The organism is Hyphomonas sp. (genome assembly GCF_041398385.1).
In the GTDB taxonomy this organism is placed as follows: domain Bacteria; phylum Pseudomonadota; class Alphaproteobacteria; order Caulobacterales; family Hyphomonadaceae; genus Hyphomonas.
Window position 1 is genome coordinate 1 of the sequence record NZ_JAWKUW010000004.1, and the last position, 115,343, is coordinate 115,343.

Consider the following 115,343-nt stretch of genomic DNA (forward strand, 5'->3'; position numbering starts at 1 on the left):
CGTAGCGCCCCAGCGTCAACGTCTCCCGGCGGCCGTTCAGTCGGTAGTCCAGGCGAAAGACGATCGCGCCCGAGGGCTGGACCACGACATACATACCGTCACGGTCCACGATCTTGTATAGTTTCTCTTTTGGTTTCAGGGCCTTAATGGCGGCGTCGGTCAACATCCACACCCTCCAGATTGGTCAAAATATGCCGGAGAGCGCCCAATTATACCGTCAGGCCGAAAACGGCCCCTCTGATTGGTATTTTCCCTGCGTTTACAGAGCATTACGCCAAAAAATATACCGTCAGAAGCTCTCATAGCCCTGACGGTATATGCGATTTTCGGACGAGACAAGATGCGCCATACCGTCAGCCATACCGTCATTCCGGAGGCTAACCCAGCGATAGATGTCGAAATATCCCGAGATATTTATTTATATATCTCAGTCACTTATGTCGCATCGTGGCGTATTTTTGGATACGCCCGGATGGGCAAAAATCATTCCCACTCGATCGTGCCCGGTGGCTTGGATGTCACGTCGTAGACGACACGGTTGACGCCTTTGACCTCGTTGATGATGCGCGTGGCGACGCGGCCCAGGAAACTGTGCTCAAAGGGGTAGTAGTCGGCCGTCATGCCGTCCGTCGACGTCACCGCGCGCAGGGCGAGGACGGCCTCATAAGTCCGCTCGTCGCCCATGACGCCGACCGTGTTGACAGGCAGCAGGACGCTGAATGCCTGCCAGATTTCGTTGTAGAGGCCAGCCTTGCGGATTTCGTCGATGTAGATCGCATCCGCCTTGCGGAGCGTGTCCGCTTTTTCGCGCGTGATCTCGCCAGGAATGCGGATGGCAAGGCCAGGGCCGGGGAACGGATGCCGGTCGACGAATGCGTCGGTGAGGCCAAGCTCGCGGCCGAGCGCGCGGACTTCGTCCTTGAAGAGTTCGCGCAGCGGCTCGACCAGCTTCATCTTCATCCGGGCGGGCAGGCCGCCGACATTGTGGTGGCTCTTGATCGTGACCGAGGGGCCACCGAGTGCCGAGACGCTTTCAATCACATCGGGGTAGAGAGTTCCCTGCGCGAGGAAGTCCGCGCCGCCGATCTTCTTCGCTTCCTCATCGAAGACGTCGATGAAAAGGCCGCCGATAATTTTTCGCTTGCGCTCCGGATCGGTGACGCCGGCAAGCTGGCCGAGGAAGAGTTCTGAGGCGTCAACATGAACAAGCGGGATATTGTAGTGTTCGCGGAAGAGGCTGACGACCTGTTCGCTTTCGCCGGCGCGCATCAGGCCGTGGTCGACATAGACGCAGGTGAGTTGGTCGCCGATGGCTTCATGGATGAGAACCGCTGCGACGGAAGAGTCGACGCCGCCTGAGAGACCGCAGATCACACGTCCCTTCCCCACCTGCGCGCGGATCTTCTCGACCGCCTCAGCGCGGTAGGCCGCCATGGTCCAGTCGCCCTTCAAGCCGGCAACGCCATGGGTGAAGTTGCGGAGCAGTTGTCGGCCATGAGTCGTGTGCACGACTTCCGGGTGGAACTGCGTGCCATAAAAGCGGCGCTCCGGATCGGCGATGATGGCATAAGGCGCGCCCGGAGATTTGGCGATGACTCCGAATCCGGAAGCCATTTCCGCGACATGGTCGCCATGGCTCATCCAGACCTGTTCGTGGTCGCCGGCATGGAAGAGGCCGTCGAGGATCGGGTCTTCCACGATCTTCTCGATGAAGGCGCGGCCAAACTCGCGGCTGGTGCCGCTTTCCACCATGCCGCCCAGCTGTTCCATCATGACCTGCTGGCCATAGCAGATGCCGAGAACGGGAACGCCGAGCCCGAAGATAGCGTCGTCAGCTCTCGGGCTGTCAGCCCAGGTGACGCTCGCAGGGCCGCCTGAAAGGATGATGGCCTTCGGCGCGTAGGCCTTGAGGAAAGCCGCATCGACCTTGTTAAATGGGTGGATTTCGCAATAGACGCCGCTCTCGCGAAGGCGCCGGGCGATGAGCTGGGTCACCTGGCTGCCGAAGTCGACGATGAGGGCGTGTTCGTGTCTTTGCTCAGTCATGGGGCCGCTTAGCCGAGGTCGCGGGATTCGTCCATATCAGGTATCTGCGCGGCAAGGCCGCGGGCTCCATTTTCGATGAGCCAGCGGGTGAGCCGCTCATGCAGGATGATGACGATGCCCGGCTCGCGGCTGGTGCGGAGGTGGAGGAGCTGGCCGAGAATGCCGCGGTGGTGTTCGGCCCGGATTTCGGACATCGGGATTGCGAGCGCCGGATGCATGACGCCGAACAGGAAGCCGGGCCTCAGATAAAGATGGATGCCATCAGTGCCGAGGGTGAGGACGCTGCGGAAACGAACCGGGAAGTAGGGCGAATAGCCCATCGAGGCACTTTGCATGACGCGCCGGACCGGCATGGGCGTTCCGTCATGGGGGTAGGCGGCGTGGAGGCGGTTCCAACCGGACATCCGGCTGAGCAGGAAGAGGATACCGAGCCAGATCGCCGCAAACGCTGCCAGAAAGAGCGGGGCGAACAGGATCAGGCTCATGCACGGCGCCTAAGGACCGCGAAGAAGAAGCCGTCGGTCCCTGCCCTGCGTGGCGTCAGGCGGACGGACCCGGTGGGGCTGCGATAGCGGCGGACTATGGCCGCGCCGTCGTCGGTAAGCAGTCCCGAGGCGATGGCGGCTTCTCCGGCGTCTTCTTCGGCGAAACCAGGATGGTCAGCGAGAAAGAAAGCGACGCGGTCTTCATCTTCCTCGATCAGAAATGAGCAGGTCGCGTAGACGAGGCGGCCGCCGGGTTTCACGAACTCGCTGGCTTTGGAGAGGATTTCGGTCTGTTCCTCAATGCGCTTGGCGAGTTGATTCTGCTTGAGGCGCCATTTGGCGTCGGGGCGGCGGCGCCAGGTTCCTGTGCCGGTGCAGGGCGCGTCGACGAAGACGAGATCCATCTGGCCCTTCAGGTCGTCGAGCTGGACCGGTTCTGACGGGTGAACCAGCTGGACATTGTGGGCGCCGGAGCGCTTGAGGCGCGGGATCAAGGCGGAGAGGCGGCGGCCGTCGATGTCGTAGGCGAAGATCTGGCCCTTACCGTCCATCTGGGCGGCGAGCGAGAGCGTTTTGCCCCCTCCCCCTGCGCAGTAATCAAGAACCTGTTCCCCCGGCTGGGCATTCGCGGCGGCGGCGGCGATCTGGGAGCCGGCATCCTGAACCTCGACCCAGCCTTTGGAATAAGCGGGGATGCTTTCGAGGCTGGCTTCGCGCTCGGATGGGTCGCGGGCGGGAATATGAAAGGCGTTGTGGAGAAGTTTCGAGGGCTCGGCCTTCGCGCTTTTCAGCGGTGCGGCGGCCTTTTCGGCATCGACTTTGAGGGTGTTGACCCGGAGGTCGACGTCGGCGCGGACGGCCATGGACTGGGCTTCGATGACGGCTTCCTCGCCGAAGACGCGTTCGAGATGCAGCGCGAGCCAGTCGGGATAGTCGCCGCGGACATGGGCCGGCGCGGAGGGGTCAGGCGCCATGACCAGGCGTTCGCGTTCCTGAAGGGTCAGCTTCGAGGGGGCGTGTTCCTCGTCCATGGCATCGTCGATTTCGCGGATATTCCAGCCCCAGGCATGGGCCAGCGCGCCGAGGATGAGGCCGCGGGGGCTGTCGTCGCCCATGGCATGGCCGATGGAATTCTTCTTGCGCAGGGCATCGAGGACGAGGCCTGAGACCCAGGCGCGGTCTTTCGAGCCGGCATAGCGGGCGCGTTTGCCCCAGTCGCGGGCAGCGGATTTCACCGGCTGGTGCCGGTTGAGGACGTCCGTCAGGACATCTATGGCTGCTGCGATGCGTCCGCCGTTTCGCATATTCTCTTGCTCCGTTTCGGGAGGGCTTGTTAGCGTCCGGAAACAGGGATGGAAACCGGAAAGGGCTGATAATGCTCGAGATAGACCTGCCGGAGGGCTTGAGAAACGCTGCGCCGGCCGATTGGCGGCAGCTGGGAAGCATTACCGGGGAGGCCTTTGAGGAGGATCCGGTGAACATATGGATCTTCGGCAATGAGCGGGCGCTGGCGCCGACTTTCGGCATCCTCGCGCAGGATGTTTACCTGAAAAACGGCATCTGCCACCTCGCGGGAGATGGCGGAGGCACGATGTGGATCGAATCCGGGAAACGGAAGGAGCTGGGCCTCTGGCCGACGCTGCGGATCGTTTCGGTGCTGGCGCGGCGAGGCGCGCAGGGGTCGGTCCGGCGGGCCCTCGGCGCGGGCGAGGCGATGGACCGGGAGCACCCGAAAGAGCCGCATCTTTACCTGTTCACGATCGGCACCCGGGTGGCCAGTCGGGGAAAGGGGCTGGGCAAGCTGATGATGAGCCCGATGACGGCGGCGGCCGACAAGGCCCGCCTGCCCTGCTATCTCGAAAACTCGAACCCCCGGAATACCGGCTTCTACATGAGCCACGGCTTCGAGCGAATGAAGCTGTTTGAAGTTGGCCCCGGCGCGCCGCCGATGGAGGCGATGTGGCGCGAGCCGCGCTGACCCCAGCGCAAGCGGCCGGCGCGGGACGCTTCCCGGCCGGTTCAGGTGTTGGACAAGGGGTGGGATTCATGACGTGTCTGTCCCACGGTCCCAGGCGGCGACGATCATGGTGGGCAGGCCGGCCGAGATCGCACCAAGCTCTGGCCGGAGGCGATGGACACCTGAAAGCGGCGGGCAGAGCGGCCGCGTCATGCCCTGCCCCCGCTCCCGCCGCAGCCGCCGGGCGAGGCGCGCGGCATGGCGCTCCGGCGCCAGAAGCAGCCTCAGCAAGGCATCGGCATGGACCATCAGCGGCAGGGCCAGCGCCGGCCCGGTGCGCCGCGCGAGCCTTTCAGGAAAGCCCGCGCTGTCCATGCGATAATATGTGACGCGGCCCAACAGATTCAGCCGGTAAACCGGCAGTTGGGGGAAGGTTGCGGTGACATCTTCGACAATTTCTGTGACGCTGCGTTGATCTTTCGTCCTCTTTGGTGCCACCCTGTCAGGCGATGGCGCGAGGCTGAGCGCCAGAAGGACGATCAGACGCCGGACGATCGACTCCAGCAGCTTCAGCCGCGCCCGCGTGCGCCGCGCGAGCGTGCGTGTCAGCGTCCTGGGCTTTAGGTGCAGCTCCGCCTTCCCGATGACATCGGTGAGCGCAAGGCGCGCCTGTTCGAACGCAGTGGCGAAGAAGGCTTCGGTCATGCGCGGGAGTATGGCGCGGGATGGAGGCTGGCCGGATTGGGTGTGGGATAGGCGGCCATTCGCGATATGGCCGTGTCAATGATTAGGCGTAAACAAGCAATTTGACGCAATCTAGATTGCGCCGAGAGTGGCCTTTCATTGGTAGTCTCACAGCAGTTCAGATGCGTGGAATTGGCTATTCTGATGCGTTCAGTTGGTCGACCATCGGGGGCCCAATAGGCGTGCTATTGTCAGTGCAGTTGGCAGGCAAGGGGTTCACTGTACTTCGTGACGGATGGCTCAAGCTGATGGGCATTTTGCAACGCCTGTTCTGCATCCACACATTGGCCTGCCGCCGCCAGCGCAAGCGCAAGACTATGCTGCAGCGCCGCTATATCTGGGGCGATGGCCGCAGCTTGGCGACAATAAGGGAGCCCCTCTGGCGCCCTGTCCATCAACGTCAGGAGATAACAATGATTGTTCAGCACGCCGGGATTGTCGGGCAGGCCGACAACAAGTTCCGCGCTCAGTTTCAGCGCGTCATCGTATTTTCCAATTTCCGTCAGAATTGCGCTCTGGTTGATAAGATCTGTATCGTTCTGGATTGGCGTTTCAAGGAAGGCCCTGACCACGGCTTCCTCTTCCGGAGCGGACGCTTCATGGAATGTCTGCGCGACGAGCATCAGCACATAGAATCTCGCACTGTCATTCAGCGGGTGGCCATAGAAATCATATTTGCCCTCCTGCACCATGTCCCAAACATGACGCGCATCTTTCAGCGAATCCTCAAGCCGTCCCACCCGCCTGAAGACGTCGGCGCGATTGGCATGAAAAGAAATGTCGCTGAAAATCTGCTGGCCGTCCGGGGTGCTCAGATCATAATAGTAGGCGGCGGTTTCGATATCGCCGTCCCAAAACGCCTCGCTGCCGAGATTGATTGCCGCGTGTATCCACGCTGGCGTGCCGGGCTTGGCGGCATTGAAGCAGGCCGCGTAATCCGTGGTTCCATCCTCGTCGGTGAAACAAGCTGGCGGCACTTCTGCCGACTCTGTTTCCGCCAGAGCAGGAGCGCTGGCTATCCCCCATGCAGCGACTGCCGCCGATAGTGAAAATAGGCGCATCCGATCCTCCCTACGGTTTCCACCTTAGGGATAAAGCCGCCGGCGGCAAGCTCGATAGTGAGTATCGGTGCTACCCCCGCGACAGCGAGTAATTCGGCGCTTCGCGGGTCATCTGGACGTCGTGGACGTGGCTTTCCTGGAGGCCGGCGCCGGTGATCTGGACGAATTCGGCTTTCTCGTGCAGTTCCCGAATGGTCCGTGCACCGACATAGCCCATGGCGGCGCGCAGGCCCCCGACCATCTGGTGGACGATGGGCGCGATGGGGCCCTTGAACGGCACCTGCCCTTCGATGCCTTCCGGCACGAGTTTCTCGGCGGCGGCGTCTTTCTGGAAATAGCGGTCGGCCGAGCCGCGGGCCATGGCGCCGAGGCTGCCCATGCCGCGATAAGCCTTGTAGGAGCGGCCCTGGTAGAGGAACACCTCACCGGGCGCTTCTTCGGTGCCGGCGAACATGGAGCCCATCATGGCGGTCGCCGCGCCGGCCGCGAGGGCCTTGGCGAAGTCGCCCGAGAACTTGATGCCGCCATCGGCGATGACCGGCACGCCGGAGGCTTGCGCGGCATTGGCGCAGGCCTCGATGGCGGTGAGCTGGGGCACGCCGACACCCGCGACGATGCGCGTGGTGCAGATGGAGCCGGGGCCGATGCCAACTTTCACGGCGTCTGCGCCCGCGTCGATCAGGGCCCTGGTGGCCTCGGCGGTGGCGACGTTGCCGGCGATGATCTGGACGGCGTTGGAAAGTTTCTTGGCGCGGGTGACGGCCTCGGCAACGGCTTTCGAGTGGCCGTGGGCGGTGTCGATGATGACTGCGTCGGCACCCGCCTCGATGAGGGCGGCGGTGCGCTCAAAACCTGCATCGCCGACGGTTGAGGCGGCGGCGACGCGGAGGCGCCCGGCGGGATCTTTCGCGGCGTTCGGGTGGACGGCGGCCTTGTCCATGTCCTTGACGGTGAGGAGGCCGAGGCATTTGTCGTCCTTGTCGACGATGACGAGGCGCTCGATGCGGTGCTTGTGCAGCAGGCGGCGCGCCTCCGGCAGGGGCGTTTCCATTTCCACCGTGACGACGTCGCGCGTCATCAGGTTGGCGACCTTTTCGTTCAGGTCTTCGGCGAAGCGCGTGTCGCGGTTTGTGATGATGCCGACGACCTTGCCGTTCTCGTTGACGACGGGAATGCCGGAGAAGCCGGTGCGCTTCTTCAGTTCCCGCAGGTCGCCCAGCGTGGCGGTCGGGCTGATGGTGACGGGGTTCATGACCACGCCGCTCTCGTATTTCTTGACCATCGCGACTTCGCCGGCCTGTTCTTCGACCGAGAGGTTGCGGTGAATGACGCCGATGCCGCCGGCCTGGGCCATGGCGATGGCGAGGCGGGCCTCTGTGACCGTGTCCATGGCCGCGGAGATCAGCGGGATGTTGAGGGGAATGGCCTTCGTCAGGAAGGTGGAGACGTCGACGTCGGCGGGTAAGACCTCGCTCGCGCCGGGCTGGAGAAGCACGTCGTCAAAGGTGATCGCTTGTCGGATTTTCATGTGGGGAGCTCCCTTTTCGGCGCAATAAAGGAGTCGCGGGGGCTTGTGAAGCCCCTGCTGCATTTTCCACTGAAGTGTCAAAATTCCCCCGATGACAGGCCTTGCGGTGCCTGCTAACCCGGATAGTTACAAATGAAATCAATTGCCCTGGGAGGAGCGGGTGATGAAACTTTCTGATTATGGGCTCAGCCGTGAGCGTGGATTTCTTGCGGCTTTCGATCCGGATGGGGTGAAACTGCCCTCCTTCCTGGAGCCGGCACGCCAGATGGCGCTGGATATTCCGAAACTGATCCCGACCGGCCGTGTGCGCGCCCTGATGGAGCGCCTGCCGGTGACCGACCTTGCCGATTTCTGCGCTGACGCGAGCGAGGCCGAGCAGCGGATCGCGATGCTGCATTACTCCTTCATGGTGCAGACCTATGTGTGGGGCGAGCCGGATGCGCCGAAGGCCCTGCCCGCCTGCCTCGCCGTGCCGATATGGCAGCTGTCGAAGAGTCTCGGCCAGCCGCCTCTGCTCCCCTATTCCAGCTACACGCTCGAAAACTGGCGGCTGATCGACCGGGACGGGCCGATCGACCTCTCCAACGTGCAGGTGATCCAGCATTTCGATGGCGGTATGGACGAAGCCTGGTTCATCCTCGTGCATGTGGCGATCGAGGCGCGAGCCGGCGAGATGCTGGACGAAGCGCTGAACCTGATCCCGGCGGCGGCGGCAAGTGATGCAAAGGAAGTGGCCCGGTGCCTCTCCGCGATGTCGAAGGCGTGGGACGATGTGAACGCGATCTTCGACCGGATGCCGGAGCGGTGTGACCCTTATTGCTATTTCCACCGGGTGCGGCCGTGGATCCATGGCTGGAAGGACAATCCGGCGCTGGGCGGCGGGCTGATCTATGAAGGCGTGGAAGAGACTGGCGGCGAACCGCAGGCCTTCCGTGGGCAGACGGGCTCGCAGTCTTCCATTGTGCCGACAATGGACGCCCTGCTGAGCGTCGGCCATGCGGCGGACCCGCTGCGGACGTTCCTGGACGAACTGCATGCCTACCGGCCACCAGCGCACCGCCGCCTGATCGAGGATGTGCGGGCCGCGAGCGGCGTGCGCGCCTTCGTGGAAGGCTCAGGCGATGCGGGTCTGAAGACGCTCTACAACGAGAACGTCTCGAAGCTGGCGCGCTTCCGCACGCGGCACCTCGAATATGCGGCGAGCTATATCAACCGGCAGTCAAAAGGCGGCGCGGGCAATGACCCTGACGTCGGCACCGGCGGCACGCCCTTCATGAAATACCTGAAAAAGCACCGCGACGAAGCCGAGGCGCATCTGTTGCCGGTCTGACCGTCAGTCCACGCACGACGCCGGCCGCACGATGCCGTCCTTGACGAGGGCGTAGCAGCCGAAGGGGCTGTCGGTGACCTGGCAGGTGCCGGTGCCCGGTTCACCTGCCGGGATGCCGCTGTCCGGTGGGAGGCGGCATTCGCCGAGGCAGTCGGCAGAATCCGAGCATGTCTTGCCGGCGTCCGGATAGGTCTGGATGCAGCGCTCGAAGCCGAGCAAGCCCTCGCGGCGTACCTGCCCGCCCGCCGCTTCGCATGTCGCGCGTTCGTCGGGCGTCGCCACTTCGCCGGCAAAGCGGATGGACTCATAGGGCGGCGAGGAAGAGCCATAGACCGGATTGTTGGCGTGATAGTCCCGCAGAGCTTCGCAAGCGGCCAGCAGGCCGGCGCAGGCGAGCGCAAGGATCAGCGCGCCGCGTTTCATCCGGGCCACCGGGGGAAGGCAGGAATGCCCTCCGGAATGTGATGGAAGCTCGGCGCATCGGCGGTCTGCATGATGACCTGAGGCTGGCCGTAGATGGACGTATCGTCGAGCGTGCCGACCTTGAGGATCACAGCCTGCGGCAGCGCGGGCGAACGGGTCAGGATATGCGTCCCGCACGTCGGGCAGAACTCACGCGTGACGGCATGGTCGAGATCAGGGCGGGAAAAGGACTTGGTGGCGCCTTTGGTGACCCGAAACCCTGCCGAGGGCATGGCCATGAAGTCATTGGCATTGCCGCCGGTGAAGTACTGGCACTCGCGGCAGTGGCACTCCCCTTTCATGACGGGGTCGCCGTCCGCTTCATAATGAACCTCTCCACAGTAACAACGGCCCGTAATGGTCACTTTCGTTCTCCCTTTAAGCTGTGTGTCAGTGTGAAACGTCAGGCGCCGCTGGGCAAGCAACAGTTAACCAAGGCCGTCCCGCTCAGCTAATTCCTTACGATCCAAGTGCGCGCGTACTGGGTCCGGCGCGCTGTCATTGTTGCAGTGCGACTGTAAAAAACCTATTGAAATTTAAAAAATACATCGAAGAAACAGGGAGGTGGCCTGGGATTTGCGCTGCGGGGCGTGAATGTGGCGGGCAACGAAAAGGTAGATTGACACTGTGCGGGGAATTGGACGCCTGAAACTCACCTCTGTCGGGCTGATGGACTATGCCGCTTCGTGGCGGCTCAGGAATTGTCTGCTCGTCAATGGCTTCTGGCGGAGCGGCACGACGTGGCTGCAGCAGACGCTTGTTCAGAGCCTTAAGGCCAAGTCCCTGTTCGAGCCGTTTTCACCAGCCGCTGGTCAACGCTGGGACCGGCTCTGCCCGGGAGCGTCCGAAGCCAGCCGGCACATATATATGCCGCTTTCGGCCGACAGTTTTGCCCGCCGGGACAAGATCAAACTGCATCTGGCAATGCGTGGTGTCGGAACGCACGGATACGCTCATTTCCTGCGGGACGCTGCGCAAAAGACGGATGGCCGCAACCTGGTGGTGAAGTTCACCCGCCTCGGTTTTCTTCTCGACGACATGGCCGAAATATACAACACGCCGATTATTCACATCCGGCGCAATCCAGCTGCGGTCTACGCCAGTTTCAAGGAAACGGACTGGTCGTGGCGCTTCGAGGATGTAAGATTCAGCGAAATATATAGCCCGGATAACCACGAGCCGGGCACGCCAGCGCATGAGCGCGCGACAACCCTGATGCGTTTCGACCAGTCTCCCGTCAGGCGTTTCGCGGCGTTGTGGAGCCTTAGCGAGCAGGCCGCTCAGGAGAGCGTCAACGCCAACCGTGCAAGGCTCGTGAGCTATGAAGACGTGCTCAGGCGCGGCGCCAGTGTCCTCAATCGCCTGCAGATCACTTCGATCAAAGTGGCAGCCAGCGAAAAAGCCAGCCCCGTGACATCTTTGGGCCGCGAGAAACTGTCGGCGAAACAGCGCCAGAACGACTGGCAGCGGCGCCTGACACGTGAAGAGATAGAATCGATTGCAGATATCAGCCAAGAGCTGTTTCCCGCTAATGGCTATTTCGGAAAAGACGTCGTTTCGGGCAGAATGCTCGACTCAAACGTCCGCTAGCCAAACGCTCAGCCGGACGCGGGTCGTCCCTTAAAGCCTTTCGCGACGACGAAGATCTCCGGGCTTCCGGCGCGGCTGGCCGGGGGCTTCATGTGCTTGACGCTGGTGAAGTTGGCCTTCAGCAGATCCAGCACTTCCTTTGTGGCGCCGCCCTGGAAGACCTTGGAACAGAAGGCGCCGCCGGGCGCGAGGTGTTCGACGGCAAAGGCCGCCGCCATTTCAGCAAGGCCGATGGTGCGCAGGTGATCCGTCTGCCGGTGGCCGGTCGTGTTGGCCGCCATGTCGGAGAGAACAAGATCCGGCGGGCCGGTGAGGCCTTCCATCAGCGTATCGACGTCGTCCGGATTGTTGATGTCGCCCTGGACGATGTGGGCGCCTTCCATGGGCTCGACTTCAAGAAGGTCGATGCCGGCGACTTCGCTGGCGCCTTTCATCAGGGCGACCTGCATCCAGCCGCCTGGTGCGCAACCGAGGTCGACGACGCGCTGGCCGCGCTTCAGCAGATGCATTTTCTCGTCGATTTCGAGGAGCTTGTAGGCAGCACGGGCGCGATAGCCTTCGTCCTTGGAGCGCTTGACATAAGGATCCTGCAGCTGGCGTTCGATCCAGCGTTTGGAGCTTTCATTCTTGGCCTTGCGCGCCACCACCTTGCGTTCGCTCATGCGGCGGCCGGACGAGCCCTTGTCGCCGGTCGGGCCTTTCCAGCGGCGCTTCTCGTCGTCAGTCATGCGGCGCCTCCACGGCGGGTGAACTGTCGCCCGGCGGACGGGGGCCGGTGCGTCGGCGGCCGGAGCGGCGCCGTGACGGCTTCTTGCCATACATCATCGACAGGAGCAGCCCTTCCCGGAGCCCCCTGTCGCCAACCCGCATCCGCTCGCCCGGAAAGGCGTCCCAGACGGCCTGCATGATGGCGCAGCCGGAAAGCATCAGGCCTGCCCGTTCTTCGCCGATGGTGGGCAGGGTCGCCCGTCCGGTGGGACCGAGATCGCGCAGTAGCTGGATACAGGCGCCGGCCTCGTCGCGGGAGAGCCAGGTGCCATCAACCTTGTCACGCCGGTACTTGTCGAGCTTGAGATGAACGCCGGCAAGGCAGGTCACGGTGCCGGAGGTGCCGATCAGGTGGGAACCCTCGGTTTCCATGGCGCGGCGGACGCGCGGCGTGCCCTTCCAGTTCTCGATCACCTCGCGGGCATGGCCCAGCATCACCGGGAAGGCTTCTTCTTCCGGCAGGTGGCCAAAGGCTTCCTGCAGGGTCACGACGCCCAGAGGCAGGCTGGTCCAGTCCTGGATCGGCGCGCGCTCGACGAGGCCTTCGAAGCCACCGTCGCGGGCGATGCGGGCATTGACCCAGGAGAGTTCCGTCGAGCCGCCGCCGATGTCGACGACGAGGACCGTTTTGGCGTCTTCGCCCATCAGGTCGTGACACCCAATGGTGGCAAGCCGCGCCTCTTCCTTGGCGTTGATGATCTTGAAGGTGAGCCCGGTTTCGTCATGCACGCGCTTTATGAAATCGGCACCGTTCTCGGCCTTGCGGCAGGCTTCGGTGGCGATGCAGCGGACGCGGCCGACGCCATGATGCTTCAGCTTGCGGCGGATTGCCTTCAGGGCGTCAAGTGCACGATCTACTGCAGCATCGGAGATGCGGCCGGTCTCATGCAGCCCTTCCCCGAGGCGCGCGATCTGCGAATGCGAGTCCACGACGCGGAACGATTTGCCCCACGGTTCCGCCACGAGCAGGCGGCAATTGTTCGTGCCGAGGTCAACGGCCGCATAGAGCGGGCCGTTCCTCCCTTTGCGCGAACGCCGCCGGGGCCCCCGGCGGTTCGCGGCATTTTTGTCAGCCATGATGTGGCCCAAACCAGTTTCTTGATGGTAGGTGTACCACAGGAGCCGTAAATGACCAGTGGACGTGGCCTGTCGGGATTTCTGACCCGCCTGTTCGGGCGCCGGGGGCGTTCAGGCGAGGCCCCGCTTGTTCTCGACCGGCCGGTGGACCTCGAAGCGCGCTACAATGCCGTGTCGCTGCATGTGGCGAAGTTCCAGATCGGACAGGTTGTCCGGCACCGGCATTTCCCGTTCCGCGGCATCATTTTCGACGTCGATCCGCAATTTGCGAACACCGAGGAATGGTATGAGTCCATTCCTGAAGAGGTGCGGCCCCGCAAGGACCAGCCCTTTTACCACCTGTTCGCGGAAAACGACCGCACGCACTATGTGGCTTATGTCTCGGAGCAGAACCTCATGGCAGATGACAGCACCGTGCCGCTGAGCCACCCGGATATTCCGGAATGGTTCGATGTGACCGCGCGGGGCACCTATGAGCTGAAAAAGGGCGTGGCGAACTAGCCTGCCCTGCCCCTGAGCTTTCAGTCCGCCTTGGCTTTGGCCCGTGCGATCGCTGCGGTGGTCGACTGGCCGTCGACTGTGGGCACGATGTGGACGGTTCCACCCCGCGCGAGGACGAGGTCGGCCCCGACGATGGTTTCGATCGTGTAGTCGCCGCCTTTGACCAACAGATCCGGCTGCAGCGCCGCAATCAGCGAGGCGGGCGTGTCCTCGCCGAACACGACGACGGCATCCACTGCGCTGAGGCCCGAGAGGACGCGTGCGCGGGAGTCGGCGTCGTTGACTGGCCGGGTCGGGCCTTTGAGGCGACGCACGGACGCGTCTGAGTTCAGGCCGACGATGAGGCGGCCGCAGCGTGACTTGGCCTCCTCCAGCACTTTCAGGTGGCCGGGATGGAGAATGTCGAAGCAGCCATTGGTGAAGCCGACGGTGAGGCCTGCATCGCGCCAGGCCGCGACCTGGCTGACGGCTGTGTCGAGCGGGATGTGGCTGACACCGCCCCTTTCGAGCCCCATATCGAGGGCGCCGCGCAGTTCGGCAGCGGAGACAGTGGCGGTGCCGGCCTTGCCGACCGCGATGCCGGAGGCCGCGATGGCAAGGTCCACCGCCTGGCCCAGCGTACCGCCGCCAGCAAGCCCGAGCGCGAGGGCCGCAATGCTGGTGTCTCCTGCTCCGGACACATCATAGACTTCGCGCGCCTTGCCGGCGCGGTGAATGACTTTGCCGCCGCGTGAGATGTAGGACATGCCCTTGGCCGCCCGCGTCACCACGATGGACCTGGCCCCGATGGACTGCATGGCATGTTCGAGTGTCGCCGCGACGTCCTGATCGGAATCGGTCGACATGCCGAACGCATTTGCCAGCTCGCTGGCATTCGGCTTGATCACGTCGATCGTGCTGTAGCGCTGGAAATCGCGGCCCTTGGGATCTGCGATGACCGGAATGGCGAACTCCGCCCCGGCACGGTGCGCTGCCACGATGACGTCGTCAGAAACCGCGCCCTTCGCATAGTCCGATACGATGATCAGCGAGGCTTGCGCCGCCTCTTCGTAGATCGAGGCGATCAGCTTGCCTTCCGTCACCTTGTCGATCGGTGAAGCCTCTTCGGCGTCGACGCGGAGGAGCTGCTGGCCGCCGGCGACGAAGCGCGTTTTGAGGGTCGTCGGGCGGCCGCGCATGACGATCAGGTCGGCGTCGACGGCATCCAGCGTGCCGAGCAGCTGGGCAAGTTCGCGTCCCTCCGCATCGTCGCCAACGACGCCGATGAGCGAGGTCTGGAGTCCGAGGCTGTCGAGGTTGCGCGCGACGTTGCCGGCGCCGCCCGGCATGGCGGCTTCACGGTGGCGGCGCATGATGGGAACGGGGGCTTCCGGCGATATCCGGGTGACCTGGCCATAGACGAAGCGGTCGAGCATGACATCGCCGACGCAGACGACGCGCTTGCCAGCCGCCGCCGCAATCAGGTCTGTCAGGGAAAGCTCTGCCATCTGCGCCACACCTTCTTCTTTGCCGCTGGAGGCAACCTCCTTCGGCCTGTTCCGGGTATAGCGAAGGGCGGGAACATGCGAAAGCTGTCGAGGCAGGGGCACATGATCCATTCCGGAGTAGCCTGCGTAACACTCTTGAGACGCCGAACCGGAGACCTCCCCTGTCACAGCCCGCCCCTGCCCTGATCTGGTTCCGCGAAGACCTGCGCCTGGCCGACAATCCTGCTGTTCATGCCGCCGTGAAGGGCGGCCGGCCTGTTGTCTGCCTGTTTATCCTTGATGAGGAGACGCCGGGCGTGCGGCCGCACGGCGGCGCCTCGAAATGGTGGCTCGACAAGTCCCTGAAGGCGCTCGAGGCGGATATTGGGGCACTTGGAGGGCGTCTCACCATCCGGCGGGGCGCTGCTGAAACCGTCATCGGAGAAGTGGTGAGAGAGAGCGGTGCCGGCGCGGTCTACTGGAACCGGCGCTATAGCGAAGCGGAGCGTGTGCAGGATACGCGGATCAAGGAGGCGCTGAAGCAGCAAGGGCTGGAAGCCGAAAGCTTCAATGGCCGCCTGCTGATGGAGCCCTGGGCGCTCAAGACCGGCTCTGGCGGATATTACCGTGTCTTCACGCCCTTCTGGAAAGCGCTGCGCGCGGCCTACCAGCCTGCTCCGGCCCTGCCCTGCCCGAAAAGCCTGAAGGGGCCGACGATCAAAAGCCTGACCGTCGAAGCGCTTGGCCTGCATCCGACGCGTCCGGATTGGTCGGTAGGGTTGGCAGAGCACTGGACGCCGGGCGAAGCGGGCGCGAGCGCGCGGCTCGCGCACTTTCTCGATGGCCCTATTGATACCTATTCCGAGCATCGGAACCTGCCGGGGGACGAAGACTCCACCTCCGGCCTTTCCCCTCACTTGCGCTTTGGCGAGATCAGCCCGGCGCAGGTGTGGCGCGCCGTGATGGCGGGGATCGAGGCTGGCCGGATCACTGAAGCGAGCGCCATGGTGTTCCTGTCGGAAATTGCCTGGCGGGAGTTTTCCTATGTCCTCCTGTACCATCATCCGGACCTCGCGACGGACAATTACAACAAGGACTTCCGCCACATGCCGTGGCGCGCCAGCCAGAAGGCGCTGGAAGCGTGGCAGACAGGACAGACGGGTTATCCCATCGTCGATGCCGGGATGCGCCAGCTGTGGCATACCGGGTGGATGCACAACCGGGTACGGATGATCGTTGCGTCGTTCCTGACCAAGCACCTGATGATCCACTGGCGGGACGGCGAAGACTGGTTCTGGGATACGCTGGTCGATGCCGACCCGGCGGCCAATCCGGCAAGCTGGCAGTGGACCGCAGGATCCGGCGCCGATGCGGCCCCCTATTTCCGTGTGTTCAATCCCATTGCGCAGGGCGAAAAGTTCGATGCGGATGGTGCCTATGTGCGCCGCTGGTGCCCTGAGCTTGGCGCCCTGCCCGACAAGCATCTGCATTCCCCCTGGCTGGCGGACAAGGCTGTGCTGGCGAAGGCGGGCATCGAACTCGGAAAGACCTATCCGAAGCCGATCGTGAATCATGACGAGGGCCGTAAGCGCGCCCTCGCGGCTTATGACGTTCTCAAGGAAAAGCGGAGCGCTGCATGAAAAAGATCGCTGTAATCGGCTCGGGAATATCCGGCCTCGGTGCCGCATGGGCGTTGAAAGACAGCGCCGAGGTTACGCTGTTTGAAGCGGATGCCCGGCTGGGCGGTCATGCGTGTACGCACGTATTCGATTATGATGGCCACGAGACCGCTGTTGACCTTGGGTTCATTGTCTACAACGCCCTCAACTATCCAAACCTGATCGGCTTTTTCGACGCGCTCGGTGTTCCGACGAAGCCCTCCGATATGAGCTTTGCCGTTTCGGACCCGCAGGGCTGGGAGTGGGCTTCGAATGCGCGGGGCCTGTTTGCCCAGCCAGGCAATTTGCTGAACCCGCGCTTCCATCGGTTCTGGCGCACCATCCTGCGTTTCAATGATGTTGCCCGTGCGGAACTGGCTGCAGGCAATATCGCCGACACGACCCTGAAGGCGTGGCTTGACCGGCATGGCTTCGACCAGGATTTCCGCGACAACTATGTGCTGCCGATGGGGGCGGCGATCTGGTCGACGCCGGAAGACCGGATGCTTGACTATCCGGCGCTGAGCTTCTTCCAGTTTTTCGACAACCACCGCCTGATGCACAGGGAGCGGCCGCGCTGGAGGACTGTCGATGGCGGCAGCCGCGCTTATGTTTCGCGGGTTGCCGAGGCATTGGGAAGTCGCGTGCGCCTGAATGAGCCGGTGGCGCGCATCTTCCCGTTCGGGGAGCATGTAGGGGTCCGCACGGCTTCCGGAAACAGCTTGTTGTTCGACGATGTTATCGTCGCGACCCATTCCGACACCACACTCGCCTTACTGGATGAGGCTTACGCCGAGCAGGCTTTCCTGCTGGGATCAGTGAAGTACCGGCCCAACCGCATTTATCTGCATCGCGATACCCGTCTCATGCCCGCGCGCCGCGCGGCCTGGGCAAGCTGGAATGTGCTGAAGCAGGACAGCGGCGACATCTGCCTCTCCTACTGGATGAACCGGCTGCAGGGCCTCGCGCCGGAACGGCCGCTGTTTATCACGCTCAATCCGGATACTCCGCCTGAAGACGATCGGACTTTCCTCGAATACGAATTCGACCATCCGCAATTCGATGCTGCGGCGGAGGCGGCTGTCAGGGGGGTGAAGCGGATCCAGGGACAGAACGGTCTCTGGCTGGCGGGCGCCTGGATGGGGCGCGGCTTCCATGAAGACGGCCTGAAATCCGGGCTCTCCGCGGCCCTGTCGCTCGGTGGCTCTGTCCCGTGGGACGCGAAAGGAGTGGACCTCATCGAGGGAGTGCGCAAGACTGTGCCCGTCGTCCCCGCAGCAGAGGTGTCCGCATGACGCGACCCGCGCTCTCGCTCTGGAAAGGACAAACGGTTCATGCGCGCTATGTTCCGTTCGCGCGGCGTTTCGCTTACGACCTGGTGCTGATCGACCTCGATATAGACCGATTAGAAGTCGCCGATCGCATAAGCAGCATGTTTTCGGTGGGGCGGAGCAATTTGTTCAGTTTTGCGCCAGAGGATCACGGCCCACGCATGAGGCAGGCTCCGCTTCGTCCCTGGGCGGAGGAAAAGCTGGCATTGGCGGGTGTGTCTCTGGAGGGCGGTGTAATCCGGCTCGTGACATTTCCCCGGCACTTCTTCTATAAGTTTGCACCCCTGTCGCTCTGGTATGGATATGGCCCTGACGGCGATCTGCGTGGCATCATCTATGAGGTGAACAATACATTTGGCGAAACGCACTGCTATGTCGCAAAGGTCTCTTCTCTGCGTGACGTGCATGAAAGTCCGAAGGCGTTTCATGTGTCGCCTTTCTTCGACGTCAGCGGCAATTACCGCTTCACGCTCCGCGCGCCTGACGACCTGCTGAGCGTGGTCGTCGAGAATATGGACGGCAGAGAGCGTCTGCACATGGCAAATATCAAAGCGCGGCGCCTGAGCGCTGATAGCATGACGCTAATTGGTCTCGCGCTGCGCAATCCGCTGTCGACGCTGGGCGTGACGCTGGGCATTCACTGGCAGGCCCTTCGTATATGGCTGAAGGGCGCCGGATACAGGCACAAGCCTGCGCCGCCGGAGCGCACGGAAAGTATTGCCCGGAACACCCGCCGGGCCGCAGCGGCGCAGGCGAAGAAGGAAGCAGCATGACTGAAGAGATCCTTGCCTCGCCCCACTCCATCCGATCACTGAAGACCGCGCCGGCGAGCTTCAGGATTGCCGGGCTCGCCCTGCTCAACACAAAGGCGGGCAACCTCCAGTTCAATCTGCCGGACGGGCAATCGCTGGTCTTCAGGAATGACGCGCCGGGACCGGACGCGATCGTCAATGTCCATGATTTCAACTTCGTGAAGCGGGCGATTGCCGGGGGCGATGTAGGTTTTGCCGAAGCCTATATGGATGGCGAATGGTCGACACCGGACCTGACAGAGGTGCTGCGCTTTTTCTCCGCGAATTTCGAAGCGGCCGGCCGGTTGGCCGTCGGCGGGGCGGTGGTGCGTTGGGTCAATATGATCCGGCACATCTTTTCGAGCAGGAATACCCGCGAGGGTGCGCGCAAGAACATCATGGCGCACTACGACCTCGGCAATGATTTCTATTCTGAGTGGCTCGATCCCTCGATGACCTATTCTTCCGCGCTGTTCGACAATCCGAACATGTCGCTGGAACAGGGACAGCAGGCGAAATACCGGGCGATCTGTGACCGGATCAATGTCGGGCCGTCCAGCTCAATCCTTGAAATCGGCTGCGGATGGGGCGGGTTTGCCGAACACGCGGCAAAGTATCGTGGCGCGAACGTCACCTGCCTCACCATCTCCCCTTCCCAGCGCGATTATGCGCTCGCGCGAATGCAGCGTGAGGGGCTTGGGGAGAAAGTGCAAATCCGTCTCGAAGACTATCGCGATCATAGGGGCAGTTATGACGGTGTCGCCTCGATCGAGATGTTCGAAGCGGTCGGGGAATCCTACTGGCCGAGCTATTTCAGCAAGATTTACGACTCGCTTAAGGAAGGCGGCCGGGCGGCGCTGCAGATCATCACGATCGACGACGACCTCTTCCCGCGATACCGCAAACGCGTCGACTTCATCCAGCGGCACATCTTTCCGGGCGGCATGTTGCCGAGCGAGAAAGCGCTGAAGGAACAGTTCGAAATGGCGCAGCTGCACCATGACGGCGTTACCTATTTTGGCCAGGACTATTCACGCACCTGCCGGGAATGGAAAAAATCGTTCAACGAAGCCTGGGACCGGATTTCGACCATGGGCTTCGACGAACCGTTCCGGCGCATGTGGAACTTCTATCTCGCCTATTGCGAGGCAGGGTTCGCTGACGGCCGCATCAATGTCGGCCAGTTCCAGGTGTCGAAGCGGTAGGCGTCAGACGAGGCGGCTCTGCTTGACCGCTGCATCAATGAAGCTCGCGAACAGCGGGTGCGGTTCGAACGGACGCGACTTCAATTCCGGATGGTACTGGACGCCGATGAACCAGGGATGCGACGGGATCTCGAAGATTTCCGGGAGCGTGCCATCCGGTGACATGCCGGAGAACAGTAGCCCCTGTTTTTCGAGCTGCTTGATGTAGCCGGCGTTTACTTCGTAACGGTGGCGGTGGCGCTCTGAAATGTCGAGCGTGCCGTAGATTTCCGCGACCTTGCTGCCGGGCTTGAGGCGCGCCGGATAGGCGCCGAGCCGCATCGTGCCGCCCTTGTCGGTGTTCTCGTCGCGCGTGACCCGCTCATTGCCCTTGGTCCACTCTTCCATCAGGCCGACCAGCGGGTTTTTCGTCTTTGGATCGTTTTCGGTCGTGTTGGCGTCTTCGAGGCCGGCGAGGTTGCGGGCTGCTTCGATGACGGACATCTGCATGCCGTAGCAGATGCCGAAGCACGGCACGTTGCGCTCGCGAGCAAAACGGGCCGCGCGCATTTTGCCGTGGGCGCCGCGTTCGCCGAAGCCGCCGGGCAGGATGACGCCGTGGACGCCTTCGAGAACGTCCAGCGGGCGGGCTTCGTCGTCGAATTCCTCGGAATTGATGAGCTTGACCGTGACCTTCACATTGTTGGCAACGCCGCCATGGCTGAGGGCTTCGGCCACGGATTTGTAGGCATCCGGTACGTCGGTGTACTTGCCGACGAGGCCGATGCAGACTTCGCCGTCCGGGTTATGGATGGTCTGGGCGATGCGGTCCCAGCCGGAAAGGTCCGGTGCGGGCGCATCCTTGATGCCGAAATGGGTCAGCACTTCCCGGTCGAGGCCCTGCTCATGATAGGCCTGCGGCACGTCATAGATGTGGCGCACATCGCGGGCCTCGATCACGCTGGTCGGGCGGACGTTACAGAAGCTGGCGATCTTGCCTTTCTCGTTCTCCGGGATCGGGCGGTCGCAGCGGCAGAGCAGAACCTGCGGCTGGATGCCGATGGAGCGAAGCTCTTTCACCGAGTGCTGGGTCGGCTTGGTCTTCATCTCGCCAGCGGCCGGGATGTAGGGCAGCAGCGTCAGATGGATGAAGCAGGCGCGCTCCGGGCCCAGTTCCTGGCCGAGCTGCCGGATGGCTTCGAAGAACGGCAGGCCTTCGATGTCGCCGACCGTGCCGCCGATTTCGCAGAGGACGAAGTCGACGCCTGCGCCCGGATCGGAGAGGACGAAGTCCTTGATTTCATTGGTGACGTGCGGAATGACCTGGATCGTCGCGCCGAGATAGTCGCCGCGGCGCTCTTTCTCGATGATGTGCTTGTAGATGCGACCGGTCGTGATGTTGTCCGACTGACGGGCGGAGACGCCAGTGAAGCGCTCATAATGGCCGAGGTCGAGATCGGTCTCGGCGCCGTCATCGGTGACAAAGACCTCGCCATGCTGGCGGGGGCTCATCGTCCCGGGGTCGACGTTCAGATAGGGGTCGAGTTTGCGCAGACGGACGCCATAGCCGCGGGACTGCAGCAATGCGCCGAGGGCGGCGGAAGCGATACCCTTGCCAAGGGAGGACACCACGCCGCCGGTAATGAAAATATAGCGGATCATGGGAGCACCCTGATGCCGTGATTCGGATTGATCTGGCGCGGCACAATCAGCCGCAGGCGAGAATTATTGGGGATTGCCTGTTTCCGGTGCGGGAGCGGGTTCTGTTGCTTCCGCCTCGTCGGCCGGTTCGGACGTATCTTCGGTCGCCGCGGGGGCTTCCGGCTGGGTCTCCGTCGCCGTCGGGTCCGACAAGCCCTGCTGGCCGCTCAGCAAAGGCGCAGACGGATCGAACAGGTCTTCGGTCGAACCCGGCACCGGGGCCGTTTCATCGCCGCCGAGCGCCTTTTCAACGGCGCTGCGGTTATCGTTGGAGCGGTTCGCAAGCGTCGTCAGGGCAAGGCTGGTGATGAAGAAGATCGAGCCGAAGATGATGGTCGACCGGACCACCGCGCCCGCAGCCCCACGGCCGGACAGGAGCGAATTGGCCCCGCCACCACCGCCGATCCCCAGGCCGCCGCCCTCGGATTTCTGGACCAGAACCAGCCCGATCATGATGAGGCAGGCCAGGATGTGGATCACGAGGATGACGTTCTGCATGACAAATCCGATATATTTCGTCCAAGGCGCCCGCATATAGCCTATGCGGCGCCGCGCCAAGCCATGGGCTTCAGTATTTAAGCGGTCAGGCTGCTGCGTAGATGGCGAGGAAGTCCGCTGCCTTCAAGCTGGCGCCGCCGATCAGGCCGCCATTGACGTCCCGGACGGCCAGCAGCCCCGCCGCGTTGCCGGGATTCATGCTGCCGCCATAAAGAATCGGAATGCCTGCAGCCGCCGCGCCGTAGGTGTCCGTCAGGCGCGCCCGGAGCGCCGTGTGCATTTCGTCAACGGCTTCGACCGTTGCGACATTGCCGGTGCCGATGGCCCAAACCGGCTCATAGGCGATGACCAGGAGGGACGGATCGGCGCCTGCAGGCAGAGAAGCGCTGAGCATGGTCGTGACCACCTCGATGGCCTTACCGCTGTCGCGTTCTGCAGCCGTTTCGCCGATACAGATGATGGGGGTGAGCCCCGCTTCCAAAGCCGCTGCGGCCTGTGCAGCGACGATTTCGCTGCTTTCGCCATGATCGGCGCGGCGCTCGGAATGCCCTACAATGACATGGCTGGCGCCGGTATCGGCGATCATGGGAGCCGAAATGTCGCCGGTATGGGCGCCCGAGCCCCTGGCATGGCAGGTTTCCGCGCCGATCATCAGGGCGGTCCCCTTTGCCGCAGCCGCTGCGCGCGTCAGAAGGGTCGCCGGGACGCAGATCAGCGCCTCCACCCCCTCTTTCTCAGGGGTCACCCCTGCCGCAATCGCTTCGATTTCGGGAAGCGAAGCTGAGGTGCCGTTCATTTTCCAGTTTCCGGCCACCAGTGTCCGTGCCATCAGCGTTCCCTCTCTTGATTGAGCCTGCCGGGTCGCCTAGCAAGCACTGAGCCATCCTGCAAATCACCGAAAACCAGAAAATAAAGAAGACGCCTCATGCTCGCGCTCATGAAAAGCCTGACCCAGTCATTCCTTGGCAAGGTCATCGCCATGATCATCATTGCCGGCATGGCGTTCTGGGGCGTGGACCAGATGGTAGCCCAGTTCCGCAACGGTCTGGGCTCAAACCTGATGGCGGCAGGGTCCGAAGCCATGGACATGCCGACGCTGGACCGGCGCGTCGAAGTGCTGCTGAAGAACATCAATGCGCAGTCCGACGACCCGATCACCAAGGAACAGGCCGCCGAACAGGGCATGATCGACCAGGTGTTCGAGCTGATGAAGTCGCGCACCGTGAATCTTGGCTTTGCGCGCAAGATCGGTGTCGAGCCGTCGACCGAGGCGGTGATTGCAGAACTGAAGAAAGTGGACGCCTTCCGGAATCCCCTGACCGGGGAGCTGGACCTTGCGACCTATCAGCGGGTGCTGGCTGAAAACCGCTTCTCGCAGCAGGAGTATGAGGCGCAGGTGAAAGACGATCTGGCGCTGGAAACCCTGCGCGGCGGTGCCGAGGCTGGCCTGATCATCCCTGCCCTGCTGAGCGATATCCAGACGCGGTATCTCGCCGAGTCGCGCGACGTGGCCTGGTTCATCCTCGATGCGACAAAGGCCCCGAAGCCTGCGGCGCCTACAGATGAGGAAATCAAGGCCTTCTACGATGAGAACGTCGACGCCCTCGAAAGCCCGGAGCGGCGTGCGATCGACATGATCAAGCTGTCTGCCGATGACTTCATCAGCCAGGTCGAAGTGACCGAGCAGGAAGTCGCGACGATCTACGAAGCGAGCAAGTCCGAGCGCTTTTCGGAGCCGGAGCAGCGGACCTGGCTGGAACTGATGTTCGACAGCCGCGATGCGGCGCGCGACGCCTTCGGCGCGCTGGCGGGCGGTGCCGATCCGGCGACGCTTCAGGCGGTTGCGAGCCGCGAGTCGCGCACGGCCAAGGCCGACGAAATCGATGACGTGCTGCTGCGCGATGCCATGTTCGGTCCCGGCAAACAAAGCGGCGCACTGTTCGGCCCGAAAGATATGGGCGACGGCCGGTGGCTGGTGGCGCGGCTTGTCTCCGTTCAGCCGGGCGCCGTTTTCCCACTTGAATCGGTATCTGACCAGATCCGCAGCGAACTCGCTCGCGATCGGGCGACCCAGTTGCTCTACACCAAGCTCGACGAACTCGACCGGGCGATTGGCGCCGGTTACGACCTCGCGCGGATCGCGACCGAACTCGGCGTGCCGGTGATCTCGTTCGAGCCGGTGGACCGCAATGGCTACACTGAAGACGGCTTGCCGATGCTTGGCCTGATGGGCGCTCAGGATGCGCTGGCGCAGGCGTTCGACATCCCGGTTGGTGAAACCAGCAACCAGTTTGCAGGCGCTGACGGGACATACATCACCTCGCCGCGCAAAGTGATTGCCGCGTCGACGCCTGACTTCGAGACCATCAAGGAAGATGTAAAAACAGCGTTGGTCATGCGCAATGAAGGCCAGGCTGTTCAGAAAATGGTTCAGGACATCCAGGCGAAAATCCAGGCGGGCGAGACGACGCTGGAGGCACAGGCTGCAGCTGCCGGGGCCGACGTGATGACGCCCCCCGCGGCTGTAACGCGAGTGAATGCCGAGCAGAGCGGCCTTCCCAATGCGGCGATCGGGGCTGTCTTTTCGGGCAAGGCCGGCGAAGTCTTCACCTTCCCCAACCGCACGGGCGACCACTACATCATCATCCAGATGAAACAGGTGAACGATCCGTCGCCGGGGGATGTCGCTGCGGCGACCGCCATGGCGTCTACAGCGGTTACGTCGTCGCTGCGCTCCGACATGTCGGCGGCCCTCGAACAGGATGTCCAGAAGGCCCTGAAGCTGCGCGTGAATAACGCGGCGTTCAATGCCTACAAGGCCTCGTTGTCGACCGACCAATGAGCCCGGCGCGTCTGATTGTCCGCAGGCGGATCGGCGACATAGAAACGCCTGTTGGCGCCATGCTGAAGCTTGGCGAGGAAGCACCCGGAAGCTTCCTGTTCGAATCCATCGCCGGCGGTGAGCGGCTCGGCCGGTATTCCTTTATCGGGCTGGAACCGGAAACCTGGTTCCGGATCCAGGATGGCGTCTGCGAGACCGCATCGACGGAAGCCTTTTCGGACGCGAAACCGCTGAAAGGTACGCCGGTCGACGCCCTGCGTGCTTTCGTGGAGGCTGCGAAAGCCGAAACCGAGGAAGACCTGCCGCCCATGGCGTCGGGCGCGTTCGGCTATATCGGCTATGACATGATCCAGCATGTCGAGCCGGTGACGATCACCAAGCCGGACATGCTGAATGTTCCTGAAGCGTTGCTGGTGATCCCGCGCGTCGTGATCGTGTTCGATCATATCTACCAGGAAATCCTGCTGATCGGCCGCGTGACAGGCAGCAACGAAGCAGAAATCAATTTGCTGCTCGACGAAGTCGAGAAGAAGCTGGAGCGCTTGCCCGCCCTGCCTCCAAAGAATGAACCGGCGCAGCCGATCACGCTGGCTTCGAATACGACGAAGGAACGGTATTTCGAGCTGATCGAGCAATGTCGCGATTACATCAAGGCGGGCGACATTTTCCAGGTCGTGCCAAGCCAGCGTTTTTCGACGCCGTTCACGAAGAAGTCGATCAGCTTCTACCGCGCCCTGCGACGGCTGAACCCGTCAGCCTTTATGTTCCACATGAATCTCGGCGCCGTGCGGCTGATTGGATCGAGCCCGGAAATCCTCGTGCGAGTTCGCGACGGCCGGGTCGCCATCCGTCCGATTGCCGGCACACGCCCGCGCTCCGGTGATCCGGAGGAAGACGCAAAGCGGGCGGAGAGCCTGCTCAACGATGCCAAGGAAATTGCCGAGCACCTGATGCTGTTGGACCTCGGTCGCAACGATGTAGGCCGTGTGGCCGCCTATGGCAGCGTCAAGGTGACCGAACAATTTATAGTCGAGCGCTACAGCCACGTCATGCATATTGTCTCCCATGTGGAGGGCGACCTGCGCGAAGGGCTGGATGCGGTCGACGCGCTGTTCGCCGGTTTCCCGGCGGGGACAGTTTCGGGCGCGCCGAAGATCCGCGCCATGCAGATCATCGACGAAATGGAAACCCACCGGCGGGGCATTTATGGCGGCGCCGTCGGCTATTTCGGCTGGAACGGCGATCTTGATACCTGCATTGCGCTCCGAACGGCGGTGCTGAAGGACGGGATGCTGCACATCCAGGCGGGCGGCGGCGTCGTGCTCGATTCCGATCCGCAATACGAGTATGATGAGACGGTCCACAAGGCGGGCGCCCTGAAGCGGGCTGCGGAACTTGCGGCGAGCTATGAGTTCGACCAATGAGCCGGAAAAAGATCCTTGTCGTCGATAATTACGACAGCTTCACCTGGAACCTCGTCCATTACCTCGAAGAACTGGGCGCCGAAACCCGCGTCGTGCGCAATGACGAACTATCGGTGGAAGAAGCCCTGGCGAGTGGCGCGGACGGCATTCTCCTCTCCCCCGGCCCCTGTACGCCGAACGAGGCTGGCATCTGCGTGGACCTGATCCGGAAAGCGCCTGAAGACCTGCCCATTCTTGGCGTCTGTCTTGGTCACCAGTCGATCGGCGCGGCCTTTGGCGGCGAAGTCGTCGGTGCGAAGGAAATCCGGCATGGAAAGCTGTCTGACATTCACCACAAGGGCGGCGACTTGTTCGAAGGGCTGCCAGATACCTATCGCGTTGTCCGTTATCACTCCCTCGCCGTGCGCGACGAAGACCTGCCGGAAGACCTGGTTGCCGATGCGTATACGGATGATGGAGAGATCATGGCGCTGCATCACAAGACGCGGCCGGTCTACGGCGTTCAGTTCCACCCGGAGAGCATCCTGACCGAGCATGGGCATGCCCTGCTCAAGAACTTTCTCGGCAAGGTCTGATCGGCGCGACGGCTTTGTTCTCTATTGAGCGGCCAGCCCAAGGCCGCTATCGGTGCCCGGATGACTGACCAGCCTGCCCTTTCGATCGCCCTGAAAGCCCTTGCCCGCCGTGAGCCGCTGGCTGAGGACATGCTGGAAGGCGCCTTTGAGACATTGCTGACCGGCGAAGCAGCACCGGAAGAGATCGGCGCGTTCCTGATGGGGCTTGCCGTGCGGGGCGAGACGGCGGACGAGCTGACGGCGGGCGCGACGATCATGCGCAAGCATGCCCGGCAGGTTCTGGTTGATGGGCCACTGCTCGATACCTGCGGCACGGGCGGCCTGCCCTGGAAGAGCCTGAATACCTCGACGGCCTGCGCGATCGTGATCGCGGCGGCGGGCGGACGGGTCGCCAAGCATGGCAACCGGTCTGTTCCTCCCAAGACAGGCTCGGCCGACGTGCTGGAGGCGCTGGGCGTCAATCTGGAGACCAGCGACGATGAATTCCGCGCCTGTATCGACGGCGCAGGCGTCGGCTTCCTGTTTGCTCGGGCCCGGCACAGCGCGATGCGGCATGTCGCTCCGGTGCGGGCGAAGCTGGGTATCCGCACGATCTTCAACCTGCTGGGGCCGCTGACCAACCCGGCGGGGGCGACGCATCAGGTGCTGGGCGTGTTTGCACCGGAATGGGTGCGGCCGATGGCGGAGACGCTCGCCCGGCTCGGCACGCAGCGAGCCTGGGTGGTTCATGGACTGGACGGGATCGACGAGCTGTCGATTGCCGGCCGGAGTCTCGTCTGCGAAGTGGCAGGCGGAAAGGTGACCGAGTTTGAGGTTCAACCGGGCGATGCCGGGCTGGACCCGCATCCCTTGTCCGCCCTGGAAGGCGAAGATGTCGCGAACAATGCGCTGGCGATTTCGGAACTTCTGGACGGGACGGAAACGCCCTTCCGCTCGGCCGTGGTGCTGAACGCTGCGGCCGGACTGCACGTCTCTGGCTTGGCGGGCGATCTGAAGACCGGCGCGGCAATGGCTATCGATGCTATCGACAATGGCAAGGCACGCGAAACGCTGCGCAAGCTGGCCGAGCTTTCAAATGGCGGGCCTGTATGACCACCGCTCTCGATCGCATAATCGACTACAAGCGCGAGGAAGTTGCCGCGCTTAAGGAAGTCTCGCCCTATCCGGTCTTGGAGCGGGCGGCGAACCTCGCCGCCCCTGCCCGGGGCTTTGCGGCAGCGATGGATGAGGTGGTGGCTGGAGGCGGCAATGCCCTGATCTGCGAGTTGAAGCGCAAGAGCCCGTCAGCGGGCCCGATCCTGCCTGGGGCAGACCCGGTAGAAATCGCGAAGGAATATGAAGCCGGCGGGGCCGCTTGTCTCTCTGTGCTGACTGACGGGCCAAGCTTCGGCGGCAGCCTTGAGGATTTCGCGGCGATCCGCAAAGCCGTGAACATCCCGATGCTGCGCAAGGATTTTATGATCGATCCGGTGCAGGTGGCCGAAGCGCGGGCGTTCGAGGCGGACTGCATTCTGGTCATCATGGCCTGCCTTAGTGATGGGCAGGCAGCAGAGCTGACAGACTGCGCCATTGGGTTCGGCATGGATGTGCTGGTGGAAACGCACAATGAGGAAGAACTGGAACGGGCGCTGAAGCTGCCCTCACCGCTCATTGGCGTAAACAATCGCGACCTGAAGCGAATGGTGACGGACCTTGCCACGACTGAACGGCTGGCTCCGCGGATCCCGCCGGACCGGAACCTGATTGCGGAAAGCGGCATCTCAACGCCGGAACAGATCCGGCGCTTGCGGAAATGCGGCGCACGCCGGTTCCTGATCGGGGAAAGCCTGATGAAATTGGGCGACCGGCGAACATCTTGTGTCACGGAGCTGAAGAACGCCACGAAGGATTGACCCGAAAAGTGAACACATGTAGAACACATGTGAACATAGATTCGGACCGGAGCGGCCCAATATGCTGACAAGCAAGCAAAAAGAGCTTTTGCTCTTCATCAATGAGCGGATCAAGGAAACCGGGGTTTCCCCATCTTTCGACGAGATGAAGGAGGCGCTGGATCTTGCCTCGAAATCCGGGATTCACCGGCTGATCACGGCCTTGGAGGAACGCGGGTTCATCCGCCGCCTAGCCCATCGGGCGCGGGCGCTGGAAGTACTGAAACTGCCCGACTCCGCCATGGCGACGTCGAGTCCGAGGGGCCGCAAGGATTTCCGTCCGTCGCTCGTGTCGTCTGGACAACCGGCTGCTGGCCCGTCTGCGCGCACCGTTCCTCTGATCGGTCGGATTGCTGCCGGTCTGCCGATTTCAGCGATCCAGCAGGATAATGGCTATGTAAACGCGCCCGATGGCCTGCCGGATGGCGACGATCACTTCGCCCTCGAAGTTCAGGGCGACTCAATGATTGAGGCCGGCATTCTGGAGGGCGACATTGTAATCTGCCGCCGGACGGAAGCGGCGAACACGGGCGACATTGTCGTCGCGCTGATCGATGGCGAGGAAGCCACACTGAAGCGCCTGCGCCGCAAAGGCGCGTCGGTGGCGCTGGAGGCGGCGAACCCGGCCTATGAGACCCGCATCTTCGGACCGGACCGGGTGGCTATCCAGGGCCGTCTCGTGGCGCTGGTCCGTCGGTACGACTAGGACAGATCTGCCAGCGACGATGCCGGCACGACGGGGTTGAGATATCCAGTTGCCCCTCCCTGTCAGCGAACACGGTGACACCACCGGCAGTGAGGGTGTTGGACCAGTCCAGCATGATTTGCTGATCGCCCGACGCGATGGCGATTGTCGGGTTTGACGGATCAGTGTTGAGGATAGCCAGGCCAGCTTCGGTCGCGAGCTCACACCATGGTGGGTCGCATCGTGAAATCTCGGTGAGTCCGGCATAGCGCAGGGGTGCGAGCCCGTCGCCATCGGCAAGGCTGTAGCGCGTCCACGATCCCTGGGGCCCATGGACGAAGACATCGCCGGATGCCGACCAGTGAACGATCACTTTCGGCGCCTGTAACCAGAGCCAGAATGCCGGGACGCAGAGTGCGGCCGACAGAACAAGTCGTGTCCAGCCCGCCGCCATCATTCCCATAGCCATCGCCAGAGAGAAGAAAACAAGCGCCATCTCGGGCATCCTCCGCGGTACGGCCCAGTTGGCGTCTGTGACGTTGGCGCAGGCATGAGCGATGGCCAGGACCGCTTCAAGCGACAGACCGAAAAGCCTGAGGCCAAAATCGCCGAAGCCGAATGGCGCGGCGATCAGGGTAAAGGCGGCCAGCGGCGCGGTGATGAACGTGATGATCGGCATGGCCAACAGGTTTGCGACAAGCCCCATGCCGGCGATGCGGTCGAAATGGAAGATTGCGTAAGGCGCGGTCGCCGTACTCGCCATTGCGGACGTCACAACCAGAGAGACCCAGGCATAGGAGAAAGCTCCCATGACCCTTTCCTGCGATGCGCGGTGCCGGGTCCATGCGTCGTAGGTTGCGATGAGGGCCCCGGTGGCAGCGAACGACATCTGGAACCCTGGGGTCATGACGCTTTCCGGCTGGAACAGGACGATCAGGCTCATCGCAATGGCGTAGGAACGCAGACTGAGCGCTGCCCGGTCGGCCAGCACCGCTCCGAAAACCACAGCCAGCATGATGAAAGCCCGCTGCGTCGACACGCTGGCGCCGGACATGACGAGATAGACAAGGCTTGCTGTCAGGGCCGCGACGGCCGCAGGCTTCTGGACGTCGATCCGGAGAGCCAGGGGTTCGATCAACGCCAATGCGCGGCGGAAAATGAGGAAGACCAGCCCGCCGACGATGCTCATATGCAGGCCGGAAATGGCGAGGAGGTGCGAAAGCCCGACTGCGCGGAGTGCTTCCTGATCTTCGGCAGGCATGAAGCTCCGGTCACCGGATATAAGAGCTGCGGCGAAGCCACCGGCGCGCTCCCCGGCTGCCACGCGGACGTGTTCAGCGAGGCGCCTGCGCACCGCAGAGACGTCGAGCGCGAGCGCTTCCAGAGTGTTCGTGGGCCGCCCTAGCGCTCCACCCCGGCAGCGACCCTGCACATAGCCGACGGCCCCCAGCTGTTCGAACCATGCCTGCCGGCGGAAATCGTAGTCGCCCGGCATGCTCGGTGCCGGTGGCGGCCTCATAACAGCCCAGCATCGGACGAACCTGCCCGGAGCGACTTCAAGGCGTGTCCGGTGCGTGAGGCGGATGAAGCGCGGCGTTTCGGCGGCCGACATGCCGGCGATGGCGGAAATCTCGATGCGCAGGCGCGCGCCTTTGGCGCCAGGCTCGACCTCCTTTACCCAGCCTTCCACCATGACCGGACGGGTTTCGGCGGCGATTACAGGGGAAGCGACCGTCGCCGCCCGGACTGCAGCAGCCGCGAAGCCGCTTGTCAGGGCCAGGCTGATCAGTGCGGGAAGCGACAGGATCGCCAGCCGCCAGTAAAGCCGAGTGACAAGCCAGCCAGCGGCGGCGGCGACTGTGACACCGATGCAAACGGGAATCGGGGGCTCATCAGGCCAGTTGAAGTAGCAGATTGCCCCGGCACACAGGCAAAATGAGAACACCAGAGGCCGCGTATCGACGGCGCCGATGGCGCTGATGTCGCGCCAGATCGCTGTTATCCACCGGCCCGCCCCCTTGCGCTCAGACGCAAGCTTGTGTTTGTGCCAGCCGGGACGCCGCACGCCGGCCATCAACAGGAGCCCACCCCACCCATGAGCGTTGTCACGCGTTTTGCCCCTTCTCCCACCGGAATGCTCCATATTGGAGGGGCAAGGACGGCGCTTTTCAACTACCTGTTTGCGAAGCACCACAACGGAAAGTTCCTTCTGCGCATCGAGGACACGGATCGCGAGCGCTCCACACCTGAAGCGACAACTGCGATTCTTGAGGGGATGGACTGGCTGGGCCTCGTGCCGGATGAGCCGCCGCTGATGCAGTTCGAGCGCGCCGGACGGCATGCGGAAGTCGCTGAAGAGATGATCCGCCGCGGCACCGCGTTCAGGTGCTATGCAACCCAGGAAGAATTGCAGGCGCGGCGCGATTTAGGCGAGGAAAAGCGGCAGGCCGCTAAGGCAGAAGGCTTGCCCGACGACGAAAAAGCCCGCCTGCTGGCTGAGGCGCATGAATTGCTGGCGCCTTACCGTTCGCCCTGGCGGGATGGCGCCGCAGCGCCTGCCCCGGATGCCTCCTTCACCGTGCGCCTTCGGGCCCCCGAGGGCGGGGAACGCATCCTCAATGACGGCGTTCAGGGGCAGGTGAAGATCCAGGCGTCCGAACTCGACGACATGATCTTGCTGCGCGCTGACGGAACGCCGACCTATATGCTCGCGGTTGTCGTGGATGACCACGATATGGGGGTCACGCACATCATCCGCGGCGACGATCATTTGCGGAACGCGTTTCGGCAGATTCCGATCTATGAAGCCATGGGCTGGCAGATTCCGGAATTTGCGCACGTCCCGCTTATCCACGGCGCGGACGGCGCCAAGCTGTCAAAGCGGCATGGAGCCCTGTCCACGCTCGCTTATCGCGAAATGGGATATCTGCCGGAGGCGATGCGGGCCTATCTGCTGCGCCTCGGCTGGAGCCACGGCGACCAGGAAATCTTCACCGACGCGGAAGCAGCTCAAGTGTTCGACATTTCCGGGATGAACAAGGCGCCCGCCCGTCTCGATCTCGACAAGCTTGGACAGGTGAACTCCCATTTCATGCGCTTGGCGGATGATGAGCGGCTCTTCGCTCTCCTGAAGCCCTACTGGGAAGAAAGCGGGCCCATGGGAGACGCGGAGCCGCGGCTGCGCGCTGCGCTGCCGCACATGAAGGACCGGGGCACGACATTGCCGGAACTGGCGCAATCCTTTGCGTTCCTGCTGGCAAAACGTCCACTCGAATTGAACAAGAATGCCCGGAAGGCTTTGACTGAAGTAGGGCTTGACCGGTTAAGCGGCTTGCGCGACGAGTTGCGCCGCGTCACGCAGTGGAGAACAGACCAGATTGCCGAAGCAATTTCCTCGTTCTGTGCTGCAAAAGATCTGTCCATGGGCCAGATAGGCCAGCCGCTGCGCGCCGCGCTGACGGGTGGGTTGCCGGCACCGGATATTGCGCCTGTTCTGGAATGGCTGGGCCAGGACGAAGCGCTCGCTCGGATCGACGATCAACTGGCGGCGGCACAAGGGCCGGCTGCCTGAAACGGATGAAGGGTAAAGGCTGATGGAAAACAAGACGAAACCGAACGGCACCGCGAAACTCGAAGTGGCCGGAAAGACGTATGACCTGCCCATCTTGTCGGGTACGCATGGGCCAGACGTGATCGATATCCGCAAGGTCTACGGCCAGACCGATCATTTCACGTTCGATCCGGGCTTCACCTCAACGGCGAGCTGTGAGAGCCAGATCACCTTCATCGATGGTGATGAGGGGATTCTGCTGCACCGCGGCTATCCGATCGGCCAACTCGCGGAAAAATCGACTTTCCCTGAGGTCTGCCACCTGATCCTGAACGGCGAACTTCCGTCTGCAGCCGAGCTGAAGTCGTTTAATGACGAGATCAAGCAGCACACCCTGCTTCACACCCAGTTGGACCGGTTCTTTGACGGCTTCCGCCGCGACAGCCATCCGATGGCGATGCTGACGGGGATCGTCGGCGGCATGGCGTCCTTCTATCCGGGTGCCATGGACAGCGAAGACCCGGAAGAACGCCGCCTCGGCTCGATCCGTCTCGTCGCCAAGATGCCGACGATCTGTGCGCGCATCCTGAAGTACAATCTGGGCCAGAAGTTCGTCGATCCGCGTAACGAATACAGCTATGCGGAAAACTTCCTGAACATGTGCTTCTCCGTGGTCGCCGAGGATTACAAGGTCGATCCGGCCATTGCGAAGGCGATGGACCGGTTCTTTATCCTGCACGCCGACCACGAGCAGAATGCTTCGACTTCCACTGTCCGTCTCGCCGCCTCATCCGGTGCGCACCCGTTTGCGGCTGTGGCCGCGGGCGTTGCCTGCCTTTGGGGCCCGAGCCATGGCGGCGCAAACGAAGCCTGCCTCAACATGCTGCACGAGATTGGCGATGTCAGCCGGATCCCGGAATTCATCGATAAGGCGAAGGACAAGGATGATCCATTCCGCCTGATGGGCTTCGGCCACCGCGTGTACAAGAACTATGATCCGCGCGCGACGGTGATGCGCGCCTCGGCGCACGAAGTGCTGGACCTTTTGGGCCTCAAGGACCAGCCGATCCTGAAAGTGGCGATGGAACTGGAGCGGATCGCGCTCGAAGACGAATACTTCATCGAGAAGAAGCTCTACCCGAACGTCGATTTCTATTCCGGCATCATTCTTGATGCGATGGGCTTCCCGAAGCAGATGTTCACGGTGCTGTTCGCCCTCGCCCGGACGGTTGGCTGGGTCGCCCAGTTGAACGAGATGCTCGACGACCCGACCCAGAAGATCGGCCGTCCGCGCCAGATCTACACGGGCCACGCGATGCGCGATTACACGCCGATCGACCAGCGCTAAGCGCTGCAGACAAAAAGAAACGCCGCTGGTGTCCTGCCAGCGGCGTTCTTTATTTCCGGAATGGCCGGCTCAGTCGGAGATTTCGTCTTTCACCTTGTCGGCGGTCTTTTCGATGGCTTCGCCACCCGCTTTGACATCTTTTCCGACGCCAGAAACGGTGTTGCAGGCGGTGACAAGCGGGAGGGCAGTCAGGGCAAACGCAGCGATAATGAGCTTTTTCATGGTCGTATCTCTCCTTGAAGCGACGATCCTAAATCTGCGCCGCATTGGCTGCGTTAACAAGGGGCAGCCCCTGAGTGCGTGAAAGCCCGCGGCGTAGCCGACGGCAGGCGCTATTTCCCATTCCCTTTCGCGCCGACTCCCTGCTAAAGGCAGCGCATGAAAACCGCCGTGATTGTCTTCCCCGGTTCGAACTGCGACCGCGATGCGCATGATGCCCTGCTACAGGTGACCGGCAAGGCGCCCGCGATGGTCTGGCACAAGGATGGCGCCATTCCGGACGGCACGGACCTCGTCATGGTGCCAGGCGGCTTTTCCTATGGCGATTACCTGCGCTGCGGGGCCATGGCGGCCAATTCGCCGGTGATCGGACAGCTGAAAGCTCATGCCGAGCGGGGCGGCTATGTCCTCGGCGTGTGCAACGGGTTCCAGATCCTCTGCGAGACGGGCCTGTTGCCCGGCGCGCTGATGATGAATGCCGGCCTTCACTTCGTCTGCAAGCCGCAGACGCTTTCGATCGAGAGCACGAATACGGCCTATACGAGCGCTTATCAGGGCCGCAGCGAAATCGTCATTCCGATTGCCCATCATGAAGGCAACTATTTTGCCGATGATGCCACGCTGGACCAACTTGAAGGTGAAGGACGGGTGGCGTTCCGCTATGCCAAGGGACAGAACCCGAACGGCGCAGCGCGAGACATTGCCGGCATCCTCAGCGGCAATGGCCGGGTGCTGGGCATGATGCCTCATCCTGAGCGCGCCTTGGGCGTCCATGAGGGCGGCGCCGATGGGCTGGGCCTGTTCGAGAGCCTGATGAGCGCGGCCTGACGCCGCCCCGTTTCGTGGCTTCCTTGACAATCGGGCCGGGTCAGCAACGGTAAGCGCGACCGTTTGAGCTGATGGAGCGCCTCCCATGTCCGCACATGCCGACCTGATCGCCCGCCTTCCCAAGGCAGAGCTGCACCTCCACATCGAAGGCAGTTTCGAGCCGGAAATGATGCTGGCCCTCGCCGAGCGCAACCGGATCGACATTCCCTTCAAGACGCTCGAAGACGCCAGGGCTGCCTACGATTTCTCGAACCTGCAGGAATTCCTGGATCTCTACTATCAGGGCATGAATGTGCTGCGCACCGAGCAGGACTTCCATGACCTGACCTGGGCCTATCTGACGCGCGCCAAGGCCGACAATGTGCGCCATGTCGAGATGTTCTACGATCCACAGGCGCATACCGAGCGGGGCGTGGCCTTCGGCACGGTGACGGATGGTATTCTTGCGGCGCTGGAGCGTGGGCAAAGGGAGCTGGGGATAACTTCGAAGCTGATCATGAGCTTCCTGCGGCACCTGAGCGAGGAAGACGGGTTTGCCCTGTTGGAAGAGTCGAAGCCGTGGCACGACAAGTTCGTCGGCGTCGGCCTCGATAGCTCCGAAGTGGGGCACCCTCCCCTGAAGTTTGCGCGCCTGTTCGAGGAATGCCGCAGGCTGGGCTTCAAGCTGTGCATGCATGCCGGCGAGGAAGGACCGCCGGAATATGTGCGCGAGGCGCTGCTGGACATCGCGGTGGACCGGATCGACCACGGAAACCGCTCAATGGAAGACCCGGCGCTGATCGAAGTGTTGCGTGAGACCCAGATACCGTTGACCAATTGTCCCCTTTCGAACCTCTCCTTGTGCGTCATCGATGACCTGAAGAAGAGCCCGGTGAAGGCCCAGCTGGACGAGGGCCTGCTCGTGACGGTGAATTCGGACGATCCGGCCTATTTCGGCGGTTATGTGGGGAAGAATTACACAGCTATTGCTGAAGCCTTGGACCTCGACGGTGACGATGTGGTGCAGCTTGCCCGCAACAGCTTTACGGCGAGCTTCCTGACCGATGCTGAAAAGGCCCGGCACCTCGCCGAGATTGACGGTGTCCTTCAGCACCTGCGGATGTGAGCCCCCACGGGAACAAGCCACTGGCGACTCGGCGGTTTTGCCGCTAAAGGCGCGCCATGACTGACACGACCGCGATCCTCGCCCACCTTCAGGCCGAACAGGACGAGGCTGCCGGCCTCGAACATGGCATCAAGCAAGACGAATGGGAGCGGCTGGTCAGCCGCCTCGGGCGCAACCCGAATCTTGTCGAACTCGGCATCTATTCGGTGATGTGGTCGGAGCACTGCTCCTACAAATCCTCACGCCGTCACCTGTCGAAATTCCCGACCAAAGGCACCCGCGTGATCCAGGGGCCGGGCGAGAATGCCGGCGTGATCGACATTGGCGACGGACAGGCAGCCATCTTCAAGATGGAGAGCCACAACCACCCCTCATATATCGAACCCTATCAGGGCGCGGCGACGGGCGTGGGCGGCATCCTGCGCGACGTGTTCACGATGGGCGCGCGGCCCGTGGCGCTGGTGAATGCCCTGCGCTTCGGTGATCCGAGCCATCCGAAGACACGGAGCCTCGTGGCGGGTGTTGTCGCGGGCATCGGCGGCTACGGCAATTGCGTCGGTGTGCCGACTGTGGCGGGCGAAACGCAGTTCGACGAAGGCTATAATGGCAACATCCTCGTCAATGCGATGGCCGTCGGCCTCGCCGACCAGGACAAGATTTTCTATGCGCGCGGCGCAACGCCGGGGAACCCGATTTTCTATGTCGGCTCCAAGACGGGCCGCGACGGCATCCACGGCGCCACCATGGCGTCAGCCGAATTCTCCGAAGGCGACGAAGAGAAGCGCCCGACCGTGCAGGTCGGCGATCCGTTCACGGAGAAGCTACTGATCGAGGCCTGCCTCGAACTGATGGCGACGGATGCCATTCAGGCGATCCAGGACATGGGCGCGGCAGGCCTCACCTCCTCCTCCGTCGAAATGGCGGACAAGGGCGGCGTCGGCATCCTGATGGACCTCGACAAGGTGCCCCAGCGCGAAACCGGCATGACCGCCTATGAGATCATGCTGTCGGAAAGCCAGGAGCGGATGCTCATGGTGCTGAACCCCGGCAAGGAAGCGCTGGCAAAGGCGATCTTCGACAAGTACGACCTCGATGCCGAAGTGATCGGCGAGACCACCGATACCGGACATCTCGTGCTGACGCAGTTCGGCGAAGTGGTGTGCGACATCCCGGTTGCCCCGCTCGGCGAGGATGCCCCTAACTATGACCGCCCCTGGAACGAGCCGCCGAAACGTGCGCCGTTCGATGTTTCGAAATATCCGGCGCCGGATGATCTTGGCGCCGTAATGCTGAAGCTGATGTCCTCGCCGGACATGGCATCCAAGCGCTGGGTCTGGGAACAGTATGACCGGCACGTGATGGGTGACACGGTGGACTCCTCGCAGTCTGGCGGCGACGCGGCGATCGTGCGCGTGCATGGCACGAACAAGGCGCTGGCCATCTGTTCGGACTGCAATCCTCACTATGTGGCGGCAGATCCCTATGAAGGCGGCAAGGCAGTCGTGGCGGAAGCCTATCGCAACCTCTCCGCTGTCGGCGCACTGCCGGTTGCGATCACGGACAACCTCAATTTCGGCAATCCGGAAAAGCCGAACACGATGGGCTATATCGTCAAGGCGATCGAAGGCATGGCGGAAGCCTGCCGGGTGCTCGACTTCCCTGTCGTCTCGGGGAACGTGTCGCTCTACAACGAGACAGACGGCGTTGCCATTCCGCCGACGCCGGTTGTCGGCGGCGTGGGGCTGATCGAAGACCTCTCGAAGACGTCGAAGCTCAAGGGCATGCGCGACGGTGATGTGCTCGTCTTTGTCGGCGATACGGCCGGCGAACTCGGTGCAAGCCTTTATGCGCGCCAGTGGCTGGGCTTGAAGGGTGCCGATCTTGGCGCACCGCCGCGGGTCGACCTCGAAAAGGAAAAGGACCACTCGGAATTCGTCCGTGATCTGATTGCCGAGGGCCTGGTGCATGCCTCCCATGACGTGAGTGAAGGCGGTGTGGCATGCGCCGCAGCCGAGCTCGCGCTGTCGAGCGGGATGGGTGTGACGCTGTCGGTGGAAGATATCAGCCCGGCTGAGGGCGGCTTTGCCGACCTCTTCTGCGAGGCGCAGGCACGCTATGTACTGGCGGTCGATCCGGCCGCCCTTCCCCGGATCGTGGAGCTGGGCAATTCAGCCGGCATCAATGCCGGATGGTGCGGCAAGGCCGGCGGCGACAGTCTCGTCTTTATCCAGGAGCCGAGCGACGGGCGCGAGCTGATGAGCCTGCCGCTCGCAAGGCTGCGTGAGGCGCATGAAGGCTGGCTGCCGGGCTATATGAATGCGGTGAACTGAGCCCTCGGCTCAGGGCACGAGGAAATCCCGCTTTCCCAGCGCAACGCCCTGCGACCGCATGAGGCCGTAAGCAATCGTGGCGTGGAAATGCAGGTTCGGCAGGATGAAGCCTGAAAGGTACTGACGCCCTTCCATGGGCATCGTCGCCTGTCCGATCGGGATCTGCAGGGTCACGCGTTCGTTTGCGTCAATCGCCGCATCGGACACGTCTGCAACATAGGCCAGCGTCTTGTCACAGCGCGCGATAAGTTCGGCTGTGGTCGTTTCCGTGTCAGGGAAGCTCGGCATGTCGAGCCCCGCCAGACGGGCTGCACCACGCGCAACCGTATCGCAGGCAATCTGAACCTGGCGGGTCAGTGGCAGCATGTCCGGGTAGAGCCGTGCTGACAGGAAGACGGCTTCCTCAACGCTCGTTGCGGCTGCGTGCGCGGCCAGCTTTGCGAGAATGCTTTTCAGGACGCCGATTGTTTGCGTGGTGGAAGACTTAAGGATGAAGGAAACCGTGTCGCTCATGGTCGTCTTTCAGGGCTGGGCCGCGGGAGCTGCGGCAGGTGTCATGTCGAGTGAGTCGAGTTCGGCGTCAGCCTCTTTCACGGCCAGCACCAAAGTCTCGACCGATCTGACGAAGAAATCCTGGGGGATCTTGTCGAAATCATCGGTCGGTTTGTGATAGTCGGGATGGTCTTCCACGCCGAAATACAGGAACGGGATTCCTGCCTCATGGAAGGCGGCGTGGTCTGACTGCAGGGTCCAGTCGTCATGGCCAAGATCCGGCGAGTCGTGGCCCGTCAGGAGCGTCACACGGGCGTTTGCCTCAATCTCAGCGACCAGAGGCACAAGGCCCGGCGAGTGCCCGGCGCCGGCGACGTAGAGTTCGTCCACGTGGGAGCGGCTGACCATGTCGAAATTGATGTTCAGGGCGACGCGCGAAAGATCGAGCGCACCCGAGCGGACGAGGTAGCGGCTGCCGAGGAAGCCGATTTCCTCCCCATCGACCAGGGCGAAGAGAAGGTCATGTTCGGGTGGATGATGCGCGAAATAATCCGCCACAGCGGTCAGTGCTACCGCACCGGAGGCGTTGTCGTCCGCGCCGTTGTAAATCTCGCCATCTTTCACGCCGAGATGGTCGTAATGCGCGGTGACCACGATCATCCTCCCCTCGCCTGGCGTGGCACCTTCGACCAGTCCGAGAAGATTTGCGCCTTCCGTCGGGAAGCCGGACGGCGCATCAGCCGGGGGAATGGCCGAGAAGGACTGTTCGTAGGAATTGCCGACAACGGGTTTCAGGCCCGACTCTTCAAACCGCTTGTGGAGGAAGCCGCGCGCCGCTTCCCCGCCCGGCGTACCCATGCCGCGGCCCTGAAGGGAGTCATCGGCGAGCGTCTGGGTCAAGTGCAGGAGGAGCCCGGCATCGATGACATCGCTGTGCACGGCCGGGCCCTGTCCGGTTTCGTCGCCGGCTCGTCCAATCGAAAGAAGCAGCCAGCCAAGCGCCAACGCCACCACAGCCATGACACCGGTCAGCAGGATGATTTGTCTGCGGGGCATATGCGTCTCCGGATTCCTGTCCGGTCCTTGATAGTCCGGTTTCCGACCCGCGCAATGGGCGGTCCTGCGCTCAGCTGGCGACTTGACCTTGCCAGACCCAGCGTCCACGTCTCAGCCGGAATGAACGGAGACCCAGTATGGCAATGCCGCGCGAAACCCTGATGGCCTATCTCGAAGAGGCGTTTCCGGATGCTGAAATCACGCTGACGGATCTCGCAGGAGATAACGACCACTGGCAGGCAGAGATTGTGAGCGCGCAGTTCGCCGGCCTGACGCGGGTGCGCCAGCACCAGATGGTCTATGAAGCGCTGAAAGGCACGATGGGCGGCGAACTGCACGCCCTGGCCCTCAAGACGCGCGCACCCTGAGGTGCAGTCGGCCTGATTGACCTTGGCGCCGCATCGCGGTCTTCTCCGGCCCATATCGGAGCCAAGGAGCCGACCACAATGTCCAGACTTATCATGACCGCCAGTGCGCTTGCGCTGAGCGTTGCGCTTTCGTCCTGCACCGCAAAACCTGCGGCGGACGAGAAGGCCGCTGTCGAGGCAGCCGCCGTCGACCATTCAGCAGAAATCGCTGAAGCCACAGCGTTCGTCGAACGTGCGGAAAACGAACTCGCCGCAATGAACAAGGAAGCCGCACAGGCCTACTGGAACCAGGAAACCAACATTACCGACGAGACCGATGCCATCGCCGCCGAAGCGGGCGCGAAGGCGACGAAACTGGCGGTCGACCTCGCCAATGAGTCCAAGCGCTTCAATGTCGACGTCCTGCCCTATGACGCTGCGCGCAAAATCCGCATCCTGCGCAGTTCGATCACCATTCCTGCACCGTCCCGCGAAGGCGCCGCCGAGGAGCTCTCGACGATCACGACGGGCCTCAGCTCGACCTATGGCAAGGGCAAGTTCGAGTACAAGGGCCAGATGATCAATCTCGACGAGGCGTCGACCATTATCGAGACGTCGCGTGACCCGGCCGAACTGAAAGCCGTCTGGGAAGGCTGGCGGACTGTCTCCCCTGCCATGAAGGATGATTATGCCCGCATGGTGAGCCTCGCCAATGAAGGCGCGCAGGAGCTTGGCTATTCCAGCCTCGACCGGATGTGGCTGTCGAACTACGACATGCCGCCGGAAGAGATGGAGAAGGAAGTCCAGCGCCTGTGGGGCCAGGTGGAGCCGCTCTACCAGGAACTGCACTGCTACACGCGCTGGAAGCTGAACGCTGCCTATGGTGACGAGGTGCAGCCCAAGACCGGGCCGATCCGTGCTGACCTGCTCGGCAATATGTGGGCGCAGCAATGGTCGTCGATCTATGACATCGTGAAGCCCGACACGCCGAGCCCCAGCTATGATCTCACCGAACGCCTGAACGAGCGCGGCTATACGCCTGTGAAAATGGTGGAAACGGGCGAAGCCTTCTTCACATCGCTGGGCTTTGCGCCGCTTCCGGAGACGTTCTGGGAGCGCTCGATGATCACCCGGCCGGAAGGTAAGGAAGTCGTCTGCCACGCGTCTGCATGGGATCTCGACGATGCGGACGATGTGCGCATCAAGATGTGCACCGAAATCAATTCGGAGGACTTCTACACCGTCCACCATGAGCTCGGTCACAATTTCTACCAGCGCGCCTACAAGGACCAGCCTTTCCTTTACAAGAACGGCGCCCATGACGGCTTCCATGAAGCCATCGGCGATTTCATCGGCCTGTCGATCACGCCGGAATACCTGGAGCAGATCGGACTGATCACAGCCGACGAGAAGCCGGGGCCCGATGCTGACACGGCCCTCCTGATGCAGACGGCGCTCGACAAGATCGCCTTCCTGCCGTTTGCCATCACGGTGGATGGCTGGCGCTGGGACGTGCTCAACGGCAAGACAACGCCGGAAGATTACAACGAGGCCTGGTGGGCCCTGCGCCTGAAGAACCAGGGTATCGTGCCGCCAGCTCCCCGCCCCGCCGATGCGTTCGATCCGGGTGCGAAGTATCACATCCCCGGAAACACGCCCTACCTGCGCTACTTCCTGTCCTATGTGATGCAGTTCCAGTTCCACAAGGCAGCGTGTGAGCAGGCCGGATGGGACGGGCCGCTGCACCGCTGCTCGATCTATGACAACAAGGAAGTGGGTGAGCGTTTCAACGAAATGCTTGAAGCCGGCATGTCGCAGCCCTGGCCGGACACGCTGGAGAAATTCACCGGCACCCGCGAAATGGATGGCAGCGCGATCATCGAATACTTCGATCCGCTGATGACCTATCTGAAGGAGCAGAACGAAGGCCAGACTTGCGGCTGGTAAGCCCGCCGGATCCGACCTTCACCTGAATACAGCCGCCCCGGAAAGACATTTTCCGGGGCGGCTTGGCTTTTGCGGGGTGAGCCTTCAGAACTTGTAAGAGACGCCGAGCTGGACCATGGGCTGAACGTCGTAGACCCGCTCGGCACGGCCCTGTGTAAGCGTATCGGACGAAAAGGCACGGGCATCGCGGTTGCCGTAAAAGGCTGCCCCGGCAAGCAGTTTCATGTCCCACTGCCCGTTGGCGTCGAACGACCGGGACATGGTCCCGCCGACAAACGGCACGACTTCCTGAAACCCCACGCGGCTCTCGGGCGTGCCATAGGTTTCCGCGGGGAATGCGACAGTGCCGAGGCTCACATCACGGCTCTGCGGCATGCCCAGCCCTACCGTCTTCCCCCCATTATAGGTGCCGCCGCTGACATAAAAGGCGTTGCCGAAAGGGCGCAAAGCATCGAGCAGGTTACGTTTTGCAGGCGCGGATGCTGGAATGTGGTCGAGTTCGAGATCTGTTTGTTTCGCTACAGGCACGGTGGGCCGGGCAAGGATCAGGACATCGCTTGATTGCGGCAGCGGTGCAAGCACCGGAACGTCTTCCGAAATGGCAATGGTCCGGGTTTCCTCGGCGCTTGCTGACAAAAGGCCGCCCAGCATCAGACCAACAATTACTACTGCAGGCGTCCTCATGGGCATTCCCTCCAGTCTCCGATTGAGCTGAACGGTGCCCTGACGAGGTAAACACAAACTGAACCCCGAGAAACTTTTAATGCCGGTGCGCGCATACCGCCCCTTGACCTGACCGAAGGTGTCCTCCCATCTCTCCAGAGCAATACGGAGACACCGCCATGACCGACCAGGCAACGATCGACGCCATCGACAACGCCGTCAAAACCAATGACGTCGTCCTCTTCATGAAGGGAACGCCGACCTTCCCGCAGTGCGGTTTCTCGTCTGTTGTGGTTCAGGTGCTGGATTATCTCGGCGTCGAATACGTTTCCAACAACGTGCTTGAGAACATGGCAATCCGTGAAGGCATCAAGGCCTATTCCAGCTGGCCGACCATCCCTCAGCTCTATGTAAAGGGCGAATTCGTCGGCGGCTGTGACATCGTCAAGGAAATGTTCGAAAGCGGTGAACTGCGCGATTTCCTGAAGGAAAAAGGCATCGAACTGGCGGACGCCTGACTTCAAACCTGAAGAATCCGGGATGCTGGTGCACCGCAGCAGCGCATTTCTGTTCAGCGCACTCTGAAACCTGCCGCTTTCCTGCGTGACATTTTCAAGATAGCAGAGCCGGCATGACCAGCCAGACCGGCCCTGCCCCTATTCGTCCTCGTGCCCCGAAAGTGGGAATCGTTTCTCTCGGCTGTCCGAAAGCCCTCGTGGATTCCGAACGGATCATCACGCGGCTGAGGGCCGAAGGCTATCAGATCGCACCCGACTATTCCGGCGCGGACCTCGTGCTGGTGAATACATGCGGCTTCCTCGACTCTGCGCGCGATGAGAGCCTGGAAGCGATCGGTGAAGCGATCGAGGCGAACGGACGGGTCATCGTCACCGGCTGTCTTGGCGCCGAGCCGGACGTGATCGAAAAGGCCCATCCGAAGGTGCTGGCGGTGACGGGCCCGCACCAGTACGAGGCGGTGATGGACGCAGTGCACACGCATCTGACGCCGCCGCACAATCCGCATCTCGATCTTGTGCCGGAAGCGGGCCTGCGGCTGACGCCCCGCCACTACGCCTATCTGAAGATTTCCGAAGGCTGCAATAACCGGTGCAGCTTCTGCATCATTCCAAAGCTTCGCGGCGATCTCGTCTCACGGCCCATCCATCACGTACTGACGGAAGCGGAAAAGCTGGTTGCGGCGGGCGTGAAAGAGCTTCTGGTCATCAGCCAGGATACGTCCGCCTACGGCCTTGATGTGAAGTACCAGCCGGAAGTCTGGCGCGGGACGGAATATGAGACTCGCTTCCTGGATCTCGCCAAGGGGCTGGGCAGCCTCGGCGTATGGACGCGCATGCACTATGTCTATCCTTACCCACATGTCGACGCGGTGATTCCGCTGATGGCGGAAGGCCTGATTACCCCCTATCTCGACATTCCCTTCCAGCACGCTTCGGCAAATGTTCTCAAAGCGATGAAGCGGCCGGCGAAACAGGACCGCGTATTGGAGCGTATCCAGCAGTGGCGCCGCGATGTGCCGGACCTTGCGATCCGCTCGACTTTCATCGTAGGCTTTCCTGGCGAGACTGAGGAAGACTTTGAGATCCTGCTCGATTTCATCCGTGAAGCGAAGATCGATCGGGCCGGGTGCTTCCGCTATGAGAATGTCGCGCATGCCGACAGCCGGACCCTGCCGGATCATGTTCCGGAAGAGGTCAAGGAAGATCGCTGGCACCGCTTCATGCAGGTGCAGGCCGAAGTCTCGGCCGCGCGCGCCGAGGCGCAGGTGGGGACCGTTCAGGATGTGATCATCGACGGACCGTCGGACGAGGCAGGCCTTCTGATCGCGCGGACCCGTGCTGATGCGCCGGAAGTGGATGCGGTCGTCTATCTCGACTCAGCCGGAGACCGGAAGCCGGGCGACATCATCCCCGCCCGGATCCACGGCGCTGACGACTACGACCTGTACGCCAGCCCGGCATAAGGGAAAAAATCCAGTTTCATCAGAAACTTGCACTTATTGAAAAACAATATGTTGACTTATCGTATTTCGATAACCCATAGTGCCGCCAATCCCAAGGAGGCACTCCATGATCCGAACCGCAACCTGTCTGGCCGCTTTTGCAGCCCTCACTGTCCCGGCCGCTTTCGCTGAAAGCAGGACGTTCGATGCCAAGGCATTTGAAGCCATCGAAGCCCAGGCGGCGGTCGATGTCATCTATGAACGCGCCGCGTCGCCGTCGATTGTCGTCGAGCAGGCAGAAGGCGATTTCAGCGATATCTATATCGAATTCGAGGGCGACGCGCTGGTGGTGTCCCGCAACAGCGTCCGCAACAAGAAAGGATGGTTCAAGGGAACCTCCATCAACATGAATGACGGCCGCAAGACCGTCAAAGTCAACGGCAAGAAGGTTCCCTACTACGTCGTCCGCGTTTCCGGCCCTGAACTCAAGTCCGCGCAGGCGAGCAGCTCGGCAAGCCTTACGGCGGCCGACATTGTCGCCGGAGAGTTTGCCGGCAAGGCCTCGTCCAGCGGCACGCTGACAGTGAGCGGCACGTCGACGTCCGCAAAGCTGGCTGCGTCTTCGAGCGGGGATGTTCTTGCCAGCGATCTGGTCGCCGAAGCACTGACGATCGATGCGTCATCGAGCGGCGATCTCGAAGCCCGCGTCATCGGCGCCGGTCGGGTATCGATTGACGCTTCATCCAGTTCCGATGTGACGCTGGTTTCTGAGGCTGCTGCTGATTTCGTCATCGATGCCTCGTCCAGCGCAGATGTGGAACTGTCCGGCGCCTGCAATTCACTGGTCGTTTCCGCGTCTTCCAGCGCGGACGTTTCCGCGGGCAGCCTTTCCTGTATCAGCGTCGAAGCGTCGGGCAGCAGCGGCGCCGACATTGATGCACGGGCCTCAGACAGTGTCCGGGCATCCGCAAGCAGCGGTTCGGACATCGTGGTCCGCGGCGGCCCGGCAAGCCGTGACGTTTCGGAATCCAGCGGCGGCGACGTCGACATCATCAGCTAACGGACAGGATCCAGCCATGACCCCACGTCTTCTCATCATTCCGGCGGCCGCTGCACTTGCGTTCGCGCTTTCGGCATCTGCCGGAGAAACCCAGACCTACAGCTTCAGTGGCTTCAGTGAACTTGATGTCGCGGCAGGCATAGAGGTCGAATATTCGCCGTCGTCCGACTATTCCGTCGTTGCAGACTTTCAGAAAGGCGGCCCGGAGGATCTGAAGATCAATCAGTCCGGCGAGCGCCTGTCGATATCGCGAAAGACGAAAGCCGGGTGGGGTGACCGCCTTCGCGTGAAGGTACGTGTCAGCGGCCCGGCCCTGAATGCGATCGAGGCGAGCTCGGGATCATCTGTCGATGCTACTGGCGTCAATGCTGATGCTTTCGCGCTGAAAGTGTCGAGCGGCGCATCGGTTGACGTCGCCGGCACCTGCAAAAACCTTGTGATCAAGGCAAGCTCAGGCGGCAGCGCCGGTGCCCGCGAACTCAAATGCCAGAATGTAACCGCGGCTGCGTCCAGCGGCGGTTCGGCGGACGCTTTTGCGAGCCAGTCTGCGACGAGCAAGACATCCAGCGGCGGAAGTGTCGACATCTGGGGCTCGCCCAGCGTGCGGAACGCCAACAAATCGATCAGCGGTGGCAGCACCAGCTACAACGACTAGCCGATGTCGTAGTCGGCCGGATTCAGCTTTGGATCCGGCCACTTGAGCTTCATGTCCTCAAGCGTGCCCCTGACCAGCCGCGCGATCATCGCGTTGCGCCGCGTGCGGCTGTCGGCCGGAATGATGTACCAGGGCGCATGGCGCGTCGAACAGCGCTGAACCGCCGTTTCGTATGCCGCCATGAACTCGGGCCATCTTTTTCGGTCGTCGAGGTCCGACGGATTGAACTTCCAGAGCTTGTGCGCTTCGACCAGGCGCTCACCCAGGCGCGCCCCCTGCTCTTCATAACCGATGTGGAGCATGCATTTCACAATCGAGACGCCATTCTCGATCAGGTGCTTTTCGAAGTCGTTGATCTGATCGTAGCGTTGTTCGATGTCTTCGGGACTGGCGAAGTTCCTGACTTTTGCCACCAGCACGTCCTCATAATGGGACCGGTCAAAGATGCCGACATTCCCTTTCCTCGGAACAGCGTTGTGGACGCGCCAGAGGTAATCCCGCGCCAGTTCGTTGGTGCTGGGCGCTTTAAAGGCCTTCACCTCCATGCCAAGCGGCGTGGTGTTGGCAAACACGGATTTGATCGTGCCGGATTTGCCTGATGTGTCCATGCCCTGAAGGATCACGAGGACGGAGCGCTTCCCCTCCGCATACATGATGTCCTTCAGCTCGTTGATGACGGCCGCGTCCTTCTTGAGACTGGTTTCTGCGATCGACTTGTCCTCGAACAGCGACCGGTCAGCGGTGTTGCGCTTGCTGAGTTCAAAGGGCTTTCCGGGCGCAGCAACAAGATGCTTTCGGACCGAAGAAATGCTGGGAATGTCCATGCGCAGGCAAACTCCATAAGAAAAGGCCGCACCAGTCTGGCGCGGCCTTTCGGAAAGTTCAAGAAAAACAGGTCTCTTACGAGGAGTAGAATTCGACCACCTGGGCCGGTTCCATCTTCACCGGATACGGCACATCAGCCAGTTCCGGAACCCGCGTGTAAGTGGCGGACATCGCCTTCGGGTCGACTTCGACATATTCCGGGACGTCGCGCTCAGGGCTGCCGAGAGCTTCAAGAACCAGCGCCATGTTGCGCGACTTCTCGCGAACCTGGACGACGTCGCCCGGCTTCAGGCGGGCCGAACCGATATTGCAGCGGCGGCCGTTCACAAGCACATGGCCGTGGTTCACGAACTGGCGGGCAGCGAAGATCGTCGGAACGAACTTGGCGCGGTAGACGATCGCGTCTAGGCGCGATTCCAGAAGGCCGATCAGGTTCTCGGCGGTGTTGCCCTTCATACGGGCAGCTTCTTCATAGGTCCGCGCGAACTGCTTTTCGGTCAGGTCGCCGTAGTAGCCCTTGAGCTTCTGCTTCGCCATGAGCTGCATACCGAAGTCGGACGTCTTGCCGCGACGGTTCTGACCGTGCTGGCCCGGCTTGTAGTTGCGCTTGTTGACCGGAGATTTCGGACGACCCCAGATGTTTTCACCAACACGGCGGTCGATCTTGTACTTCGCGCTATGGCGACGTGACATTGTAGTACCTCATTGTCAGCGCGGGCCGGTGGACTGGCTCATTCCTGTCCACGATTACAACGGCGGCTCCGCACCTACCCGTCATGAAGGAGCGGGTAAAACACCAATCTGACAGTGGCGTCAAGCAGCGCAGCTGCTACACAAGAGAGAACAGGACACACGGGAGGAAAAGATGGGGCTTCTTGAGGGACGGGTCGCGCTCGTTACGGGCGCCGGAAGCGGCATCGGCCGGGCGGCGGCACTGGCGCTGGCTGCTGAGGGAGCTGCCGTCGTTATTACAGATATCGACGCAGAAGGACTGGCGGGCACGGCGGCGACGATCGGCGAGGCCGGCGGAAAGGCCCTGCCCCTAGCGCAGGATGTGACCGACGAGGCGGCGTGGGAAACTGTGTTCGACACGGCGGGGGATGAATTGGGGCCCGTCACCGTCCTGGTGAATAACGCAGGCATTGCCGTAGGGGGTGCCATAATTGACCTTACGCTCGCCGATTGGCAGCGCCAGATGCGCGTAAACGTCGACAGCGTCTTCCTCGGCACCCGTGCGGCCATTCAAAGGATGAAGGATACCGGCGGTTCGATCATCAACCTGTCTTCCGTGGCCGGGCTGAGAGGCTCGGCTGGGCTTAGTGCCTACTGTACGTCAAAGGGTGCAGTCCGCCTGTTCACCAAATCCGCCGCGGTGGAGTGCGCACAGGCCGGTTGGAATATCCGGATCAATTCGGTTCATCCCGGAATCATCGACACGCCGATCTGGCAGAAGTCCATCACCGCAGCGACCGACAGCATGCCGGCGGATATGGCGGCGGCGCTGAAACCCGAAGGCTCTAACGCCATGAACGTAAACGTGCTCGCAGCAGGCGTCGCGCCGATGGGCCGCCCCGGCCGGCCGGGGGAAATCGCGGACATGATCGTCTTCCTGGCTTCGGACAGGTCGAGCTATGCGACGGGACAAGAATTCATCGTCGATGGCGGCATGACCGCCCGCTAGGCGCTCAGACGATCCCGCTCTTTTCGAGCTTTTCGATCTGTTCCGGGGTCAGTTCAAGGATTTCCGAGAGCACTTCAGCCGTGTGCTGGCCGAGCCTGTCGGGGCCCGCCCAGCGCACACCGCCCGGCGTTGCCGAGAGCTTTGGGACCACGCCCTGCTGCATGATGCCGGGCCAACGCTCGGACGCGACCTCAATGAGGCTCTGCCGCGCCTGATAATGCGGGTCTTCCAGCATGTCGGCGGCGCGGAAAACGCGGCCGACCGGCACGGATGCCGCGACCATGGTGGCCTCGATTTCGTCGATGGTCCGCTGAGAGGTCCATGCCTGGATAATTCCGTCCAGCGCAGCCATGTTGGCGCCCCGGCCGGCATGGGTCGAGAAGCGCGGATCGTCCTTGAGGTCCGGCTGGCCAATAGCCTTACAGAGCCGGGCGAACACTGTTGGCTGGTTGGCTGCGATGATGACCATGCCGTCGCTGCCATCATAGATGTTAGACGGCGCAATCGACGGCAGGACAGAGCCTGACCGCTCCCGCGTGTATCCTTCAAACTGGTATTCCGGCACGAGCCCTTCCATGAAGCCGAGCACCGACTCGTAGATGCTGGTGTCGACCATCTGGCCTTCGCCCGTGCGGTCGCGATGGTGCAGGGCAGCGAGGGCGCCAAAAGCGGAAAACAGGCCCGCCAGAGAATCGCCGAGCGATATGCCGGCCCGGGACGGCTTCCGGTCCGCCTCCCCCATCAGGTAACGCACGCCACCCATCGCTTCGCCGACGGATGCATAACCGGGGCGGGACGCATAAGGCCCGGTCTGCCCATAGCCGGACACGCGGATCATGATGAGGCGCGGATTGACCTGCTTCAGCACGTCATAGCCGAGGCCCCATTTTTCCAGCGTTCCGGGCCGAAAGTTTTCGATCAGGAAGTCGGCTTCACCGACCAGCTGTTTCAGTAGCCGCTGTCCTTCATCCTGGCGCAGATCCAGAGTGATACAGCGTTTCCCGCGGGCGCAGACGCTCCACCACAATGGAAATCCCTCCCTGCCCCATTCACGCAGGGGATCGCCCTGGTTCGGCGGTTCGACCTTGATGACGTCGGCGCCCATGTCGGCGAACATCTGGCCGCAAAACGGGCCCGCAACGAGCTGACCCAGTTCGATGACGCGGAGATCCTGGAGCGGGCCCTGCCGCCCGGCGGTGTTTTCGCTTTGCATGCTGTCAGATGCCGGCAGAGACCGCTGCTTGTCCAGCGGCCGCTGTTAATGTTTCGGGCGTCTCCGCCATTGCCTGCTACTTATGGTGGCAAATTGTCCCGATTGGCTGATGCGCCGCTTAAAGGCATTTTAAGAATCTCGCATTTCTGTAGAATCTGTTGCAAATTCGCTTTTCTGGCCGTTAGAAAAATGGCTCAGAAAGAAGATGAAAGGCGGGTTTTCGAGGGGCGAGCGTTTTTCATTCGCTTAATTTTAAGTAGCGACCGCTAAGAAGATTGCGGTCCAGAAGACAAGAAATGTCAAAGCATGAACGTGATAGACACGATCATCGACAACCCTCGTGTGCCAGCGACGCTGACCCAGGTGGAAGATGCTGTCATTGCGCGCCCGGCAAAGGGCGCAGCAGCGGCAGGCGCGAGCGAGCTGCCACCTATCTATCCTGAATGGCTGGGCGATCGCGCTTTTGCGGCGACTCATGGGGCGCGCTTCAACTATGTCGTCGGTGAGATGGCACGGGGCATCGCGACGCCTCAGATGGTTGTCGCAGCGGTGCGCGCCGGATGTGTCGGCTTTTATGGCAGTGCGGGCCTGCCGCCAGATGTCATCGAGGGCGGGGTGCGCGAAATTCGCGGCCAGCTGGTACCCGATCAGATCGCCTGGGGCGCGAACCTCATCCATACGCCGCAGCAGCCGGGCTATGAGGCGGCTGTCGTCGACCTCTTCCTGCGCGAGGGCGTCCACCGCGTTTCGGCGTCGGCTTACATGCGCTTGTCGCCCGACATCGTGCGCTTCACGGCGTTGGGACTTGCGCGAGCGGCCGATGGCCGGATCGAACGGCGTCATCATGTGTTCGCGAAAGTCTCGCGGGCGGAGGTGGCTGAACAGTTCATTGCGCCGGCTCCAGCCAAAATCTTGCAGGAACTGGTCGCCGCCGGCCAGATCACGCCGGAGCAAGCCGAACTTGCCGGTCAGGTTCCGGTGGCCGTCGAGATCACTGCGGAAGCAGATAGTGGCGGACATACGGACAATCGCGCCGCGGCGCCGCTGTTTTCTTCCATTTCGCTCGCTCGGGACCGCGTGGCCGCCAAGACGGGGATAGATCCCGACACTGTCCGGATCGGTCTCGCTGGCGGGATTGCGACGCCGCATGGGGTCGCTGCGGCATTCCAGATGGGCGCCGCTTATGTTCTGACCGGGTCCATCAACCAGTCGGCGGTCGAATCCGGCCTGTCCCTGCCCGCCCGCCAGTTGCTGGCGAAGGCCGGCCCGGCGGACGTCGCCATGGCGCCCGCGGCCGACATGTTTGAACAGGGCGTCGAAGTACAGGTGCTGAAACGCGGAACGCTGTTTGCGATGCGCGCGAAGAAACTCCACGCGCTTTATCGCGCCGGCGCAGCATTCGAGACGATGGATGAGAAAGACCGCGTCTGGCTGGAAGACGTGATCGGGGAGCCTTTCGAAAAGGCATGGGCCGATACGCGCGACTATATCCGCAAAGCCAATCCGCGAGAGGCAGACAAAGCCGAGACGGATGGCAACAAGCGGCTGGCGCTAGTTGCGCGGCGGTATCTTTTTCAGGGCGCGCAATGGGCACGTGACGGCGACCCGAGCCGCGTGGCTGACTACCAGATCTGGTGCGGCCCTGCGCAGGGCGCATTCAATGAATGGGTCGCGGGAACCTTCCTTGAAGACATTTCCAACCGGACGGTCGCACAGATCGCCTGGAACCTGATGGAAGGTGCCGCCCGGATCAGCCGGGCCGCGCAGCTGCGCGCCTCCGGCGTCGCGGTGCCGCCGAGCGCCTTCTCCTACACCCCTCAACACTTTGCTGAACCAGGACGTGCCTGATGCCGAAACAGACCGCTCATCCAATCGCTGTCGTGGGCATGGGGGCCGTCTTCCCCGGCCGTGGCGATGTGACGGGCTTCTGGCGTGACCTGTTCGAAGGTCGCGACCTGATACGGGATGTTCCGTCTACGCACTGGCTGATCGACGACTATTTTGACGAAGACCCGAAAAAGAAGGACCGGACGTATGGCCGCCGCGGCGGCTTCATCGATCCGGTCGCGTTCGATCCGATGTCCTTCGGCATTCCGCCCAAGGCTATGGAGGGCACCGATACGGCACAGCTGCTGGCGCTGATCGCGGCGCAGATGACGCTGGACGATATTGCGCGCGATTCCGGCGGGCAGATCGACAAGTCGCGCACCAGCATCGTTCTTGGCGTTGCAAGCGCGACGGAACTTACGGCGCATATGGCCGGGAGGCTCCAGAGGCCCGCATGGATCAATGCAATGCGGCAGGCCGGGCTCGCGGAGAGCCAGGTGCAGGACATCGCAAAGAAAATCGAAGACCATTATGTCGAGTGGCAGGAGGCGACCTTCCCCGGCCTGCTCGGCAATGTCATCGCCGGGCGCGTGGCCAATCGCTTTGATCTTGGCGGCAGCAACTATGTGACCGATGCAGCTTGCGCGTCGAGCTTGTCAGCCTTGCAGATTGCCCTGCATGAATTGCGGGCCGGCGATTCCGATACGGTGCTAACCGGCGGCGTCGACGCGCTGAATGACATCCTCATGTTCATGTGCTTTTCGAAGACACCGGCGTTGTCGCCAAGCGGCGATTGCCGGCCGTTTTCAATGCAGGCCGATGGCACCATGCTGGGCGAAGGAATCGGCATGCTGGCGCTGCGCCGTCTCGACGACGCCGAACGCGATGGGAATACGATCCACGCCTTGATCCGCGGACTTGGTGGCGCGTCGGACGGCAAGGGAACAGCCATTTACAGTCCGGCTCCAACCGGACAGGCGCGCGCCCTGAAGCGCGCCTATGAACAGGCAGGCTACGGCCCCGAGGACGTCGACCTGGTCGAAGCGCACGGCACAGGCACCAAGGCCGGAGACAAGGCAGAAATTGAGGGCCTGCATCTGGTCTTTAAAAATGAAGACGGTGCAGACCCCTGGTGTGCGCTCGGATCAGTAAAATCTCAGATCGGGCACACGAAGGCAGCCGCCGGATCGGCGAGCCTTATCAAGGCTGTCAGTGCGCTCAGCCGTAAGGTGATGCCTCCGACCATCAAGGTGGAAGAGCCGGCTGAAAGCATCCAGAAAAGCCCGGTGTTCTATCTGAACACTGAGGCCCGTCCATGGATCTCCTCGCCGTCCAGGCCGCGCCGCGCCTCCGTCAGCTCCTTCGGTTTCGGAGGCAGCAACTTCCATGTGACGTTGGAGGAATACACCGGCAAGACCGCTGTCCAGCCCTGGCGGACCCTGCCGTCGGAACTGTTCCTTCTGTCCGCACCTTCGGCAGACAGCCTTGCCTCGAGCATCGATGCTCTGCGTCAAGACGATCTGACTTCTTCATTTGCCGGTCGCGCTTCGGCATCTCATACCGCTTACAAAGCCGAGCATCCGGCTCGTGCGGCGATTATTGCGGAGTCTCCGCCCGACCTTTCCGCGAAGGCCAGCGCGCTTGCCGACATGATCCGGCGCGGAGAAGTCGGCAAACGTCCCTTGAAGCCGGGAACTCATGTGTCGCTGGATCCGGCAAAGCCCGGTAAGGTCGCCTTCTTGTTCTCGGGACAGGGCAGCCAGTATGTCGGCATGGGCGCCGATCTTGCGATGGCGTTTCCCGGCGCACGCGAAGCGTGGGACGAAGCGGCCGGCCATGAACGCACCGGACCATTGAAGCTACACCGGCTCGCCTTCCCTCCGTCTGCTTTCGACCAGATCGAACATGGCGAGCAGTCTGAACGCCTGACTGCGATGCAGCATGCCCAGCCGGCCATTGCGGCAGTGGCGCTGTCGCATCTTGCGCTACTCTCCGACGCAGGGATCGACGCTGAAATGGCGGCGGGCCACAGTTTCGGCGAGATCATGGCGCTGCACTATGGTGGTGCATTCACCGCGAAGGCGGCATTGACCGCGGCGGCAGAGCGCGGCGCCCTGATGGCCGAGGCAGCTCAGTCTACGTCGGGCAGCATGTTTGCCGTACAAGCTAGCGCGGAAGCGGTTTCCGGCATTGTTGCAAAATTCGCTCCCGACCTGGTGCTGGCGAATGATAACGGGCCGAGCCAGACCGTCCTGTCCGGGCCGACAGATGTTGTGAACCAGGCTGTGAAAGCCTGCACGGAGGCGGGCCTCAAGGCGCGCCTCCTGCCTGTGGCGACGGCGTTCCATTCCCGGATTGTCGAAGGCGCGGTCGCTCCGTTCCAGGAGATTCTCGCCAAGCTCAAGCCCCGCAAGCCCAGGCGGAAGGTTTATGCCAATGCCAGCGCGTTGCCCTATGATGCGCCGGCCAGCAGGTTGCCGGAGACGATTGCCGGACAACTCGCCAGCCCGGTCAGGTTCCGCGAACTCGTAGAGAACATGTACGCCGACGGAGCGCGGATCTTCGTCGAAGTTGGTCCCGGTTCCGTTGTTACCGGGCTTGTTGACGATGTGCTGGGCAATCGGCCGCATATGGCTGTTGCGCTCGACAACAAGCGCATGAATGGCGTTGCTCAGTTCCTGTCCACACTCGGCGCGCTGAGCGTTGCGGGTGTTGAAGTGGATTTCGCGCGACTCTTTGCAAAGATGCCGGCAGCGCCCACAAAGCCAGCGCCTTCGAAACACGCCGTGCTTATTTCCGGCGCCAATTATGGCAAGCCGTATCCGCCCGCTGAGGGTGCGAGTGGCCGTGCCGCCGCAAACCCGGAGTCGCTCGCGGCCGCTCCTGACGCGGCTCCTGTAGCCGCAACCACATCACCCCTCACCATTTCCCCGCCTCCCAAACAAGCCGGTGCCAAGATGACTGATCAATCCCGCCTTCCGACTCCGCAAGTTCCGGCACAGGCCGCCTATTCCGTACACGGCAGCAGCGCCGTGGAGCGCGTGATGATGGAAGTCTCGCGCCGTCATGCGGAATACCTCCACATGACTTCATCGGCTCATACAGCCTATATGAACACCGTGGCTCAGGTGCTGACCGGCATTCCGCAGGAAGCTGTCCACATTGCACCGCCTGTCCTTAGCGCGCCGGAACCGTTGCCAGCGCCTCTTCCGGCCCCTGCTCCGGAACCCTATGTGAATGGACATGTTTCTGAGCCGCTCGCCAAGCCCGTTGCGTCGAGTGTGCCGCCACTGCAGCCGGCAGCACCAGCATCGGTTGCGAAAGCGGCGCCAGCGGCCCCCACGCCACGAGCGACCGCCCCGGTCGTTGTCGCCAAGCCGCCCGTTCCTGCAGCGCCAGCGATCGATGCTGTTGCCATTGTCCGCGGTATCATTTCCGAGAAGACCGGGTATCCGGAAGACATGCTGGATATCGACATGGACCTCGAAGGGGAACTTGGCGTCGACTCCATCAAACAGGTCGAAATCCTGTCCACGCTGCGCGAGCAGATGCCGCACCTGCCGGAAATCGACCCGGAACGCCTGGTCGAATTGCGCACAATTGCCTCAATCGCCACTATGATCGACGGCGGAGCACCCGCCCCTGCTCCTGCGACAGTGCCGACGCAACCCATTCAGGCGCCCGCCCCGATGATCAACGGCCATCACGCGGCCCCGGCGAAGAATGGTGCTGTCACTACAGACATGGTCCGTGAGCTGATCGCAGACAAGACGGGCTATCCGACGGATATGCTCGAAGATGACATGGATCTTGAGGGCGAACTGGGCGTCGATTCCATCAAGCAGGTGGAAATCCTGTCGGCCCTGCGCGACCAGCATCCGGATCTTCCGGAAGTCGATCCTGAATCTCTTGCAGAACTGCGCACGATCCGGGCGATTGCCGATTTTTTTGCCTGAGGGGCGGTGCGCCACTGACGGCGGTCCGTCCCCGCACGCCTGATGCGGATCTGGTACCTTATGCCAGCACGGTGAGACCGCTGCTGGCGCACAGGCTGTGCGGATATATGCCTGATGCCGGGGCGATCGCCGGACAGAAAATTGAAGTCACCCGGGCGGCAATGGAAGAAGCGCGCGCCATTGAAGGCGCCCTGATCCGGCTGGGAGCATCCATCTCCATTGTCAGCGCGCCCACCGGTCAGGCCGATGCCTGTATCCTTACAGAAGCGCTGGCGGACGGTGCGATTTCCGACCGGCATTTCCAGGTTCTGGACCTGTGCAGGGCACATGCCGCCACGCCCATGATCGTCCTGGATCGTGCCGATGCTTCCGGGGTGCGTGCCCTGGGAGGATGCGGCGGCCTTGTCCGCACGTTGAGGCTTGAACGACCGGACGCGCAGATCCGCACTTTGTCACTTGGCCGCTACGCAAACGCCGCTGAGGCAGCCAAAAGAATGGCCGCGGGACTGGGCGTCGATGCGGCGGATGTGATGCTCGAACCGGATGGCATTTATGTGCAAACATTAGGAGGCCCTCTCAATCCTCCTGATACGGTAAATCATACCGGCGCTGATGGCGTCTGGCTGGTGACGGGAGGTGCGCGCGGGGTGACGTCCGATTGCGCGGTTGAGGTTGCCCGCCGCACCCAAGGGCACTTCATCCTGATGGGCCGGTCTGCCCAGACCGCGTGGCCGGCATGGCTGGAGCCTGTGCCGGACCTGAAATCGCTCCGGGCCACGCTGGCCCGCAATTCTGGCCGGGACGATGTGCCGAAGCGGCCTGCGGACATTGACCGTCTAGCACGACAGCTGCTCGCTAGCCGGGAGATAGATGAGACGCTTGCGCGCATTCGCGACACAGGGACGACTGCCGCATACGTGCCTGTGGATCTGTCAGATTCTGCGCGCATTAAAAGTGCGCTCGAGCCAGCGCTCGGTGGGCAAACAGTATCCGGGCTTATCCATGGCGCTGGTGTTCTCGCCGATGCCCATGTCGACAAGCAAACCGAGGAAAGCTTCGGGACCGTGTTCGGCCCGAAAGTCGATGGGCTTGTCGCCCTGCTCGATTGTCTCGACATGAGCGCTCTTCGACATGTCGCCCTATTCTCTTCGGCCTCCGCCGTGTTCGGGAATCCCGGACAGGCGAACTATGCCGCTGCCAACGCCTGGCTCAATCATGCGGCAGGCGTCATCCGCAAGGCTTCCGAAACGATCAAAGTCCGCTCCTTCTGTTGGGGGCCTTGGGAAGGCGGCATGGTCGATGAAGGCCTCGCAAAAATGTTTGCGGCCCGCGGCATTCCCCTGATCGCCCGCGCGGAAGGCGCACGCATTCTCGCCGACCAGATTCTTGATGCAGAACACGATCACCTGCTCCTGACCGTCGGCGAGGAGTGGGGCGCGGAATGACGTCATTCGAGCCGATCGCCATTGTCGGCCAGGGCTGCGTGCTGCCCGGTGCGCTTTCACCGGATGCCCTCAGCGATGTCGTGTTCGGGAAATCGCTGGTCTACGGCTCAGTATCGCCTTCATCACTCGACGTCCCCTCAGGATCGCGGAACGGGCAGAAATTCGTATCCGGCCGGGTCTCGGGATTTGAACAGGTCTTCGATCCATCCAGGGCGCGGTTGAAATCCTGGAATGCCGGGACTCTCGATCCCGTTTGCGCATGGCCTTTATACGCCGCGCTTGAAGCCTGGAAGGATGCGGGTACGCCGAAAGTGCGCCCGACGGCGCTCGGCGTGTTCGTCGCGAATCTCTCCTATCCGTCGGCCGGGCATGTTGCCTATGCGTCGGAATTCTGGCGCGGCGGGCAACCCGGACAGGCTGAGCGCGTCCTTACATCCGAATTGCCTGCCTTCGTGATCGCTGAGGCGCTGAAGGCCAAAGGCCCCTGCCTCGCGCTTGATGCGGCATGCGCCTCCTCGCTCTACGCGATCGACATTGCGTGCCGCCGCCTGCAAAACGGAGCAATTGACTGTGCCGTTGTCGCCGGTGTCAACGCGACGGATAATCTGATCCTGCATATCGGCTTCAAGGCGCTCAACGCGATCAGCCAGACCGGGCGTTCAAGACCATTTGTTCAGGGAGCTGATGGACTGGTCCCGTCCGAAGGTGCGGCAGCAATTATCCTGAAACGTGTGCAAGACGTTGAGCCGGGTGAAAAAGTCTACGGCCTGATCCGTGGTACCGGCCTGTCAAACGATGGAAGGCGCAAGGGCCTGCTCGCCCCCAGTGACGAGGGGCAGAAAGACGCGCTTCAGCGCGCTTATGTCGGATCGGGGATTCAGCCTAAGGATATTCAGTTCCTGGAATGCCACGCCACGGGCACACCGGTCGGTGACGGCGTCGAGCTTGAAGCTGCTGCAGATTTCTTCAAGGGCGCGGGGCGCCTTCCCATCGGATCGCTGAAGGCAAACACCGGCCATCTCATTACGGTTGCGGGCCTTGCGAGTCTCCTGAAGCTCACCGCAGCGATGGAGCGCGAAGAGTTACCGCCCACACCTGTAGATGGCGACCTGATCGCAGGCGCAAAAGCCGGCGTGCTCGGTGTTCTGACCACTGCCGAAAACTGGCCGGCCGGCGCCGGGCCCCGCCGGGCTGGGCTCAGCAATTTCGGTTTCGGTGGCAACAATGCCCATCTGATCCTGGAAGAATACAAGCCTGTCAGCCGACCGGCACGGAGCAAACCCTCACGTACTTTGCCTGTTGAAGATGTCGTCATCTGCGGCGTGGGCCTGATGGCTGGATCGGACAGGAACAGCGATGCCGTGCTTCGCCGCCTGATGAACCAACCTGTCATCCCGCCGCGGCCCATGGCCGAAATCGGAGCGGATGCGGCCGGCGCGCGCGTGCCACCGCGCGATCTTGCCGAGGCTGAGCCCCAGCAGCTTGCGATCCTGTCGGTTGTCAACGAGGCGTTTCTTTCCGTCGAACCGGCCGCGAAAGAAAGGACCGGCGTCTTCACCGCCATGACCTGTGCCGCGGACTCTGCCCGCTGGCCATTCCGGGAGCGGTGCGACACGGACGCGAATGCCGATCTCGACGCGATTGTTCCCGCGCTGAATTCAGCCATGGTTATGGGGGCCATGGCGAACATGACGGCCAACCGCATCACCTATGCGCGCGATCTCGAGGGCATGGGGTTCGCAGTATCGGCCGGCACGGCGAGTAGTGCCGCAGTCCTGGATCTTGCCCTGGTGGCGCTACAATCCGGTACGCTCGACCTTGCAATCGTTGCGGCCGCTGATTTTGCCGCTGAACCCGTCCGCGCCGCGGCGTTGAGGGATTTAGAGGGAATTTCGCGTCCGGGCGACATGGCTGCGGCGCTCGTCCTGAAGCGAAGGAGCGCCGCGGAAGCAGCTGGTGACCACATTTTTGGAACATTGAATGCCGTTGAGTGGGCATCCAGAAGAACCAAGCAGGAACCGGTCGGCCTCGCAGATTTTTATGGCGCCGCCCCCGTTGCTGAACCTCTCGCCGACCTTGCGATTTCCTGTCAGCTGCAGGCCCACAGCCATGTCCTGGAACACGAAGGTGCTGTCCTTTCGCTCGTTCCCGCCCGTACAGTCCGCAGTATCCATGCGAAGGCGCATCAGACGGCAGGAGCGAGCGCCATTCTATGGGAGCCGGCACCACCGCGGATCCTTCCGGACCGTCTGCGCCCGCCACCATTCTTTTTTTACGCAGCTGCGTCAACTTACGAAAAGCTCGCAGAACGGATTGAAGACAGAAAGCCGGGCGGCCGCGGAAAGGCGCGGATCGCCGTCGTGCATGAAGCGGAAGAAGGATTCGAAGCAGCGCTTCGTCAGGCTGTGAAGGCGCTAAAGCGACAGTCAGCACCATCCGGAGCGGGCGTGTATTTCGGTGAAGGTACTCCTGAAGGAGAACTCGCCCTCGTCTTCACAGGCTCGGCTGCGGTTTATCCCCGCGCGGCGCGACGACTTCTGATGGCGTTACCGGAAATTGGCCGGAAGCTTTCCAGTATCCGGCAAGCGCAGGAAATCGCAAAACTCCTTTCGCATTCTGTTTTATCCGAATACGAACAACTTTGCACCGGAACGCTGGTAAGCCAGGCGCATGCCATCCTTCTATTAGATATAATGGAGGTAGAACCGGACGCCGCACTGGGGCTCTCGCTTGGGGAATCGAATGCTCTCTTTGCGTTCGGCTTCTGGGATGACCCAGGCGCGTTGTTGAAGGATATTTCGGCTGCCGCGATGTACGAACGCCATCTTGGCGGCGAGTTCGAAACGGCCCGGCAAGCCTGGGGCCCCAATGTGCCGTCTGACTGGACCAATTGGCGCATTCAGGCGCCTGTCGATGCGGTCAGGGCGATATTGCCGAAATACCCTTCGGTTGAGATCACGATTGTCTATACCGACACCGATTGCATGATCGGCGGACCCGCTGACGCGTGCCGGGCACTTGCGCGGTGTTTTGGCGAGGGCGCTGGCGCGAAAATGAGCCAGCACCTCATCGTCCATGCAAAGGCGATGAAACCATTTGAGGAGACGTGGCGGAAACTGCACACCCGGCCGGTATGCAGCAAGCCTTCGGTGCGCCTCTACGCGAATGCGATTCATGGCGCGTATGAGCCGACGGCCGAAAGTGCGGCCGACATGCTGACGCGGCAGGCGGTCGACACAGTCGAATTCCCGCCAACCGTGCGTCAGGCGTGGGACGATGGCGTGCGCACCTTCGTCGAGCTCGGCCCGCGTGATACGCTGACCGCAAGTATCGCGTCCATTCTCGACGGCAAGCCCTTCAAAGCCGCAGCTATGGACCGGATCGAAAAATCCGACCTCGGACAGGTCGCGGAAGTCGCCGCACTCCTGTTTGCCGAAGGCCGCAAGATCAACTTGTCACCTTTGCTTTCGGCGCTCGAAACCGCCCGCCGCAACATGCTCACACCCACAAAGAAATGGACTGTCATGCGACCTGTTCCCTATCCCGCGCCGAAGGTGCCCCAGGAACACCAGAAAACAGACATTCCATTTCCTGAGCCGCCCAGGTTGCGCGTGCCGGACTATGCCAAAGCAGCAGCCCCAGCGCCTGTCGCACAAGCGCCCGCCATCGTTCCCAAACCGATTATTGCTTCCGGAAATTTTCCGGACAAAGTTGTCTGCGGTCGCCGGCCTCTGCCGTCCCGCAAGCCGATAGGCCCCGCCTGGACGCGGCAGGAAATCGAGGCCTCCACTCGCGGGAGCATGTCGGAATTTTTTGGAGCGGAGTTCAAATGTCAGGACGATTACGTCCGTCAGGTGCGGCTGCCTGCGCCGCCACTTCTGCTGGTCGATCGTATCACCGGGATCGATGCACTCCCCGGAGAAGACGCCAAGGGGATAATCTGGACCGAGACAGACCTGTCCAGCCATCTCGATTTTATCCATGACGGGCGCATTCGCCCCGGTCCGCTGATCGAATGCGGACAAGCGGATCTTACACTCATCGGCTGGATGGGCGCGGATTTCCGCAACAAGGACGAACGCGTTTACCGGTTGCTGGGCTGCGAAATCACGTTCCACGACGGAGGACTTCCTGAGGCTGCATCCACACTGAGGTTCCAGATCGAGATTACAGGGCATGCGGAGCTGTCGGGCGTCCGGATGTTCTTCTTTCAGTATGACTGCAAAGCCGATGACCGGCTCGCTTTCTCGGTCCGGCAGGGCCAGGCGGGGTTTTTCACGGATGAAGAACTCGCCGCCGGCAAAGGCGTCATCTGGGACGCGGCGCGGGATAAGCCACCGACGGCGATGCCGACACCGTTCGGGGCCGAACGGGCCAGCGCGCGCAGGCACTTCACCGCAGAACAGGTTGACGCGTTCAGGCGCGGCGACGCGTTCGCCTGCTTCGGGGAAGGATTTGAGGCATGCGCCGCACATTCCAATCCGCCGCGCGGTCCATCGGGCAAGCTCGCACTGTTCGATGAGGTCGAAGCATTCGAACCGCTTGGCGGCCCCTGGGGACGCGGTTATCTCCGCGCGACCGCGCACACGCCGGCTTCAGCCTGGTTCTATGACGGGCACTTCCACAATGACCCTTGCATGCCGGGCACTCTGATGGCGGAGGCAGCGGTTCAGGCACTTGAATTTCACGCTGCCGCCCTTGGATTGACGGTGGAACGCGACGGCTATGTCTTCGAGCCGGTTCCCGGACACACCGCCAAATTCGTATGCCGTGGCCAGGTCGTTCCGGACGCGGACCATGAAGTGACCTATGAAGTCTTCGTCGATGAGGTCATCGATGGCGATACGCCGGAGATTTATGCCTCAATTCTTGCGCGGTCTGATGGCAAAAAAGTCTTCTATTGCCCACGCTTCGGAATTCGCCTTCGCCGGAACTGGAAGGTGCCTCGTATTTCAACCACGCCGAGGGCAATCGGCCCCCTAGGGGAAAGCCGGGGAGACGAAGAAACGCTGCTGGAATGCGCAGACGGCGCTCCATCGGCGGCGTTTGGCGACATGTACCGGAAGTTTGATTCCGAAAGCATCGTTCCGCGGTTGCCGCAGCCGCCCTATCACTTCGTGTCCAGGGTGACATCGGTCTCCTCGCGGCCCGGAACGGAGGAACCCGGCGCCTGGATGACGGCAGAATACGATATTCCGGCCGATGCGTGGTATTTCGACGACAACCTCAATGGCCAGATGCCGTTTGCGGTACTGGCTGAGATTGCGCTGCAGCCCTGCGGTTGGCTCGCGAGCCATTCCGGCTTTGCGGTGCCAGGTGGACTGCGCTTCCGGAACCTCGAAGGCGACGGAGTGCTGTTTGAAGAGGTGCTGCGGTCGGACCAGCGGCTCGATATCCGCAGTGAGCTGACGAATATATCGAAGGCTGGCCCGATGACGCTGGTGTCCTTCGATGTTCAGGTGGATTCGGCGGCGCGGAAGCGGGTGCTGGACCTCAAGACACAGTTCGGCTTCTTCCCTGCGAGCGCCCTCGTCCGCCAGGCGGGACTGGCGGCGCATCCTGAATACGCGGCCGCTTTCAACCTGCCCCGCATGCCAGCGCCGTCAGAGAGCCACGGGCATGATTTGGTAACAGGCCGCCTGCGCATGCTGGATGAAATCGATTATTACGATCCGGCCGGTGGCGTGAATGGTCTAGGGATCATCCGTGGGCAGCAATATGTCGATCCGAATGCCTGGTACTTCAAGGCGCATTTTTACCAGGATCCGGTTCAGCCGGGCTCTCTTGGTCTCGACGCATTGACCCAGCTCCTTTGCCGGATGGTGTGGCTGAAGGGGCTCGCCGACGGCATGAAACGCCCGCATCTGTCCACACTCGCCACGAATGCACCCATCAGATGGAGCTATCGCGGCCAGGTAACGCCCGACCGGAAACAGGTTACCAGCGTCATGGAGATCCAGTCGGTCGAACAGCGCGACAACGATATCCTGATTACGGCGCGGGGAAGCCTCTGGCGCGACGGCCTTCGGGTCTATGAGGTCAAACCCATTTGCGTATCACTGAAGGATTTGGGCTGAGCCTCCGGGCGCACGCCACGATGACCTCTTCAGGTTCGGTGACGGCTACCCTGTAGGTGGCGCCGCCATAACTTAAATCTGCTTCTACGGCGTCGCCCTTCAGCAGCAGCTCTGGAACATGGACGTTTGCCGCGCCTCCGCGCAGTCCGAGACGCGCGGCTTTCAGCACCGACTCCTTGACTGTCCACAAGCGGAAGAATGGACGCCATTCCATGCCGGTAAGCAGTAGCCCTCGCACAATGTCTGCCTCTTCTGGCGCGCATATCATATGCAGGATTGGTTCCCATGAGATTTGTCTCAGGTGCTCGATATCGATGCCGATGTCGGTCGTTTGAGAAGACGCGAGCGCATTCCAGCTGCCAGACCGCGAAAGACTTATCCGGGGGGCATCGCTGGCATCGATCCATGGGGCGCCCTGTCGGTCTTTGATCAGAGGTACATTCGCAGCCGTCCGGCTCGTCAGCCGGCCGATGATTTCACGGCGCGATACGAGATGCGCGGCAAGGCTGCGTCGCATCGCAGGATCCACCAGCTGCCGGATGCGAGCCAGCTCTTCTTCATTCAGGATAGACGCATCGACCGTCTCGTCGATGGACGTGCGCCATATCCAGGCTCCTTCTTTCGACAAGAGCGCGTCGGGTAGATCAGTCATACAAAGCAGGTTGGGCAGCATCCCTCCCTTCCTGTGGGGGAAACGCATCGGGCGCAATCGTGATCGACATTTTTGCTTAAGCAACCGGTTCCCGCTTGCGCCCCGGTGAAGTGCGGGTACTATGATCATGTTAGCGCAAACATATATGAGCGCACGTCTATCCTGGGAGGAAAACATGGCCGCACTCGTACATCCGAGAAAACTCATTGTTTCGACAGGAGTCCTGGCAGTCCTTCTGCTCACGGGCTGTGTTGCAGCAACCGCCCCGGAGGCATCGCCTACAGCAGAGGCGAGCGACGCGTCGCCTTATGAATACCCCTTCCAGAATCCCTCCCTCACGCCGCGCGAGCGCGCTGTCGACCTTGTCGGGCGGATGACGCTCGAAGAAAAAGCCGCCCAGATGTACGACAAGGCACCAGCCATCCCGCGCCTTGGCATCCATGAGTACAATTGGTGGAACGAAGCGCTGCATGGCGTGGCTCGTGCTGGCCATGCCACCGTCTTCCCGCAGGCGATCGGGCTCGCCGCGACATGGGATGAAGACCTGATGCTTCGGATTTCGACAACGATTTCCGACGAGGCGCGTGCGAAGTACAATTTCTATTCGGGAGAAGACGTCTATGCGATGTATGGCGGCCTGACATTCTGGTCTCCGAACATCAACATCTTCCGCGACCCGCGCTGGGGCCGCGGACAGGAAACCTATGGCGAAGACCCTTTCCTGTCGGGCCGCATGGCCGTCAATTTCATCAACGGGATGCAGGGGGACGATGACCATTACTGGAAGACTGTCGCCACCGTGAAGCACTTTGCGGTGCATTCGGGGCCCGAACCATCCCGCCACCGCGACGACTACAATCCAAGCGAGGCCGATCTCTGGGAGACATATCTTTCGCAGTTCAAAATGGCGATTGAAGAAACGGATGTTGCCTCTGTCATGTGCGCCTACAATGCCTATCGCGGCGCGCCTGCCTGCGGCAGCGAAGAACTGATGGTGGACATTCTGCGCGGCAAGCTCGGCTTCGACGGCTATGTCGTTTCCGACTGTGGCGCGATCGGCGATTTCTATTATCCCGAAGCCCATCACTATGTTGACACACGTGCCGAGGCGGCCGCGCTGTCAGTCAAAATGGGCACGGATGTGAACTGTGGCGACGGCCAGGGCAACAAGATGGATGCCCTGCCCGATGCCGTTGCCCAGGGGCTTATTGATGAGAAGACAATCGATCAGGCCGTCATCCGTCTCTATACGGCATTGTTCAAGCTTGGCATGTACGATGATCCGGCATCGGTTCCGTGGTCCGACCTTTCGGTCGATACGGTTGCTAACGCCGAGCACCTCGCCCTCTCAGAAGAGACGGCGCGCAACTCGCTTGTCCTTCTGAAGAATGATGGAATCCTGCCGCTCAAAGGCGGGGAGAAAGTCGCTGTCATAGGTCCGAATGCGGATAACTGGTGGACACTGGTGGCAAATTATTACGGGCGACCGACGTCGCCGGTAACAGCGCTGGAAGGCGTAAGAGCGAAGGCCGGCGAAGCGAATGTCAGCTACGCTCTCGGCTCCAATATCGCGGGCGACATCTATTCCGACTACAAGCCGGTTCCCGCCGCTTCCATGTTCCACGAAGCGGAAGATGGTTCCTACCAGCCGGGCGTCAAAGCCGCCTATTACAAGGACAAATTTCGCACAGGCGAACCCGCGGAAACTAGGATCGAACCGAATGTCGATTTCTTCTGGCTTCGCACTCCCGGCACCGGGGGTCTGAATGATGAATTCGGCGCGACCTGGGAAGGTGTAATTGTTCCGGAACATGACGGCGTCTACCGGTTCCAGCCATCGCGCTGGTCGGAAGTGACGATTGCCGGCCGGAAGGCTGAGACGACGGATGAATTCGTCATGAAGGCCGGCCAGCGCTATCCCTTCCGAATGGACCTGACATTCGATAGCGGCTGGCCGCGGGACCAACTCGACAAGTACGCTTATCTCAACTGGACGGATGTTTCGCGCGACCTGAAAGCCGAAGCGCTGGCGGCAGCAGCGGGTGCGGATGTCATTCTCTTTTTCGGTGGCATCGACGCCAATCTGGAAGGCGAAGAGATGGCCGTTGAGATCGACGGATTCCTGGGGGGTGACCGCACGCACCTGAACCTTCCAAGACCGCAGGAAGATTTGCTGAAAGCCCTGAAGGCAACTGGCAAGCCAATTGTCATGGTCAACTTCTCCGGCAGTGCCATGGCGCTGAACTGGGAAAACGACAATCTGAATGCAATCGTTCAGGCATTCTATCCGGGCGAAAAGGCCGGCAACGCGATTGCCGATTTGCTGTGGGGTGAATTCAGCCCATCCGGGCGCCTTCCGGTGACCTTCTACAAATCGCTCGCCGACCAGCCGGCCTTTGGTGACTACTCAATGGAGAACCGCACCTACAAATACTATTCGGGCGAACCACTCTATCCATTCGGCTACGGACTTAGCTACACTCATTTCGACTATGGCGGATTGTCAATTCCTGACGCCCCCGACGCAAACGATCCGCTGGTCGTCAGCTTCACTGTGATGAACACGGGCGCGATGGAGAGCCGCGAAGTTGTGCAGGCCTATGTGCAGCCTCTGGACCGACCGAACAGGTCGGTGCCGCGGGTTGAACTCGGGGCTTTCGACGTCATCGAACTAGCCCCCGGCGAGTCAAAGCAGGTCAGCCTCACCATCCCGCCCTCTCAGCTCGGCTATTATGACGAGGCCGGCAAGTTCGTTCCGGCAAATGGGCGCGATCTCATCTTGTCAGTCGGCGGAGGCCAGCCGGGAACGACGCAGACCGCGAGCCAGCAGGTCAGATTTATGGCGGCCGAGGATTAAAGGTTCTTCATCAGGCTTCGTCGACCCGGCAATACTGGTCGACGAAGTCCTGATGCGACGGCATCTTCTCCAACGCCTTATTTATGTTGTTCCGTATTCCGTTGAGAACCATATCCATCTGATCATCCGTCATCAGACGGCCCATGTGGTGATAGCCCTTGGGATCTATCCGTTGCCCCAACATCACCTGTAACCAGGAGTCCGTCAGGAACAATTCGTCGGGATCTCGGTAAACGAGCCCATTCTCGCGGAACAATGCGATGCGTTGTGAGAGGCTGTCCGGCACAACGGCATCCTTTTGCGCCTTCCAGAATGGAGAATCTTCGCGTTCAGTCGCCTTGTAATGGAGGATGATAAAATCGCGGATTTTCTCCAGTTCCCGCTCGGCCTGAGCATTGAAGTGATTGCTGATGGCCTCGCTGCATCCGGCAAAGGGAAACTGCTGCACGAGCCGCGTTGCATTGATCTGGATGAGATGAATGCTCGTGGATTCGAGCGGTTCGACGAAGCCGCTGGACAGGCCGAGTGCGATACAGTTCTTGTTCCACACTTTCTTCCGCCTGCCGGTCTTGTACCGGATCAGCCGCGGCTCACTGAGGCGTTCGCCTTCGACTTGCTGCGCAAGAAGGTCATGTGCCTCATCCGGCGACATATATTCACTACAGAACACGAGGCCGTTGCCGACCCGGTGCTGAAGCGGAATTCGCCACCGCCAGCCGGCATGGTGGGCGATGGCCCGTGTATATGGCAGCGCCGGCCCGGTCGCACGTGTCTGGACGGCAAGAGCACTGTCCGTCGGCAACCAGTGGCTCCAGTCTTCATATCCCGTTTCCAGGGTCTGTTCGATCAGCACACCCCGGAATCCCGTGCAGTCGATAAAAAGGTCTCCCTCAATCGCTTCGCCTGACTTCAGGTGCAGAGCCCTGATGAATCCGGACTCCGGATCCTGCTCTACGCGCTCAATCAGTCCCTCGACCCGCCTGACGCCCCGGCCTTCACATTTTTGGCGCAGGTAGGCAGCATAAAGGCTCGCATCGAGATGATAGGCATAATTGGTCTTTGCCTGTTCGGACGTAAAAAACTTACCCTCTTCAGCGGCGCGCAGCTCGAAGCAATAATCGCCCAACTCGCCGCCAATGCCGCGATCCTTTGCCAGCATCCAAATATTGTAGAACTCCCCCATCCAGTTCGGCTTCCCGATCTGGCCGAAAGAGTGGATGTAGCGGTCCCCCAGCCGCGCCCAATTCTCAAAGGCGATGCCAAGCTTGAAAGTCGCTTTGGTGGCGCGCATGAACTCGCGCTCATCAATCCCGGTAAGATAGTGAAACGTTCTGTGGGTCGGAATGGTCGCTTCGCCAACGCCCACCGTGCCTATGTCATCGGATTCGACAAGCGTGATGTCGAGCAAGGGGCCAAGGAAGCGCGAGAGAGCCGTCGCGGCGATCCATCCTGCTGTCCCGCCGCCGGCGATAACTACTTTCCTGACTTTCTGGGCGTTCACATTCACCTCCGGGCGCTCAGCGATTGAGCCGGTTCAGCAGTTTCGCGCGCAGCTTGCGGGCTTTGATTTCATCGAGCGGTGCGAGGTCACCGCGTGCATGTTCCGGCAGGTGTGCGCTTGCAAGTGATGCATCGCCGAATACGTAATAGTCGAACAATGCCTTCCAGGCGCGTTTCTCCTGGTCCGGACGATCACGCAGCGACAGGATTGCATGCAGCATCGTGTTTTGCGGCGTATCGACGAAGCCTGGCGACGTATTCCACCAGTAGTTCACCATCGCATTGAAATCGCTGAGCGCTTCAACATGGTGCCACCACAGCGCCGGATAGAAGAGAATATCCCCGGGTTCCAGATCGGCAACTTGCGCGTTGGCGAGCGCCTCCTGAAATCGCGGATGCCGGTCAAAGTCCGGTGTCTCAAAGTTCACCATACTGACCACTTGTCCGCCGGGTGTTGGCTCGAGCGGACCGGGATAGAGGTTTGCGACCTGTTCTGGAGGGAAAAGCGTGAAGCGGCGCTTGCCCACGAGGCAACAGGCAATGTTGTTCGACATGTCGTAGTGACAAGTCGCCGTGGTGCGATTGCCGATCCAGATGCTGACAACCGGCGGATTGCGTGTGAACATGTCGTGATTGAGAACGAGATCGTTCTGCTCGCGAAATCCGGGCAGGTAGATATCCAGATCGGTTGAGCCGATATAGTAGGACCGCCCGTCTGCCTCGCCCGCACTCTCCCTGATCCGTTCCAGATACTCCCCAAGCTGGACGCGTCCGCGTTCGAAGTTCAGCCCGGTCATGTCCTCATTGTAAAAGTACCGCCCCTTGATTTCAGGTGGACAGGAATAACCCACGACCGGGCGGCCCTGATAGAATTGCAGAAGGTACGCCATTGCAGCGTCGATGTCCTCCTGCCCCTTTCCTGCAAGGGGCCAGTCCTTGGCGACGCCCTTCAGGATGACGGGCTCTTCATTACGCAGCAACTGCTCATAAGGAATTGAGTCAGGGGCGACGCCTTCAACCACCTTTGTCTTACGCTCAATCTGAACCATGTTCAGCTCCGTGCGCTCTTCTGCTTCAAGCCACAGCTCTTCTGGCATTTTTCATGGCGATCAGTCGGTTGACGTTCGACAGAGACGCAAGAACCAGATAAGCCAGCCTGAGAAAGCCGGCCCGGTTCAGTTGCCCCAACACGTCACCTTCCAGCGTGGCCAGTTTCTCTGCGTTGATCGAGAAGATTTCCGGTATCTGATACACCGTATGCTGATCGAGCGACACGTCGAGCGCAGCTGGCTCGATCAGGCCTGCCGCATCGAATGCGACGAACATGGCGTCGGACAGGTCTTCGCCGATTCGGATCGCGCGAAGCAGATGGCTGACGTGCTGAAGATAAGGTGCACTGCCGCCATGAGGAAGAAAAACCGGATGGCCGTCCGTCTCGCCGACGCGGGCATCATCCAGATCGACATAGACAACCGGCTCGCGGCGGACCTCGCCGTCGACTTTCTGGTCCTGAAAACCGATCATGAAGGGGCCGCGCTGGTGAATGGCGGGCACGTGTCTCGCATTCCACATCCCATCCTCAAGGAACAGGTTTTCCTGGCGGTCGAAGCCGAGCAACGCCACGGCCTGGAATTTTCCCTCGGAATCCTTCCGGAACAGGATCGGGTATTCGCGTTGCACTTCCTCGAATTCGGTCGGGAAGACCACCGCCTGATTGGCTGCGTCGCCATATTCAGGCCCATACCGCGTGACCACCTTCAGGTTCTGGTGGTCGATATTGTTGAGCAGGACGGTGTTGGTCATTCCTCGCCTTTATCACACGTCGAGCGTGCCGTTCTTGGCCCGCTGCTAGCGCAATCGTTTTTATATTGATGGAGCATTTTCTTCGTCACCTCAACCGAGGAAAAAAGGCCGCTGCGAACAGCGGCCTTTTCCGAGCGTCAGATTTCAGGGCAATCCCGGAAATCAGAACTTGTAGCGCGCGCCGACCACATAGCGCGGCGACAGTTCGTAGACGTAGTAGACCTGATCCGGCACGCGGTGATACGTCCGCTGGTCTTCGCCGGTCACGTTGATGCCTTCGAAGGAGACAGCCCACCGGTCATTGATGTCATAGCTGAGGTTCAGGTCGAACTGACCATAATCCTCCACATAGATGCCTGAACGGTCCCCGGTCTGGTTCGTGGCGGCCAGGAAGGTGTCACGCCAGTTATAGGCAAGCCGGGCCGAGAAGCCGTACTTCTCATAAATCGCGGTCAGGTTCGCCGTGTCGGACAGACCGACCAGTGCGAACTGCTCTTCGCTGGGGCTGGCACCCGGATCGAGTTCAACGTCGCCATTCACCATCGTATAGTTGGCGGCAAAGCCGAAGCCCGTGTCACCGAAGAAGTGCTGCCAGGCGAATTCGAGACCGTCGATATTGCCTTCGCGGTTGTTGATCGGCTGGGTCACCGTGAAAGTCATCAGCGGGTCGTTTGCGTCCGCTGCGACGTCATAGAGACCAAGGATCGAGTCGACGTATGCTTGCGGAAGCGCGCCGTTGACCAGGTTTGCCTGGAACTGAGACTGAGCCGCGGCAAGATCCCCGCCATTGGCATCGATCAGAGCGACTAGCGTGAACAGGTTTGCTTCAGACCGGTCAACGCCGAGCGTGTTGATGATGCCGAGTGCGTCGCCAGACCGGCTGCCGACAGCGCCCGAGGTCTGGTCCCGAATGCCAAACAGGTTCCGATCGACGGATCCGGTGCCGATAAAGTTCTTCACCTTCTTGTCGAAGTAACCGAGCGAGACATAGCTCGTGTCGCCATAGTACCATTCAAGCGACACATCGAAGTTGTCGGACTCCAGCGGGACAAGCGCAGGGTTCTGCGAGCTGCCGGTAACCTGGCCACCCAGAACCGTCGGGCGGTTCGGAGCGTTGGCCGTCGTCGACGCATAGAGGCTCGAATACGCCGCGCGACCGATGGTCTTGCTGAACGAAACACGACCGATGATGTTGTCCGTCACGTCGACCGAGAGGTCGAAATTCGGCAGAATGTGATCGTAAGACCCCGCCCCGCTGATCGCCTCTTTCGTGCCCGACTGCTGGATCAGGAAGTCGTTATCCGCGGTCCATGCGATGCCCGACGGGATCGACTGCAGACTGACGGAGGTGACGTCGGTTTCCTCGTAGCGAACGCCGGCGTTCAGTCTCGCTGTGTGACCGAGAAGCTCTCCGTCCATCTGGAACTGAGCGAACAGAGACGTGACTTCTTCCTTAACCGCATCATTGGTTTCAGACACTGTCACAGCATTCCCCGAATATGCCTGCTGGAAGATCGGGAATAGCTGAGCCGCATCTGCCATGAACGCAATATCTGCCTGCCCGACCGGCACGTCATCGAACGTACAGGCGAGACAGTAAGTATCGACCAAGCCGGCCGCAAACTGCTCAACATCACCCGGATTGGCGATACCCCAGGAGCCGAGGTCCTGCTGCGTCGAGCGGGTGAAGCGGTCGAACTGCGCGTCGCGATAGTTTCCGCCGACCGTCAGGCTCGAATTGTCGAAATCCCAGACGAAGCGCAGGTCGATCTCGTCAACCTGGTGCTCGATATTAGCAAGGTATGACCGCTGGACCTGGGTGCCGAGATCACCAACGTCGAGAACGCCGTTATCGTTGCCGCGAACGGAATCATCAATCGTGTAGGACTGGATCGGATATCCACTGCGATAGTCCACAGAGTGCTGAAGGATGACCGGAGCACCGAAAGTCACAAAGGTCGCCGAGTGACCGAGCGGGTTGTTGCCGCCCGTCTTTGCGGTGGAGCTGTGTGCATCCAGGATCATCCGTGCACGATCGTTGAACTCCCACTCAGCATTGAAGCCGAGGGAGTTGAGTTCGTCTTTCGATGCCCGGTTGGTCTGCTCGAAACCGATATCCTTGGTACCGTCGCGGTTCTCCTGCATGTAAACTGCCGTCGCAACCGGACCGGAATTGTCAAAGATAATCTGGTCCATCGGCGTTGCGAACCAGTTGGTCTGCTCGTAGCGCAGTTCTTCAGACTCATTGTTAGCGTAGGTGTAATCACCCGTCAGCGTCAGCGTGTCCGTCGGACGGAACTGCATGACCAGCTGGCCGTTCAGACGCTCACGCGAGAGATCAGAAAAGTCATACCGGCTGTCCTGGGCAACGGCATAGAGCTGACCGGCCGCAGGCGGATTCTCGAGGCAGGTCTGCCCGGTCACCGCCGGCGGGCAGGAGCTCGTGATCCCTGCTGCGCGTGTATAGCTCGAGTCGATCGAACCGTCCGGAGACTCCCGCACGATCCAGTCGTTGACCTGCTGGGTCGGGGCGCCGGAGTCGCGCCTGGAATACGAACCAAACAGGCTCACACCAAAACGCTCAGTGTCATCGACCCAGCTGGCAATACCCGAAAACTCGGGCGTGAAGTCGTCGCCGTGCTCCACACTCGTATCGTTGATCAGCTTGGCGCCGATGGTTGCTTTGGTGCCAGTGTCGAGCGGACGCGCGGTACGGATGTTGACCGTCGCGCCGATGCCGCCGGTCGGCAGCGTCGCCTGACCTGTCTTGTACACTTCAAGCGCGCTGACACCTTCTGATGCCAGGTTGGAGAAGTCGAAGGCGCGACCACCACCACCATTGTAGTTGCCGCGCGAGCCTATCACGCCGGCTTCTGCAGTCGGCATGGTGCGGCCGTTCAGCGTCACCAGGTTAAAGTCCGGGCCGAAGCCGCGAACCGTGATCTGTGAGCCTTCCCCGTTCACACGGTCGATCGAAACGCCCGTGATCCGTTGCAGCGATTCTGCGAGGTTCGTGTCGGGGAACTTGCCGATGTCTTCCGCCGAGATTGCGTCGAGCACGCCGTCAGCGCTGCGCTTGAGATCCATCGCGCGCTCCAGCGAAGCACGGACACCCTGCACCACAACGACGTCCTGCGTCAGGTCTTCGTCCGCTTCCTGCGAAAGCGCCGGCATGGCGCTGATCAGCGATACCGCCGAGGCCCCGCACAGCAACGCCGCCCACTTGGGCTTGCGGCCAGCACGGCCCACGAATCCGCCTTTTTGACTGGTCATCTGAATTCCTCCCTAGAGTCCCCGTTGCGGCAAGCAATCGAGCGAGACCTGTACTTTTTTCTGACAGTCGAGCGTCCATCAACGCACCCTGCCGCATTACTGCATCACCGAATGTTTGCGCTATCAAGCCCTCTTGCGAAAGAAATGTTAGCGTTACCCATTTCCGGTGCGATTGCTGCAATGCGGCAATTCCGTGTTTTCAGGATTTTTCGATGACCGCCCGGGAGGCGTACTTCAAGCCACCCATCCTTCGCGTCTCCCCGATTCTTCAAGGAAACAAGAGCACCCTTCCGCGGCCGGCGTGACAACATTTATGATGTGCCCACGTGCGGGCATTTGCAGGAATTTCCAACGAGTGACGGGAAAAGCACACCTTCAACCAAAGTGAAATTTGGTCCTCGCGATCGGCCATCGAGCGATGAAATCGGTTACAGACACCGCCGCTTTTCGCATTTCTGGGGAAATGATCGCTGCCTGAATGGGTGGCGGAGAGGAAGGGATTCGAACCCTCGATACCCGTTAGAGTATACACCCTTAGCAGGGGTGCGCCTTCGACCGCTCGGCCACCTCTCCAGCGCGGATTAGCGGTGTAGTGAAAGCACTTCCCGACCGCAAGCCCTGCTTCTGTATCCGCTGCATTAGGAATGCCGCGAACTTCATTAAAATTGCCGCAACCAGGGAAACTGCGTTTTGACGCTATTCCTGTAAGCAATATCGGACGTCGAAACTGCACGCACGAACAGTGCTGTCAGGAAGGGTTGGCCATGCTCGCCGAAAGCGCTGCCTCATTCAGGGAACTGCATTCCCAGCAGGTCACTAACCTTCCCTCCAGAACGGAGGGAATCGGCGCTTCTCACGGATATGGGAATTACGGCAACGATCCGGCCGGCGCTCCTGCGCGCATCCTACCAATAGTCCTGCGAGCGGGCACCCGCTTTGGCACGGCACTCGTCGCCATATTCTGCGCCTATTTGGGCCTTCGGCTCTCGGGCCAGACATTGCTGAGTGCGCCGGTCGGTGCTGCCCTGCCCTACGTCCTGATACCGTTTGTGAGCGTCTGGGGCCTGAAGATTGCCGGCGCCTACCAGTTCAGCATGAACCGCGCCTTTAGTTCATTGGCCTCAACAGCGTTCCTGAGCCTTGTCTGGCCGAATGCTATTCTTGTCCTGGGCACACTCCTTTTTGACGGCGCCGCTGACGCGCGCAGCGTTGGCGCCAGTGCCATCTGCGCGATCGCTGCTGTTCTCGCGATCTATTGCGCCGCTCTCGCCGTTGTACGCCACCTGGCTAAATCCGGGCGCCTCAGCGAGAATGTCGTGATTGTCGGTGCGACGGATAACGCCCGCAAGCTCATCCTGCGCAACAGCAAGAGCCGCGAGCTCAATATCGTCGGCGTGTTCGACGACCGTCTGAGCCGCGCGCCTGAAGATATTGCCGGCGTCAAAGTTCTTGGAAGGATTGACGACCTGCTGACATGGGACCAGTTGCCGGAAATCGACCGCATCGTCGTTACGGTGACCTCCGATGCCCGCAGCCGCGTTCGGACCCTGATCGACAAGCTACGCATCCTGCCGCACAGGATCGTCCTCCTGCTGGACCTGGATGGCTTCGACCCGGAAACTGAGAGCCTGTCGCAGATCGCCCATTCTCCCGCCGCTTACGTGTCCGGCGCCCCGCGTGACGCGCGCCGGGCACTCAGCAAGCGGGCAAGCGACGTGGTCTTTGCAATTCTTCTTGCGCTCGCCTTTTCGCCTGTCTTGCTGGCTATCGCCGTCGCGGTGAAACTGGACAGCGCCGGACCGGTCTTCTTCCGGCAGAAGCGCCATGGCTTTAACAATCAGATGATCCGGGTCTGGAAATTTAGGTCCATGAAGACTGACAAGGCCGCGGAAGACTGCATGCGCGAACAGGCAACCGCCGATGACCCGCGCATCACGCGGGTCGGACGCTTCATCCGACGCACGTCTCTGGACGAACTTCCACAGCTGCTGAACGTGCTCACGGGAGAAATGTCACTGGTCGGGCCGCGTCCTCATGCGGTCGGAATGACGACCGAGTCGATCGAAGTGCACGACATTGTTGGTGACTATGCCCATAGGCACCGCGTCAAGCCTGGCCTGACCGGATGGGCCCAGGTCAATGGCTCACGTGGGCCGGTCCATACAAAGGAAGAGGTCCGCGAGCGCATCCGTCTCGATCTGGAATACGTAAATCGCTCGTCCTTTTGGTTCGATCTCTATATCATGCTGAAAACGGCTCCGTGTCTTCTCGGAGACGAAACGCGCAATCGGTAGCTGCAACCATGAACAGCACACCTGAGCTTCAAATGCCTTCCGTCCTGACCGCCGGGACCGAAATCGCGCCTGTATGTGTCGTCGAAACGTGCAATGGCGTGGTGCGAGTACCCGATCTCTCGATTTGCGTGCCTGCTTATCATGATGATCCCTCGGTCTTGATCAGAACCCTTGCCCAACTGGCCGGAGCGGGAAACTGCGAAGTCCTGATTTACGATGACGGCTCGAACGATCCTGTAATGACTGCGGCAATAGAAGCTGCCGTCCAGTCCTATCCAGGGCCCGCCCGTCATCTGAACGCAATGTCGAATTCCGGGCGCAGTGCCGCGAGAAACAGGCTGGTCGAAACTGCCACGTCTGATTGGATCCTCTTCATTGATGCAGACATGTTGCCCGATGAGCCGACATTTTTGACTGCTTACCTCGAACAGATCGAAGCGAACGACGCCCCCTCATTGATCGCTGGCGGTTTCTCGCTCAAGCAGGCACGGCCTTGCGCCAATCAGAAACTCCATGCGGCGCAAGCGAAGCGATCCGACTGCGTATCGGCTTCCAGACGCGCGCGCGATCCAGGGCGGTTTGTGTTCACCTCCAACATCGTGGTTCACAAGCGAGTTCTGGATGCGATCGGCTTTGATGAGCAGTTCACCGGATGGGGCTGGGAAGATGTGGACTGGGGGCTCCGCGTTAGCGAGGCGTTCCCGATTCTTCACATCGACAACACTGCCACCCATCTGGGTCTTGAATCGGATGACGTTCTACTTCGGAAGTTTGGAACTTCCGGCCAGAACTATGCCCGCCTGGTCCACAATCATCCGGCCGCCGCCCGGCGCATGAAGTTGACCCTTATTTCAGCACTGGTGAGAAACTGGCCCTTGCTCGCCGGAGCCAGCCGTTCCGTTGCACTGGACAGGAAACTGCCGCTTCCGGTGCGCCTGTTTGCACTGAAGCTTTACCGCGCGCGCATGTACGCGAATTATCTTTGATCGAAATGGCAAGTCTTTCGCCTTCATCCTATTCCCCTGACAGGGGGACTGTCGCAAAGGTCACGCGGCGCCTGACTCAGTGGCGCGTGGCACTTCCGCTGGAAGCAACGCCACAACGGCCAATCGTCAGCTTCACGTTCGACGATTTCCCCAAGTCCGCAGCAGAAGTCGGGGCACGTATTCTGGAAGATGCGCGCGGCAAGGGCACCTATTATGCCTGTAGCGGGATGGCTGGGACACAGAATGAAACCGGCGCGCTATTTGACGAAGTTGATGTGCGCCGCCTGACCGAGCATGGCCACGAAATTGGTGCACATACACGGTCTCACATCGACTGTGCCCAAACACCGTTGAGCGCCATTCTGGCAGATGTCGGCGCCTGCCTCATGGATTTGAAGGCGATGGGCGTTGACGGCAAAATCCGCCAGTTTGCTTATCCTTACGGTGAGACGACGGTCGGACTTAAGCAGCGGCTTTCCTCACAATTCGATGCAGTACGAGGCATCCTGTCAGGCCGGAACGTTGCCGGCGCGGACCTTATGCAACTGCGCGCCTATGAGCTCGATGGATCCGATGCGCGATCTGAACGAGCCCTGGCGGCAATAAGAGGTCTGCGCAAACAGCCCGCGTGGGTCGTGCTCTTTACCCACGACGTCAGTGAGGGGAATTCCGGGTTTGGTATATCACCCGCGACGCTCGAGCGCCTTGTCGCAGAAGCAAAATCAGCCGGTGCGGATTTGCTGACAATGTCAGACGCTCTCGACTCGATCCGGGGCCGCCGGTCGTGACGATTCCCATTGCCGTAATCATTCCGACTTTCCGCAGAAACGCCGGTCTGGAGCAGGCTGTTCGCAGCGCTTTTGCACAGCAATCCTGTCCACCGTTCGAAATACTCATCGTGGATAACGATCCTGACGGAGGGGCGAAAACCTGCGCAGACAAGTTGGCAGGCGAAGCACCGGACACCGTCAAGTTCAGCTATGCGCACGAACCCCGCCCCGGCGTCGCAAATGCCCGAAATATGGCAATTGATTCCACGTCGGCGCGACTGATCGCGTTCCTGGACGATGACCAGAGCGCCACGCCGAACTGGCTCTCCGGTCTTCTGTCAGCTCACAAACTGTTTCCCGCTGCAGTGACGTTTGGTCCGATCGAAACCCAACTGCCGAACGTCACCCGTCATCACCGGGAATACTTTTCCAGCTTCTTCGCGCGCAAGGAAGATCGTGCGACAGGTTATCTGGACTACGCCTATGGCTGCGGCAATTCCCTGCTGGACCTGGACCTCCTGCCCACATTCAGGCCGCTGTTCGATTCATCGATGAATGAGGTCGGCGGCGAGGACGATATTCTCTTCCGGGAAGTAAAGCGCACCGGAGGGAAATTCGCCTGGGCCGCAGACGCGTGGGCGTATGAACATGTGCCGGAAGACCGTGCCACGCTGTCCTATACACTGAAGCGCGCCCTTGCATATGGACAGGGGCCGGTAACGCTGGCCCGGAAACAATCGCCCCCAAATTATCTGCTGATCGCGTTCTGGATGGCAGTCGGCCTCTACAAGATGGTCTTGAACGGATTGATTTTTGGAGCCCTGTGGCTTTTCAGGTCTGAAGACCGCGCGACCTATCTCGATCGCGCGGCACGCGGCGCGGGAAAACTCCTCTGGTGGCAAGAGCTACGCTTTTATGGCGCGGCGCGCCTCCGGGCTTCGACCTGACAATAGGGGCGCCGCGCCCAACCGGCTATTGTGCCGGAAATGAGAATCCATCGCCAGGCGCCCCGCAACAACCGCATATGTCAGCCAGGTGATCGAGTTCTGTTGGATGGCTATGCTTTCAGACATGCTGAAGAGCAGGAACTGGAGCAAAAAGCCCGCCGCAAACACACCTCCCCACCCCGTGGTAAGCGAAAGCGCCGCCCGTATACTGATATTCGCGAGATTCAGCACGAGGCAGGCAAGCCCGATGCCGCCGACCGCCAGCAGAACTTCGAGCCAGCCATTGTGCGCTGTCGGCGCTTCCCATTGCACCGCGATCCGCACCCAACGCGCCGGGATGGAATCCGGCCCCCAGAACGCGCCATAGCCATATCCCAACCATGGCCTTTGCGAGATCGACGTTGCAAGCGCCTCCCAGATGTCAGTTCGTCCGGTAAGGGACGCATCCCGGCCGATCAGTCCGAACAGGACGCCCGGAGCGAAGACCAGCCCCAGCGCAAGCGCCAAAACCACAATGACGCTTGCCCAGATCAGGCCGATGGCATGGCCGGCGCCGCGCTTGATAAAGATGCTCGCCACCAGGGCGGCAACGCCGATCAGCATGCCGAGAAGAGCTGTTTTCGATGTCGACATCAGGATGAGCAAAAATGAAATCGCGAGTCCGGCGACCCATGGCGCTCGGTACCGCTTGTCGGCAGCCAGTAAGACGATGAAAAGGAAAGAAGCGCGCGAGAAGGCGCCGCCCATGGCGTTTTTTTCGACAAACAGGCCCTTCCATGCGCCAATATGAAGGTCATGGTCGACCCCGATCCCCGGAAAAGCGCCACTGACCACAAGGTTGGCGCCAGCAACAATCAGCCACGCCCAGCCAAACAGCCGGAGCACTTCCGGCCAGCTGAACCGCGCCGCCAGATAAACGCCAAACAGTGTCGTGCAAACAAGCGCAACGGAGCGTCTCAAGGTGACGCCTGGATCAATCGACCAAACCACGGACACAAGCGTCAGACCGGTGAGCAAAAGAAGAAAAGGATTCCTGGCGCCGATCCGGATCATGTTGCGCCAGTTCACCGCGGACATGATCAGTGCCCAGGCATATGCCGGCAGCCAGAGCACTCGAAGCAGTAGGCTTCCGTCAGGCGTCTCGCTTGGAGAAATAAGGCGCTGCACCAGCCCTTCGCTGAACATTACCAGGAAAAGTACGACGATGGAGGATTCCCAGACCTTCCAAATCCGGTCCATTTGCCTATCGGCGGAGGCACCGGATCGCTCATTCATGTGTCAGCGCCTCTATCCAATCAGCCGGTCAGCGAACCTTGCGTCGGCCCGGACGCGATTCATCACGACTCCGATCACCTTGCCGCCGTGACCCTCGACCTCAAGTCGCATCGCGGCAACATCCGAAACGCTGGTCTTGTCCGCCCGAACCACCAGGACAACTCCATCCATCTGGCTAGCGACAGCCAGCGCTGCCGCGGAACGCTCAAGCGCCGGGGCGTCGATCACGCCCCAATCGGCGGAGGCACGCAAGGCCGCCCACCACCGCGGCTGGGTCCGCAGCTGGACCTTTTGCGCCGGCCTGAGGCGCTCATTGCGAAAGCGCGTGACAAGCAGCCGCGTGCCTTCAATCTGATGTACGGTCAGGAGCTTGTTCCCATCCGAGCCATCAGGAGGCGGTGGCGTAAGCGCATAAATTGGCGGCTCATTCAACGAGGCGTCAAACGCTCGACCGGGTCCGCCAATTTTCTTGGAGAACCCGTCTTCAAAGGCGCGGTAGAGCGGGTTCCTTCGGAAATCGAGATCGATCAGCCATGCAGACCGGGAGGATTTCGCCGCAGCCATCAATGCGAAGGATGCAGCAATGCTGCTGCATCCTTCCCCGGATCGCGCAGAAACGAACATGATAAGCCGCCCACCTTGAGGGGAGGTCACGCGGGCGGCCGAGCGCCACAGATTCGTCAGGTCCAGTCGAAGATCACGCATTTCCGCCACGACTCAGCAAGAGCATAGAACCAGTGCTAGAGGCTGATGGTTAATATGCTTTTTAGTATTCTGACGGTCAGACCGGGCGGACCTGTGCGATAACCGGTATCCCGAGCGTCCGTTCGATCGAACGGCCTGTCGAAAACCGCGTCTGCGTCAGTGCCCGCGCAAGGCCCGCCATCAATGCCGTAAATCCCGCGACCAGAAGGGAAAGAATCGCCACAGGCAGTTTCAGACTGTGCCCTTTAACCGGCGGGATGGCCGGCTCCAGAACCCGGATGTTGTTGAAACTCTGCTGGACCAGTTCAGACCGCGCCCGCGCTTCCATTTCCCGCTCGGCAAAGCTTCTCACGTTCTGTTCCAGTATGTCCCTGCCCCGTATCAGCTCCTGATAGCGCGGCTCCAGATCGGTCAGGCGCTGCTGCCTCGTTTCAAATCCGGCGATCTGGCGCTTGAGTTCAGCCTGCTGATCCCTGAGGGATGCCGCCTCAGCCTGAAGCGTTTTTATCGATGTCTCAATCTGCTGATAGAGCGGGTTTGGGCCGCGGCGGACGGTGCCCTGCAGGCCATCTCTCGATGCGAAGTAGGACTCAACTTCTGCAATCCGTTTGTCGATTTCCTGAATGACCCGCGAATCGGCCGTATACCGCGTGAGTTTCTGTTCTCGTTCCAGCCGCAGGTCCGCAAGGGTCTGCTGGCTTGTGTCGTCGACATACATGTCCTGTTCGGGAGCGATCGACAGGATCTGCTGTTCGTAGGTCTTCAACTGTCCATCAACGAGCCGCATGCGGGATTCGACCGAGAGGAGTTCGCCGCTGGCCGATTGGTAGAGCTGCTTGATCGTATCACGCTCAGAATCGAAATTGCCGATTCCGTTGTCGACGAGAAATTGCCGGATCTGGTCGTCTGCCTGTTTCAGGCTGGCTTCAAACCGGTCGCGTTGCTGGGCAAGGCCGCTCGAATTGCTGTCCGCAAAGACTGACGAACGATAGTTCAAGTATGCGCCAATGATCGCATTCAGGACTTCCGCCGCAACTTCCGGTTCTTCGTGCGTGAACGTGGACGTAAGTACCGGGATTTCGGGTGCCGCGGCAGCCGAAAAACTCTGATTAAGCTGCTGAACGGCGAGCTGCCGGCAGGAAAAGTCGAATTGCTCCGTTCCGACAATATCTTCAAACTCGTGATAACAGGCCGCCAGCAGCTTCGGGAAAACCCGTTCAAGATCGAACCGGCTAAGCGCTTCGCTGGCCACAACAGGGCTGCGCAGCATCTCAAGTTCCGATTGGATGAGGGCGTCCATGTCTGGCGAAACGGGATTCGACTCAGGCCCGACGGATGGCCGGAAGATGTATTCGTCCCCCAATGAAACCAGCAGGCGTGATCTGGCGGTGAATTCTTCCTTCATTGAAAAAGCCACCCACAACCCGGCGAGGAAAATGGGCAGGAAGACCAGCAGCATAAGCCAGATTGAGCGCCAAAGCTGCAGCAACACGTCCACCAGGCCAATCCGCGGGCGCGATATCAGGCCGGATGCCGTTGCATCCGGGCGTACAGGTCCGCGTGACCAGTCTTCACTCGCAGACATTCGTTGATACGCTCCGCTCTAGACCTATGGAATCTATGTGTAGTGCTGCATTTGATATTTCCTTAAGCATTAACGGGAAGTGTGCGCGTCATATGTTGCGCCCCAAGGGCAGATTCCGATGCATCGCTTTTTACCGACGGCCTTTTTGATTGCAGCGCTGAGCGCGTGCGGCAGTGCGCCCAAGCCGTCTGCGCAATTTCCAACGGAAAGCTGGCAATCCGCCATTCCGCAGGACGATTCCTACTTGCTCGCTGCTGGGGACACGGTGGAAGTTGTCGTTCACAGCGCGCCCGAACTGTCGCGCCAGCTGAAGATCGCGCCGGATGGCCGGCTGCGGATGCCTCTGGCTGACCCCATCGTCGCATCGGCTCGCACCCCGGATGAAGTTGCCCTGGCGCTGCGTGCGGCGCTGGCCAGCGAACTGAAAGACCCGGACCTCGACGTGGTTCCGGTGGATTTCGCCTCACAGGCCATCTTTGTCGGCGGCGAGGTCCGCAATCCGGGCATGCAGACCCTTCCGGGCCAGATCGATCCCCTGCAGGCCGTCATCATGGCCGGTGGTTTTACACGTGACGCCAAAACCAGGGATGTGATTCTCATGCGGCGCCTGCCAGGCGGCGAAGTCCGCACGGTCGTCCTGGACCTGAAAAATGGCATCAAGGATCCGGAACTGGCGACCTGGTTGCCGCTGCGGCGGTTTGATGTCGTTTACGTGCCCCGGACGCAAATCTCCGAACAGAACCAGTTTGTGGAACAGTTCATCCGGAATGCACTGCCGGTCCAGTTCTCGCTGTACTACGACCTGCGCCAGCGCAACTGATCGGCGATCGTCACAAACTCCCCTTTTCGCTGTCAGGGGGCTCTGGCTGTGGTAATTACTTTTTCCGGACACCGCCCTTCCGGCTACAGAGGCCGCCATGACCGACTATTTTACCCCCATTCCCTATCCGCTCTGGTTTGAGGACAAGCAGGCTTTCGCCGATGCCCTCGGCCGGTCCTTCCGGGAAACCGGCTTTGCCGTGATTTCCCAGCATCCGATCACCTCGCAGGTGATTGAGGACAATCTGGCTGCGACCAAAGCATTCTTTGCGCTACCGGAGGCTGCGAAGCTCAAATATGACGGCCGCGAAGGCGGAGGCCAGCGCGGCTACACTGCCTTTGGTGTCGAGAATGCCAAAGGCAAGGCTGAGGCCGACCAAAAAGAATTCTGGCACACAGGCCGCAAGCTTGATCCTGATTCGCCGTATCGGAAGACGATGGCGGACACACCTGCGGTTGCGGAAGTTCCAGACTTCGATCACGCGACCCATGCAATGTATGACGCAATGGACGGGTTCGGCCGGCAGTTGCTCCGCGCTGTTGCGCTGCACCTTCACCTCGATGAAGACTGGTTCGAAGACAAGGTGAATGTGGGCAACTCGATCCTTCGTCTTCTGCATTATCCGCCGCAGATGAATCCGCCACCCGCTGGATCGGTTCGCGCTGGCGCGCATGAAGACATCAATGTCATCACGCTCCTGCTCGGTGCCGAAGAAGCGGGCCTTGAGGCCATGCACCGCTCCGGCAAGTGGCTCTCCATCAGCCCGCCGCCGGATTCTCTCGTGATCAATTGCGGCGACATGCTCCAGCGCCTAACCGGCGGCGTGCTGCCCTCCACGACGCATCGCGTCGTGAACCCCTCGCCCGAGCGCGCGAAGTTCCCGCGCTTTTCGACGCCATTCTTCCTGCATTTCAATCAGGATTTCCTCATTGAAGCGCTGCCTGGCTGCGTAAAGGAAGGCGGAAAAGCCGAACCTGCGATTACGGCAGAGGGCTATCTCATGGAACGCCTGCGCGAAATCGGCCTGGTGAAAGCCTGAGACTGACTGCCAGCCATGAATAAGACGGGCGGCTTCGGCCGCCCGTTTCGTTTTTGGCCGAAATCAAATTGACAACGTTGTTTATTCCGTCAACCTTGAGCTCGAGGTGCAGGTGAAGACACCGCCACCCGGGAGGAAACAAGATGACGCGACCCCCCAGCGTGTGCTTCGGCGCATCGGCCCTTGTGAGTCTGACGCTTGTTGCCTGCGTGGCCACCACACCGCCGGACGCCATCCCCGATATCCCGCTTACGCAGCCTTCCCTTGCATGCGGCGCTTCTTCCAGCCTCCTTTCGGCTTCATCGCGTGTGCGGGCCCTGGTCGCGGACATGACGCTCGATGAAAAACTGGGCCAATTGAATCAAGCCGCCGGCGGACGTTCTAAAACCCTGAATTCGAAATTGACCCCGGAAGAACTCGACAAAGTGCGGCGTGGCGAAGTTGGTTCCTACCTGCATGTCGCCGGCGCCGAAGCGCTGGGCGCACTCCAGCAGGTCGCCGTTGAAGAAAGCCGTCTTGGAATTCCCCTGCTCTTCGCCATGGATGTCGTGCACGGCTATCGCACCATTTTTCCCGTTCCGATTGCCATGGCTTCCACGTGGGATGCTGCTGACTGGGAAAGCGCGGCGCGCATTGCTGCCGATGAGGCGACCGCATCCGGCCTGCACTGGACATTTGCGCCGATGGTCGACATCGCGCGCGATCCCCGCTGGGGTCGCATCGTGGAAGGCGCTGGCGTCGACCCCTATCTGGGCGCCCGCATGGCTGAGGCGCAGGTGCATGGCTATCAGGGCGCAAGCCTTTCTGCCCCTGACACAATCCTCGCCACCACCAAGCATTTTGGCGTCTACGGTGCGCCGGCAGGCGGTCGCGACTACGGATCTGCAGATGTCAGTGAGCGGAGCGTCATGGAAACCTACATGCCGCCTTTCTACGCGGCGACGCAGGCCGGTTCAGGCTCGATGATGACGGCATTCAATGACATTGGCGGCGTCCCGACCACCGCCAATGAAACGCTGGTGGATGGCCTGTTGCGGGACCAATGGGGCTTCGATGGCATGATCGTATCCGACTGGAATGCGGTTGCTGAACTGATGAATCATGGCGTCGCCGCTACGCGCGAAGAAGCCGGAATTCTCGCCCTGCGCGCCGGCGTCGATATGGACATGACGAGCGGCGTGATGTCAGGGGATCTGAAACGTGCGGTCTCGTCCGACTCCTGTCTGATGCACGATCTGGACGGAGCGGTGGCGCGGATCCTGACGACCAAAGAACGCCTCGGCCTCTTCGACACGCCCCTCGCCTATCATGATCCGGCGCGCGAGGCCGCGTCCCTCCTTACGCCGGAAAATCGCGCCGAAGCCCGCCGGATTGCCGCGCGCTCAATTGTGTTGCTGAAGAACGATAGCGGAGCGCTTCCCCTTGCGTCTGAACCTCAAACGATAGCGGTTATTGGTGCGCTGGCGGAAGACAGATTGACCCAACTCGGCTCATGGCGCGCCCAGGGCGACCAGGAGGATGTCATCTCCATTCTGGAGGGCCTGCAGGCACATGCGCCAGAAGGGACGGTCATCACTTATGCGCCCGGAAGCCATCCGACGGACTATGATGCCGATGCCATCAAGGCTGCTGCCGATATCGCCACCGCGGCCGACAGGGTGCTTCTCGTCATCGGCGAGGACTACGACCTCTCCGGAGAGGCGCGAAGCCGGTCCGATCTGTCGTTGCCCGCGAGCCAGCAAGCGCTCGCCAATGCAGTTTTCTCAACCGGCAAGCCGGTGACCGTCATCCTTGTAACGGGGCGGCCCGTCGCTATTGAAACGATAGCAGGCCGCGCTAATGCAGTGCTCAATACCTGGATGATGGGCGTCGAAGCCGGCAATGCGCTGGCGGATGTTCTCTGGGGCAAGGTCTCGCCTGCAGGACGCCTTCCTGCAGACTTCCCGCGCCGGACCGGTGCAGTCCCGTTCACTTATTCCGAGTATCCGAGCGGTCGACCCGCGGACCCGGACATCACAAAGGATTCCAACCGCTATCACGACCTCGGCATCGACCCGCTCTACCCATTTGGATACGGACTGTCATACTCTGACTTCACCTATGACAGTTTCACTGCCGGTGCCGCCGAAGTCGGCGCGAATGGTACGGTCACCCTCTCCGTCAAAGTTACCAATTCCGGAAGCCTGCAGGCTGATGAAGTCGTCCAGCTTTACATGCGCGATCCGGTGGCGAGCGTGGCACGACCGAGAATCGAGCTGCGAGGCTTCAAGCGCCTCTCGCTGGAGCCCGGTGAAACACGGACAGTCTCGTTCACGGTCTCGCCTGCGCAGGCAGCCATCTGGCGCAGCGGGAATGATTGGGCCATCGAAGCCGGCGATCTCGAATTCATGGTCGGCGGCTCCTCTGCTGATATCCGAGCCCGCACTTCGGTCCGCGTTACAGATACTGGTCACAGCAATGCCCCCGCTGCAGCCCTCGAAACAAAGGTGGATGTCCAATGAGCTTCGATCGCAGGCAGTTCCTGATTTCAGCAAGCGCAACAGCCGCGCTTGCCGGATGCGCGACGGCAGCGGCAAAGCCTGCGCCAGGTCCGAAAATCGAAGTATTTGACAAATCCATCCGTGATCTGATCGACGCTGACATTACAATAGAAGCGCTCGCCTCCGGATATACATGGAGCGAAGGGCCGGTGTGGGACCGCAAGCGAAGCTGCCTCTATTTTACCGACGTTCCACAAAATACGGCCTGGCGGTGGAGCGAAGCCGATGGGGCCGCCGTATTTCTCCGTCCGTCCGGAGCCCCTGCAGAAGACACTTCAGGGTTCCGCGAACCGGGCGCCAACGGCCTCTGGATCGCGAAAGACGGGCGCCTCCTGATCGCCAATCATGGGCGCCGCGCCATCCAGGCCATGGATATTGACACGAAGGTGCGCGTGCCGCTCGCGGACACTTTCAACGGGCACAGGTTCAACAGCCCCAACGACCTCATCGAGACGGAAAAGGGTGGAATATACTTCACCGACCCACCCTACGGCCTCGAGGGCATGAATGACTCGCCCCTGAAGGAGCAGAATGCAAACGGCGTCTATTTCCTGGCACCCGATGGCACCGTTCAGCGCACTCTGTCGGACATGAGCTTCCCCAATGGCGTCGCCTTGTCACCTGATGAATCGGTGGTTTACGTCGCCCAATCCGATCCCGAACAACCAATTTTGCGCGCCTGTGATACCGATGGCGGAAACGCTCACGTCCTGTTCGATTTCTCACCTTATATGAGCGACGGCCCCGGCCTGCCCGATGGACTCGCTGTTTCTGAAACCGGGCACATCTTCCAGACCGGCCCCGGCGGCGTGTTCATCCTGACCCCGGACGGAAAAGCGCTCGGCCGGATCAACACCGGCAAAGGCACGGCCAATTGCTGCTTCGGCGGCGCTGACGGACGGGCGCTCTATATGACCGCGCACGACACGCTGATGCGCGTGCAGACCCGCACGCGCGGATGCCAGTGGGCATGAGCGAGGTCTTCGCCGAATACCGGCCGTTGATGGCAGCCGCGGCTGGTATAGCTGCACTCCTGTTCCTAATCCTCCGGGTCCGGATGAATGCCTTTGCGGCCCTGCTTCTGGTCAGCCTGTTCAGCGCCCTCGCTGCAGGTCTCTCGCCTGACAGCTCTTTCAGCACCATCACCAAAGGCATGGGCGGAACACTAGGCTTCATTGCTACGGTTATCGGTCTTGGCGCCTTGTTCGGGGCGATCCTGAATGCGTCGGGAGCTCTGGAGTCGCTAGCCGGCTGGCTGACCCGTTCAGCGGGGCTTGGCGCCGCGCGATGGCAGATGGCGGGCCTGGGAGTGCTGGCGTCAACGCCTGTCTTCTTCGATGTCGCCCTCATCATTCTTGCGCCACTGATTTTCGCGATGGCGCACCGAAAAGCCTGGCCGGTCCTGGCGCTCGGATTGCCCCTCGCAGCGGGCCTTGCTGTCGGGCACGCGTTCCTGCCGCCAACGCCGGGACCAATCGCAATTGCAGAGCTGATCGGCGCAGACCTCGGCTGGGTCATTCTGTTCGGAGCTATTTGCGGCCTGTTCGCGATTTCCGTTGCCGGACCGGTCCTGACGACCTTCCTTCAGCGAACCGGTCGCTTGCCTGCTGGACATCCGACTTTCGTGCAGGAAACACCGCCACCCGACGGCACGGACGCACCGGCGCGCCCCGGTCTCGCAGCCGGCCTCATTCTGCTTCCGCTTGTGCTGATCCTACTGGGAACGCTCAGCAAAAGCGCTGGAGACGGCATGCTGAAATACATCCTGTCAGCTGTCGGCCACCCGTTCAGCGCCCTTCTGATCGGCTGTGGTGCAACCTGGCTCTTCCTGACGCCCCGCACTGAAGCGGCTCAACATGCCATGACCAAAGCGCTCAAACGCGCCTTCGAGCCGACGGGTGCCGTTATCCTTGTGACCGGCGCGGGTGGAGCCTTCAAGCAAGTGCTGGTCGATACCGGAGCGGGCGCACAGATGGCCGAGTCCGCCCTCGCGATTGGCTTTGGGCCGCTTGTCGCCGGCTACGTTCTTGCCGTCCTCCTGAGGCTCGCTCAGGGCAGCGCAACTGTCGCAATGATTACGACAGGCGGCCTTATTACGCCAATCATTGCCGGCGCGGATGTCTCAGCCCCTCAACTCGGACTTATCACCGTTGCCGTAGCTGCCGGCGCCACGACGGCCAGCCACGTCAACGACAGCGGCTTCTGGCTCGTCGGCCGTATCTTTGGCCTGACGCCGGGCGAAACGATCCGCACATGGACGTTATCCACCACGCTCATCAGCGTCTGCGGATTTACCGCTGCGATGCTATTGAATTTCGTCCTGCTCGCAATCAGATGAGGCCCGCGAGCGGTGAGCTCGGGTCTGCGTACATCTTCTTGGGCATCCGTCCGGCAAGGTAGGCCTGCCGGCCTGCGATGACGGCATGCTTCATCGCCATCGCCATCCGGATGGGATCCTTGGCAGCAGCAATCGCCGTGTTCATCAACACGCCATCGCAGCCAAGTTCCATGGCAATCGCAGCATCCGATGCGGTTCCGACGCCGGCATCCACAATCACCGGCACACGGCTCTGCTCGATAATCAGCCTGATATTGACCGGGTTCATGATGCCGAGGCCCGAGCCGATCAGTGACCCGAGCGGCATGATCGCGCAGCAGCCAGCCTCTTCCAGCATTTTCGCGTAGACCGGATCGTCGGAGCAATAGACCATCACTTCGAACCCGTCCGCGATCAGCGCTTTGGCAGCCGCGAGCGTTTCCGGCATGTTCGGATACAGGGTCTTCTGGTCCGCCAGGACTTCCAGTTTGACGAGATTCCATCCGCCGGCTTCGCGCGCAAGCCGCAGCGTCCTGACCGCCTCGTCTGCCGTGTAGCATCCGGCCGTGTTCGGCAGATAGGTGAACTCATCGGGCTTCACGAAATCAGTCAGCCGTTCCTGGTTCGGATCGCTGAGATTGACGCGGCGCAGGGCCACGGTGACGATCTCGGCGCCGGCCGCCCGGGCGGCGTCGGCATTCTGCTGGTAAGAAGCATACTTCCCGGTCCCGACGATCAGGCGGGAGCTGTAGGACTTGCCGGCGATGATGAGTAGGTCGTTCAAATCTGTCTTCCTGTAGTCTGCGTCCAGCCCCGGGGATCAGCCCCCGCCAACGAACTGGACGATTTCAAGTTGGTCGCCATCCTCAAGGACGGTCGCCGCATGTTCGGACTTTGGTACGATCTCGCGGTTGCGTTCTACGGCGACCCCGCGCACATCCCGGCCGGTGTTGTCCGCAATCCGGGCAACGAGCATGGCGACCGTCATGCCCGGTTCTATATCAGCTGCTTCACCGTTCAGGGTGATTTTCATGCCCCGCGCCTCCGTGCGCTCGCCGCCCCTTGCCTTGCCCTGCGTTACAGCGCAAGACAACAGCCCATGTCGAAGCCGATATATGTCCTCGGGGGCCCGAACCTCAACCTGCTCGGAACGCGCGAGCCGGAGATTTACGGAAGGGAAACCCTGGAAGACATCCACAACCGGCTTAAAGAGCTTGCGGGCGACATCCCGGTCGAGGCCCGGCAGACCAATTTTGAGGGCGAGTTGGTGTCCTGGATACAGGAAGCGGCCCGCGAAGCATCTGCCGTTATCCTGAATGCCGGTGCCTATACCCACACATCGGTTGCCCTGTACGACGCTCTCAGGGCGTGCAAGGTGCCCGTCATAGAAGTCCACCTGTCAAATCCCGCGGCCCGCGAGGCCTTCCGTCAGGTGAATTATGTCAGCCCTGCAGTGAAGGCTTCGATTGCGGGCCTTGGCGCCTATGGTTATGAGCTTGCCTTAATGGCCGCCAAGGCGTTGTCAGGAAAATAAGGGACGAGAGATTCCATGAGCAGTACAAAAAGCAAGTTGGACACCGGACTGGTCCGGGAACTCGCCGCGATCCTGCGGGAAGCTGACCTTGGCGAACTCGAAGTCGAACATGATGGCCTGAGGATCCGCGTCAGCAAGCCGACCGCGACGGTTGTGCAGGCTGCCATGGCCGCTCCGATGGCGCCTGTTGCGGCGGCTCCGCCGGCTGCTGCTGCCCCTGCCTCTGCGGCACCCGCGGCCAGCGCCGAAGTACCTGACAACGCCATCAAGTCGCCGATGGTCGGCACCGCTTACCTTTCGCCGGAACCTGGCGCCAAAGCCTTTGTCGCTGTTGGCGACAAGGTGAAAAAGGGCGACACGCTCCTGCTCGTCGAAGCCATGAAGACGTTTAATCCCGTCGAAGCTGACAGGGCCGGCACAGTCAGGGCGATCTACGTCACCGACTCCCAGCCCGTTGAATATGGCGAACCGCTCATCCTGATCGAATAGCATGGCCGAGCAAAGAACCATCCAGAAGGTGCTGATCGCCAATCGCGGCGAGATCGCACTGCGTATTCACCGCGCCTGCAAGGAAATGGGCCTGTCCACTGTTGTGGTCCATTCCGAAGCCGACCGCGACGCCATGGCCGTGCGCCTTGCGGACGAAAGCGTCTGTATCGGGCCCGCACCGTCATCTCAGAGCTATCTGAAAAAGTCCCAGATCCTCGCGGCAGCAGAAATCACCAATGCTGATGCGATCCATCCGGGCTATGGCTTCCTGTCCGAGAATGCACAGTTTGCCGAAATGGTCGAAGCCCATGGCCTCGCCTTTATCGGACCTACGGCTGACCATATCCGCATCATGGGCGACAAGATTGCTGCCAAGCAGGCCATGATCGAAGCTGGCGTGCCCTGCGTCCCCGGTTCCGACGGCGCCATCACCAGCATCGCTGACGCCAAGAAGGCGGCCAAGAAGATCGGCTTCCCGGTCCTCGTGAAGGCGTCGGCTGGCGGCGGTGGACGCGGCATGAAGCTCGCGAAGACCGAAGCCGATCTGGAAAATGCCGTCCGCACCGCGAAGACAGAAGCCAAGGCGGCGTTCGGCGATGATGCGGTTTACCTTGAAAAATACCTCCAGGGGCCGCGCCACATCGAAGTCCAGGTGATCGCTGACCAGCACGGCAATGTTGCGCACCTTTGGGAGCGCGACTGCTCGCTCCAGCGCCGTAACCAGAAAGTCTTTGAAGAGGCTCCTTCGCCCGCCCTCAACCAGGTCCAGCGCGAAGAAATCGGATCGATCTGCGCCAAGGCGATCGAGAAGCTCGGCTATCGCGGCGCAGGAACGATCGAGTTCCTCTACGAGGACGGCCGCTTCTATTTCATCGAAATGAACACCCGTCTTCAGGTCGAGCATCCCGTGACTGAGATGATCACTGGCATCGACCTGGTACGCGAACAGATCCGCATTGCCGAAGGCAAGAAGCTGTCATTCCATCAGGAAGACGTTTTGCTCGTTGGTCATGCCATCGAGTGCCGCATCAATGCCGAGCATCCCGAAACCTTCATCCCCTCGCCGGGTCTGATCACGGACTTCCACGCACCAGGCGGCCCGGACGTGCGGCTCGATAGTGCCGCCTATGCCGGCTACCGCATTCCGCCGCACTACGACTCCCTTATTGGCAAGCTGATCGTACACGGACGCTCGCGCCGCGAATGCCTGATGCGCCTGCGACGGGCCCTCGCCGAAATGGTTGTCGGTGGCGTACACACGACCCTGCCCCTTCACCAGCGGCTGGTCGAGAATGAAGACGTCAAGAATGGCGACTACAATATCCATTGGCTCGAAAAGTTCCTTGCCGACGCCAAGGAAGCCGAAGCTGCGGAATCGCAGGAAAAATCCTGAGCCACGCCAGCGCATGGTAGACATCTGCAGCAGCGGCCGCCCATATAGACTGCATGTCGGCCCGGTTCGGTACAGCTGATTTGCTCGCCTGCTATCGCCGTGGGGTGTTTCCCATGGGCGATGCCCGTGATGACCCAAACCTGTTTCTGGTCGATCCGGACCAGCGAGGCATCCTGCCGCTTGATGGCTTCCACATCCCGAAACGCCTGCAACGCCGCGTGAGGCAGGAACCCTACCGCGTATCTGTCGATACGGCCTTCACCCGGGTGATGGAGATGTGTGCCGAAAGCGCCGAGGGGCGCCAGTCGACATGGATCAATTCAACAATCCTGAATCTCTACAGCGCCTTGTTCAGGGAAGGTCACGCCCATTCGGTGGAGTGCTGGGACGGCAATGAGCTTGTTGGCGGCTTATACGGCGTGGCGCTTGGCGGGGCCTTCTTCGGCGAAAGCATGTTCTCACGCGCGACCGATGCGTCGAAAATCGCACTCGTCCATTTGGTCGCACGGCTTCTTGACGGTGGATTCGTATTGCTCGACGCGCAATTCCACAATCCGCACCTGGAACAATTCGGGCTGATAGAAATTCCGCGTGCGGAGTTTAAGCGCAGGCTCGCGATCGCCCTGTCGAAGGAAGCGGATTTTTATTGCGGATCGAGGCCGCCCGGAGGCTCTTCGACAATGTCGATACCTGGAGGGACTTCTTCGACCGCGGCATCGTCACCCGCGAGAGGGGGCCGCGACGTGTTCGGCAACTTCACCGGATCCGGCGCGGTGCAGCGGATCACCCAGATATCATAGACCGGGTGCTCAAGCGCGCTGAGGCCCGGCGACGAAGCGTACATCCAGCCTGAGAAGAGCTCAGGATTCTCGTCGCTAACCGTTTCGACGTCATTGGCATCGACGGCTTCGTCCATGGTGACAACGGCCACCGGCTGGGTCGAAAAAATCTTCAGAAAGGCGGCGCTTTCCGGCGCCTCTTCCGGGGGGGTCTGGTAGCAAGCCTTCAGCTCGACTTTGAGAGAGCCGAAAACAACCGGTTCTCCGACTTTTACATCAATGTCTGTTGAGCGGCCCGTAATCTTGTCCAGCGCGCGAAGGGTTGCCTGGTCCTTCTCCGCGAATGTCGCCCCATGTGCGGCACCCGCAAGACCAACAAGGACAACAACGGAAACCAGCGCGCGCAGGGTCATTCATAATCCTCCAGCGGGTATGCGTCGTCTGTCGGTTCGACTGGCTGTTGTTGTGGTGCGGGTGATGTGTCGGAGCTGCTGCCCGAAGCAAAAGACGCAAACAACGTCAGCAGGTCGACCGATCCGCGCGTAAACTGGATTTCGCCGGTCCCGTCCTGAGCGATGTTGTCCATGCTGCCACCTGGCTCGATCGAGACATATGCGCCGCCTAGAAGGCCATCTGTCGAAATACGGGCATCTGTGTCGTCGGGAAGCGCCCACTTTTTGTCGAGGCTGAGCGTCAGCACGGCTTCGAACCGCTGCGGATCACCGATCACTGACTTGACCACCCCGGCCTTGACGCCCGCAATCCGAACATCCGATCCGCGTTCAATACCGGAAATGTTGTTGAAGCGCGCGATCAGCTCATATTGATCCGGGCCCGCGCCAGAATCCCCGCCTCGCGCCATGGCGAACCAGGCAAAAGCGACGGCGACCGCAACGACGGCGGCCCCTACCAGCGTTTCAAACAGCGACTCACGCATCCGGAGACCATGCCTCGTAATCCCCGGTCGCTTTCTGACGCTTTCCACCTTCGGAAAGGCTGCCCTTAGGCTTTGTCGCCCACGGCGTACCGGTCATGTTGGGTTTGTGGTCGATTTCCCACTCGCGCCGGGTCAGCGGCGATTTGGTCGGCGGCTCATCGACCGTGTGGTGCAGCCAGCCATGCCAGTCGGCAGGCACTTTCGACGGCTCTGCGAGGCCTTTGTACATCACATAGCGCCGCCGACGGCCTTCGATGGAGGGCTTGCGCTCCTCGAAATAACGGTTGCCGTATTCATCCGTCCCGACATAGGTCGAGCGCCGCTTGATATCGAAAGCGGCGCCGACCGTGACCCCGCTCCACCAGGTGAAAATCTGCTTCAGCATCTTGGTGCTCGTCCTGCCTCGTCTTGGTGGCCGCAATATGGCGGCTACGGGGCAACTAATCCATAGCGCCACCGCAGGCAATGCACCGCAGAAACCTGTGTGCAGGCGGGCGATTCCGGCTGTGGAAAGGTTGCCCCTCGGCTTGCCAGGCGCCACGCTTGGCGTGGTGATTCGCCGGGAGACCTGCTCATGGACGCGACACAAGCTGCCGAGATCCTTCGCGCTGCGGAATCGGATGGCCTTATTTCGGCGGAAACGGATCTTGCCGAAGTCTTCCGCGCCTGTGGACGCAGGCTGAAGCCGATGACGCCGGAAACCCTGAAGGCGAGTGCCGCAGCATGTTCCGCCGCGTCCCTGCTCAGCGTCTCACAGCTGGCCACCGCAGAAATGCTGGAACGCCTCGGCGAGGCCCCGCGAAACGCAGACATCGCCGAAGCCCTTGCGGCGGGCCTGCCCCAGGATCTTGTCGAAGAGGCACTGCGCCAGCCGGGTGGATTCGTGCGCACGGCCGACGCCCTGCGTGCCGCGGCCGTCAACACACCCGCGCCCGCGCCGTGCGTGTTCCAGCCAGCCGCATTTGACCCCGTCCTCGAAAACCTCCTGCTTGAGACGCTGATGGAAGGCGCGGAAGTGGTTGTTTCCGCACAGGACATGCCTTCGGCTCAAACATCGGCCCGGATAGTCGATATTGCGCTCGCGGTTGGCCCGGCCGGCGTGGAGGCCGACCTTCTCCTCGACGTGCTCGAAGCGGCGGCTCGGTCGATGCCGAATGGAGGCACCATCATTATCGCGGGCCTGGCCGCTGCCGTACTGGCGCTCGGCCACGATTACGCATCGCCTGAAGGCCAGTCAGCAGGCGCTGCGCTGTGTGCCCTGGCGAAGACAGGCGCGACCGGCGCGGCTCTGTCGGCAGCCCACGCCAAAGCGCTCAATCTTGAAGCACGAAAAGTGTCAGGACGCCGGGCCTGTGAGGTGTGGGTGCTTCCGGTTGCTGATCTCGGCGCCTACCTGCCCGAATGCGAGAGCATGGGCGCAGAGCCCATGGCAGGTGTCCTCGCTTATGGTGATGCTGCCCCCACATTGTCGCGCGCAGCCCGGCTTGGAATTGCCAGCCGCGCGCCCGAACGTTTGCCGGAAGCGCTCGAACGCATCGCTGCTGCCGGAAGCTCCGGGCTCGACCGGGCCATAGGTCTCGACCGGCTGCGCGACCGCGGCTTCAGCGATGAGGCGCTGGACCGGGTCTCCCACGCCCTCGGCGAAGGTCTGCCGCTCAACGCGGCCTTCTCGCGCTGGGTGCTCGGAGATGAGATCATATCGAATGACCTGCGCCTGCCGCCTGAAGGTTTCGATGCTGACGGCCGGGGCCTCCTGTCCGCTGCGGGCTTCTCACGCAAGGACATCCAGGCTGCGGAAGCCGCCCTCGAGCACGACGGCGACGACATCGCCGCACAGATCGCAGCGGATTGCGGCCTGAACCTCGCCGCTTCTCCGGAAGACGAGATTGCCTTTGCAGCCGCCTGTTCGAAAGCGCTCGGTGGCAACGTCATTGTGACCGTCGGTGGCCGGGCAGGCCTCGACGTTGCTGAGGCCGCACTGGAAGCGGGGCTCGGTGTCCAGCTTGTGGGCCATCGCGCCCCGGCCGGCGAAGACATCCAGGCCCGCATGGAGCATATTCTCGCCCTCGCCGAAGAAATCGCGGAGGAAGCGGAAGCACCGCTTGCTGCAACGCAATCTTCCGGGGAAGCCGGCCAGACGCGCCGCAGCCGGCTGCCTGACCGCCGTAAAGGCTACATCCAGAAGGCCACTGTGGGCGGCCACAAGGTTTACCTGCACACTGGTGAATTCGAAGACGGCTCACTCGGCGAAATCTTCATCGACATGCACAAGGAGGGCGCTGCCTTCCGGAGCCTGATGAACAATTTTGCCATCGGCATCTCCATCGGCCTGCAATACGGCGTCCCGCTCGAAGAATTCGTGGATGCCTTTGTGTTTACGCGTTTCGAACCTGCCGGCGCCGTGACCGGAAACGACCGCATCACACGCGCCACCTCGATCCTCGACTACATCTTCCGCGAACTGGCAGTGTCCTATCTCGGCCGGGACGATCTTGCGGAAGTCGATGTAACACATGACGGTCTTGGCCGCGGGGCCGCCGACGGCACCCGAGAGCCTGCGCCCTTCACCGAGGAAGCAGCCCAGATCATCTCCCGCGGCTTCTCACGCGGTCAGCTGCCCGACAATATCGTCATCCTCGACAAGCGCCGCGCTGAAAAGCTCGCAGAGGAAGAAGCCGAAGCGGCAGCCGAACTGGAAGACGACGCATCTCTGGAAGCGCCCGAATACCTGTCCGACGCCTGCCCTGTCTGCGGCAGCTTCACGCTTTTCGAGATCAGCGAGAGCGGCGACATCGAATGCGATACCTGCGGCGATGAAAGCCGCCGGCTGAACTAGCGCCGGAATCGCTTACCCGGCGAAGTTTGGCGCAGGCCTTGCGCTGTCACGGTCAGGGAATGCCCAGAAACCGGACCGCTTGTGCCATGATGAAACACGCTTTTGCCGCCCTGCTCTTCGCTGGCGCCGCGATTCTCCCCGCTTCCGCCCAGGATGCCGGCGAGATCGCCCGGGTCCAGGAGGGCAAGGATTGCCGCAGCTGTAACCTCTTCCAGGCTGACCTTTCCTATATGGACCTGCCGGGCATCAACGTGTCCGGTTCGCGCCTACGCCAGGCCGATCTGTCCTTGGCCACCATGAATGGTGCGGATTTGTCCGGCGCTAATCTGTCTGTCGCTAACCTGTTTGGCGCCCGCCTGACCGGCGCTGACCTTTCAAACGCTGACCTGACGAGCGCATCCCTTGTGGGAGCCTATTTCGGCGGGGCGAATCTGTCCGGCGCAAAACTGGCTGGCGCCAACCTTGGCGGCGCCGAACTCGCCACGGCCAGGGGCCTGACACAGCGCCAGCTCGACACTGCCTGCGGCGACGGAACTACCGAACTGCCGGCCGGACTCCGTATTCCTGTCTGCAGGTAGCGCCTTTCATGGTAAAACTGCAACACATGCTGCCTCCCGACAGTGGTTACAGCATGTTCAGTTTAGCTCGGCAAAACAACGCGCTATCCCAAGTGCCATGATACGGCCATTGTTCAGCATGGTTAGCGCTGCCGCGATTTTCGCGCTCGGTTCTGCTGCGCAGGAAAAGCCGCAGCCCAGCCAGACCGTGTCCTGGGCGCCGGGCTATGTCGGATCGTGCGGTGGCTGCAACCTCGCAGGCAAAAACCTGACGGGGTGGACGCTCACCGGCGCCAACTACGAACTGGCAAACCTGGAATTCGCGTTCATGCGCGGTGTTCAGGCTGCAAACACCAATTTCGAAGGCATCCAGGCGAATGGCGCAGATATGCGCGGCGCGATCCTGACGACAGCGAAACTCTCCGGCTCCATGCTCTCAAATGCGCGCCTGCAGGCAATTCAGGCGTCGGGGGCAGAGTTCAAGCAAAGCGTACTGGTCGGCGCCAACCTTCAGGGCGCCATGCTGGTCGGTGCAAACTTCGCCGGAGCGAACCTGCAATCCACCATTCTTGAAGGCGTTGATATGTCCGGTGCCAATCTGACCGGTGCAGACCTTTCAGGAGCCACCCTGCTCGCTTCAATTTTCAACGGCGCGAACCTTTCACGGACGCGCCTCGATGGTGCCGATGCGACCGGAGCCTCTTTCGCGGATGTCCGCTTTATCGATGCGGACCTGACCGGACTGGAAGGCTGGAAAGCGGCGGATTTCGAAGGCGCCTGCGCGACGCCGCTGACATTGCTTCCTGCCGGCATGAAGCTGCCGGACTGTAACTAGACCGGAATTCGACCGAAATTGAAAAGCCCGCCAGTTCTTCACAGGCGGGCTTTCAGTTTCAGGCTTTGACCTGAGGCGCGAGGCGGATGTTCAGCTCTTTCAGCTGCCGCTCATCCACCGGGCTCGGCGCGCCCATCATCAGGTCGCGCGCCTGCTGGTTCATCGGGAACAGCGTCACGTCGCGGATATTGGATGCGTCGGCCAGCAGCATGACAATGCGGTCCACACCGGGGGCGATCCCGCCGTGCGGCGGCGCGCCAAACCGGAAAGCATTGAGCATGCCGCCGAACTTGGCTTCCACCACTTCCGGGCCATAGCCGGCAAGCTCGAATGCTTTGAGCATCACGTCCGGACGATGGTTCCGGATCGCGCCGGATGACAATTCCACGCCGTTACAGACAATGTCGTACTGGAATGCCTTGAGGCCGAGCTGTTTTTCCGTCGTGTCCGCCCCGGTCAGCGCGTCCATGCCGCCCTGAGGCATCGAGAACGGGTTGTGGCTGAAGTCCACCTTCTTGTTGTCCTCGTCCCACTCGTACATCGGGAAGTCGACGATCCAGCAGAAACGGAAGACGCCTGGCTCCACAATGCCGAGTTCCTCGCCGATTCGGGCGCGTGCGGCGCCCTGCAGCTTCTCGGCATCGGACTTCTTGCCGGCGGCGAAGAACAACGCGTCACCTGACTTGATGCCAGCGCGTTCGGCGAGCGCGGCCAAGGCTGCCGGCTCGAAGAATTTGGCGATCGGCCCGGATGCGGTCAGCTCGCCGCCCTCATCCGAGAATCGCATGTAGCCAAGGCCCGGCGCCTGCATTTCCTTCTTCGCCCATGCATCCATCTTGTCGAAGAAGCTGCGGGGCTGTTCAGCCGTGTTCGGCGCCGGAATAGCGCGGACGATTCCGCCGCCGTCGACGATCTTCTTGAACACGCCAAGGGTCACGTCCTCGCGAGTCACGATGTCGGAGACGTCGGCACAGACAATCGGGATGCGCAGGTCCGGCTTGTCGGAGCCGTACTTCAGCATGGCTTCGGCATACGGGATATGCGGGAACGGCTCGGCCGGCACAGAACGGCCCTTGCCTTCCCAGTCCGCAAACTCTTCAAAGACGCCGCGCATGACGGGCTCGATGGCGCCGAACACGTCATCCTGCGTTACGAAGCTCATCTCGATATCGAGCTGGTAGAACTCGCCCGGAGAGCGGTCGGCGCGGGCATCCTCATCGCGGAAACAGGGTGCGATCTGGAAATAGCGGTCGAAGCCAGAGACCATCAGCAGCTGCTTGAACTGCTGCGGCGCTTGCGGAAGGGCGTAAAACTCGCCGGGATGGATCCGCGACGGCACGAGGAAGTCGCGCGCGCCCTCCGGGCTGGAAGCGGTCAGGATCGGCGTCTGGTATTCGGTGAAGCCCTGCTCGATCATCCGGCGGCGAAGGCTGGCGATGACCTGGCTGCGCAGGATCATGTTCTTGTGCAGCGTCTCGCGGCGAAGGTCGAGATAGCGGTGCTTCAGGCGGATGTCTTCCGGGTATTCCGGCTCACCGAACACCGGCAGCGGCAGCTCGGCCGCCTCGGACTGGACGGAGACAGCCCCCGCCACGACTTCGATCTCACCGGTGGCGAGGTTCGGGTTCACGAGGCTGTCGTCTCGGGCGACGACCTTGCCCTCAAGCGTGATCACGCTCTCGGCGCGCAGGCGTTCAACCACCGGGAAGCCGGGCGAGCCCGGATTGAAGACGATCTGGGTCAGGCCATAATGGTCGCGCAGGTCGATAAACATGACCCCGCCATGGTCGCGGCGGCGGTGCAGCCAGCCGGACAGTTTGACAGTTTCGCCCACATGGGCCTTGCGAAGTTCCCCGCAGGTGTGGGTGCGATAGGCGTGCATCGGATCAGTCTCCGGAAAATCAGCTCAATTGAATACATGAACGACAGGCAATCGCCTCTCGCATTTGTTCTGGCGATGCGATACGCAAGCGCGCGATGACTGACAACACCCTGACTCCCATTACTGAGCAGTCGGCGCTGGAAGATTTGTGCGGCAAACTGGCCGAGAGCGATTTTATCTGCGTCGACACCGAATTTCACAGGGAAACGACCTATTGGCCGGAGCTTTGCCTTGTCCAGGCCTCAGCCCCCGGCGTCGAGGGCCTGATCGACCCGCTGGCCGAAGACCTCGATATCGGCCCGTTCCTGCAGCTGATCGCAGCGGATAACCGGGTAAAGGTGTTCCATGCGGCCCGTCAGGACATCGAAATCTTCAACCGACTCATCGGTCATCCACCGGGCCCGGTGTTCGACACCCAGGTCGCGGCGATGGCCCTCGGCTATGGCGACTCGATCTCCTACGACAACCTGGTCCAGCGCGTGTTGCGCCGCCAGATCGACAAATCCAGCCAGTTTACCGACTGGATGCGCCGCCCCCTGTCGCAGAAACAGCTGGTCTACGCCCTCGGCGATGTCACGCACTTGCGTGACGCCTACATCATCATGCGGGACAAGCTCGAATCGAGCGGACGGATGGCCTGGGTCCGCGAAGAGATGGCGGACCTTGAAGATCCTGCAAAATACGACACCGATCCGGCCAATGCCTGGCAGCGCCTGAAGCTGCGCACGCCCAAGCGGGATTATGCCGCGGTGGTGGTCGCTGTGGCGGCATGGCGCGAACGGCTGGCGCAGGAGCTCGACAAGCCGCGCCGGCGTATCCTGAAGGATGATGCAATTCAGGAAATCGCCAGCCAGAAGCCGAAAACCGAGAATGAATACAACCAGTTACGGGCTGTGCCGAATGGCTTCATCCGGTCCAAGCACGGTCAGGGCCTGATCGACGCAGTGCGCGAAGCGCTGGATTCGCCGGAAAAATTCGCGCCGGAACTGGAGCCGAGACAGCACAATGCGCAGATTCCGGCAGGCGCGCCTGAGCTGCTGAAAGTCCTGCTGAAGCATGTCTCGGATGAGAATAATGTGGTCCCCAGATTGATCGCCAATGCGGCTGACATTGACCGGATCGCTCGCGGCGAGACGTCAGACGACATCCCGGCGATGCATGGCTGGCGCTACGAGATCTTCGGCAAGCGTGCCCAGGCGCTGCTCTCCGGCAAGCTCGCCGTGTCGTTCGAAGGCGGCCAGGTCCGCCTGTTCGACGTCTGACCTAGCCGACGCGAATATCCGGCTTCAGCCGCAGCGTGTTCGCAGTCTGCGACAGGCGCCGGGAGACCGTCTCCGACACCATGGCCTGGTCCGCCTTGGAAACGCTTAGGACCAGCTTGTTACCGCTGCGCGCCAGCTTGGCTCTGCGCAGGATCGGCCCCGATCGGCCTGAAAAGACCGCGCCGAGCCGCATCGCGCTACCGAGCTGCCGAGCCCGCTCCGCCTGCTCCTCTGACGTCAGCGCTACATATTCGGCGGGCCGCTTGAAGTCCTTTTCATAACGGCAGCCGACCGCATAGGCGATCAATGCGCGCTCCGGATGCGACACGCCGGAATACGGTGCCCGCAGTGCCTGCTCATAGGCGAGCAGCGCGCGGTGATCGGGATGGAACCGCCCTGCACTGTCAGCCATCATGCACGCCGCCTTTTCGATCCGTATATCAGCCGCGGGCGAGCCGAAGAGGTCAGGTTCAGGCGCAAACGCAGGCGAAATGAAGTCGTGCAGCGCCTGCCCGAATGCGATCTGATTATGGTCCAGCCGCACGAACGCGATCACGCCGTCCAGCAGCGGGTCCGATACAGCGGCACCCGTCAGGTCGGTCAGCACCCCTTCCCTGAGGCCGCTGGACGAGATCGTCACGCCGTCGAATTTTGCGGTTTCCAGAATTTCCTCCAGCAGGATGGCCGCAATGGGCAAATGCTTTGCGCGTCGCTTGTCTACGGCCTCCAGGCGCGAGCGTGCCGCTGAATTGGAGAGGGAATCCACGCAAAGCTTGGCCGTGCGCGCAATCTGGCCGGGGTTCAGCTGGTAGCCCTGCAACACCTGCAGCGGATAGTTTTCCAGTGTCATGTTGAGCTTCGCAAAGGTTCGCCACGCGCCGCCGACCGCGAAGAACCGACCATTGCCCTGTCCCAGTACTTTCGAATTCTTCAGTTCGGCCTTGATCGCTTTCCGGATCTCCTTGGGATCTGCCGGCAGGTCCGACAGTGACAAAGGCCCGAGCATCAGGCTCTCGCCGACACTTTCGCCTTCTCCCACCGTCTTAAATTCAAGGCTTGAGCCGCCGAGGTCGCCGATCACGCCGTGCGGCCCATGGAAGCTCGCCTCCACACCCAGCGCAGACAGGCGCGCTTCATCCTCACCCGAGAGGACCGACACCGGCCGCCCGAGAATACGGTTGGCCTGCCGGATGAAATCAGGCCCGTCCTGAGCCGCCCGTACCGCGGCGGTGGCGACGGCGGAGAAATTCCTCAGATTGAGCGCCTTGAGGATTGCCCGGTACCGCGCGAGGGCCGCAACGGCAGAAACCCGTCCGGACTCGGACAGTTTCCCGGTCTTCATCAGGCCCTCACCCAGCCCCGCCATCACCTTTTCATTGAAGGTCGGCAGGATAGACGCGCCAAGAATGTCGAAAATGACAAGGCGGACGGAATTGGAGCCGATGTCGATAATGGCCGCCCGGTGGGAATTCGGGAAGCTCATCCTCCCGACCTCCCTTTCGGCGAGAGGCGGGGCGGAATGCTGATTTCAAGCGCGCTGCCGCGGCCCGACAGGCTCGGATTGTCCATGAAGTAGCGGTGGGCGGAGAATCCTTCGGTCGAACCACTTTTCATCAGGCGCTCATACGTGCCGTCGCCATGCATCATCCATGTGTGGAGCTCATCATTCAGATTGGCCACCATGATCTGGTTCATCACTTGACGGTGCACGGTCGGGTTCTCGATCGGGACGAGTGCTTCGACGCGGCGGTCGAGATTGCGAGGCATCCAGTCGGCCGAGGAGATAAACACCTTTGCCTGCGGTGAGGGCAGCGTGTCGCCATTCGCGAAGCACAGAATACGTGCATGTTCGAGGAACCGGCCGACAATGCTCTTGACCGTGATGTTCTCGGACAGGCCCGGCACACCCGGCCGGAGGCAGCAAATGCCACGCACAACAAGCGCGATCGGCACACCGGACTGGCTCGCGCGATACAGCGCATCGATGACATCGCCATCGACCAGCGAATTCATCTTGGCCCAGATGCCGCTCGGCTTGCCTTTCTTTGCCGCGTCAGCCTCTGCCTGAATCATGGCCAGAAGCTGGCTCTTCAGGTTGAGGGGCGACATGGCGATCTTTTCGAGCTTCGGGCCCACTTCAGGCGGTTCGCGGTAAGCCGTCACGAAGTTGAACAGCCGGTTTGCATCCCGGCCGAGCGCCGGGTCCGCCGTGAACAGCGACAGGTCCGTATAGATCCGCGCATTCACCGGGTGATAATTGCCCGTTCCGTAATGCGTGTAGGTCCGGAGTTCCGTCCCCTCACGGCGCACGACCAGCGACACCTTTGCGTGGGTCTTGTATTCGATAAATCCGTACACGACCTGAACGCCTGCGCGCTCCAGGTCTCGTGCGAGGCGCAGGTTGGCCTCTTCATCAAATCGCGCCTTGATCTCCACGAGTGCCGTGACGTTCTTGCCGGCCTCCGCCGCCTCGACCAGCGCGGCAACGATCGGAGAATTGGCCGTCGTCCGGTAAAGCGTCTGCTTGATTGCAACGACCTGCGGGTCAGCCGCCGCCTGACGGATGAACTGCACCACCACATCGAAGCTCTCGAACGGATGGTGGACGAGGATGTCCTTCTCCCGGATCGCCGCGATGCAGTCGCCCCCCATCTCCCGGATGCGCTCCGGAAAGCGTGGGTCGTAAGGCGGGAATTGCAGGTCGGGCCGATCGTCGACGATCAGCTCAGACAGTTGGGCCATGCCGAGAATGCCGTCATATAGAACGACATCGGCATCTTCCGCCCCGATTTCACGGGCGATGAAGTCACGCAGATGCTTTGGCGCGCTGGACTGCATCCGCAGGCGGACGATCCTGCCGCGCCGGCGCTGCTTGAGCAGCACTTCGAATTCGCGGATCAGGTCTTCGGCTTCTTCTTCGATCTCGATGTCGCTGTCGCGCACGATGCGGAACAGGCAGCGATTGCGCTCCTTGAAGCCGGGGAAAAGATCGCCGACGAACAAACCGATCACGTCTTCGAGCGGAATGAAACGCAGCACGCCTTTGGGGCTTTTCGGCAAGCGAATGAAGCGGCGGACAAAGGATGGCAGCGGGACGATGCCGATGTGGCCCACGTCGCCATGTTCGGCCACGAGATCCAGCGCAACGGAAAAGCCAAGATTGGGGATGAACGGGAATGGATGGGCCGGATCCACCGCGAGCGGCGTCAGCACCGGAAAAATGTGGTTTCGGAAGAAATCGTCGAGTTCGGCCTTGTCCTTCTTGCCGAGGTCGGACGCGGCGAGGACATGAATGTTCTCTGTCTCGAGTTCATCCTTCAGCTGCCGCCAGCGCGCCTGCTGTTCGGCGATCAGCTTGAGCGACGCCTCCTCGATCTGGCGGACCTGTTCGGAGGGGGTCAGACCTTCCTGCGTGCGCCGGGTCATCCCGGCGCGCACCTGCTCCCGGATACCGGCATAGCGAACCATCTCGAACTCATCGAGATTGCTGGCAGAAATCGACAGGAACCGCAGGCGTTCCAGCATTGGGTGACTGGAATTGGCAGCCTCTTCGAGAACCCGGTGATTGAACCCGAGCCACGAGAGTTCCCTGTTCAGGAATCGCTGCGGCGACTGCATCATCTGTCTGGCAGTCTTGGCTGCGCCATCCGGCATGGAAAACCCCGTCTTATTACCCGAGCCCTACAATAGCGGCGGCTGATCCGGCGTGGCCAGCCCCATCGCCTCCAATACTTCCTTTGCCAGCGGAACTGAAGGCGCCCGGCCAGTGGACGTGACACCATGGCTCAGCTTCTCCACAAAAGCTTCAATCGCCTCATAGGAAAGATCCAGGCGCGGGGAGAGATAGGCGATCACATCGTCTTCCAGCTTCATGAAATGCCGTCCGGCCGCCGCCTGGAGGCGCCCCTGGAGCATCGCCTCGTCCGGCGGCTGGATTTCCGCGATCGGCATGGAATTCAGCCGCGACTTGAGATCCGCAGACGACGTCAGCCACTGCGAAGGGCTCCGCGAGGAGGCCAGCAGCAGGCGCCCGCCTTGCGCGCCGAGCTGGTTCAACAGCGACAGCAGGGCCTCCCCGTCCCCGGCATCTTCCGCATCGTCGAGCGCGACTTTTCCGCTCGCCAACGCTGTTACCTGGGCCGGTTTCAGGCGCGTCATATCCTTTGCCTGCACGTATTTCCCATCATTCTCGCTGCACCAGGCGGACAGGATCGCGGTGCGCCCGCTCCGCAGCGGGCCAACCAGACACAACACCGGCATGGGCCACTTGTCGGCCTGGCGCACAATGCTGATCGCAGGCCGGTTCGACTGCGTGACGACCAGCCTTTCAAAGCCCGGATGCGCTTCGGGAAAGGCAAAACTCAACTGGTCTGGCTGTCCTGTGGGGACGGATGGCCGTTTGCTCACTGATATCCCGCTGCAGAAACCGCGGAGCGCAGCACCCATCCGGTGTCTGGCTCATCGCCCAGCGCCACACCGCGTTGCAGCAGGTCGCCCTGCAGGCGCTGCGCGTCTCCCACGAAGGAGAAGCTGACGAGCGCCCCGTCGCGCGCCACGGCGGTGGTGCGGAAATCCGACACCAGAGGCGAGCGCGCCAGCGCACCGCGCAGCGTGTTCCATTCGGTCAGGGACGTGTAGCGCGCCGTTGCTGTCGCCTGCGTTTTCGTACCGCCACGGATCACCGAAGCCTGCTTCCACTGCTCACCCATCAGCCGTGAAACGGCGGCGGCGGCAGCTTCCAGTGTCGGCATGGGCGGGGTCGCGCCGATCGGCTCGGCCCCGGCGGCCGTCACGAGGGACACCTGCACCCTCCAGGCACCGTCCCGGCCCATGAGTTCCGCCAGCGCGCCGCGCTTCGCGCGGAAGCTTGAGGCCTCGGGCGAAAGTTCCATCCAGTCGCTATAAGCCGAATAGCCGGGGCTATTGGCAGTAACATAAGGCGCGAGTGCACCTGCATTCCCGGTGCCGAGCGCGACGCGCCAGGCGTCTTCGAGGCTTGTGCTGGATGCCAGCGGCACCATCAGCGACAGGGGCGCCTGCGTATCAACATACGGCACGCGCAGGCTTTCCAGATGCGCGCGCACCATACGGGGATTGTAGACGACCTGAAGGACACCTTTGTAACGCCCCGCGCCGGCTGTTTCTTCCTGAACATCGACAGCGGCCGACAGGCGCTCCGCCAGCGCGGCATCGACAGGAATGCCACCGACGGCAGCCCGGTCTTCTGCGAGCGTGATCTTCTCGATCAGGATGCGCGCACCTGCAGTGCGGGCGGCGGACATCGCGCGTTCACGCGCCTCGATCAGCGACGCGGCCGATTCATCAACCTCAAGATCGGGGATCGTGTAGACATCGCGGGTGTCCGCTGCGGCCGCAAAGACCAGCGCCATCGCCGCAAAGCATGAGGCCAGAAGCATACGAATCATGGTCATAGACCTCCTCGGTTGGCGCCCTTGTAGCAAGCCCGGCCCAAGGCTGGAACCGCACGGCGACACTGGCAGAGTCGATTTCCCCATGCTAACGCGCGAGACGCCATGACTGACCCTTCCAAAACTCCCCTGTCTTATCGCGATGCCGGTGTCGATATTGAGGCAGGAGAGCGGCTGGTCGGCGCTATCGGCCCCATGGCCAAGGCGACGCAGCGCTCGGGCGTGATGGGCGGCCTCGGCGGCTTCGGGGCCCTCTTCGACGCAAAGGCAGCCGGCTACGCCGACCCGATCCTCGTTTCCGGAACCGACGGTGTCGGCACCAAACTGATGCTGGCGTTCGAGACGGGCATCCATCACACGGTCGGCATCGACCTTGTCGCCATGTGCGCCAATGACGTTCTGGCACAGGGCGCTGAACCGCTGTTTTTCCTTGATTATTTTGCCACCGGAAAGCTCGAGGGCGGAATCGCGGAAGCTGTCATTTCCGGTATCGCCGAAGGCTGCCGCCAGTCTGGCTGCGCTCTTGTCGGCGGCGAGACGGCAGAGATGCCGGGCATGTATCCACCGGGCCATTATGACCTTGCCGGTTTTGTCGTCGGCGCCGTGGACCGGGACAAGGTTCTGCCCCGCATGGATGACATGGAAGCCGGCGATGTCCTGATCGGAATCGGATCGTCCGGCCCGCACTCCAACGGCTACTCCCTGATTCGCCGCATCGTTGAGCGCGAGGGGTTGGACTGGTCTGCGCCGTCACCTTTCTCCTCCGGCCAGACGCTTGGTGAAGCCCTGCTGACGCCAACCCGCCTTTACGCACAGATCGCCCTGCCGCTGATCCGGCGTGGACGCATCAAGGGCCTTGCCCACATCACGGGCGGTGGCCTTACGGAAAACACGCCGCGCATGTGCCCGGACCATCTGGTTCCAGTCATCAACCGTAGCGCCTGGGCACCGCCGCCCGTGTTCCGCTGGCTGCAGGAAGCCGGCAACGTCTCCGAAGACGAAATGCACCGCACCTTCAACATGGGAGTCGGCCTCGTCTTCTGCGCCTCACGCGACAATGCGGACGCCGTCTGCGCTGAGCTGCACGTGGCCGGCGAATCCCCGGTTGTCATCGGCCGCCTCGATCCCGCATGAAGCGGCTGAACCTTGCAATCCTGATTTCGGGCCGCGGCTCCAATATGGAAGCCCTGCTGCATGCCGCCGAGGACCCGGACTATCCCGCCCGGCCCATCCTGGTCGCCTCGAACCGGCCGGACGCCAAAGGACTCGACACGGCGTCTTCCGCGGGCATTGCCACCGCCGCAATCGATCACAAGGCGTTTGGGAAAGACCGCGAAGCCTTCGAGCGGGCGCTGGATGCCGAGCTTGAAAAGGCCGGGACCGAGATCATTGCGCTCGCCGGCTTCATGCGCGTCCTGACGCCCTGGTTCGTCGGCAAGTGGGAGGGCCGGATGATCAACATCCATCCCTCGCTGCTGCCAAAATACAGAGGCCTGCACACGCACCAGCGCGCCATTGAAGCCGGCGATGCTGAGGGGGGCTGTTCGGTTCACTGGGTGTCCGCCGGCGTCGATGAAGGCCGCGTTATTGCGCAGGCCCGCGTCCCGATCCTGCCCGGCGACACGGAAGACACGCTTGCGGCGCGCGTCCTTGTGGAGGAACACAAGCTCTATCCGGAAGCGCTCGCCATGGCGTGTCAGCAAATTTTGAATTCAGGCCGAAAGGTCGAATTCCCTGAATCCTGACAGAAAGGCCAGAATGACAGCATTCACCGCGGGATTTTCGGTGAGTTGTTGTTCGCTGAGACACTCCGTAAACGCCTTCAGATCCAGCACTTGCTTCTGGCTTACCGGCGGCAGGGCATCCAGTTTGCGGAATGACATATGCCAGTTGGGAAAGACGCGGGACACGACAGTCTCCGACAGGATACGTGTGCAACCAGCGTGGCGCCTGTCTTTCAGAATTCTTGAAAAGCATGCATCGACGGCCGTTTCCGGTCCTTCGATCACCTGCAGGAACAGCTTATCGTGGTAGATCAGCAGGCCCGTTATTTGATCGCGCTCATTGTTTCGCCGGGATACTTCCAGAATCGCATCGATGGCTGCCGCGTTTGAGCGCCCCGTGGAATGGCTGGTGTAAACAATTCTGCGCAACATCGGGTCTCCGAAGGCAGAGATTAGGCGGGATTGTGTTTCCGATATGCTAACCACGAACATCGCCATTCCGGGTGGAAAGCGATACCGCTCGTTAAGCCGCGACTGTAGCAAATAGCCAAAAAAAGGTCGGAAGGGTCTTCCCTTCCGACCTTTTTGTATTTCCGCGTATTTTGCGTCAGCCGGCGATGTCGGCTTCCGAGAAGAACTGCGCGATTTCGATGGCGGCGTTCTCTTCAGAGTCGGAACCGTGCACGGAGTTTTCGCCGATCGACTTGGCGTAAAGCTTGCGGATCGTGCCGTCAGCGGCGTCGGCTGGATTGGTCGCGCCCATCACTTCGCGATACTTAGCGACGGCGTTCTCGCCTTCCAGCACCTGCACGACCACCGGGCCGGAGGTCATGAACTCGACCAGTTCGCCGAAGAACGGGCGGGCGCTGTGGACGGCGTAGAAACGCTCAGCCTGTGCCTGGGTCATCTGGATGCGGCGCTGGCCGACGATGCGCAGGCCCGCCTTCTCGATGACGGCATTGACGGCGCCGGTCAGGTTACGCTCGGTCGCGTCCGGCTTGATGATGGAAAAAGTACGCTGAACAGCCATTGTGGGATTCCTGTCTCGGGGATTTGCGCGGCCTATAGCGGGCGCTGCGCGTGGGGGCAACCGCCATGCGTCACACCGCGGCAGGAAGTTGGCAGCGCTTGACAAAACCAACATGTGAACATACGCTCACTATATGCCTGATCGAGGGTGATATGAGCGGATTCCTCAAAACAGTTGTCCTGTTTGCGACGCTGGTCGGCGGCTGGCTGGCCCTCGATTATGTCTGGACGGGCTCGCTGCAGCCTCATGCCGCCGAAATCGGCGCCAGCTTTGGCATTTTGACATTTATCGGAGCGGTGCTGAACCTTCTGAGCGCTAGACGGTCGCAGCCCTGAGGCTTGCCCCGACCAGCCCTGTCCGCTAGGCGCGCAGTCTCGTTTCCTGCTGGAGCCACCGATGAGCGGATTACCCCCCTGTCCGGACTGCGGATCAAGTCTCACCTATGAAGACGGTGCGCTGCTCATCTGCCCTGAATGCGGCCACGAATGGGCCGCCGGTGATGCCGGCACAGCCGACGCAGAAGCTGTGGTGCGCGACTCCAATGGCACGCCGCTCGCCGATGGCGACGATGTGATCGTGATCAAGGATCTGAAGATCAAGGGCAGTTCCCAGGTCGTCAAACGCGGCACCAAGGTTCGGAACATCCGCCTCGTCGACGGCGACCATGACATCGACTGCAAGATCGACGGCATCGGCGCGATGGGCCTGAAGTCGGAATTCGTGAAGAAAGCCTAGGCGCCCGCTTCCTTCCAGCCGCCCTTGCCGGTCTGCTGGAAATACCGCGTGACACAGCCCGCATCCTTCGCCGCCTTGAACACCTCACGCGCCGCGCCGCGCGCTTCGGTGTCGCCATCGTCGAACATCATCATGCAGCGCGTGTACGGCGCATCGACGGGCACTTTGACCCCGTCCATCAGGAACAGCGCTGCCGCATCATTTACATTGTCCGCCTTGGCCGAGATCAGGACCGGCTGGCGCTTCGCGTCGAGCCCCGGTGCCTCGGCCTGTCCATGCGGCAGGAAGGATACGTCATCATAGGTCCAGAGCGCCGCATCGAGCGCAGCGCGCCGGTCGGCACTGGGGCTGACGGCCAGCACCCGCCAACCTGCCTCAAGGCATTTGGCCATAAGAGGCGCCGCCGCCTGCTCCAGCGTGGTGCGGGAGAGATGGTAAAACCACCATTCCGGCTTCGGCGCCTCAGCCAAAGTTTAGCCCTCGTAATTGTCCGCGATCCAGCGATCCAGCAGGCGCGGACCGAAGCCGGAGGCCCAGCTCACGTCCAGCGCCGCTTTCTCGCCTTCAACCCACGCCACGCCGGCAATGTCGAGGTGGGCCCATTTTACGCCGTCCTTGACGAAACGCTTGAGGAACTGCGCGGCGGAGATCGAACCGGCGGCCCGGCCACCGATATTGCGCATGTCGGCAAATTTCGACTTCAGCAGGGCGTCATATTCGGGCCCCAGCGGCAGGCGCCATACGCGCTCACCCTCTGTCAGGCCCGCCTTGGTCAGTTCGTCCGCGAGGTCGTCGCTATTGGTGAAGAGGCCCGCATGGTGGTGTCCCAGAGAGATCACAATAGCCCCTGTCAGCGTCGCAAGATCGACGATTGCCTTCGGCTTGAAATGCTCCTGCGCGTACCAGAGGACGTCGCACAGGACGAGCCGGCCTTCGGCATCGGTGTTCTGGATTTCGATGGTCTGACCCGACGCGGATTTCACGATGTCGCCGGGGCGCTGCGCGTTGCCGTCGGGCATGTTCTCCACAAGACCGATGAGGCCGACGACGTTGACCTTCGCCTTTCGCTCGGCGAGCGCCCGGATCGCACCCGTCACGGCAGCGGCGCCGCCCATGTCGCCCCGCATTTCTTCCATGCCGGGGCCCGGCTTCAGCGAAATACCGCCAGTATCAAAGCAGACGCCCTTGCCGACCAGGATCACCGGATCCTCGCCTTCCTTGCCGCCATTCCATTTCATGATGCCGAGCTGGCTCTCCCGCACCGAGCCCTGGCCGACGCCCAGCAGGGCGCCCATGCCAAGCTTCGCCATCTGCTTTTCGCCCAGGATTTCGACCTCGACGCCCAGTTTCGAGAGCTCCTTGATCTTCTCGGCAAACGCCTCCGGGTGAAGGTCATTCGGCGGCATGTTCACGAGGTCGCGGGCCAGCATGGTGCCTTCCGCGCCGGCGTCCAGAGGCGCAAAGGCTGCCTTGGCCGCCTTCACATCGTCCACAATCATGGAAACGCCCGTCAGGCTGGGCTTCTGGTCCGGCTTCAGCTTGGTGAAGTAATCGTCGAACCGGTAAGCCGCAAGCTTGGCACCGACCGCCATGCGTGCAGCGTCTTCGACAGATCCCGCATGGATCGCCAGCGACTTGAACCCGCTCATGCAGTGCGATTTGACGAGGTTCGCGCCGAGCCCCTCAAGCACGCGGGCATCGCGCTTCTTCGGCTTGCCGCCGCCAATCAGGACCGCGCGCCGTGCGCCGGCGTCCTTCGGCAGCACGATGAATGCCTGCTGGTCTTTCTTGCCGGAGAACCGTCCGCCCTCCAGGGCCTCCGAGAGCAGGCCACCGGATGCCTTGTCCAGAGCGGCAGCAGACTCGGGCAATCCGCCATCTTCATCTACTATGAAGGCAACAATGTCCGCTTTTGCGGTGTCGGCGAAGGTAATTTTCATGTGAGGAATCTCCGTTTGAGACGGAAACTAAGCATCGACGCGCGCAGCGCAACTCGTTAGGCAGGGAAAAAATGCCTGTTAACTGCCAGTTTCTGCCACGATTGCCGGTCAACCCTTCGCGATGACGAAAGTACAGTCCTACCTGTTCTATGAAGTCCTGCGCGCGGTTGTCATCATCGTCGGGGGGCTCGCCCTCATGGCATTGCTGGCGCAGGGCCTGTCACGGACCGATCTGATTCTGGAAAACCGGCAGTCGGCCCTGACATACTTCTATATCGTGATGCTCGGCGCCCCGCAGATCATCGCCCTGCTGACGCCGCTGGCCCTGTTCGTGGCCGCCGTCTGGTCGCTCAACCGGATCCACAAGGACAGCGAGATCGTTGTGGCCCAGGCCGCCGGCATGACCCGCTGGCAGATCGCCTCCCCCATCATGCGCCTTGCCGCCGTCTGTGTACTGGCGCACCTCGCCGTGAACCTCTGGGTCCAGCCGATGGCGCAGCGCGCGATGAGGGAAACCGTCGCCGAGGCAAGGGCGGACCTCGCCGCAGCCCTGATCCGCCCCGGCCAGTTCACGACCAATGGCGACCGCCTGACCTTCTACGCCCGCGAACAAGTTGCCGGCGAATTACGCGGCGTCCTGATCTCGGACATGACCGACCCGGAATATCCGACCGACATTCTCGCGCGCAGCGCCGCGCTGGTCCAGGTCGAAGGCCGCCCGACCCTGCTGCTGCGCAATGCCATGAGCATGCAGCTCGACGACAACCAGCAGCTGTCCGTCCTGGAATTCGAACAATACCCATTCGACCTGTCCGACTATATGAAGGAAGACGCCGAACTGGCCCTGAAGGCATCGGACAAATACCTCTTCGAACTCTTCTTCGTGGACCGCTCAAACTATTTCGAGCTGAAGGACGCTGATGCGCTGCTCGCGGAAGCCCACACAAGGCTGACAGCGCCCCTCCTGAACATTGTCATGGCCCTGCTGGCCATTGTTGCAGTGCTCGGCGGCGATTTCAGCCGCAAGGGCTATTCCCGCCGGATTGCCACCGCGTCCGGTGCGGCGATCATCGTTCTGATCTTCCAGCTGGTCTTCCAGTCTGCCGCCGCTGACGATCCGGGGCTCAACGTCCTGCTGTGGCTGTTGCCAATCTGTGTGACCGCCGGCCTCAGCTACGTCTATTTCGGCCGGGGCCGCCACATCGGCCACATCGAGCGCCCACCCCTGCATGCGATGCGCGGGCCGAAAGGGGCCAGCATCTGATGCCCTTCGTTTCCCGCATCCAGATCTACATCCTGCGCGAATGCCTGATGGGCCTGTTGCTGGTGCTGGGTGTCCTCCTCGCAGCAATCGTCATGATCGACGTGGTCGAGCAGTTGCGAACAGTGGGCAGCGATGTCCATCTCAGCCTGCTTTCCGCCTTGCAGCTGTCACTGATGAAACTGCCCCAGATCCTGGAGCAGACCCTGCCCTTTGCCCTGTTGATCGCCTCCATGATGGCCTTCACGCGGCTCAATCGACGGTCGGAACTGTCGATTATCCGTGCCAGCGGCATTTCAGCATGGCGCTTCCTCGCCCCAGTTATGGCACTTGGGTTCGTACTCGGCTTATTCGCAACCACGCTGCTCAATCCGCTCGCCGCAAAGCTGTCGGAGAATTTCGAGGTCACACGCGCGCGCCTGCTGGACGAGAGCAATCAGGCGATGGCCGTGTCCGATACCGGCATCTGGCTGCGTCAGGGCGACGATTCCAGCCAGATCGTCATTCACGCCAAGCAGGTGGAACAGGGCGGCGTCGTCCTCAGCGACGTGAAGATGATCGAGGAGGAACGCCTCTATTCCGGCAGCCAGCCGACCAGCGACTTCACCTTCACCCGGCGTATCGATGCAGAGCGTGCAACCCTGCGCGACGGATTCTGGCAACTCGAAAACGTCGTCGAAAACGTCCCGAACATGCCGCCGGACCGCAAGTCCAATCTCACCATCCCGTCGAACCTCGATGCGACCACGCTGCTCGACCGGTTCGCGTCGCCCAACACGATCGGCTTCTGGTCACTGCCGAAATTCATCAAGCAGACACGCGCCGCCGGGCTCGATATTTCGCGCTATCGCATGCGCTGGCACCAACTCATGGCCATGCCGGCCCTGTTCGTCGCGATGTCGCTCATCGGGGCGGTCGTCTGCCTGCGCCTGCAGCGGATGGGGGGCACGTCGCAGCTGCTGGCCATTGGCGGATTGGCCGCCGTGGGCCTCTATTTCTTTACCCAATTCTCCTCCAGCCTCGGGGCGACCGGCGCCGCGCCTCCTGTAGTCGCTGCATGGAGTCCGCCATTGTTTGTGCTGTTCTGCACACTCGCCTATTTAGCCTACAGGGAAGACGGTTAGCGCCATTGATTGCT

General features: G+C 61.5%; 98 protein-coding genes, 1 tRNA gene and 1 pseudogene. 54 read left to right on the forward strand and 46 right to left on the reverse strand.

The features are described from left to right. From R3C13_RS09170 to R3C13_RS09185, 4 genes are all read right to left on the reverse strand, one after another. Positions 1-166 (reverse strand): Arm DNA-binding domain-containing protein (locus R3C13_RS09170; protein WP_371310826.1); only part of this gene is annotated, 166 nt, incomplete at its 3' end. 317 nt (positions 167-483) lie between these two features. Then, positions 484-2,046: a glutamine-hydrolyzing GMP synthase gene (gene guaA / locus R3C13_RS09175; protein WP_371310520.1), complete on the reverse strand. Its 1,563-nt coding sequence runs from the start codon at positions 2,044-2,046 to the stop codon at positions 484-486. A gap of 8 nt (positions 2,047-2,054) precedes the next feature. Next, on the reverse strand, positions 2,055-2,531 hold the full coding sequence (locus R3C13_RS09180) for a hypothetical protein (protein ID WP_371310521.1): 477 nt from the start codon (positions 2,529-2,531) through the stop codon (positions 2,055-2,057). Then, positions 2,528-3,835 (reverse strand): RsmB/NOP family class I SAM-dependent RNA methyltransferase, encoded by a 1,308-nt coding sequence (locus R3C13_RS09185; RefSeq protein ID WP_371310522.1) that lies wholly within the window; start codon positions 3,833-3,835, stop codon positions 2,528-2,530. Before R3C13_RS09185 ends, R3C13_RS09180 begins: the two co-directional genes overlap by 4 nt. A 71-nt stretch (positions 3,836-3,906) precedes the next feature. On the opposite strand from R3C13_RS09185, the gene R3C13_RS09190 reads away from it, so the two are divergent. Then, positions 3,907-4,509, forward strand: a complete 603-nt coding sequence (locus tag R3C13_RS09190; protein WP_371310523.1) for a GNAT family N-acetyltransferase — start codon at positions 3,907-3,909, stop codon at positions 4,507-4,509. 66 nt (positions 4,510-4,575) lie between these two features. Here the strand turns inward: R3C13_RS09190 and R3C13_RS09195 are convergent, their stop codons facing one another. The 3 genes from R3C13_RS09195 to guaB all read right to left on the reverse strand — a co-directional run bounded on the left by R3C13_RS09195 (position 4,576) and on the right by guaB (position 7,821). Beyond that, a complete protein-coding gene (locus tag R3C13_RS09195; RefSeq protein ID WP_371310524.1) occupies positions 4,576-5,193 on the reverse strand; it encodes a hypothetical protein in 618 nt (205 codons plus the stop codon). A 230-nt stretch (positions 5,194-5,423) separates the two neighbouring features. Beyond that, the gene (locus tag R3C13_RS09200) at positions 5,424-6,293 is read right to left on the reverse strand and encodes a hypothetical protein (RefSeq protein WP_371310525.1); all 870 of its coding nucleotides are present in this window, start codon (positions 6,291-6,293) and stop codon (positions 5,424-5,426) included. 70 nt (positions 6,294-6,363) lie between these two features. Continuing rightward, positions 6,364-7,821 carry an IMP dehydrogenase gene (gene guaB, locus R3C13_RS09205; RefSeq protein ID WP_371310526.1) on the reverse strand — a complete coding sequence of 486 codons (1,458 nt, stop codon included), beginning with the start codon at positions 7,819-7,821 and terminating at the stop codon, positions 6,364-6,366. Positions 7,822-7,984: 163 nt separating this feature from the next. On the opposite strand from guaB, the gene R3C13_RS09210 reads away from it, so the two are divergent. Then, entirely contained in the window at positions 7,985-9,151 is a 1,167-nt protein-coding gene (locus tag R3C13_RS09210; protein ID WP_371310527.1) for an indoleamine 2,3-dioxygenase, read from the forward strand. 3 nt (positions 9,152-9,154) lie between these two features. Here R3C13_RS09210 and R3C13_RS09215 read toward each other — a convergent pair whose 3' ends face one another. After that, the gene (locus R3C13_RS09215; protein WP_371310528.1) at positions 9,155-9,574 is read right to left on the reverse strand and encodes a hypothetical protein; all 420 of its coding nucleotides are present in this window, start codon (positions 9,572-9,574) and stop codon (positions 9,155-9,157) included. Further along, positions 9,571-9,978 (reverse strand): GFA family protein, encoded by a 408-nt coding sequence (locus tag R3C13_RS09220; protein ID WP_371310529.1) that lies wholly within the window; start codon positions 9,976-9,978, stop codon positions 9,571-9,573. Before R3C13_RS09220 ends, R3C13_RS09215 begins: the two co-directional genes overlap by 4 nt. 304 nt (positions 9,979-10,282) lie before the next feature. Here R3C13_RS09220 and R3C13_RS09225 point away from each other — a divergent pair, with 304 nt between their 5' ends. After that, entirely contained in the window at positions 10,283-11,203 is a 921-nt protein-coding gene (locus R3C13_RS09225) for a sulfotransferase (RefSeq protein WP_371310530.1), read from the forward strand. A gap of 8 nt (positions 11,204-11,211) precedes the next feature. Here R3C13_RS09225 and R3C13_RS09230 read toward each other — a convergent pair whose 3' ends face one another. Then, positions 11,212-11,931: an RlmE family RNA methyltransferase gene (locus R3C13_RS09230; RefSeq protein ID WP_371310531.1), complete on the reverse strand. Its 720-nt coding sequence runs from the start codon at positions 11,929-11,931 to the stop codon at positions 11,212-11,214. Next, the gene (locus R3C13_RS09235; RefSeq protein ID WP_371310532.1) at positions 11,924-13,048 is read right to left on the reverse strand and encodes a Ppx/GppA phosphatase family protein; all 1,125 of its coding nucleotides are present in this window, start codon (positions 13,046-13,048) and stop codon (positions 11,924-11,926) included. The genes R3C13_RS09230 and R3C13_RS09235 overlap by 8 nt, the downstream gene beginning before the upstream one ends. Before the next feature lie 177 nt (positions 13,049-13,225). Here R3C13_RS09235 and hspQ point away from each other — a divergent pair, with 177 nt between their 5' ends. Further along, the gene (gene hspQ / locus R3C13_RS09240) at positions 13,226-13,549 is read left to right on the forward strand and encodes a heat shock protein HspQ (protein ID WP_371310827.1); all 324 of its coding nucleotides are present in this window, start codon (positions 13,226-13,228) and stop codon (positions 13,547-13,549) included. A 20-nt stretch (positions 13,550-13,569) separates the two neighbouring features. Here the strand turns inward: hspQ and rfaE2 are convergent, their stop codons facing one another. Further along, a complete protein-coding gene (gene rfaE2, locus R3C13_RS09245; protein WP_371310533.1) occupies positions 13,570-15,036 on the reverse strand; it encodes a D-glycero-beta-D-manno-heptose 1-phosphate adenylyltransferase in 1,467 nt (488 codons plus the stop codon). Between the two features lie 161 nt (positions 15,037-15,197). On the opposite strand from rfaE2, the gene R3C13_RS09250 reads away from it, so the two are divergent. The 4 genes from R3C13_RS09250 to R3C13_RS09265 are packed head-to-tail and all read left to right on the forward strand — an operon-like array spanning position 15,198 to position 20,000. Next, a complete protein-coding gene (locus R3C13_RS09250; protein WP_371310828.1) occupies positions 15,198-16,655 on the forward strand; it encodes a deoxyribodipyrimidine photo-lyase in 1,458 nt (485 codons plus the stop codon). Further along, on the forward strand, positions 16,652-17,968 hold the full coding sequence (locus R3C13_RS09255) for an NAD(P)/FAD-dependent oxidoreductase (RefSeq protein WP_371310534.1): 1,317 nt from the start codon (positions 16,652-16,654) through the stop codon (positions 17,966-17,968). Before R3C13_RS09250 ends, R3C13_RS09255 begins: the two co-directional genes overlap by 4 nt. Beyond that, positions 17,965-18,777, forward strand: a complete 813-nt coding sequence (locus R3C13_RS09260) for a DUF1365 domain-containing protein (protein WP_371310535.1) — start codon at positions 17,965-17,967, stop codon at positions 18,775-18,777. Before R3C13_RS09255 ends, R3C13_RS09260 begins: the two co-directional genes overlap by 4 nt. Continuing rightward, complete coding sequence (locus R3C13_RS09265) at positions 18,774-20,000, forward strand: class I SAM-dependent methyltransferase (protein WP_371310536.1); 1,227 nt, start codon at positions 18,774-18,776, stop codon at positions 19,998-20,000. Before R3C13_RS09260 ends, R3C13_RS09265 begins: the two co-directional genes overlap by 4 nt. Before the next feature lie 3 nt (positions 20,001-20,003). Here R3C13_RS09265 and R3C13_RS09270 read toward each other — a convergent pair whose 3' ends face one another. The 3 genes from R3C13_RS09270 to tpiA all read right to left on the reverse strand — a co-directional run bounded on the left by R3C13_RS09270 (position 20,004) and on the right by tpiA (position 23,007). Continuing rightward, positions 20,004-21,641, reverse strand: a complete 1,638-nt coding sequence (locus R3C13_RS09270) for a CTP synthase (RefSeq protein ID WP_371310537.1) — start codon at positions 21,639-21,641, stop codon at positions 20,004-20,006. A 63-nt stretch (positions 21,642-21,704) separates the two neighbouring features. Continuing rightward, a complete protein-coding gene (gene secG, locus R3C13_RS09275; protein ID WP_371310538.1) occupies positions 21,705-22,178 on the reverse strand; it encodes a preprotein translocase subunit SecG in 474 nt (157 codons plus the stop codon). 85 nt (positions 22,179-22,263) lie between these two features. Next, a complete protein-coding gene (tpiA, locus tag R3C13_RS09280; RefSeq protein WP_371310539.1) occupies positions 22,264-23,007 on the reverse strand; it encodes a triose-phosphate isomerase in 744 nt (247 codons plus the stop codon). Between the two features lie 96 nt (positions 23,008-23,103). Between tpiA and R3C13_RS09285 the strand changes: the two genes are divergently transcribed. The 6 genes from R3C13_RS09285 to lexA all read left to right on the forward strand — a co-directional run bounded on the left by R3C13_RS09285 (position 23,104) and on the right by lexA (position 29,656). After that, a complete protein-coding gene (locus R3C13_RS09285; protein WP_371310540.1) occupies positions 23,104-25,020 on the forward strand; it encodes a SurA N-terminal domain-containing protein in 1,917 nt (638 codons plus the stop codon). Further along, the gene (gene trpE / locus R3C13_RS09290) at positions 25,017-26,444 is read left to right on the forward strand and encodes an anthranilate synthase component I (protein WP_371310541.1); all 1,428 of its coding nucleotides are present in this window, start codon (positions 25,017-25,019) and stop codon (positions 26,442-26,444) included. The genes R3C13_RS09285 and trpE overlap by 4 nt, the downstream gene beginning before the upstream one ends. Beyond that, positions 26,441-27,019 (forward strand): aminodeoxychorismate/anthranilate synthase component II, encoded by a 579-nt coding sequence (locus tag R3C13_RS09295; RefSeq protein WP_371310542.1) that lies wholly within the window; start codon positions 26,441-26,443, stop codon positions 27,017-27,019. Before trpE ends, R3C13_RS09295 begins: the two co-directional genes overlap by 4 nt. A gap of 60 nt (positions 27,020-27,079) precedes the next feature. Beyond that, a complete protein-coding gene (gene trpD, locus R3C13_RS09300) occupies positions 27,080-28,111 on the forward strand; it encodes an anthranilate phosphoribosyltransferase (RefSeq protein ID WP_371310543.1) in 1,032 nt (343 codons plus the stop codon). After that, on the forward strand, positions 28,108-28,911 hold the full coding sequence (gene trpC, locus R3C13_RS09305; protein WP_371310544.1) for an indole-3-glycerol phosphate synthase TrpC: 804 nt from the start codon (positions 28,108-28,110) through the stop codon (positions 28,909-28,911). Before trpD ends, trpC begins: the two co-directional genes overlap by 4 nt. Before the next feature lie 61 nt (positions 28,912-28,972). Next, the gene (gene lexA, locus R3C13_RS09310) at positions 28,973-29,656 is read left to right on the forward strand and encodes a transcriptional repressor LexA (protein ID WP_371310545.1); all 684 of its coding nucleotides are present in this window, start codon (positions 28,973-28,975) and stop codon (positions 29,654-29,656) included. On the opposite strand, the gene R3C13_RS09315 is transcribed toward lexA, so the two are convergent. Further along, the gene (locus tag R3C13_RS09315) at positions 29,613-31,709 is read right to left on the reverse strand and encodes a ComEC/Rec2 family competence protein (protein WP_371310546.1); all 2,097 of its coding nucleotides are present in this window, start codon (positions 31,707-31,709) and stop codon (positions 29,613-29,615) included. The genes lexA and R3C13_RS09315 overlap by 44 nt on opposite strands. 21 nt (positions 31,710-31,730) lie before the next feature. Here R3C13_RS09315 and gltX point away from each other — a divergent pair, with 21 nt between their 5' ends. Together gltX and R3C13_RS09325 are read left to right on the forward strand one after the other, a co-directional pair. Beyond that, positions 31,731-33,206, forward strand: a complete 1,476-nt coding sequence (gene gltX / locus R3C13_RS09320) for a glutamate--tRNA ligase (protein ID WP_371310547.1) — start codon at positions 31,731-31,733, stop codon at positions 33,204-33,206. A gap of 22 nt (positions 33,207-33,228) precedes the next feature. After that, positions 33,229-34,533 carry a citrate synthase gene (locus tag R3C13_RS09325; protein ID WP_371310548.1) on the forward strand — a complete coding sequence of 435 codons (1,305 nt, stop codon included), beginning with the start codon at positions 33,229-33,231 and terminating at the stop codon, positions 34,531-34,533. Positions 34,534-34,602: 69 nt separating this feature from the next. Here R3C13_RS09325 and R3C13_RS09330 read toward each other — a convergent pair whose 3' ends face one another. Next, on the reverse strand, positions 34,603-34,755 hold the full coding sequence (locus R3C13_RS09330) for an entericidin A/B family lipoprotein (protein ID WP_371310549.1): 153 nt from the start codon (positions 34,753-34,755) through the stop codon (positions 34,603-34,605). A 156-nt stretch (positions 34,756-34,911) separates the two neighbouring features. On the opposite strand from R3C13_RS09330, the gene purQ reads away from it, so the two are divergent. The 3 genes from purQ to purL all read left to right on the forward strand — a co-directional run bounded on the left by purQ (position 34,912) and on the right by purL (position 39,015). Next, positions 34,912-35,580 (forward strand): phosphoribosylformylglycinamidine synthase subunit PurQ, encoded by a 669-nt coding sequence (gene purQ, locus R3C13_RS09335; RefSeq protein WP_371310550.1) that lies wholly within the window; start codon positions 34,912-34,914, stop codon positions 35,578-35,580. Positions 35,581-35,665: 85 nt separating this feature from the next. After that, positions 35,666-36,685, forward strand: coding sequence for an adenosine deaminase (locus R3C13_RS09340; protein WP_371310551.1), 1,020 nt, complete (start codon positions 35,666-35,668; stop codon positions 36,683-36,685). Between the two features lie 56 nt (positions 36,686-36,741). After that, positions 36,742-39,015, forward strand: coding sequence for a phosphoribosylformylglycinamidine synthase subunit PurL (gene purL, locus R3C13_RS09345; RefSeq protein WP_371310552.1), 2,274 nt, complete (start codon positions 36,742-36,744; stop codon positions 39,013-39,015). A gap of 9 nt (positions 39,016-39,024) precedes the next feature. On the opposite strand, the gene R3C13_RS09350 is transcribed toward purL, so the two are convergent. Both R3C13_RS09350 and R3C13_RS09355 read right to left on the reverse strand, forming a co-directional pair. Next, the gene (locus R3C13_RS09350) at positions 39,025-39,528 is read right to left on the reverse strand and encodes a DUF1993 family protein (RefSeq protein WP_371310553.1); all 504 of its coding nucleotides are present in this window, start codon (positions 39,526-39,528) and stop codon (positions 39,025-39,027) included. A 9-nt stretch (positions 39,529-39,537) separates the two neighbouring features. Beyond that, the gene (locus R3C13_RS09355; RefSeq protein ID WP_371310554.1) at positions 39,538-40,563 is read right to left on the reverse strand and encodes a M28 family peptidase; all 1,026 of its coding nucleotides are present in this window, start codon (positions 40,561-40,563) and stop codon (positions 39,538-39,540) included. A 137-nt stretch (positions 40,564-40,700) separates the two neighbouring features. Here R3C13_RS09355 and R3C13_RS09360 point away from each other — a divergent pair, with 137 nt between their 5' ends. Further along, positions 40,701-40,931, forward strand: a complete 231-nt coding sequence (locus R3C13_RS09360) for a BolA/IbaG family iron-sulfur metabolism protein (RefSeq protein WP_371310555.1) — start codon at positions 40,701-40,703, stop codon at positions 40,929-40,931. Between the two features lie 78 nt (positions 40,932-41,009). Further along, complete coding sequence (locus tag R3C13_RS09365) at positions 41,010-42,857, forward strand: M2 family metallopeptidase (RefSeq protein ID WP_371310556.1); 1,848 nt, start codon at positions 41,010-41,012, stop codon at positions 42,855-42,857. A gap of 84 nt (positions 42,858-42,941) precedes the next feature. Here R3C13_RS09365 and R3C13_RS09370 read toward each other — a convergent pair whose 3' ends face one another. After that, positions 42,942-43,541 carry a hypothetical protein gene (locus R3C13_RS09370; RefSeq protein ID WP_371310557.1) on the reverse strand — a complete coding sequence of 200 codons (600 nt, stop codon included), beginning with the start codon at positions 43,539-43,541 and terminating at the stop codon, positions 42,942-42,944. A 158-nt stretch (positions 43,542-43,699) separates the two neighbouring features. On the opposite strand from R3C13_RS09370, the gene grxD reads away from it, so the two are divergent. From grxD to R3C13_RS09390, 4 genes are all read left to right on the forward strand, one after another. Next, positions 43,700-44,038 carry a Grx4 family monothiol glutaredoxin gene (grxD, locus tag R3C13_RS09375; protein ID WP_371310558.1) on the forward strand — a complete coding sequence of 113 codons (339 nt, stop codon included), beginning with the start codon at positions 43,700-43,702 and terminating at the stop codon, positions 44,036-44,038. A 113-nt stretch (positions 44,039-44,151) separates the two neighbouring features. Then, positions 44,152-45,501, forward strand: coding sequence for a 30S ribosomal protein S12 methylthiotransferase RimO (rimO, locus tag R3C13_RS09380; RefSeq protein ID WP_371310559.1), 1,350 nt, complete (start codon positions 44,152-44,154; stop codon positions 45,499-45,501). Positions 45,502-45,607: 106 nt separating this feature from the next. Beyond that, positions 45,608-46,540 (forward strand): GIN domain-containing protein, encoded by a 933-nt coding sequence (locus R3C13_RS09385; RefSeq protein ID WP_371310560.1) that lies wholly within the window; start codon positions 45,608-45,610, stop codon positions 46,538-46,540. A gap of 16 nt (positions 46,541-46,556) precedes the next feature. Continuing rightward, positions 46,557-47,195, forward strand: coding sequence for a GIN domain-containing protein (locus tag R3C13_RS09390; RefSeq protein ID WP_371310561.1), 639 nt, complete (start codon positions 46,557-46,559; stop codon positions 47,193-47,195). Here R3C13_RS09390 and R3C13_RS09395 read toward each other — a convergent pair. After that, positions 47,192-48,019 carry a PPK2 family polyphosphate kinase gene (locus tag R3C13_RS09395; RefSeq protein WP_371310562.1) on the reverse strand — a complete coding sequence of 276 codons (828 nt, stop codon included), beginning with the start codon at positions 48,017-48,019 and terminating at the stop codon, positions 47,192-47,194. The two genes, R3C13_RS09390 and R3C13_RS09395, sit on opposite strands and share 4 nt — an antisense overlap. A gap of 76 nt (positions 48,020-48,095) precedes the next feature. Beyond that, positions 48,096-48,713: a 30S ribosomal protein S4 gene (gene rpsD / locus R3C13_RS09400; protein WP_371310563.1), complete on the reverse strand. Its 618-nt coding sequence runs from the start codon at positions 48,711-48,713 to the stop codon at positions 48,096-48,098. Between the two features lie 172 nt (positions 48,714-48,885). Between rpsD and R3C13_RS09405 the strand changes: the two genes are divergently transcribed. Then, positions 48,886-49,701, forward strand: coding sequence for an SDR family NAD(P)-dependent oxidoreductase (locus tag R3C13_RS09405; protein ID WP_371310564.1), 816 nt, complete (start codon positions 48,886-48,888; stop codon positions 49,699-49,701). A gap of 4 nt (positions 49,702-49,705) precedes the next feature. On the opposite strand, the gene R3C13_RS09410 is transcribed toward R3C13_RS09405, so the two are convergent. After that, a complete protein-coding gene (locus R3C13_RS09410; protein WP_371310565.1) occupies positions 49,706-50,914 on the reverse strand; it encodes a CaiB/BaiF CoA transferase family protein in 1,209 nt (402 codons plus the stop codon). A 306-nt stretch (positions 50,915-51,220) separates the two neighbouring features. Between R3C13_RS09410 and R3C13_RS09415 the strand changes: the two genes are divergently transcribed. The 4 genes from R3C13_RS09415 (at position 51,221) to R3C13_RS09430 (ending at position 64,219) form a co-directional block, all read left to right on the forward strand. Then, complete coding sequence (locus R3C13_RS09415; protein ID WP_371310566.1) at positions 51,221-52,762, forward strand: PfaD family polyunsaturated fatty acid/polyketide biosynthesis protein; 1,542 nt, start codon at positions 51,221-51,223, stop codon at positions 52,760-52,762. Further along, positions 52,762-56,697, forward strand: coding sequence for a beta-ketoacyl synthase N-terminal-like domain-containing protein (locus R3C13_RS09420; protein ID WP_371310567.1), 3,936 nt, complete (start codon positions 52,762-52,764; stop codon positions 56,695-56,697). Before R3C13_RS09415 ends, R3C13_RS09420 begins: the two co-directional genes overlap by 1 nt. Before the next feature lie 107 nt (positions 56,698-56,804). Continuing rightward, entirely contained in the window at positions 56,805-58,142 is a 1,338-nt protein-coding gene (locus R3C13_RS09425; protein ID WP_371310568.1) for an SDR family NAD(P)-dependent oxidoreductase, read from the forward strand. Continuing rightward, positions 58,139-64,219: a beta-ketoacyl synthase N-terminal-like domain-containing protein gene (locus R3C13_RS09430; protein WP_371310569.1), complete on the forward strand. Its 6,081-nt coding sequence runs from the start codon at positions 58,139-58,141 to the stop codon at positions 64,217-64,219. The genes R3C13_RS09425 and R3C13_RS09430 overlap by 4 nt, the downstream gene beginning before the upstream one ends. On the opposite strand, the gene R3C13_RS09435 is transcribed toward R3C13_RS09430, so the two are convergent. After that, positions 64,182-64,892 (reverse strand): 4'-phosphopantetheinyl transferase superfamily protein, encoded by a 711-nt coding sequence (locus R3C13_RS09435; protein ID WP_371310570.1) that lies wholly within the window; start codon positions 64,890-64,892, stop codon positions 64,182-64,184. The two genes, R3C13_RS09430 and R3C13_RS09435, sit on opposite strands and share 38 nt — an antisense overlap. A 154-nt stretch (positions 64,893-65,046) precedes the next feature. Between R3C13_RS09435 and R3C13_RS09440 the strand changes: the two genes are divergently transcribed. After that, positions 65,047-67,728 carry a glycoside hydrolase family 3 C-terminal domain-containing protein gene (locus R3C13_RS09440; protein ID WP_371310571.1) on the forward strand — a complete coding sequence of 894 codons (2,682 nt, stop codon included), beginning with the start codon at positions 65,047-65,049 and terminating at the stop codon, positions 67,726-67,728. A 10-nt stretch (positions 67,729-67,738) separates the two neighbouring features. Here R3C13_RS09440 and R3C13_RS09445 read toward each other — a convergent pair whose 3' ends face one another. From R3C13_RS09445 to R3C13_RS09465, 5 genes are all read right to left on the reverse strand, one after another. Further along, positions 67,739-69,229: a tryptophan halogenase family protein gene (locus R3C13_RS09445; RefSeq protein ID WP_371310572.1), complete on the reverse strand. Its 1,491-nt coding sequence runs from the start codon at positions 69,227-69,229 to the stop codon at positions 67,739-67,741. Between the two features lie 16 nt (positions 69,230-69,245). Next, positions 69,246-70,277 (reverse strand): cupin-like domain-containing protein, encoded by a 1,032-nt coding sequence (locus R3C13_RS09450; protein WP_371310829.1) that lies wholly within the window; start codon positions 70,275-70,277, stop codon positions 69,246-69,248. Between the two features lie 25 nt (positions 70,278-70,302). Next, positions 70,303-71,031 (reverse strand): SapC family protein, encoded by a 729-nt coding sequence (locus R3C13_RS09455; protein WP_371310573.1) that lies wholly within the window; start codon positions 71,029-71,031, stop codon positions 70,303-70,305. 162 nt (positions 71,032-71,193) lie between these two features. Beyond that, the gene (locus tag R3C13_RS09460) at positions 71,194-74,304 is read right to left on the reverse strand and encodes a TonB-dependent receptor (protein ID WP_371310574.1); all 3,111 of its coding nucleotides are present in this window, start codon (positions 74,302-74,304) and stop codon (positions 71,194-71,196) included. A gap of 483 nt (positions 74,305-74,787) precedes the next feature. Further along, positions 74,788-74,877: transfer RNA gene (locus R3C13_RS09465), tRNA-Ser, on the reverse strand. Positions 74,878-74,948: 71 nt separating this feature from the next. Between R3C13_RS09465 and R3C13_RS09470 the strand changes: the two genes are divergently transcribed. The 4 genes from R3C13_RS09470 (at position 74,949) to R3C13_RS09485 (ending at position 79,301) form a co-directional block, all read left to right on the forward strand. Then, positions 74,949-76,598, forward strand: coding sequence for an exopolysaccharide biosynthesis polyprenyl glycosylphosphotransferase (locus R3C13_RS09470; protein ID WP_371310575.1), 1,650 nt, complete (start codon positions 74,949-74,951; stop codon positions 76,596-76,598). Positions 76,599-76,606: 8 nt separating this feature from the next. Continuing rightward, positions 76,607-77,584 (forward strand): glycosyltransferase family 2 protein, encoded by a 978-nt coding sequence (locus R3C13_RS09475; protein WP_371310576.1) that lies wholly within the window; start codon positions 76,607-76,609, stop codon positions 77,582-77,584. Positions 77,585-77,670: 86 nt separating this feature from the next. Continuing rightward, positions 77,671-78,372 carry a polysaccharide deacetylase family protein gene (locus R3C13_RS09480; protein ID WP_371310577.1) on the forward strand — a complete coding sequence of 234 codons (702 nt, stop codon included), beginning with the start codon at positions 77,671-77,673 and terminating at the stop codon, positions 78,370-78,372. Next, positions 78,369-79,301 (forward strand): glycosyltransferase family 2 protein, encoded by a 933-nt coding sequence (locus R3C13_RS09485; protein WP_371310578.1) that lies wholly within the window; start codon positions 78,369-78,371, stop codon positions 79,299-79,301. Before R3C13_RS09480 ends, R3C13_RS09485 begins: the two co-directional genes overlap by 4 nt. Here the strand turns inward: R3C13_RS09485 and R3C13_RS09490 are convergent. The 3 genes from R3C13_RS09490 to R3C13_RS09500 all read right to left on the reverse strand — a co-directional run bounded on the left by R3C13_RS09490 (position 79,260) and on the right by R3C13_RS09500 (position 82,866). Next, positions 79,260-80,576 carry an O-antigen ligase family protein gene (locus R3C13_RS09490; RefSeq protein ID WP_371310579.1) on the reverse strand — a complete coding sequence of 439 codons (1,317 nt, stop codon included), beginning with the start codon at positions 80,574-80,576 and terminating at the stop codon, positions 79,260-79,262. The genes R3C13_RS09485 and R3C13_RS09490 overlap by 42 nt on opposite strands. Positions 80,577-80,588: 12 nt before the next feature. Then, on the reverse strand, positions 80,589-81,281 hold the full coding sequence (locus R3C13_RS09495; RefSeq protein ID WP_371310580.1) for a hypothetical protein: 693 nt from the start codon (positions 81,279-81,281) through the stop codon (positions 80,589-80,591). Between the two features lie 76 nt (positions 81,282-81,357). After that, on the reverse strand, positions 81,358-82,866 hold the full coding sequence (locus R3C13_RS09500) for a GumC family protein (RefSeq protein ID WP_371310581.1): 1,509 nt from the start codon (positions 82,864-82,866) through the stop codon (positions 81,358-81,360). Positions 82,867-82,984: 118 nt separating this feature from the next. On the opposite strand from R3C13_RS09500, the gene R3C13_RS09505 reads away from it, so the two are divergent. From R3C13_RS09505 to R3C13_RS09525, 5 genes are all read left to right on the forward strand, one after another. Further along, positions 82,985-83,686, forward strand: coding sequence for a polysaccharide biosynthesis/export family protein (locus R3C13_RS09505; protein WP_371310582.1), 702 nt, complete (start codon positions 82,985-82,987; stop codon positions 83,684-83,686). Positions 83,687-83,783: 97 nt separating this feature from the next. Beyond that, positions 83,784-84,725, forward strand: a complete 942-nt coding sequence (locus R3C13_RS09510) for an isopenicillin N synthase family dioxygenase (protein ID WP_371310583.1) — start codon at positions 83,784-83,786, stop codon at positions 84,723-84,725. Between the two features lie 143 nt (positions 84,726-84,868). After that, positions 84,869-87,226: a glycoside hydrolase family 3 N-terminal domain-containing protein gene (locus R3C13_RS09515; RefSeq protein WP_371310584.1), complete on the forward strand. Its 2,358-nt coding sequence runs from the start codon at positions 84,869-84,871 to the stop codon at positions 87,224-87,226. After that, complete coding sequence (locus R3C13_RS09520; RefSeq protein WP_371310585.1) at positions 87,223-88,239, forward strand: SMP-30/gluconolactonase/LRE family protein; 1,017 nt, start codon at positions 87,223-87,225, stop codon at positions 88,237-88,239. The genes R3C13_RS09515 and R3C13_RS09520 overlap by 4 nt, the downstream gene beginning before the upstream one ends. Further along, positions 88,236-89,603, forward strand: coding sequence for a GntP family permease (locus tag R3C13_RS09525; protein ID WP_371310586.1), 1,368 nt, complete (start codon positions 88,236-88,238; stop codon positions 89,601-89,603). The genes R3C13_RS09520 and R3C13_RS09525 overlap by 4 nt, the downstream gene beginning before the upstream one ends. On the opposite strand, the gene R3C13_RS09530 is transcribed toward R3C13_RS09525, so the two are convergent. Then, positions 89,596-90,366, reverse strand: a complete 771-nt coding sequence (locus R3C13_RS09530; protein ID WP_371310587.1) for a thiazole synthase — start codon at positions 90,364-90,366, stop codon at positions 89,596-89,598. The genes R3C13_RS09525 and R3C13_RS09530 overlap by 8 nt on opposite strands. A 36-nt stretch (positions 90,367-90,402) precedes the next feature. Continuing rightward, positions 90,403-90,615 carry a sulfur carrier protein ThiS gene (gene thiS, locus R3C13_RS09535; protein WP_371310588.1) on the reverse strand — a complete coding sequence of 71 codons (213 nt, stop codon included), beginning with the start codon at positions 90,613-90,615 and terminating at the stop codon, positions 90,403-90,405. A 66-nt stretch (positions 90,616-90,681) separates the two neighbouring features. Between thiS and R3C13_RS09540 the strand changes: the two genes are divergently transcribed. From R3C13_RS09540 to aat, 4 genes are read left to right on the forward strand one after another with little or no spacing between them, the layout of a single operon-like run. Continuing rightward, positions 90,682-91,116, forward strand: coding sequence for a type II 3-dehydroquinate dehydratase (locus tag R3C13_RS09540; protein ID WP_371310589.1), 435 nt, complete (start codon positions 90,682-90,684; stop codon positions 91,114-91,116). Positions 91,117-91,131: 15 nt separating this feature from the next. Then, positions 91,132-91,605, forward strand: a complete 474-nt coding sequence (gene accB, locus R3C13_RS09545) for an acetyl-CoA carboxylase biotin carboxyl carrier protein (RefSeq protein ID WP_371310590.1) — start codon at positions 91,132-91,134, stop codon at positions 91,603-91,605. Position 91,606: 1 nt separating this feature from the next. Continuing rightward, entirely contained in the window at positions 91,607-92,998 is a 1,392-nt protein-coding gene (accC, locus tag R3C13_RS09550; protein ID WP_371310591.1) for an acetyl-CoA carboxylase biotin carboxylase subunit, read from the forward strand. Positions 92,999-93,051: 53 nt separating this feature from the next. Then, positions 93,052-93,798 (forward strand): leucyl/phenylalanyl-tRNA--protein transferase, encoded by a 747-nt coding sequence (aat, locus tag R3C13_RS09555; RefSeq protein ID WP_371310592.1) that lies wholly within the window; start codon positions 93,052-93,054, stop codon positions 93,796-93,798. Between the two features lie 35 nt (positions 93,799-93,833). Here the strand turns inward: aat and R3C13_RS09560 are convergent. The 3 genes and pseudogenes from R3C13_RS09560 to R3C13_RS09570 all read right to left on the reverse strand — a co-directional run. Next, positions 93,834-94,190 (reverse strand): annotated as a pseudogene (locus tag R3C13_RS09560) (DUF2155 domain-containing protein); the annotation flags it as partial. Continuing rightward, on the reverse strand, positions 94,187-94,714 hold the full coding sequence (gene mlaD, locus R3C13_RS09565; RefSeq protein WP_371310593.1) for an outer membrane lipid asymmetry maintenance protein MlaD: 528 nt from the start codon (positions 94,712-94,714) through the stop codon (positions 94,187-94,189). The pseudogene R3C13_RS09560 and the gene mlaD, both read right to left, overlap by 4 nt. Continuing rightward, positions 94,707-95,099, reverse strand: a complete 393-nt coding sequence (locus R3C13_RS09570) for an NADH:ubiquinone oxidoreductase subunit NDUFA12 (protein ID WP_371310594.1) — start codon at positions 95,097-95,099, stop codon at positions 94,707-94,709. Before R3C13_RS09570 ends, mlaD begins: the two co-directional genes overlap by 8 nt. Before the next feature lie 189 nt (positions 95,100-95,288). On the opposite strand from R3C13_RS09570, the gene R3C13_RS09575 reads away from it, so the two are divergent. The 3 genes from R3C13_RS09575 to R3C13_RS09585 all read left to right on the forward strand — a co-directional run bounded on the left by R3C13_RS09575 (position 95,289) and on the right by R3C13_RS09585 (position 98,942). Further along, on the forward strand, positions 95,289-97,550 hold the full coding sequence (locus tag R3C13_RS09575) for a hypothetical protein (RefSeq protein ID WP_371310595.1): 2,262 nt from the start codon (positions 95,289-95,291) through the stop codon (positions 97,548-97,550). An 86-nt stretch (positions 97,551-97,636) separates the two neighbouring features. Then, complete coding sequence (locus tag R3C13_RS09580; protein ID WP_371310596.1) at positions 97,637-98,128, forward strand: pentapeptide repeat-containing protein; 492 nt, start codon at positions 97,637-97,639, stop codon at positions 98,126-98,128. Between the two features lie 118 nt (positions 98,129-98,246). Next, complete coding sequence (locus tag R3C13_RS09585; RefSeq protein ID WP_371310830.1) at positions 98,247-98,942, forward strand: pentapeptide repeat-containing protein; 696 nt, start codon at positions 98,247-98,249, stop codon at positions 98,940-98,942. Between the two features lie 58 nt (positions 98,943-99,000). Here the strand turns inward: R3C13_RS09585 and aspS are convergent, their stop codons facing one another. After that, positions 99,001-100,824: an aspartate--tRNA ligase gene (gene aspS / locus R3C13_RS09590; protein WP_371310597.1), complete on the reverse strand. Its 1,824-nt coding sequence runs from the start codon at positions 100,822-100,824 to the stop codon at positions 99,001-99,003. A 95-nt stretch (positions 100,825-100,919) separates the two neighbouring features. On the opposite strand from aspS, the gene rnd reads away from it, so the two are divergent. Then, positions 100,920-102,086: a ribonuclease D gene (gene rnd, locus R3C13_RS09595; RefSeq protein WP_371310598.1), complete on the forward strand. Its 1,167-nt coding sequence runs from the start codon at positions 100,920-100,922 to the stop codon at positions 102,084-102,086. Position 102,087: 1 nt separating this feature from the next. Here the strand turns inward: rnd and R3C13_RS09600 are convergent, their stop codons facing one another. From R3C13_RS09600 to R3C13_RS09615, 4 genes are read right to left on the reverse strand one after another with little or no spacing between them, the layout of a single operon-like run. Then, entirely contained in the window at positions 102,088-103,569 is a 1,482-nt protein-coding gene (locus R3C13_RS09600; protein ID WP_371310599.1) for a Ppx/GppA family phosphatase, read from the reverse strand. Continuing rightward, positions 103,566-105,740, reverse strand: a complete 2,175-nt coding sequence (locus R3C13_RS09605) for an RNA degradosome polyphosphate kinase (RefSeq protein ID WP_371310600.1) — start codon at positions 105,738-105,740, stop codon at positions 103,566-103,568. Before R3C13_RS09605 ends, R3C13_RS09600 begins: the two co-directional genes overlap by 4 nt. Before the next feature lie 27 nt (positions 105,741-105,767). Next, complete coding sequence (locus R3C13_RS09610; protein ID WP_371310601.1) at positions 105,768-106,451, reverse strand: hypothetical protein; 684 nt, start codon at positions 106,449-106,451, stop codon at positions 105,768-105,770. 38 nt (positions 106,452-106,489) lie between these two features. After that, complete coding sequence (locus R3C13_RS09615; RefSeq protein ID WP_371310602.1) at positions 106,490-107,512, reverse strand: hypothetical protein; 1,023 nt, start codon at positions 107,510-107,512, stop codon at positions 106,490-106,492. Between the two features lie 108 nt (positions 107,513-107,620). Here R3C13_RS09615 and purM point away from each other — a divergent pair, with 108 nt between their 5' ends. Together purM and purN are read left to right on the forward strand one after the other, a co-directional pair. Further along, the gene (purM, locus tag R3C13_RS09620; protein ID WP_371310603.1) at positions 107,621-108,649 is read left to right on the forward strand and encodes a phosphoribosylformylglycinamidine cyclo-ligase; all 1,029 of its coding nucleotides are present in this window, start codon (positions 107,621-107,623) and stop codon (positions 108,647-108,649) included. After that, on the forward strand, positions 108,646-109,260 hold the full coding sequence (gene purN, locus R3C13_RS09625) for a phosphoribosylglycinamide formyltransferase (protein WP_371310604.1): 615 nt from the start codon (positions 108,646-108,648) through the stop codon (positions 109,258-109,260). The genes purM and purN overlap by 4 nt, the downstream gene beginning before the upstream one ends. Here purN and R3C13_RS09630 read toward each other — a convergent pair. Continuing rightward, a complete protein-coding gene (locus R3C13_RS09630; protein ID WP_371310605.1) occupies positions 109,228-109,671 on the reverse strand; it encodes a BLUF domain-containing protein in 444 nt (147 codons plus the stop codon). The two genes, purN and R3C13_RS09630, sit on opposite strands and share 33 nt — an antisense overlap. A gap of 175 nt (positions 109,672-109,846) precedes the next feature. After that, entirely contained in the window at positions 109,847-110,269 is a 423-nt protein-coding gene (ndk, locus tag R3C13_RS09635; RefSeq protein ID WP_371310606.1) for a nucleoside-diphosphate kinase, read from the reverse strand. A 152-nt stretch (positions 110,270-110,421) separates the two neighbouring features. Between ndk and R3C13_RS09640 the strand changes: the two genes are divergently transcribed. Together R3C13_RS09640 and R3C13_RS09645 are read left to right on the forward strand one after the other, a co-directional pair. Beyond that, entirely contained in the window at positions 110,422-110,604 is a 183-nt protein-coding gene (locus R3C13_RS09640; protein ID WP_371310607.1) for a hypothetical protein, read from the forward strand. 61 nt (positions 110,605-110,665) lie between these two features. Beyond that, positions 110,666-111,004, forward strand: coding sequence for a zinc ribbon domain-containing protein YjdM (locus R3C13_RS09645; protein ID WP_371310608.1), 339 nt, complete (start codon positions 110,666-110,668; stop codon positions 111,002-111,004). Here the strand turns inward: R3C13_RS09645 and R3C13_RS09650 are convergent. Next, positions 111,001-111,474 (reverse strand): DNA polymerase III subunit chi, encoded by a 474-nt coding sequence (locus R3C13_RS09650; protein ID WP_371310609.1) that lies wholly within the window; start codon positions 111,472-111,474, stop codon positions 111,001-111,003. The two genes, R3C13_RS09645 and R3C13_RS09650, sit on opposite strands and share 4 nt — an antisense overlap. A gap of 3 nt (positions 111,475-111,477) precedes the next feature. Continuing rightward, the gene (locus R3C13_RS09655) at positions 111,478-112,944 is read right to left on the reverse strand and encodes a leucyl aminopeptidase (protein ID WP_371310610.1); all 1,467 of its coding nucleotides are present in this window, start codon (positions 112,942-112,944) and stop codon (positions 111,478-111,480) included. A gap of 121 nt (positions 112,945-113,065) precedes the next feature. Here R3C13_RS09655 and R3C13_RS09660 point away from each other — a divergent pair, with 121 nt between their 5' ends. Both R3C13_RS09660 and lptG read left to right on the forward strand, forming a co-directional pair. Further along, positions 113,066-114,208 (forward strand): LptF/LptG family permease, encoded by a 1,143-nt coding sequence (locus R3C13_RS09660; protein ID WP_371310611.1) that lies wholly within the window; start codon positions 113,066-113,068, stop codon positions 114,206-114,208. After that, positions 114,208-115,329 (forward strand): LPS export ABC transporter permease LptG, encoded by a 1,122-nt coding sequence (gene lptG, locus R3C13_RS09665; protein ID WP_371310612.1) that lies wholly within the window; start codon positions 114,208-114,210, stop codon positions 115,327-115,329. Before R3C13_RS09660 ends, lptG begins: the two co-directional genes overlap by 1 nt. The last annotated feature ends 14 nt before the right edge of the window (positions 115,330-115,343 follow it).

Coding starts and splice junctions, on each gene's coding strand:
- R3C13_RS09390 (WP_371310561.1), top strand. CDS start 46,557: ATGACCCCACGTCTTCTCATCATTCCGGCGGCCGCTGCACTTGCGTTC.
- R3C13_RS09520 (WP_371310585.1), top strand. CDS start 87,223: ATGAGCTTCGATCGCAGGCAGTTCCTGATTTCAGCAAGCGCAACAGCC.
- R3C13_RS09645 (WP_371310608.1), top strand. CDS start 110,666: ATGAGCGGATTACCCCCCTGTCCGGACTGCGGATCAAGTCTCACCTAT.
- secG (WP_371310538.1), bottom strand. CDS start 22,178: ATGCAGAACGTCATCCTCGTGATCCACATCCTGGCCTGCCTCATCATG.
- R3C13_RS09575 (WP_371310595.1), top strand. CDS start 95,289: ATGGACGCGACACAAGCTGCCGAGATCCTTCGCGCTGCGGAATCGGAT.
- aspS (WP_371310597.1), bottom strand. CDS start 100,824: ATGCACGCCTATCGCACCCACACCTGCGGGGAACTTCGCAAGGCCCAT.
- R3C13_RS09525 (WP_371310586.1), top strand. CDS start 88,236: ATGAGCGAGGTCTTCGCCGAATACCGGCCGTTGATGGCAGCCGCGGCT.
- R3C13_RS09350 (WP_371310553.1), bottom strand. CDS start 39,528: ATGAGCGACACGGTTTCCTTCATCCTTAAGTCTTCCACCACGCAAACA.
- R3C13_RS09260 (WP_371310535.1), top strand. CDS start 17,965: ATGACGCGACCCGCGCTCTCGCTCTGGAAAGGACAAACGGTTCATGCG.
- R3C13_RS09500 (WP_371310581.1), bottom strand. CDS start 82,866: ATGTCTGCGAGTGAAGACTGGTCACGCGGACCTGTACGCCCGGATGCA.
- R3C13_RS09640 (WP_371310607.1), top strand. CDS start 110,422: ATGAGCGGATTCCTCAAAACAGTTGTCCTGTTTGCGACGCTGGTCGGC.
- R3C13_RS09340 (WP_371310551.1), top strand. CDS start 35,666: ATGTCCGCACATGCCGACCTGATCGCCCGCCTTCCCAAGGCAGAGCTG.
- R3C13_RS09585 (WP_371310830.1), top strand. CDS start 98,247: ATGGTTAGCGCTGCCGCGATTTTCGCGCTCGGTTCTGCTGCGCAGGAA.
- purN (WP_371310604.1), top strand. CDS start 108,646: ATGAAGCGGCTGAACCTTGCAATCCTGATTTCGGGCCGCGGCTCCAAT.
- R3C13_RS09360 (WP_371310555.1), top strand. CDS start 40,701: ATGGCAATGCCGCGCGAAACCCTGATGGCCTATCTCGAAGAGGCGTTT.
- thiS (WP_371310588.1), bottom strand. CDS start 90,615: ATGAAAATCACCCTGAACGGTGAAGCAGCTGATATAGAACCGGGCATG.
- R3C13_RS09580 (WP_371310596.1), top strand. CDS start 97,637: ATGATGAAACACGCTTTTGCCGCCCTGCTCTTCGCTGGCGCCGCGATT.
- rfaE2 (WP_371310533.1), bottom strand. CDS start 15,036: ATGGCAGAGCTTTCCCTGACAGACCTGATTGCGGCGGCGGCTGGCAAG.
- R3C13_RS09295 (WP_371310542.1), top strand. CDS start 26,441: ATGAGCCGGAAAAAGATCCTTGTCGTCGATAATTACGACAGCTTCACC.
- R3C13_RS09420 (WP_371310567.1), top strand. CDS start 52,762: ATGCCGAAACAGACCGCTCATCCAATCGCTGTCGTGGGCATGGGGGCC.
- guaB (WP_371310526.1), bottom strand. CDS start 7,821: ATGAAAATCCGACAAGCGATCACCTTTGACGACGTGCTTCTCCAGCCC.
- R3C13_RS09490 (WP_371310579.1), bottom strand. CDS start 80,576: ATGAATGAGCGATCCGGTGCCTCCGCCGATAGGCAAATGGACCGGATT.
- R3C13_RS09395 (WP_371310562.1), bottom strand. CDS start 48,019: ATGGACATTCCCAGCATTTCTTCGGTCCGAAAGCATCTTGTTGCTGCG.
- R3C13_RS09225 (WP_371310530.1), top strand. CDS start 10,283: ATGGACTATGCCGCTTCGTGGCGGCTCAGGAATTGTCTGCTCGTCAAT.
- R3C13_RS09630 (WP_371310605.1), bottom strand. CDS start 109,671: ATGTTGCGCAGAATTGTTTACACCAGCCATTCCACGGGGCGCTCAAAC.
- R3C13_RS09315 (WP_371310546.1), bottom strand. CDS start 31,709: ATGGCCGGCGTGCGGCGTCCCGGCTGGCACAAACACAAGCTTGCGTCT.
- R3C13_RS09370 (WP_371310557.1), bottom strand. CDS start 43,541: ATGAGGACGCCTGCAGTAGTAATTGTTGGTCTGATGCTGGGCGGCCTT.
- R3C13_RS09570 (WP_371310594.1), bottom strand. CDS start 95,099: ATGCTGAAGCAGATTTTCACCTGGTGGAGCGGGGTCACGGTCGGCGCC.
- R3C13_RS09325 (WP_371310548.1), top strand. CDS start 33,229: ATGGAAAACAAGACGAAACCGAACGGCACCGCGAAACTCGAAGTGGCC.
- R3C13_RS09200 (WP_371310525.1), bottom strand. CDS start 6,293: ATGCGCCTATTTTCACTATCGGCGGCAGTCGCTGCATGGGGGATAGCC.
- trpD (WP_371310543.1), top strand. CDS start 27,080: ATGACTGACCAGCCTGCCCTTTCGATCGCCCTGAAAGCCCTTGCCCGC.
- R3C13_RS09615 (WP_371310602.1), bottom strand. CDS start 107,512: ATGATTCGTATGCTTCTGGCCTCATGCTTTGCGGCGATGGCGCTGGTC.
- gltX (WP_371310547.1), top strand. CDS start 31,731: ATGAGCGTTGTCACGCGTTTTGCCCCTTCTCCCACCGGAATGCTCCAT.
- R3C13_RS09255 (WP_371310534.1), top strand. CDS start 16,652: ATGAAAAAGATCGCTGTAATCGGCTCGGGAATATCCGGCCTCGGTGCC.
- R3C13_RS09540 (WP_371310589.1), top strand. CDS start 90,682: ATGTCGAAGCCGATATATGTCCTCGGGGGCCCGAACCTCAACCTGCTC.
- R3C13_RS09425 (WP_371310568.1), top strand. CDS start 56,805: ATGCCTGATGCCGGGGCGATCGCCGGACAGAAAATTGAAGTCACCCGG.
- rpsD (WP_371310563.1), bottom strand. CDS start 48,713: ATGTCACGTCGCCATAGCGCGAAGTACAAGATCGACCGCCGTGTTGGT.
- R3C13_RS09450 (WP_371310829.1), bottom strand. CDS start 70,277: ATGGTTCAGATTGAGCGTAAGACAAAGGTGGTTGAAGGCGTCGCCCCT.
- trpE (WP_371310541.1), top strand. CDS start 25,017: ATGAGCCCGGCGCGTCTGATTGTCCGCAGGCGGATCGGCGACATAGAA.
- ndk (WP_371310606.1), bottom strand. CDS start 110,269: ATGGCTGTTCAGCGTACTTTTTCCATCATCAAGCCGGACGCGACCGAG.
- R3C13_RS09195 (WP_371310524.1), bottom strand. CDS start 5,193: ATGACCGAAGCCTTCTTCGCCACTGCGTTCGAACAGGCGCGCCTTGCG.
- trpC (WP_371310544.1), top strand. CDS start 28,108: ATGACCACCGCTCTCGATCGCATAATCGACTACAAGCGCGAGGAAGTT.
- R3C13_RS09330 (WP_371310549.1), bottom strand. CDS start 34,755: ATGAAAAAGCTCATTATCGCTGCGTTTGCCCTGACTGCCCTCCCGCTT.
- R3C13_RS09265 (WP_371310536.1), top strand. CDS start 18,774: ATGACTGAAGAGATCCTTGCCTCGCCCCACTCCATCCGATCACTGAAG.
- R3C13_RS09410 (WP_371310565.1), bottom strand. CDS start 50,914: ATGCAAAGCGAAAACACCGCCGGGCGGCAGGGCCCGCTCCAGGATCTC.
- R3C13_RS09355 (WP_371310554.1), bottom strand. CDS start 40,563: ATGCCCCGCAGACAAATCATCCTGCTGACCGGTGTCATGGCTGTGGTG.
- R3C13_RS09365 (WP_371310556.1), top strand. CDS start 41,010: ATGTCCAGACTTATCATGACCGCCAGTGCGCTTGCGCTGAGCGTTGCG.
- R3C13_RS09435 (WP_371310570.1), bottom strand. CDS start 64,892: ATGCTGCCCAACCTGCTTTGTATGACTGATCTACCCGACGCGCTCTTG.
- aat (WP_371310592.1), top strand. CDS start 93,052: ATGTCGGCCCGGTTCGGTACAGCTGATTTGCTCGCCTGCTATCGCCGT.
- R3C13_RS09475 (WP_371310576.1), top strand. CDS start 76,607: ATGAACAGCACACCTGAGCTTCAAATGCCTTCCGTCCTGACCGCCGGG.
- lptG (WP_371310612.1), top strand. CDS start 114,208: ATGCCCTTCGTTTCCCGCATCCAGATCTACATCCTGCGCGAATGCCTG.
- R3C13_RS09190 (WP_371310523.1), top strand. CDS start 3,907: ATGCTCGAGATAGACCTGCCGGAGGGCTTGAGAAACGCTGCGCCGGCC.
- guaA (WP_371310520.1), bottom strand. CDS start 2,046: ATGACTGAGCAAAGACACGAACACGCCCTCATCGTCGACTTCGGCAGC.
- lexA (WP_371310545.1), top strand. CDS start 28,973: ATGCTGACAAGCAAGCAAAAAGAGCTTTTGCTCTTCATCAATGAGCGG.
- R3C13_RS09235 (WP_371310532.1), bottom strand. CDS start 13,048: ATGGCTGACAAAAATGCCGCGAACCGCCGGGGGCCCCGGCGGCGTTCG.
- rnd (WP_371310598.1), top strand. CDS start 100,920: ATGACTGACAACACCCTGACTCCCATTACTGAGCAGTCGGCGCTGGAA.
- R3C13_RS09440 (WP_371310571.1), top strand. CDS start 65,047: ATGGCCGCACTCGTACATCCGAGAAAACTCATTGTTTCGACAGGAGTC.
- R3C13_RS09605 (WP_371310600.1), bottom strand. CDS start 105,740: ATGCCGGATGGCGCAGCCAAGACTGCCAGACAGATGATGCAGTCGCCG.
- R3C13_RS09455 (WP_371310573.1), bottom strand. CDS start 71,031: ATGACCAACACCGTCCTGCTCAACAATATCGACCACCAGAACCTGAAG.
- R3C13_RS09470 (WP_371310575.1), top strand. CDS start 74,949: ATGCCGCGAACTTCATTAAAATTGCCGCAACCAGGGAAACTGCGTTTT.
- R3C13_RS09515 (WP_371310584.1), top strand. CDS start 84,869: ATGACGCGACCCCCCAGCGTGTGCTTCGGCGCATCGGCCCTTGTGAGT.
- R3C13_RS09285 (WP_371310540.1), top strand. CDS start 23,104: ATGCTCGCGCTCATGAAAAGCCTGACCCAGTCATTCCTTGGCAAGGTC.
- R3C13_RS09600 (WP_371310599.1), bottom strand. CDS start 103,569: ATGAGCTTCCCGAATTCCCACCGGGCGGCCATTATCGACATCGGCTCC.
- purQ (WP_371310550.1), top strand. CDS start 34,912: ATGAAAACCGCCGTGATTGTCTTCCCCGGTTCGAACTGCGACCGCGAT.
- R3C13_RS09230 (WP_371310531.1), bottom strand. CDS start 11,931: ATGACTGACGACGAGAAGCGCCGCTGGAAAGGCCCGACCGGCGACAAG.
- tpiA (WP_371310539.1), bottom strand. CDS start 23,007: ATGGCACGGACACTGGTGGCCGGAAACTGGAAAATGAACGGCACCTCA.
- grxD (WP_371310558.1), top strand. CDS start 43,700: ATGACCGACCAGGCAACGATCGACGCCATCGACAACGCCGTCAAAACC.
- R3C13_RS09660 (WP_371310611.1), top strand. CDS start 113,066: ATGACGAAAGTACAGTCCTACCTGTTCTATGAAGTCCTGCGCGCGGTT.
- R3C13_RS09495 (WP_371310580.1), bottom strand. CDS start 81,281: ATGCGTGATCTTCGACTGGACCTGACGAATCTGTGGCGCTCGGCCGCC.
- R3C13_RS09510 (WP_371310583.1), top strand. CDS start 83,784: ATGACCGACTATTTTACCCCCATTCCCTATCCGCTCTGGTTTGAGGAC.
- R3C13_RS09430 (WP_371310569.1), top strand. CDS start 58,139: ATGACGTCATTCGAGCCGATCGCCATTGTCGGCCAGGGCTGCGTGCTG.
- rimO (WP_371310559.1), top strand. CDS start 44,152: ATGACCAGCCAGACCGGCCCTGCCCCTATTCGTCCTCGTGCCCCGAAA.
- accB (WP_371310590.1), top strand. CDS start 91,132: ATGAGCAGTACAAAAAGCAAGTTGGACACCGGACTGGTCCGGGAACTC.
- R3C13_RS09385 (WP_371310560.1), top strand. CDS start 45,608: ATGATCCGAACCGCAACCTGTCTGGCCGCTTTTGCAGCCCTCACTGTC.
- R3C13_RS09215 (WP_371310528.1), bottom strand. CDS start 9,574: ATGAAACGCGGCGCGCTGATCCTTGCGCTCGCCTGCGCCGGCCTGCTG.
- mlaD (WP_371310593.1), bottom strand. CDS start 94,714: ATGCGTGAGTCGCTGTTTGAAACGCTGGTAGGGGCCGCCGTCGTTGCG.
- R3C13_RS09185 (WP_371310522.1), bottom strand. CDS start 3,835: ATGCGAAACGGCGGACGCATCGCAGCAGCCATAGATGTCCTGACGGAC.
- R3C13_RS09505 (WP_371310582.1), top strand. CDS start 82,985: ATGCATCGCTTTTTACCGACGGCCTTTTTGATTGCAGCGCTGAGCGCG.
- R3C13_RS09210 (WP_371310527.1), top strand. CDS start 7,985: ATGAAACTTTCTGATTATGGGCTCAGCCGTGAGCGTGGATTTCTTGCG.
- accC (WP_371310591.1), top strand. CDS start 91,607: ATGGCCGAGCAAAGAACCATCCAGAAGGTGCTGATCGCCAATCGCGGC.
- purL (WP_371310552.1), top strand. CDS start 36,742: ATGACTGACACGACCGCGATCCTCGCCCACCTTCAGGCCGAACAGGAC.
- R3C13_RS09460 (WP_371310574.1), bottom strand. CDS start 74,304: ATGACCAGTCAAAAAGGCGGATTCGTGGGCCGTGCTGGCCGCAAGCCC.
- R3C13_RS09180 (WP_371310521.1), bottom strand. CDS start 2,531: ATGAGCCTGATCCTGTTCGCCCCGCTCTTTCTGGCAGCGTTTGCGGCG.
- R3C13_RS09415 (WP_371310566.1), top strand. CDS start 51,221: ATGAACGTGATAGACACGATCATCGACAACCCTCGTGTGCCAGCGACG.
- R3C13_RS09270 (WP_371310537.1), bottom strand. CDS start 21,641: ATGATCCGCTATATTTTCATTACCGGCGGCGTGGTGTCCTCCCTTGGC.
- purM (WP_371310603.1), top strand. CDS start 107,621: ATGACTGACCCTTCCAAAACTCCCCTGTCTTATCGCGATGCCGGTGTC.
- R3C13_RS09655 (WP_371310610.1), bottom strand. CDS start 112,944: ATGAAAATTACCTTCGCCGACACCGCAAAAGCGGACATTGTTGCCTTC.
- R3C13_RS09405 (WP_371310564.1), top strand. CDS start 48,886: ATGGGGCTTCTTGAGGGACGGGTCGCGCTCGTTACGGGCGCCGGAAGC.